Below are 115,343 nucleotides of genomic sequence, written 5' to 3' on the forward strand. Positions count from 1 at the left end.
GGGTGGGTGGTTTCAATGGGGGGAGGTGTTTCTGGGTGTGTGTTCAGGGTTTTGACAGGGTTTGGGGTTGGGTTGGCCTTGGCGGCCTTTGGGCCGACCAGGTTGGGGGTGTTTGGTGTGTATATCCGTTGCTTCGGGTGTGGCGGCTGGCGGTTCCGCCCTTACGGCGGGTCACTTTTGGCAGACGCCGGAATGCCGGCCCAGCCCAAAGTAACCAAAAGGTCTGGCCCCGGCGTACGGCCCCTCGCTGAGGCTCGGGGGTTCTTTCGCTCCGGGATTCATCCGGGGGCATCGGCTACGGTTTGCTTCGCTGCACCTCCTTGCGATGTGTTTGGCTGCGCCAAACGGCGCTGCGCGCCCACCCCCGGATGAACCCCTCCGCTCAGCCTTCCGAAGGGGCCGGCAGATCAAGATCAAAAGCGAGGCGAGCTGACACTCGGCCTTTTGAGAGGCGCGCGATGGCGGACTGACAGCCGACCTGTTTCTGACTGCCCGACACAATTCCCTGTGGGAGCTGCGGTGCGACGACTCGACTTGCCAGCGATGACGGCCTACCAGCCGACCAATCCCTCCCAGACCACCTCAATCTTCTGTGGGAGCCAGCCTGCTGGCGATGACGGCCTGGCAGCCGACCAATCCCTACCTGGCACACCCACTCCCAAAAGGCTTGCAGTGTTCCGCCGCCAACAAAAAAGGCGATGCCCACACCGGGCATCGCCTTTTCCTTATTGCCGCTGACGCTTATTCGGACAGTTTGTAGGCAATCACATAGTCACCCATCTTGGTGCCCAGCGAGCCGTGGCCGCCGACCACCAGCAGGACGTATTGCTTGCCGTCCTTGCCGGTGTAGGTCATCGGGGTGGCTTGGCCGCCGGCCGGCAGGCGGGATTTCCACAGTTCCTTGCCGGTGTTGACGTCATAGGCGCGCAGGTACTGGTCCAGGGTGCCGCTGAGGAAGCCGACGCCGCCGGCGGTGACGATCGAGCCGCCCATGCTCGGCACGCCCAGGGTCAGGCCGATCGGCAGCGGCGAGCTGTCGCGGCTGGTGCCGTTCTTGCGTTTCCACACGACTTTGCCGGTGGTCAGGTCGATGCCGGCCACGTAGCCCCAGGCCGGGGCCTGGCACGGTACGCCGAACGGCGACATGAACGGGTGCATGATCACGGCGTACGGTGCGCCGGTGTTCGGCTGCACGCCGGCGGTCTCGCTTTCGCGCTTGCTGCCGGCGGCGACTTGGGCGCGCGGCACCATCTTCGAGACGAAGGCCATGTAGTTCGGGCTGGTGAACAGCATCTGGCGGACCGGATCCACCGAGACGCCGCCCCAGTTGAACACGCCCACGTTGCCCGGATACACCAGGCTGCCTTGCTCGGACGGCGGGGTGTACTGGCCTTCGTAGCGCAGTTCCTTGAACTGGATGCGGCACAGCATCTGGTCGAACGGGCTGGCGCCCCACATGGCTTTTTCGGTGAGTTCCGGGGCCAGCAGGTTCAGGTCCGAACGGGCCTGGGTCGGCGCGGTGCGGTCACCCTTCACGGCGCCCTGCGGCACCGGGATTTCGCGGATCGGGATGATCGGCGTGCCGTCGCGGCGGTCGAGGACGTACAGGCTGCCTTGCTTGGTCGGGGCGATCAGCGCAGGTTTCACGCCGTCGGCGGTTTTCATGTCCAGCAGGGTCGGCTGGCTGCCGACGTCCATGTCCCACAGGTCGTGGTGGGTGAACTGGTAGTTCCAGCGCACCTTGCCGGTGGCCAGGTCCAGCGCGACGACGCCGGCGCTGAACTTCTCGGCGCCCGGGGTGCGGTCGGCGCCCCACTGGTCAGGGGTCTGGTTGCCCAGCGGCAGGTAGACCATGCCGAGCTTCTCGTCGACGCTGGCCAGCGACCACATGTTGGCCGAGTTGCGGCTGTAGGTCTGGCCCGGCGCCAGCGGTTCGGTGGCGTCCGGGTTGTTGCTGTCCCAGTTCCACACCAGGTGGCCGTCGCGCACGTCGTAGGCGCGGATCACGCCGGACGGCTCGTTGGTCGATTCGTTGTCGGTGACGTGACCGCCCATGATCACCAGATCGCGAGAGATCGCGGCCGGCGAGGTGGCGTAGTAGCCGCCCGGGGTGAACGGGCCGATGCCCTGGGTCAGGTCGACCACGCCGTTTTTGCCGAAGCCTTCGCAGACCTTGCCGGTGTCGGCGTTGAGGGCGATCAGGCGGGCGTCGGCGGTCGGCAGGTACAGGCGGCGCGGGCAGGCCTGGGCAACGGCCTTGCCGGCCTCGGAGATGACGGCGGACGCTGCGCCTTCAGCCTTGGCGTAGGCGGCTTCGTCGTAGTACGACACGCCGCGGCAAGTCATGTGGGCGAAGCCCTTGAAGCCCACCGGGCTCTTGATCTGCGGGTCGAAACGCCAGATTTCCTTGCCGGTGTCCGGATCCAGCGCCAGCACCTTGCTGTGGGCGGTGCAGGCATAGAGCATGCCGTTGGCCTTGAGCGGGGTGTTTTCGTTGGTCAGTTCCACCGGATCGTCGGCGGTCGGCAGGTCGCCGGTGCGGATGCGCCAGGCTTCCTGCAGCTTGCCGACATTGGCCGGGGTGATCTGCTTGAGCGGCGAATAGCGGTCGCCGAACTCGCTGCGGCCGTAGGCCTGCCAGTCGCCTTCAGGCATCTGCGGCGCGGTGCTGGTCATGTCGGCGGTGTCGCGGCCCAGTTCGCCCAGGGTTTCGCCCGGGTGGGTGAACTGGCTGGCCACGGCGCTGGCGCCGGCCAGGACGACGGCCACGCTCAGGGCGCCGGTGCCCAGCGGAGCAGGGCCATCCAGCAGCAGCGGACGGCGGAACCACGGCAGCAGCATGACCACGCCGAGGGCGAACCACAGCGCCAGGCGCGGCACCAGTTGCCACCAGTCCAGGCCGACTTCCCACAGGGCCCACGCGGTGCTGGCCAGCAGCACCACGGCGTACAGGCCCAGCGCCGCGCGGCGGGCGCGCAGCAGCAGGATGCCGGTGACCGCGATGCCGAGGCCCGCCAGCAGGTAGTACAGCGAACCGCCGAGCAGGCTCAGCTTGATCCCCCCGGCCAGCATGGCCAGGCCCATCAACAGAAGCAGAATGCCGAGCAGGCTCGGCAGCAGACGGCTTCGACTCGAGGCACCTTCAGTGCTCATAGTGTGATTCTCCGTGACGTTTCAAGAGACCCGCGCTGTAGTCACTGTAGATGACGATCCGGCGCGGGCATGGTTCAGATAAATCTGTCGGGGTGATGCCTGTTCCTGCAGGGACCGGCCTGCTGGCGATGGCGTCAGCGAGGACGGCTTCCACAGGTTCTTTGCGTGTTCCTCAGAATGACGACTGGATCTTGATCCCGCCGATCAGCGCGTCGTCGACCTTGTCCACGCCACCGGGGTGGCGGATGTACTGCAGGTTCGGGCGCACGGTCAGCCAGTTCGCCAGGTGCACGCCGTAATAGAGTTCGGCGCTGTATTCGGTGTCCTGGGGCGGCAGGAACGACGGGTCGTCGTAGTCGTAGACGGCGCGGGCCTGGTTGCTGGCCTCGGCGTTCTTGCGGTAGGCCGGGTTGACGTGCACGCGGGCCAGGGCGAAGCCGATGTCGTCCTTGGCGCGGGCGTCGAACAAGCCTTTGTAGACCAGGCCGGCCTGCACGTAGTTGTCGATGGCGTTGGTTTTCTTGTCGTGCATCGTGGCGTTGGCGAACAGGCTCAGGCCACGGCTGTTGTCGCTGGCGACGCTGGTGACCTGCTGCTGCGCGCCGAACCACACGCCGTGCTTGCTGGAGGCGCTGCGGTAGGCCTCGCCGCTCAGGGCCGCCGGCTGGCCGTTGCGGTCCTTGTAGGCGTCGGTGGCGTTGGCGCTGCTGTAGTAGTAGCCGGCGCGGTATTCGCCCGGCAGGCCCGCCAGCTTCGGCGTCCACACCAGTTCCACCGGCAGCACGGCGCCCTGGGTGCCGCTGCCGCTGAGCTTGAAGCCGTTGCCGCGGTCCAGGTTCGACGGGTTCTGCTCATAGGCACCCACCTGGGCGTACAGCTCCGGCGTCAGGTGATACTTGACCCGCAGCGCCCACTGGCTGACCGGCCAGTTGTACCAGATGCCGCCCACCCAGTTGCCGACCTGGGAGCCGCAGAACGCCAGGTTCTGGAAGTCGCAGGGGAAGCTGTTGAAGTCTTCGCCCTCGCCGAAGCGGCCGACCTTGATGTCGAGCTTGCGGTCGAAGAACTTCTGCTGATACCACATCTGCGTCAGGCGGGTGGTCTGGCCCCGGCCCCAGACTTCCTGGGCCGAGGTGAAGCCGCCCACGCGCGGGTCGTTGATGCGGTCGTTGCTGATGTTGTTGCCGCTGCGCTTGGTGATCGTCAGCTGAAATTCCGCGTCGTCCCAGCCGAGGATCTTTTGTAGGTCCAGGTGGGTGCCGAGGGCGAACTGGTCGCTGTAGCGCGCAGTGCGGTCGTGGTCGTAGCCGCCGTGCAGGTTGCTGCCCATCTCCCCGGTGTAGTCGAGCTTGAAGTCGTAGCCCTTCTGCGCGAGTTCGCTGCGGGTGCCGTTCCAGTCGCCGAGCATCCACGGCGAGTCACTGTCGAAGGCCGGAGCGGCCTGGGCGCAGGTGGCAAGGCCCAGGGCGGTGCAGCCGCCGAGCAGGCGGAGGGTTGAGACAGCGCTGTCTCTGAGGGGCGGAAAATCAGGCATGAAGAGGTCTTTCTTGATCGTTTTTGGGGATTGGAGGGGCCGCTACGATATGTCGCAGGCAGTGAAGCGATTCAGCGGCCGGGCGGCAGGATAATGTCCTGTTACAAAAACACAAAGCGCTTTTGCTGACATGGATCATTTCGGATTCGGTAACAGTCCGCTAAGGGCGCCCGGCCGGTGGCGCATCACCTACATTTAAGGAAGCCGCGCTTCCCCCAGCCCGAGCCCTCGGCTAAGGTGCGCGGCTTCTGCGTCTTCACTTCGCCCAAAGGCCCGGCATGAACGAACACAACCCCGATCCGCTGCACGGCGTGACCCTCGAACAGATCCTCACCGCGCTGGTGGCCCATTACGAATGGTCGGGGCTGGCCGAGCGCATCGACATCCGCTGCTTCAAGAGCGATCCGAGCATCAAGTCGAGCCTGACCTTCCTGCGCAAGACCCCGTGGGCCCGGGAAAAGGTCGAGCGCCTGTACGTGAAGCTGATGCGCACCAAGCGCCCGCTCTGACATGGACGCCGTGCTGCGGCGACGGTGGGTCACCCTGGCGGCCGTGCTCGGCTGGGGCGGCCTGGGCATTCAGCTGTACCTGATCCTGTTCGCGCGCTGGAGCGTCGGCGCCAGCCTGCTGGGCGGTATGGTGAGCTACTTCAGTTACTTCACGATCCTCACCAACACCCTGGCGGCGACGGTGCTGACCTGCGCGGTGACCCGCCGCGAGTCCGCCGCCCGGCGCTGGTTCCTGCAACCGTCCGTGTGCGGTGCGGTGGCGGTGAGCATCGCGGTGGTGGGGCTCGCCTACAGCCTTCTGCTGCGTCACCTGTGGCATCCGCAGGGTTGGCAGTTCATCGCCGATGAACTGTTGCATGACGTCATGCCTTTGGTGTTTCTGGCGTACTGGTGGTTTTGCGTGCCCAAGGGGACGCTGCGTCTGAAGCACCTGCCGCTGTGGCTGATCTACCCGCTGGGGTACTTCGCCTATGCGCTGTGGCGCGGGCATCTGCTGGGGGCGTATGCGTATCCGTTCATCGATGTGGCGACGCTGGGTTATCCACAGGTGTTCATCAATGCCGGGGAGATTCTGGCGGGGTTTGTGCTGATCGCGTTGGCGGTGATCGGGATCGACCGCTGGAAGGGGCGGGGCTTGCGGGGCCTGGACTGACGCCATCGCCAGCAGGCTGGCTCCCACATTTGTTCTGCGGTGACCGCAAATGCTGCGTCCAACCGAGCTCCCTGCGGGAGCCAGCCTGCTGGCGATGACGACGGCACATCCGGCATCGATGTGTCAGGCAGACCGCCATCGCCAGCCGTTGGGCGTCACTCCGCTTCGGAGCCTTCGGCGCGCCAGTACCCGACGGCCTTGACGAACTGCTCGTCCAGCCCGTGATCGTCGAGAAGCACCCGGCGGATCTGCCGTGAGACTTTGGTTTCCGTCGCGACCCAGGCGTACAGATTGTCCTTGGGCACCTGCAACTGACGCACGGTGGCCAGCAGGTTGTCCTTGCCGCCTTCGCGCAGCACCCAGATCACGTTGACCTGCGCCGGGCTTTCCAGCGTCTGCTGTTCCTTGCCGTTCTCCACCTCGACCACCACCAGGGCCTTGCGGTTGGCGGCCAGGCCTTCCAGGCGCCGGGCGATGGCGGGCAGGGCGGTTTCGTCGCCGATCAACAGGTAGCTGTCGAAGATGTCCGGCACGATCATCGAGCCGCGCGGGCCGCCGATGTGCAGGAACTGGCCGGGCTTGGCCTGCTCGGCCCAGGTCGAGGCGGGGCCGTCGCCGTGCAGGACGAAGTCGATGTCCAGTTCCAGCGAGTCGAGGTCGTAGCGGCGCGGGGTGTAGTCGCGCATTTCCGGCATCGGGCCGTCCTTGCCGGCGCCGAGCACCAGGGTCTCCAGCGCGGCCGCCTGTTCGGCGTTCTGCGGGAACAGCAGCTTGACATGGTCGTCGGTGCCGAGGCTGACGAACCCGGCCAGTTCCGGGCCACCGAGGGTGATGCGGCGCATGCGCGGGGTCAGGTCGACCACCCGCAGCACTTGCAGGTGGCGGCGTTTGATTTCGTGCATGACCCGGTGGATGGCGGGCGCGGTCACTTCAGTCATTCGGTTTTCTCCTGGACGGGTTGAACGGCCGGGCCGTCGACGATGGCCTTGGCGGTGTCGTTGAGCAGGGCGGCGACGCGGTGGATCTCTTCCGGGCTCCAGCGTCCGTGGTGCATTTGCAGGGCATGGCGCAGGTTGTGCACCGCTTCGTGGATCTGCGCCGGGCGGTCATGGCCGCGCAGCGAGCGTTTGCTGACATCGATGCGCACCCGCACGCCTTCAAGGGCGACGGCCTGATCGCTCAGGGACTGACGGCCGGCGTCGGTCACGCTGTAGCGTTTTTTCCCGCCTTCGGCGTCGCCCAGGATCAGTTCGCTTTCCTCCAGGAAGGTCAGGGTCGGATAGATCACGCCAGGGCTGGGGCTGTAAGCCCCGTCGAACATGCCTTCGATCTGTCGGATCAGGTCATAGCCGTGGCAGGGCTGGTCGGCGATCAGCGCCAGCAGCAGCAGTTTCAGGTCGCCGGGGGCGAACACCCGCGGGCCGCGGCCGCCGCGTTCGCGGCCGGGTCGCCTTTCGAAGCCGTCGTGGCCGTTGCCGTGTTCGCGGTGGGGGGAATGATGGTCTCTCATTGGGCTTTCTCTCGTCGTGTTTAGATACAACTTAAGATATATCTTTGAGGTTCTGCAAGCGCGACCGACCGAAGGCGTGGCTGTCGATCAAGGAGGGGTGGCGAAAATGTCGTTTGAAATGGCGCTTTCGTCTCTCTATAAAAAGCCGGATGCGGAGGCAAAAAAACCGAGATTAGTGTTAACTCTCTAAAACATCCGTTTTCGCCTTTATTTATTGAAAGTGTCGTATCCGTCTGACAGAAGTTCCTGAGGCGTTTGCGCAGGTTTTAATTTGTGAAGTGGCTTCGTGTAGTCTGGCTCTTACAGTTGCTCAGTGTTTTTCTGAATTTTCCAGTATTTTTCTTTCTGCTTCCGTGGCACACGGGCTACGCCACTGTGGGAACTTGCCTGCTTACTTCAAAGATGAATTGCTTGAACATTGTTCGGCGTTGGAAGTTCTGCGGAACATAAAACTGCTCGTGACGGTTTTTGTTCTTTTGCAACTTTCAATGAACCGAAAACCTTATAGAGACAGGTACTGAAATGATGTTCAAGAAATTCGCAATCGCCGCTCCACTGGCCGTTCTCGCGCTGGGTTCCTCCATGGCGTTCGCCGCGGGTGAGGCCCGTCATTCGATCAGTCTGGTCGCCCATGTTCCCACCAACGGTTTCTATGTGGTTCCGACCGACTTCGACTTGGTCAACAAGGATCAGGACATGAGCTATCAGCCGAGCACTGGCAAGATGCGCGAAGTCAATGGTTTCTTCGACGTACGCAATAACAACGGTTCGGTTCATGCGAGCCTTGAAAGTGTTCCGCAACTGATCTACGGAAACGAAGTCATCGACCTTAAAGTTGAGTTCAACAATAAAGAGCTCAACCAGACCCCGCAAATGGTGGTCGGTGAGTCCGAATCCGATGTCAACTACCGCGCGCCGCTGAAAATCAGTGCCAAAGGCAACAACTTCCAGCCGGGCGATTACACCGGTGTCGTCGCCATGACGTTTGACGCTGTCCCTCCTGTGATCACGCCTTGATCGGGCGATCTGCGCTGACGGCTCAGTAACGTTTTCGGCGGGACGAACCGACCGGTTTGTCCCGCCGGACTCCAACCCGTTCGAAATCAGAGTAAGCGTTCATGTTCCCGATGACACCCATCGCGGTTGCACTTGCGTTGTTGTTTTGCGGTAGCGCGGCGGCAGCCCCCGTTTCCTTGGGTACGACACCTCGCGGTCTGCTGGCGCAAGCCAAGGGTTTGCCGGCGGATTTCGAGCAGCATTTTTTTGATGTGCCGCTGGCGGTCAGGGTCGAACTCGATCAGCAACCCCTGGGCGAGGCGCTGGTGGTGCTGTCGCGCGACGACCGCATCACGCTCCTTGAATTCACCGACACCAGCGAGAACCGCTACGGCCCCGCCGAGCGGGAGAAGTGGGCGGCCTACCTCAAGGGCGGCGTGTCGCTGGGGGATTGCACCGGGTCTTGTCCGGATCAGGTGCTGGCGGTGCACTACAACCTGCAAAGCTCGCTGGTCTCGATCCTGACCCGCGACGCCGAGCGCGATCTCGAAGCCAAGCGCTACCACGATCAGCCCGAGGAAGGCAGCAGCGGCCTGATGTTGCGCAACCAGCTCAACCTCAACGGCGGCCAGGGCCAGGACACGGGCGGTCGTCTGGGCCTGGAGGCCAGCGGCAGCCTGGGCAACTGGAGCCAGACGTTCAACATGCAGATGGCCCGCATGGGCGGCCCGGACGACAAGCTGTACCACGCCGTGCATGAGCTTTACACCCAGCGCGAACTGCAAGGCAGTTTCTTTCGCCTGGGCTATTTCACCCCAAACTCCGAAGGCCTGACCCGCCAGCCCCGTACGTTCGGCACCAGCCCCGACACGGCGGTCGGTGTGATGTACGGCAGCTCCGACAGTCTGGCCATCAACAGTGCGATGCCCAGCGTCTACCCGATCTACGTCACGGCCAACCGTCAGGGATCGGTGGAGATCTACCGCGACGGCTTGCTGATCAACACCCAATCGGTGCCTGCCGGCCTGCAGACCCTCGACACCCGGCCTTTGCCCGGCGGTATCTATGAAGTGGAAGTGCGCCTGGTCGAAGACGGCCAGATCACCTCCAGCACCCAGGAACTGGTCTACAAGCCGAGCAACTGGCGCAACCTCGACGAGCGCTGGCGCTACAACCTGTTCGCCGGCGAGGAAAGCAAACTGCTGAGCAACTGGGATCGGCAGGCCAGCGGCGACGTCACGGCAGGCGCATCGGTCAACTACCTGGCGCACCCGCGCGTGATTCTCGGGCTGTCGGCACGCCAGATCCGCGAGAAGCTGCAGTACGGCACGTCCATCGACTGGACGCTGGCCGACCGCATCAGCCTGTACGCCAACGCCTACCGGACCCAGGACCACGGCACCGGCCTGGATCTGCAGAGCCTGTTCAACTACGGGGCCGGCAGTGTGATCTTCAGCCACACCCGCAGTTGGCTGGACACCACCGACCTGTACGAAATCTTGCCCGACGGCACGCGGGTGCGCCAACGCAACGTGTTCGTCGGCCAGACCAGCAACTCGTCGCTGGCGGTCAACCACCGGCTCGACCAGCGCAATTCGCTGAACGCACGGGTGTCGCACAGCGAAGGCAACGTCGAGGGCATGGGGCTGGATCTGGGCTGGAGCCGGCGTGCGGTGCTGTTCGGCAACGACGCCAACTGGCGCCTGTCGCTGTTCGACCGGCCGGGCAGCTACAGCAGCGGCCAGGATCGCAACCGGGGCGTGGACCTGAGCCTGAACCTTGCGATCGGCGCACCGGGCCAGCAGTTGACCGGCAGCCTCGGTTCGCGCACCGCCCGTGACGGCGGGCGGGACAACAACGCTTCGTTCGGCTGGCGCAAAGACTTCAAGGATCACGTCCTGCAGAACGTTTCGGTGACGGCGCTGAGCGACACCTATGGCCTGGGCCTGACGAGCCTGGCCAATTTTCGCACCGACACCGTCAACGGCGACGGTTTCATCCAGCGCTCCTCGTACAACGACAACTTCACCGGCGGCCTCAACCTCGACAGCACGCTGGTGGTGGGCGGACAGACACTGATGATGACCAGTGAATACGAAATGCGCGGGGCCGGGATGATCGTCGATGTGGAATCGGACATCGAAGGCATCGTCCTGCGCGCCGATGACCTCAGCGGAGGCGGCGCGGCGCTGAAGCCGGGGCGCAATTTCATCCCGTTGACCGCGTACCGCAACAGTTCCGTGAGCTTCGATTTCGAGGGCCACCACGTGCCGGCCGCCACCATCGCCCCGGCGCGCACCCGTTACCACTTGAACAAGGGGGGTGTGGATTACCGCCAGGTCCGGGTGATGAAGACCCTGACCGTGCTCGGTCGCTTGGTGGACGGGCAAGGCCGGCCGCTCAAGGGCCATCACGTGATCAACCACGCCAGCCGCGGCGTCACGGAAGTCGACGGGTTTTTCTCGATGGAGATGAACGCCGGGTCGCCGACCCTTGAGGTGCGGCGGGAGAACAATTTGCTGTGCCAGTTCCGGCTGAACGAGAAGGATCATCGCAGCGAGAACAACGTGCTGATGATCGGGGATCTGCGCTGCACGCCGGACACCCTGGCCGATCTTTCCTCCACCGAGCAGAAAGCGGGCTGACCCATGAGACGATTGAGGGAGAGGCTGTGCCTGATGGCGGTGCTGTGGACGTCGTCGGCGCAGGCGGCCAACCACGAAATCAGGGCAAGGTTTCAGCCCGACTCGTCGCAGCCGAACAAGAATGAGTTCGTCAACCAGACGCCGAACAGCGGGTACTGCGCCACCTACCCGGACATTTGCAAGCGTGACGGCATATTCAGTATTCAGATGCCGGTTCGTTTCGATTCCGCCCGGCCGCTTCCTGTCGGTGAAACCGTGGGGGTGAAGGTGCCCGCCGACTGGCGGCGTTTGACGGTCACCCATCGGGACACGGGGCAAACCGAAACCGTTGAGATACGCATCAGCGGTGTCGGATCGACGTATGTCCTGAGCGAGTCGGCCGAGAGTCTGGTGGGGGAAAGCGGCACGCCGATTCTGGGGCACTGGAAACTGTGGAGCGGCACCTGGGTCAATGCGCCGGCGCCGTGCGTTGTCACTGGCGTGGGCGCCTATACGCCCACCACCTATCGGTTTTTTTGGCGGACTCCGGTTCAGGAGGCGTGCATCAAGCAGCCGGCTTACCCGATCCCGCACATGTATTTCAGTATGCTCGATATCGCCTACGAACTGCGCACGCCGAACCCGCTTGGCATGTCGTCCGGCGAATACACCGGTTCGCTGGCCTACAGAATGGGGCCTTCAGCCGCAGGCGACGGTTTCGAAATGGGGGCGCTGGTTCCGGACGACGATACGTTGGCCCTGGACTTCGTGCTGGACGTGCAGCACACCCTCAAGGCCGAATTGCCGCCGGGCGGCAACAAGGTCGTGATGGAGCCGGTGGGAGGATGGCAGCGCTGGCTGGAGTCCGGGCAGCGTCCGACCGAGATCTACCGCGACCAAGCGTTTTTCCTGTCCGCCTCGTCGCGGTTCAAGGTCATGCTGGTCTGCGACATCCAGCCTGTTTTCCAGGGGCCGTGCCTGTTCTCGAACCGCGACGGCGCCTATTCCAGTTTTCAGGTCTCGCTCACGCTGCCGGCAGGCATTGGCGGCCCGGGCGGCGGCGACCGGTGGAGCGGTCCGCTGGTGCACAATCAATGGACAGGCCCCTTCGAGCCTGCCCGCTACATCGACCGGAAGCCTGCAGCCCTGCGTTTTTTCGTCGTTCCCCAGGCCATTCCGGCACTGATCGGTTACGGCGGCACGTTCCAGGGCGGCGTCACCATCATTCTGGATTCGGAAGTGTGAATCCGGGTTCTTCCCTCTCATTCTCAAAGGATCGAAGACGATGAAACGTCTGTGTTTGCTGTGGGTGTTCGGCGGATTCTGCGCAACGGCAAGCGCCGGCCCGCAGATCAATGTCGGCACGGTGTACGACTATCTGGACGGCGCCCAGAGCACCTACCTCAAGCGTGTGTTCAACAGTGGCGACAGCACCGCGTTCGTCAAGGTCAATGTGCTGGAGATCGTCTACGACAGCGACGGCACGCCCAGGGAAATCCCGGTCGAGGCCGCCTCCGGCGGCAGCCTGCGCAACGGGCTGATGGCCAGCCCGGCGCGGCTGATCATCCCGGCGGAGGGCATGCAGGGCACCCGTTTGCTGTACATGGGCGAGCGTGACCGTGAGCGCTATTTCCGGGTGCGCTTCGTGCCGGTGGTGCCGGAGAAGGAAGATGATTTCGTGGTCTCCAGCGAGGAGCGCGAAGACTACAAGAAGAGCCTGTCGGCGGGCGTCAACGTGATGACCGGGTTCGGTACGGTGTTTTTCGTGCGACCGGCCAGCACACGGTATGACACGGTGCTCAACGATACGGACACCCGCTATGAAGTGCGCAACAACGGCAACACGGTAGTGGTGGTCGATGAGTTCAAGAGCTGCTCGCTGAGCGACGAGGCCGATTGCGGCGCCACCGTCAAACACCATGTGATGGCCGGGCGTACTTTCAGCTTCGACAAGGAAAAGGGGCGCGAGTACCGCTTCAAACTGGTCGAGGGCGAGCGCCGGCAAGACATGAAGGTTGTCAGCCGATGACCTCGGCGCATGACGCAACAGGGAGCAACATGAACAAACCCTGCGCTTTCGCCCTCCTGGCGGCTATCGCCGGAGCGTTCGCCACCCACGCTTGGGCGGCTCGGGAAACGCTCGACATCGACGTGTCGGTGACCGTCCCTACCCGTGGGTTCTACATCCTGCCGGCGGAGCCCGACTGGATCCATCGCCAGCAGATCCTGCAATGGAACTACCCGGACTCGACGCTGGGTGGCTTGAGCAAGAACTTTGATGTCCGGCACGACACCAGCGCGATCGAGGCGCGCCTGGAAAGCGTGCCGTACCTGTCGACGGGCAGGGCGGGCGAGGAGATCGGCCTGCGCGTGCGCTTCAACAGCGTCGAGCTGAGCGCCGATCCGGGCTTTCGCCAGGTGCTGACCAAGGACGAAGCGGCGGCGGGCAAGCGGGTGCCGTTGGAGATCGACCCGATCATGCCGGCCGGCGGCTACAAGCCTGGCGAGTACAGCGGCAATGTGCTGCTGCTGTTCAACGCCAATGCACCGGCAGGCTGAGCAGGGCCGACCGGCCGTGGGTGCCGTCGGGGAGACGGCGTGCGTATCGATGCGAGGGAATTGACATGATCAAGCAAGTGACCGTTGCCGTGTCCGTAGGCGTTTCGGCATTGCTGGCCTGCGCGGCATTCGCGGCGCAGGAGAAACGCCTCTTCGAAGTGTCCATCGACATTCCGGCCCTGGAGTTCTACGTGATCCCCAGCGAGTCGGACTGGATCCACCTTGCGCAGCACCTGCCATGGCGTCCGGCCACATCGACGCTGGGCGGCTTGCGCAAACAGTTCGATGTCAAGACCGACAGCAGCGCCATCGAAGCGCGGCTGGAGAGTTTTCCCGTCTTGTCCGGCGGACAGGACGCCCGGGATGACATCAGCCTGCACGTCACCTTCAACGGTACGGAGTTGAGCAACAACCCGGTTCCCCGCCAAGTGGTGTCCCGCGAGGAAGCGGTGGCGGGCAAGCGCGTGCTGCTTGAAATCGTCCCCAGGATGAATGCCGACGGCTACAAGCCGGGCGACTACCACGGCAGCGTCAACATCATTTTCAACATAGCGGCGCCGGCGGGTTGACCACCGGGACGCACGAAACCATTTGCTCACCAGGAGCTGAACCATGACTTCACCCTTGAACAAGGCGAACCGGCAGGCCGGTCCATGCGACGGACCGCCACCGGAGGTGGCTTGCGGGTTGCCCCCTATGATCCATGCGCCGCAGACCCCGGCCGATATGACTGCTACCGAGCAGGAGGCAGGCTGACCCATGAAACGATCGAGTTGCTGGCTGGGACTGCTGGCGGTGTTGTTCCTGTCGCCGGCCCAGGCGCTCAATCTGGAGATCCGGGCGCTGTTTCGGCCTGATCCGTCACAGCCGGGTAAAAACCTGTTCGTCAACCAGACGCCGAACAGTGGCTACTGTGTGATTAACCCGGTCGAATGTGCGAACAACGGTATGTTCAGCATTGAGATACCCACCCGCTTCCATGTCGGGCGCGCGATCGTGCCGGGTGAGGGCGTCGGGATACAGGCACCGGCCAATTGGCGGCGGTTGACGGTGACCAACGCCATCACGGGCGACAGCGAAACTGTGGAGGTGCGCATCATCGGCATTGGCTCGACCTACAGGCTGTACCAGTCGGCCGCCAGCCTGGTGGGTGTGACCGATCCGCTTGAGGGGCACGAGAAACTCTGGTCCAGCAGTTGGGTCTACGCTCCCTCGCCGTGCACCTACAGCGGTGTCGCGTACTATTCGCCCGAGACCTACCGGTTCTTCTGGAAAGTCCCTGTCGAAAGCGCCTGCACGAAGGTGGCCGCCTACCGGATTCCGGCGATGGCGTTCGATAACCTCGATTTCGCTTATGAACTGCGTACGCCCAATCCTCTGGGCATGTCGTCGGGGCAGTACACCGGCTCCCTGACCTACACCCTGGGGCCTGCGGGCGATTTCCAGATGGGTTCGACGATGCATCCGGTCGACACCACGCTGACCCTCGACTTCGTGCTGGACGTGCAGCACACCCTCAAGGTCGAGCTGCCGCCGGGCGGCAACAAGATCGTGATGGAGCCGGCGGGAGGGTGGCAGCGCTGGCTGGAGTCGGGCAAAAAACCGGTGGAGGTTTTCCGCGAGCAGAAGTTTTTCCTGTCTGCCTCGTCACCCTTCAAGGTGATGCTGGTCTGCCACTGGTCCAGCGGTGGCCCCTGCAGCATGGGCAACGGCCAAGGGGGCGCTACCGAGTTTCAGGTGGGCTTGACGGTTCCGGGAGGCATCGTCGGCCCAGGCAACACCGACGGGTGGTCGGGCACATTGATGCATAACACTTGGTTGGGGCCCTTCGAACCTGCCCGCTACATCGACCGGCGACAAGGTGTCCTGCGTTTTTTCATCAAGGATGCCATGGCTATCGACCAATTGCTTTACACCGGCGGAACGCATCAGGGCAGCGTCACCATTATTCTGGATTCGGAGGTGTGAACCTCGGGGGTGACCGCCAATGGGCAGGGAACCGTTTACTCAGCAGGGAGCTGAATCATGACTTCACCATTGAACAAGGCGAGATGGCAGGCCGGCCTGTGCGGCTGGCTGCTGTCGACGGCGGCTTACGGGCTGACTCAGGAAATCCGTGCCGTGTACATTCCCGATCCGGCTGATCCGCAGACCAACAGGTTCGTCAACCAGACACCGCAGAGCGGTTACTGCGCCATCGTTGCCAATGATTGCAAGCCGATGTCAGGGGTGCGGATTCCTGTGCGTTTCAGTTCGGTGCAGGCGATGGAGCCGGGCCACACCTTGCGCGACGGCGCCATGTTTAATTTCCCGGCACAGTGGCGCAGCCTGGAAGTCAGGCATGTGTTCACTGGCGAGACGGCCACCGTGGGCATGCGCATCGGCGGACTCGGCTCTGAATATGTGCTGAGCGACACAGCCGCCAACTTGACCGGCGATCATGGGGGGATTCCCAACCGGGCCCACGATACCTTGTGGGGAGGTCGCAGTTGGGGCTCGGCGCCTCCACCGTGCCTGCCCGCAGCCGCGGCGGTCGCTGGCGACGACAATTACCGTTTCTTCTGGTTCACGCCTGTCATCGGCACTTGCGCCAAACAGACAGCCTTCACGATCCCGTGGATGACCTACAGCTACCTCGACGTGGCTTATGAGTTGCAAATGCCCGACCCGTTGAAAATGTCGGCGGGCCTCTACACAGGTGAACTGACCTACGGCGTGGGGCCCGGCATGGATTTCGACACCGGCGACAACCTGCTGCCCGACAGCTCGCAGGTCACCTTTCGCTTCGTGCTGGATGTGCAGCATGTTCTGAAGGTCGATATTCCACCGGGCGGCAACAAGGTCGCGCTGGTGCCGCAGGGCGGCTGGAGCGCTTGGTTGCACCAGGGTCGCAAGCCGGAGCGGCTGTTCCGCGACCAGGCCTTCACCATCACCTCCTCGTCGCGGTTCAAGATGTTTTTCGAATGCCAGCACGGCGGGCTGCAGTCGTGCGGACTGCGCAGCCAGAACGGCGGCGGTGCGCCCGCCCAAGTGTTCCTGAGCGTCAGCCTGCCCGACAGCATCACGGACAGCGACGGCCGGCCGGTGCGCCGCCAGCCGCTGTCGGCAAACCCCGATGCTCCGGTCTTCCAGCCGGGGCGGTTCCTGGATCGCACCATGGGCACCCTGCATTTCGAAGTGCCGCGCAGCTACGTCGAGGACATGCTGCAACCCGGTCAGGCCAACCGCTACGTCGGCAACGTCACGGTGATCTGGGACTCGGAGGTCTAGCGGTCTCCCGTCACGGCCACGGTCGGTGTTGCGGGCGGCTGACATTGGGTGTGGGTACCCGGTTGCAGGTATGGCGTGAGGATCGGCGCCATGCCCTTGAGTACCTGCACCGGGAGGGCCGAGGTGAAGGTGAAGCTCTCTGCCGAGCGCCCAGGCACGAACGCGGTCAGGGTGCCGAAATGGTTGCTGCCTATATAGAACACGAACGTGGCAGTGCGGTTGAGCGACTTGGAACTGAGGATGCGCCCGCCGGAGCCGATGGCCTCGATACGGTTGTCGCCGGTGCCGGTCTTGCCGCCCATGGTCAGCGGGCTGCCGTCGGCCAGTTTGAAACTGCCGGAGACCCGTTTGGCGGTGCCTGAATCCACCACTTGGGAAAGCGCTTCGCGCATGGCGGTGGCAACCTCGGACGGCATGACCCGTTTGCCCACGTGCGGGTCACTCACCAGCCGTGTTTCGTAAGGCGTGTCGGCGGCGAAGTGCAGGCTGTCGATGCGCAGGGTCGGCATGCGCACGCCGTCGTTGAGGATGGTGCCGATCAGTTCGGCCAGCGCCGCCGGACGGTCGCCGGAGCTGCCGATGGCGGTGGCTAGGGACGGCACCAGGTGGTCGAACGGGTAGCCGACCTTCTGCCAGCGCTGGTGGATCTCCAGGAACGCCTCGATCTCCAGCATGGTGCGGATGCGGCTGTCGCGGGCCCCCTTGTGCTTGCTCTTGAACAGCCAGCTGTAGACCTCCTGGCGCTCGAACTGGCTGGCCTTGACGATCTGCTTGAAGTCGGCGTCCGGGTGGTTGAGCAGGTAGCCCATCATCCACAGGTCCAGCGGGTGCACCTTGGCGATGAAGCCCTGGTCCGGCAGGTCGTAGGTGCCGGGGCCGTAGGCCAGGTAGAGCCGTTCCAGGCGTTCGTCGGTGAGTTTCTCGGTGAGCTTGGCGCCCTTGAGGTGCGAGCGCACGAAGGTGTTGAAGTCTTCCTGGCTGGCATTGGGCAGCAGGTAGCGGTGCACGGCGGCCATGCGGATCGGGGTCGGGCGCATGCTGTCGAGGAAGGTGTCGAGGCGCGCCTGGGTGTCCTTGTTGCGGTATTTCTTCCAGAACTTGAGCAGGAACGAGGTGCCTTCGCGGTCGGCGAAGGAGGCCAGGTATTCCTGGCGCCGGGGGTCGCGGTCGTCCTTGAGCAGCTCGGCGCTGTTGTTGGGGCCGGAATAGGTGGTGTAGCGCACCAGGTCGCGCATCAGGCGGATGAACGGCAGGTTGATGGATTCGCGCAGGGCATCGCGCAGGGTCGGCATGCGGCCGTTGTCTTCCTTGCGGAAGTTGTGGAACACGTGCAGGCCGCCGCCGGTGAAGAACGCCTCGCCGGGGCTGGCCGAGTACTTGCGGTCGAGGGCGGCACCGAGCATTTTCGAGAGGTCGCGGTCCTTGTTCTCGATCAGGTAATCGACCGCCCAGCGGCTCAGGCGGTCCTGGTCGGGCACGTCGACCTTCTTCAGCTCCGGCACGCTCAGGCCGGCGTACTTGTCGTGCAGCTCGGCGATGATCTGCAGGTAGGTGGTCAGCACGCGCATCTTGGCCGTGGAGCCCAGTTCCAGTTTGCTGCCTTCGTTGATGTCGAAAGGCTGGTCGGTGCTGTCGGTCTGCACCCGCACGCGCGAGCCGTCCGGGGTCAGCTCGAACAGGGTGAAGCTGTAGCGCACCTGGGTGGTGCTGGTGGGCGTGAGCAGGCGCTCGCCGATCAGGCCGATCTGTTTGGCGAACTCGGGGTCGGCGAGTTTCTTCAGGTACTCGGTGGCCTGGGTCTGCAGATCGCCCTGCAGGGTGCTGGTGGCCGACAGGTCGAGGCGGTCGAGATCGTACAGCGGCCGGTTGAGCATCGTGGCCAGACGGCTGCGGGCGACGCTGATGCCTTTGTTGGTCTCGATCGGCTGGATGGTCGGCTGGGTCTGCCAGTCGCGGTAGCTCACCTTGCTGGCCAGCGCGGCTTCGGCCAGCGGGGCGTCGATCACGCCGTTCTGGCGCAGCAGGCGCAGGTGGCTGTCGGTGAGGTCGGCGAGTTCTTCGCGGCCCTTGGTCAGGTAATGGGACGGACGGCGCTGGGCGATCATCAGCGAGAGCATCTCGCGCAGGGCCAGGCCTTTGGCGGCCATGGTCTTGGCGTCGGCGGCGGGGCTGTTGAGCTGTTCGTTGGCCTCGGCGAAGTCGCTGCCGTACCACACCCGCAACCCCTCGGCCATGCCGTGCACTTCGCCGTGGCCGGGCACCGCCGACAGGGGCACGCTGTTGAGGTAGTCGCGCACGATGTTCTGCCGCGCCGCCAGGGTTTCAGGCCCTGCCTGATAGGCCCGCACGCTGGCGGAGATCATCTGGCGGATCTTCTCGGCGCCCGACACCGTCAGGCCGTCCGGCGAATGGCGGTATTTCTCCAGTTGCGTGGCCAGTGTGCTGCCGCCGGCGGACTGGCCGGGCAGGTGGAGCATCTTGGCCACCTGCGACCACGCGGCCATGCCGAAGCGCGGCCAATCCACCGCCGGGTTGGCCAGCGGTTGTTTGGGGTCGAGCAGGAAGCGGTTCTCGATGAACAGCAGGCTGTTGACCACCACCGGTGGAATCGAGTCGAAGCTGGCGTACAACTGTTGTGGATAGTTGTACTGGTACAGCGGTGCGGCGCGGCAGTCGGTGATCGACAGCCCCGCCTGGATCTTTTCGGAATAGGGCACGAACAGGCCCTTGTCGGTGTAGCCGAGCAGGGCCGGTGAAAAACGGGTCTGCTCGGTGATCACGTAGGAACGCTTGAGCAGGCGCGGCAGAAATTCGTCGAGGGCGCTGTAGCCCAGGCGCAGGTCGAACGGCCCGTTGCCGGGATAGCGGATCGCCTCGCTGGGGCCCTGTTCCAGCGTATAGGTCAAGGATTGCGCGTACTGGCTGACCTCGCGGGACTGAAAGCGCGAGGTGCGGATTTCCTTGGTCGCCGCCAGGCCCACCACCACGGCAATGATCAGCACCAGCAGCCAGAACGCCTTCCAGCCATGCCGGGTACGGCTGCGGGGCGGTTTTTCAGGGACAGGCGCTTGATCCACACGGTCAGTCGGAATCACGTTTTCACTCGAATCGGTCTGCAGCAAAGCGCCCATAGTCGATTGATCCATTCACGCAGATTGATCGGACTTGTCTGAAGCTTAGACGGTGGTTGGAACAGGTGAAAATTTTGTGATGGAACGAGCGGTGGCCGCTGCCGCCCGGTCGGGGGTGACCGGAAGCAGCGGCGTCGGGGATCAGCGTGTGGGCGCGCTGTCGTTTCCGAGCAGGTTGTGCTTTTCGAGCAGCGCTTTCGTCTTGTTGCGACGTGATTGCTGTTTCTCGTACCTGATGTCCTTGGATTTTGCCTCGTACTCGTTCTCCGTCAGTTCTTTGCGTTCGTACTGATCATCAAGCTCTGCCAGTTTTCGGGTGTATTGGGCGACGTCTTGATCAAGAGTGTCACCGTATTGTGCCTTGAGAAAATTTTCCCAGAATTCGAGTTCGAGCATCCCGTTGACCAGGCCGTCGCCCGCCTCCAGCGAAAGGACGGTCCTGTAAGCCGCGTCGAGCATGTCGTGGCTGACCCCACCGATCTGCCGGTACAGCATGCGCTCGGATTGCCAGGGCAATCCCAGACGTGCGCTAAGACCGATCTGGTAGGCGAGATAGATTTCAACCTCTTCCGCTCGGCTTGGGCGTTTGCGGACTTCTTCCCGGGCGATGGTGTTCACGCTTTCCAGACGTGCGGCCCCCTTGGCCAAGGCCAGGAGACGGCGTTCCAGTTCCTCATGGGACGTCGAGTAGTCATAGGCCTGTGACGCGAGCACCAGTACCCCTATCTTGTTGAACTCCTCGGTGACGGCGTCGACGCAGGTTTCCGGGTTCTCTATCGTTGCGAATACGTCCTCACGCAACTGCGTATTCAGATCCATTGCCTCGATCACATTCCAGACCCGGCGGGCGAGCTGCTTGCGTAGCTCTTCATCTGCGGCGGTGTAGTCGGCGGATCGGGTCAGCCGGTTGATGACCTTGAAAAAGCCTTTGCTTTTCTCTTCGGCCTTCAGGCTTTGCCAAGCTTCCTTGCGCTGCTCACCCAGCCCCGGATCGGGTTTGAACAGTAGCGAGTCGGTCTCCAGCGGCCACTTTTCAATGTCGTTTTCGGTGGGCTGCTCAACGTTGACTTCTTTAGGTCTGCCTACTTTTTCGCGGTAGTCGAACAGCCGTTTACGTTCATCTTCCGGCAGTTTCCACTGGGAGATCCGTGTGCGGGCCACGATCCACGCTTCGGGTGAGTCACGCGTGACGTTCAGTACCTTCGGTACGGTCTGGATCGGACTGCCGGTCAAATCGACATTAAGGCCACGAGGGCGGGGTCTGTTCAACAACCCGACCGGCCAGTCCGTGAGGTTGGTCCTGCGCAGTGACAGCACCCTGAGATCGGGCATGTCGCAGACATCGGGCGGTAGGGTCAACGGGTTACTGTCCAGTTGCAGGGTCTGCAGTGCGGTCAGCTGTCTGAGGCCCTCCACGGAGGCGTCCGTCAGGACAATCCGGTTATCGTTCAGGCGCAGGGTTTCCAACCCCTTCATCGAGTAGACCGCTTCAGGCACCTCGGTCAGGTCACAGTTGCGGGCGCTGAGCCGGCGCAGTCGGGGGAAGTCCTTCAGCATCCCCGTGGCGCGCGCGGAGAGTCTCATGTTGTCCAGGTTCACCACAGTGATCTGATCCAGGTATGTCTTGATGTCCATCTCAAGCAATTTTTTCCACCAGGATTCCAGCTCAAAGCCAAGCAGTTCCTTCGACAGATCCAGGATGTATCCGTCGTCGAAGCGGATGTTGCGTACACCGAACACGTTGGACTCACGCCTGAAACAGGCTTTCATCCTTTGGATGATGTGGTGGGCGTTGCGGGGCGGGATCGACGGCTCGTCAGGCAGGGGGCTGGACATCCGTACGCCCCAGTTATCCAGCGCCGTATCAATCTCGCGCAACTGGATCTCCAGTTTTTCCACCACTTCGATGGGGTCGGTGCCGACGGGCAGGGACCTTATGAATGTATCGCGCTCTGTCTCTCTCAGCCGCGGATACAGGCGTTGCACGCGTTTCTCCAGCACCGTGAATGTTCGGCCGGGACGGTGGAAGAAGGAGACGATCCAGTTCCAGGTGGCACGCAGCATCCAGTGGGTTTCTTCGGCGGCCACCGGGCGCAAAGGCGCCGTCAGCATCGCCTTTCGGCGCACCTCGGGCGAGAGATTCTTGTCCGTCAGCCACTGGCGAAGGATCGGGCCGTCCCCCGGCTTCAGATTGAATCCCGATTTTTCGGGCAAGGCCTGCAGGATCGCTTCGTATACGGTCTGGGCGTCGAACAGCGGGTTGCGGCCACCATCGAGGACAGCGTAGTCGCCCCGCTGGCGGCGCAGCAGCACACGGCGGTGGGAGGCGTCTTGGGGGCCGACGCTGCTGCGCAAGGTGTTGTCGAGATTGTCGTCACGGATCTCGATACGCACATCCTTGAGCGCCTTGCGATCCATCACCGTCTCCAGGGCCAGGCGCTCGGTGTCGGCGGTCAGCGGACGACTCTTGTAGAACCCTTCATACGCTCGGGCGAGGCGGATCTCGAACGCGCATTCACGGGCCTTGACCTTGAAGTCGTGTGGCAGGCGGCGTCGACTGGCCAGCGCCTCCAGGGCAGCGGGCGGTGCTTCCCCGATCAGCCGCTCGGCAATGGCTGCAGACAGTTCAGGGTGCAGCCCCTGCAGGCGGCGAGCGTGCGGATCCTGGCTTTGCTCGCGACTGCCGTAGGTGTGGTCCGCAATCGACTCGGCGCGCGAATCCAGCATGTCCGCCAAACGATTGCGCAGCGCCGGCAAACGTTCGCTCACCGGCACGTCCGGTCCGAGCAGGCGTTTCATCTGCGAGTCATCGAGGAACCCGACCACGGCCACCGGCAGATCGCCGTTCAGCACCTGCGTCTGGCTGACGGACAAGGTGGAGTGCGGACTGGCCTTGGGATTGCCGTAGCGGTAGTGGCCACCGTTGAAGTCGGATCCGTGAAACACCTTCAAGGCGCATTCGGGCGGCCATCCCGGTAATTCGGTGACTATCTGGGGGAACCACGTATCTCTCGGGTCAAGCGCCGCGCCTGTGCGAATCCGCCGTTTCGCCAGACCGACATCCTCGAACGCCTTGAAACGCTTGAGGGTATCGTCCAGGAGGAGCGGGGGCGGAGCGTTATCGGCGTGCATGCGTTGCAGCGTCTCGACATCCGTGGCACTGATCCGGCGTACGTGTTCCAGCTGCTCGGCACTGAGCCCGTCGGTGCTGTGGCCGAGCCGGCGCATGAGCGTGGCGCTGTCCCACTCGTAGGGGTTTTCGCTTTCGTACCGCCAGGCGCCACGGCCGTTGTGCTCCAGCCTGGGCTCGTAGGCGTCGGCGCGATTGGGGTGGCGGATGCGGTACTGCCCGCTGGCCGGATCCTTGTGCACTTTCAGGTGACGGTTTACGAGGCGCAGTACATTGTCCCCCTCATGCCGGTACAGGCCTTGGGCGTCGGGCGTCAGGGTGTCGGGCAACGCCAGACTGTGTTCGTAGGGCGCGATGTCCGGGTACCACAGGCGTGTCTCCCCGTTGGGCAAGGTCACCGCATGCATGGATTCGATTGTCGGTGACAGTTTGAGCTTGAACTCCCGGGCGATCGGGATGCCGGCCCCCATCGCGCCCAGCTGAACGATGTCGCTGACCACACCGACAATGTGCTCCGTGCCCTCGCGCCAGACACCTTCGGCCAGGTCGACCACGCCCTCGAGGGTTTCATTGGCCAGTTGATAGGCGGTGTAGGCCAGCATCAACTCGCCCAGGCCCGGCACGAAGGGAGCGACGACCATCACGGCGACGTTGAGGATCTCCAGGGCGATTTTCTCGATTCTGTCCCACCATGCCTGACGTTGCAGACGGTCGACGTCGGCGGTCGGGACGGCGAGCGTGCGCGCATCGTTGAGAACCTTGTTGGCCAAGCGCCGGTAGAGATATCTCCAGAGGGGTTGGGTGACGGGAAACAGCTCGAAACGCAGCGCCCTCAGATCCGGCGGATTTTCGCGCCAGGCCGGACGCGGGTCGCCCGCAGCCCAACCGTGAAAGGTAACGGGCGCCAGGTGCTGCGCCAGCCTGGCAAAGAATTGGCCGCGCTGCCCATGGTCGACGAACTGACTGAAGAACTGAAGGTAGCTCTGGCCGCTGGAGGCAAGCGTCTGGTTCTCCCGCAATTGCCAGAACAGTTCGTCCCTGAAGACGTTTGCGTTGCGGTATTGCTTGAGCGGATGCCGAGGGTCGTGGGGAACGTAGGCAATGACCGTATCCGAGATCAGCGGCTCGCCGGGCGTGGGAGCGATGAGCAGGATGCCGGTGAGCCTTGCCTCCAGCAAGCCCAGTTCGAAGAGCTGCATCGCCTGGCCTTTGAGCGCCAGGTTTGTCTGCCCGGAATGCAGCGCATTGATCAGGGTGAAGGCTTCAGGCGTGATGTCTCCGCTCGCCAGGGCCATTCGTGCGGCGGCCTTCAACGCGGTCCTCATGTTGTTCTGGACGCTGGTTTCCAGATAGGTGCGGGCGACGCGGTTCGTGGTGAGCAGCAGCGCCTCCAGACGCTCCTTGTAGCGTGCGCCGATGTCCAGGTCCCGGCACAACCGCTTGAACTGGTCGATGCTGATCAATTGCTTGATGGGATAAATGTCGTAGAGCCCCTTGTTCGGATCGGTCGAGATCAGGAAATCGGACGCGGCGTCGAATGTTTCATTTTGCGGAAAGTTGTGCAGGGCAGCGTCAAGTAATGAAATGGTCGTGGGTTTGAATCCACCAAGTTCAACTTTTTTATAGAGTCTTATGTGGATGTTTCTCACGTCGACATCAAGCTTGTACTGCTGAAGAAGTTTGTCCTTCAGCAAGGGTTCGGCGAATGTCCTCACATCCCTGAGTGAGGAGAATAATGCGTCGACAGCGTTTTGCGTCTCCCACGCCTGGCGGTTGCTGTAGGCCAGGTTTCGCTTGAGGCTGGCGTCTTCCGGGTTCATCCAGGCGGCACGTTGCGGCCGGATGTTGCGTAGTGCTTCGCTGCGGTGCAATGCCATATTGGCGAAGACCGGAGGGATGCGCGACTTTATCAATTCGTGATGTTTCCCTGAATAACTATTTGTTTCGCTCATGGCGTGTGCCCGTAATTAGGATAGGGGCTTCAGGCTAACGCCAGTGTTCAAGAAAAATAATTCAAAAGTTGGTGGGGTCGACGCGTCGGATAAAGAGGAAACATTTAAATCTGATATTTAAAAAGTAGGTGGCTACTACCTTTGTGCGCATCAGGATGCCTGTGCGCGCGATGGGGCGTTGGCGATTGTTTCTCTGCCGTGCGCATGACCGCCCCGCGCCGGGCGTGCGATACTCCGCGGCGTCCCGTTCACGACATTTTTTGCAAAACAACAGGTGGTCTGTTCTGTCGAAAGACGGTTCTGCAGGTTGTGTGGCTGTTTTCTGTGGTTTTTAAAGCGAAACTCTCTGTGGCGGGCTTTTTATACTGCATGCCCCGCCGATCCCGCAGGCGATGCCTGGGGGACGCCTTTGCCCACGAGGCAGACGCGGCACCGGCAAGCCCCGGCCCATCGGCCAAGGCTTCGCCGCTCGGTGGCCCTATCCAATAACAAGACGAGGATGTCTCCCATGCCAGTCGGCAACCACTCACCCCACGGCGAGACCGCCCAAGGCGGCCCGCTCAAGCGCGAGCTCGGCGAACGGCACATTCGCCTGATGGCGCTCGGCGCCTGCATCGGCGTCGGCCTGTTTCTCGGTTCGGCCAAGGCCATCGAGATGGCCGGTCCCGCCATCATGCTGTCCTACATCATCGGCGGCCTGGCGATCCTGGTGATCATGCGCGCCCTCGGCGAAATGGCCGTGCACAACCCGGTGGCCGGCTCGTTCAGCCGCTACGCCCAGGATTACCTCGGCCCGCTGGCGGGCTTTCTCACCGGCTGGAACTACTGGTTCCTGTGGCTGGTGACTTGCGTCGCGGAAATCACCGCCGTGGCGGTGTACATGGGCATCTGGTTCCCCGACGTGCCGCGCTGGATCTGGGCCCTCGCGGCGCTGGTCAGCATGGGCGGGGTCAACCTGATCGCGGTGAAGGCCTTCGGTGAGTTCGAGTTCTGGTTCGCCCTGATCAAGATCGTCACCATCATCGCCATGGTGCTGGGCGGCATCGGCATCATCGCCTTCGGCTTCGGCAACGACGGCGTGGCCTTGGGCATCTCCAACCTGTGGAGCCACGGCGGGTTCATGCCCAACGGCGTGCAGGGCGTGCTGATGTCCCTGCAGATGGTGATGTTCGCCTACCTGGGCGTGGAGATGATCGGCCTGACCGCAGGCGAAGCGAAGAACCCGCAGAAGACCATTCCCGACGCCATCGGCTCGGTGTTCTGGCGGATCCTGCTGTTCTACGTCGGCGCGCTGTTCGTGATCCTGTCGATCTACCCGTGGAACGAGATCGGCACCCAGGGCAGTCCCTTCGTGATGACCTTCGAGCGTCTGGGCATCAGGACCGCCGCCGGCATCATCAACTTCGTGGTCATCACTGCGGCGCTGTCGTCGTGCAACGGCGGCATCTTCAGCACCGGGCGCATGCTCTACAGCCTGGCGCAGAACGGCCAGGCCCCGGCCGGCTTCGCCAAGACCTCCGGCAACGGCGTGCCGCGCCGCGCCTTGCTGCTGTCGATCTTCGCCTTGCTGCTGGGCGTGCTGCTCAACTACCTGGTGCCGGAGAAAGTCTTCGTCTGGGTGACCTCCATCGCCACCTTCGGCGCGATCTGGACCTGGGTGATGATCCTGCTGGCCCAGCTCAGGTTCCGCAAAGGCCTGAGCGCCGCCGAACGGGGCGCCCTCAAGTACAAGATGTGGCTGTACCCGGTCAGCTCCTGGTTCGCCCTGGCGTTCCTGGTGCTGGTGGTGGGCCTGATGGCGTACTTCCCGGACACCCGGGTGGCGCTGTACGTGGGCCCTGCGTTCCTGGTGCTGCTGACGGCGCTGTTCTATGTGTTCAAGCTGCAGCCGAACCCTGCGGAGCAGGGCGCGGTGCGTTCGGCCTCATAAGCCCTGACGCCTGAAACACCTGAGCCCCGGCCCGCAAGGCCGGGGCTTTTGCGTTTGGGCAAGGCGCTGGCGAGGGCAGCGGTGCGACCGTCGGTCTGAAAGGGGAGTGCGCAGCGACTTCCGGTGCCGGGCCATGCTCCAAACTCTATCGCTGTCGATTCCGCCAGCGATGGGAGGCGCAGGTTATGAGGATGACCGATCTTGTCGACCGCGAGCTGAGCCGCCATCAGGTCATGCGGTTCTTTGTGTTCGCGGCCTTTCTCTATGTCCTGCCGCTGATCCTCGCGGACTACCCCTACATCGACGACAACTGGCGGGCGCTGGCCGCCGGCAATGCCTGGGCCGGGCAAGGGCGGCTGTTCGTCGACTGGCTGTACAAGGCCCTGACGTTCAGCGACGCTGCGCCGAACATCTTCCCGCTGCCGTTGCTGCTGGCCACGCTGGCGATGGCGGCGGCCCTGACCCGGCTGACCTTCCACCTTTTCCCGCAACCTTGCCTGGCCGCTTGCCTGGTGCCGTTGCCGCTCTGGTACAACCCGTTCCTGCTGCAGAACCTGTCCTACCAGTACGACGGGCCGGCCACGGCGCTGAGCCTGGCGGCGGTGATCTGGGCGATCACCTACCGCAGCGGTTCCCGGATACGGCGCTGGCTGGCGCCGGCGGCATTGTTGGCGCTGGCGTTCGGGCTGTACCAGATCAGCGTCAACGTGTTTCTCGGCCTGTGCGCCGTGGAGCTGATCCGCGCCGTGCAGGCTCGCTTGCCCTGGCGAGACATCGGATGCTTGATCGGCGGCAAGCTCGCGCAGTTGCTGCTCGCGGTGCTGATCTACGGCGTCACGGTCTTGCCGTTCACGGATGCCTCACGCACTGAAATGCTGAACGGGGGCGCCAGCCCTCTGTCGCAGGTCGGCATCAACCTCGGACGGGTGGCGGAGAAGGTCGCGCTGCTGTTCAACGGCGGATACCTCGGGGTGTCCGTTGCGTTGGCGCTGTGTGCGCTGCTCGGCGCGGTCCGTGTGGGGCAGCGCCTGGCGCAGCGGCAGGAACCTGCCTGGAAGTACTCGCTGGTGGGTGCGGCTTGCCTGCTGACGTTGCCGCTGGCGGTGCTGATGGTGCCGGGCATGACCCTGGTGTTCCGCGACTTCAACGAGGGCGCGCGTACCCTGATGGGGTTCGGCGCGCTGCTGACATTGCTGGCCTATCTGGCGTACCTGGGGCTGGCGCCGCTGCACCGGCGGCTGCCGCTGCTGCTGGCGGTTGCGCTGTCGGCGTCGCTCTCGCTGTCGTTCGCCTACGGCCGGGTGCTGACGATGCAGAAGACCTTCGCCGACAGCGCCCTGCACAGCCTCAGCCAGGACATCGCCTCCCGCCCGGCGCTGCGCGAAGCCAAGCGGATCTACCTGTCGGTGACCTGGTCCGACCGCTGGCTGGCCGCCGCCGGCGGTTCGTTCCGCACGTTGCCGGTGCTGCGTTACCTGCTCAACGTCGACTTCTACATGCTCGCCGAGAACCTGCCCTCGGCGGGCATCACCAACGTGATCGCCGAACGCGAGCGGCGCAATGCCACCCATGTCGGCCAAATGGGCTATCCGCCGCTGGTGGACAGCCTGTACTACCGGATCTACCTGATCGGCGACTACGGTTTCATCGTCATGAAGGAGCCGCCCCACGGCCGTTCGCTGCAATGGTGAGCGGGCTCCGACCTGTAATTTCTGTCAGTAGACCGAGCGTTGCGCATGCCCTAGCGTTGGCCCGACATCGGGAGAGGCGGCATGAACATGTTCTGGAAGGGAATCCTCACTCAGGTGGCGATCGGCGCGGTGGCCACGCTGATTCATTGGCAGGTGTTCTTTGTGTTGCTCACGGCGATCCAGCTTTCCCAAGCCCAGGGCAACGTGGCGGCCTACGGCGTGGCCGCCTCGTTCTCGTTCTACATGAACGTGCTGTACACCTTCGAGCTCAATACGTCGCTGACGGCCTATCTGCTGTTCATCGCCGTGATGGGCGGGGTCAGTTACGGCGTCGGCCTGGTCGCCGATGAGCGGGATCTGCCGGGGCTGGTGACGGCGGTCGCGTTCACGCTGCTGAACCTGTTGCTGGGCTACGGCTTCTTCCGGTTCGTGCTGTTCCGCCCAAGCGATGGCTGATGCGCCGGCCCGTCGGGCGGACCGGCGCCGGGTTCAGGCGACGGCCGCGTCCTGCGGCTCGAAGCTGTCCGCCCGCGCCATCTGCCACATCCGCGAGTAGAACTCACCGTTCACCTCCCCGGTGAGCAGTTCCCCCGGTTTGAGGAACACATGCAACTGCGAGAACAGCTTGATCTCGGTGGCCGACATGCGCCGCACCAGGTGCTTGGCCGACAGTTGCGAAGGGTGCTCCAGCCCGGCGGCGGCGAGCATTTCGGCCAGGGCCTTGAGCGTGTTGCGGTGGAAGTTGTAGACCCGCTGGGCCTTGTCCGGCACCACCAGGGCGCGTTGGCGCAGGGCGTCCTGGGTGGCGACGCCGGTCGGGCATTTGTTGGTGTGGCAGCTCTGCGACTGGATGCAGCCGATGGCGAACATGAAGCCGCGCGCCGAGTTGGCCCAGTCGGCGCCGATGGCCAGCACGCTGGCGATGTCGAAGGCGCTGACGATCTTGCCGCTGGCGCCGAGCTTGATCTTGTCCCGCAGGTTCAGGCCCACCAGGGTGTTGTGGACGAACAGCAGGCCTTCGCGCATCGGCACGCCGATGTGGTCGGTGAATTCCACGGGGGCCGCGCCGGTGCCGCCTTCCTTGCCGTCCACCACGATGAAGTCCGGCAGGATGCCGGTCTCCAGCATGGCCTTGGCGATGCCCATGAACTCCCACGGATGGCCGAGGCAGAACTTGAAGCCCACTGGTTTGCCGCCGGACAGCTCACGCAACCGCTTGATGAACTGCATCATCTCCAGCGGCGTGGAGAAGGCGCTGTGGCGCGACGGCGAGATGCAGTCCTCGCCCATGGAGATGCCGCGGGTGTCGGCGATCTCCCGGGTCACCTTGTGCTTGGGCAGGATGCCGCCGTGGCCGGGCTTGGCGCCTTGGCTCATCTTGATTTCGATCATCCGCACCTGCGGGTTCTGCGCCTGGGCGGCGAAGCGCTCCGGGTCGAAGCGGCCGTCGGCGGTGCGGCAGCCGAAGTAGCCGCTGCCCAGCTCCCAGGTCAGGTCGCCGCCGTGTTCGCGGTGGTAGGGGCTGATGCTGCCTTCGCCGGTGTCGTGGGCGAAGTTGCCCAGCTTGGCGCCCTGGTTCAGGGCGCGGATGGCGTTGGCGCTGAGGGAGCCGAAGCTCATGGCCGAGATGTTGAACACTGACGCCGAGTACGGCTGGGTGCACTGCGGGCCGCCGACGGTGACGCGGAACGTGTTCGGGTCGCTCAGCGGCGCGGGGCGCATCGAATGGCCGATGAACTCGAAGCCGGATTGGTACACGTCGATCAGGGTGCCGAAGGGCTTGTCGGCGGTCTCGTTCTTGGCCCGGGAATACACCAGCGAGCGCTGGGCCCGGGAGAAGGGCAGGGCATCGCTGTCGGACTCCAGCAGGTATTGGCGGATCTCCGGGCGGATGCCTTCGACCAGGTAGCGGATGTTGCCCAGGATCGGGTAGTTGCGGCGCACCGCGTGGGGGCTCTGCATCAGGTCGAACAGGCCCAGCAGGCTCAGTACGCCGGTGACGGCGGTGAAGGGCCACAGCCAGTCATGGTCGAGGAACGGCAGGCTGGCGAGCGTGAAGATCACGCAGGCGGCAAAGAAGGCGTAGCGGCTCAGGAGGGACAGGCTCATACGGTTTCCTTGGGTTCGGACTCGGTATCGGTCTGCGGCAGGCAGGTTCTTGCGGTGACGGAGCGAGCTCCCTCGCCGCAAAGACATCTCCAGGTCACGGAGCGTTGCTGCATGCCGAGGGTTTTCAGGCGTTGTGCGCCTGAAGAACAGCTTTTTTATGGGCTTGCACGGTTTCGACGGCGATTGGCAGCTTACGGGCGATTTCGTTTGTGGAGCAACCGTCGGGCATCGGGCGGCCATTGAACGGGATTCGGTCGGCCATGGCATTGCGACGAAAGTCGCGCTGGCCATGCCCGTCCGGTCCGGAATGTGTTTTGTGGGAATGCCGGTCTGTCCTCAGGCAGCCGGCCGGTTCTGGCGCAGCGGCAGCTCCACGCGGAAGGTGGTGCCGGCGCCCAGTTCGCTGCGCACCGAGATCTCCCCGCCGTGTTTTTTCACGATGCCATAGGACAGGGACAGCCCCAGCCCGGTGCCCTGGCCCACCGGTTTGGTGGTGAAGAACGGGTCGAAGATCTTCTGCAGGGTGTCGGGCGCGATCCCGGAACCGGTGTCGGCGACCTCGACCCAGGCCGTGTCCGCCCGTTGCCCGGTGCGCAAGGTGATGGTGCCGCGTTCCGGGCCCATGGCCTGCGCCGCGTTGACGATCAGGTTCATGATCACCTGGTTGATCTGCGACGGCAGGCATTCGATGTCCGGCAACGGCTGGTACTCCTTGACCACGTCGGCCTTGTACTTGAGTTCGTTGGCGACGATGTTCAGGGTCGATTCGATGCCCTGCTGAAGGTTGGCCCACTGCCATTCCTGGTTGGTGTCGACCCGGGAAAAGTCCTTCAGGTCCTTGACGATCCGGCCGACCCGACCGATGCCTTCCTTGGATTCGCCGATCAGCTGGGGAATGTCCTCCAGCAGATAGTCCAGCTCCAGCCGTGCGCGCAGTTGCTCAAGCTGTGCCGCAGCGCCGGTGTCCAGCGTCCGGCTGGCGGCGGCGTAGGCGTCGAGCATCTCCAGCAACTGCTTGATGTAGCCGTCCAGAGTGCCGAGGTTGGAGGAAATGAACCCGATCGGGTTGTTGATCTCGTGGGCGACCCCTGCCGCCAGCTGCCCCAGCGAGGCCAGTTTTTCCGACTGCACCAACTGCCCCTCCAACTGCCGGCGCTCGTCGATCTCCCGCTGCAGGGCCTCGCTGGCCTGGCGGAACTGGGCGGTGCCTTCGTCCACCAGGTGTTCCAGGTGATGCATCTGGATCGATGCCCGTTCGGTCATCTCCCATTTGGTCAGCAGGGTGTTGGCCATCTGTTGCACTTCGATGTTGTCGAACGGCTTTTTCAGGATCAGCAGGCGGTCATGGGCCTGGAGGCGGTCCAGCAGTTCGTCCCACGAGTAGTCGGAGTAGGCGGTGCACACCACCACCTGCAGTTTCGGATCCTCCTGCCACAGGTGCTCGATGGTCTTCGCCCCGTCCCAGCCGTCGGGCATGCGCATGTCGACGAAGGCCACGGCGTAGGGACGATGTTCCTGCAGGGCCTGAATGAGCTTGCCCAGGCCTTCCTGGCCGCCGTAGGCCGAATCCAGCTCGAAGGCCGGCCGGGCAGCCTTGATCTCGCTGCCGAACAGCGCCGCTTCCATTTCGTCCAGCTGCGCCGAGCCGGCCCTTGCCGGGGTGAGGATCTTGCGAAAGTCGTCGTGGATCGACGGGGTGTCGTCGATCAGCAGGATGCGCCGGTTGGACTGTTCGCTCATGCGTCCTCCGTGACCCGCACCAACGGGATCTGCAGGGTGAACAGCGCGCCCTGGCCCGGTCCGTCGCTGTGGGCGGTGAGATGGCCGTTCATTTCGATCGCCGCCAGGGCGCAGCTGTGCAGGCCGAAGCCGTGGCCGTCCTTTCGGGTGGTGAAGCCGTGGGCGAAGATCCGGGTCATGTTCTCCGGTGCGATGCCTTCGCCGTCGTCCTTGACGCTGATCTGCACAACGCTGTCGTCGACGATCTCCACCCCCAAGGTGATCTGCCGCGGGCGGTTGCTCAGGTCGGCCATGGCGTACTTGGCGTTGCTGATCAGGTTGATCAGGATCAGCAGCAGGCGGTGCCTGTCGCCCATGATCTGCGGCACGTCGGCATAGGCCTTGACCACCGTGACGTGGTGCCGGTTCAGCGCGCCGGCGTTCATGCGCAGGGCGTCGTCGAGCAACCGGTCGATGTACAGCGGTTCGGTCAGGCTGTTGGCCCCGGCGTAGGATTGCTGGGTGGCGACGATGTCCTTGATGTGATCGACGCTCTTGCTCATCTGCGTCAGTTCGTCGGCCATCTCCTGCTGTTCCCGGGCGATGGCCTCCGCCAACTGGTTGAGGTAGCCGGGCAGCAGCTTGCCCTTTTCGTCCCGGGTCAGGAACTCGCCCAGATCCTCGGGGTGGGCGTTGATCAGTTGCATCGCCTTGCCCAGGCCTTGGGCCTTGCTGCTGCGCAGCCTGCGCGAGATCAGGTCGGAGGAGATGTTCACGCTGTTGAGGACGTTGCCGACGTTGTGCAGCACGTTGGTGGCGATCTCGGCCATGCCCGCATGGCGTGCGGCGTCGACCAGTTCGCTCTGGGCGCCCTTGAGCTCGCGGGTGCGTTCCTCGACCCGGCGCTCCAGTTCTTCGTTGGCGGTCTGCAGGGCCTTGTTGACCCGGTTGATCTCGCTGAAGCTGCGGATCAGGCGGATGGTCAGCCACACCAGGGTCAAGACCAGCAGGCCGGAAAACACCAGCAGGTAGAAGTGGTAGCGCTGATCGATCCGCTCGACCCGTTGCTGGTCGCTGTCGAGCAGGCCGGTGATGGTGTCCAGCCGTTCGGCCACCGGCACCGCTTCGATGTCTTGCAGCAGGCTGTTGACGATCGGCTGCTCGCGCAGGATCAGCGCCACATGGTTGCTCAGGATCCGGATCGGATCCTGGAACGCTTGCGGCAGCCGCTGCGCATTCACCGCCAGCTTGTTCAGCCCCAGCTGGATGTCGACGGCCTTGTCGTCGGAGGCGACCTGGGCGAACTCCAGGCTGCTGAGCAGCAGGTCGTAGGTGTCGCTGGCGATGTTGAGCAGGCGCGACGGGTCGGTTTGGGGCACGTTGGCCAGTTGCGCCTGGATGTCGTCGTCGGCGGTGGGCAGAAACGCCAGGGAATTGCGCAACAGGGCATTGTGCGACTTGAACCGCTCCACCAGCCGGGTCTTTTCCTGCATCGCCCCGAGGAAGCCCTCGTGGGCATCGTTCCACAGCCCGGAGTCGTTGCGGCCATGGCCCGACTCCATGCTGTCGAAGCGCTCCCAGAGGCGGTTCATCTCGTTCATCGGCGCCACCAGCGGGTCGTAGTTGTGGGCAATCGCCACCCGCGCCTTGAGCACCTCGGTTTCCCATTGGGCGTCCTGCTGCTTGATCTGACGGATCAGGTCCCGGGACTCGGTGTAGGCCGCCGTCTTCTCGGAGCTCGACTTCAGGTACAGAAAGATCAGGATCGACGCCAGCACCAGCGCCATGACGGCCAGCAGCAGCAGGCTGGTGCGGCGCGAAATGTCGGTCATGGCTGGCCCTCCCATTGTCCGCTCAGGGTCTTGAGGAAGCGGATGATCAGATCCTTGTCCTCGCCGCTGGGCTGGCGCCCCAGCTGATAGCGGAACATCACATCGACGGCCTGTTCGAGCGTGGCCGCCGAACCGTCGTGAAAGTACGGTGCGGTCAGCGCGACGTTGCGCAGGCTCGGCACCTTGAACACGGCGCGGTCGCTTTCGTCGCCGGTGACGTTGAAACGCCCCAGGTCCGCCTCGGTCGGGTTGCCGCGGTCGGCCACGTAATCGCCGAACACGCCGAACTTCTGGTACATGTTGCCGCCGATGTTCACCCCCTGATGGCAGGCGATGCAGCCGTAGTCCTTGAAGCGCTGGTAGCCGTACTTCTCTTCCAGGGTCAGGATGTCCGTGTCCCCCGAGAGGTAGCGGTCAAAGCGCGAGCGCGGGCTCAACAGTGTGCGCTCGTAGTCGGCCAGGGCGCCCTGGATGTTGGCCGGGGTCACCGCATCCGGGTAGGCGGCGGCAAAGGCCCGGCGGTAGTCGGGATCCGCGCCGATCTTGCGCACGACGGTGTCCCAGTCGCTGCCCATTTCGACAGGACTGGAGACCACGCCGTGGACCTGTTCCTCCAGCGTCTTGGCCCGGCCGTCCCAGAACTGGCGGAAGTTGAGGCTGGCGTTGAGCACGCTCGGCGTATTGACGCTGACCGGCTTGCCGTCGAACCCGATGGAGAGGGCCCGGACGTCGGCGCCGCCCTTGTCCAGGTGATGGCAACTGGCGCATGACAGCGTGTCGTTGGCCGACAGCCGCGGATCGTTGAACAGCCTGCGGCCCAGCTCCACCCGCGCCGGATCCAGCGGCGGCGCGTCCGGCAGGGGCTTGAGCGGTTCGTCCAGCGGCTCCGCGCCGGCGCCTGCACACAGCCCGCACAGCAGGGCGGCCAGCAGAAGGGGAAGCGTCCGCCGGCGGCTCATGGCTTTGCCCTGCCGCCCAAGGGACCGGCGGCCAGCAGCCGGGCGAAGTCGTCCGCCGGCACGGCTTTGCTGAAGTGATACCCCTGGCCTTCCTCGCAGCCGTGGGCCTTGAGGACGTCCAGTTGCCGCTGCGTCTCGACCCCTTCGGCGATCACGTTCAGGCGCAGGCTCTTGCCCAGGCTGATGATCGCGCCGACCAGGGCGTCATCGCCGCCTTCGCTGTCGAGGGTGCGGGTGAACGACTGATCGATCTTCAGCACGTCGACCGGGAAGCGGTGCAAGTAACTCAGACTGGAATAGCCGGTGCCGAAGTCGTCGATGGCCAGCCGCACGCCCAACGCCTTGATCCGGTCGAGGGCGGTCATGGTGGCCTCGACGCTCTGCATCATCACCCCTTCGGTGATTTCCAGCTCCAGCAGCGAGGCCGGCAGGGCGCTGGCCTGCAGCACCTGTTCGACGGTCTCGACGAAGTCGCCCTGGCGAAAGTCGATGGCCGACACGTTGACCGACATGCGCACGTCCGGCAGCCCCGCCTGCCGCCAGGCCTGGGCCTGAAGGCAAGCCTGGGTCAGCACCCAGCGGGTCAGCGGCACGATCAGGCCGCTGTCTTCGGCCACGGGAATGAAGTCGGAGGGAAAGACCCAGCCATGCCCCGGCCGGTACCAACGGATCAGCGCTTCGGCGCCGATGACCTTGCCGCTGTCCAGTTCGACCTTGGGCTGGTAGTGCAGCTCGAATTCCTGCCGCGCCAGGGCCTGGCGGATGCCCGACTCGATGCTTTGCCGTTCGCGGGCACTCTGGTTCATGGCCTCGATGAAGAAGCCGATGCTGTCCGGGCCGTTGTCCTTGACGTTGCGCATGGCCGTCTCGGCCTTCTTGATCAGTTCGATCGCTTCGCCGCCGTCGTCCGGGTAGATGCTGATGCCCAGGCAGGCGGTGACGGTCAGGTCGTGTCCGGCCAGGGTGTGCGGGCTGCGGATGGCGGCCAGCAGCTTTTCGGCGATGCCGCGGGTCTGCTGGGGATGGTTGATGTCGCTGAGGATGACCACGAATTCGTCGGAGCCGTAGCGGAACACCGAGTCGGATTCGCGCACGCTGGCCACCAGTTGGCGGCCCGTGCGCTTGAGCATTTCGTCGCCGACCGGATGGCCCAGGGCATTGTTGATCCGCTTGAACCGGTCGAGCCCCAGGAACAGCACGGCCAGTTGCCGGTCGTGGCGGCGCGCGCGGGCCAGGGCCTGGCTCAGGCGATCCCCCAGCAGCGTGCTGTTGGGCAACTGGGTGAGCACATCGTACTGCAGCAGGTGCGAAACCTTGAGCAGTTCATGAACCCGGGCCTCGACGGTCTTCTCCAGGCTCTGCAGCTTCATCGCCGCGTCCTGGGCCAGTTGCCATTTCCAGGTCAGGGCGTTGGCCATCTGGCGGATCTCCAGGGCGTCGAAGGGCTTCTTCAGCACCAGCAGGCGATCGCCGAACTCCAGCCGTTCGGTCATGGCTTCCCAGCTGTAGTCCGAATAGGCGGTGCACAGGGCGATCTGCAGGTTGGGGTCGGCCTGCCAGAGCCGTTCGACGGTCTCCAGGCCGTCCCAGCCCGGCGGCATGCGCATGTCGATGAAGGCAAGCGCATAGGGGCGGCCGTCGACCAGCGCCTGCTGCACCAGTTTCAGCGCTTCCTGGCCCTGGTAGGCGGAATCGAGCTCGAAGGTGACGTGGGGGGGCTGCCGGGTGCCGAACAGCGTGTGCTCCAGTTGGTCCAGGCTGGGCTCGAAGGTGTCGTCCGGGGCGAGGATCTTGCGAAAGTCCTGATGGATGGCCGGTGTGTCATCGACGATGAGAATGCGCCGGTTGGTCTGGGCGACAAGCGTCTTCATCACTCATCCTCCGTGGCGGGCCCCGGCGGCAGCAGGTCGGCCTCTCTGAGCAGGCGCGAGATCTGTTCCAGGCTCGACGGCACCGCCGGCACGCCGGACGAGACCTCCACGGGCAGCGCGGCGAGCCGCTGCGGCCCGGGCTCGCCGAGGCCTTCGGCGATGATGCCGATGCCCAGGTCGCGGGCGAAATTGACGATCGCCCGCAACGCCATGGCGCCGGCCGGATCCCGGGCGGCGTTGTCGATGAATGCCTGGGCGAGCTTGAGGTGGTTGACCTGATAGGTCTTGAGGTACTCGAACGACGAGTATTCGGTGCCGAAATCGTCGATGGCGATCCGCACCCCCAATTCCCGCAGGCGCGGCAGCACGTCGTTGTGGGTCCATTTGGTCTGGGCCAGCGTCGCTTCGGTCACGTCGAAGCGCAGGTCCCACGGGCACAGCTCCCAGCGGGCGGTGGTGCGCAGCACCTCGTAGATCAGGTCCGGGCCGCTCTTGAGCTGGGCCAGGGACAGCTTGATCGCCATCACCGGCGGTGCGGTGCCTTCGTCGCGCCAGCGGTGCATCTGCCAGCAGGCGTGGTCCAGCATCCAGCGCCCGAGGGCGATGATCGCGCCGGTCTTTTCCGCCGCCGGCAGAAAGGCCGACGCCGGCAGCAGGCCGCGCTGGGGATGGTGCCAGCGGACCTGGGCCTGCATGCCGAGGACCTTGCCGGTGGAAAGGTCCGTTTCCGGCGTGTAGTGCAGCTCCAGTTCGCCTTTGTGGATGGCGGTCTGCAGCTCGTTGGCGATGGCCAGCCGCTCGGCCACTTCCTGGTTGATCTCCTCGGAATGGAAGTGGAACTGGTTGCGGCCGGTTTCCTTGGCGCGGTACAGCGCCATGTCGGCCTGCCCCAGCAGGTTGTCGGCGTGGGTGCTGGCGGCGCTGTAGAGGCACACGCCGATGCTGACCGAAATGCGCAGGACATTGCCGGCCAGGTCATAGGGCAACAGCAGGACGTCGCGGATCTTGGCGGCGAGGGCGGCGGCCTGGGTGGGGTCGCTGACCTCCAGCTGCAGGATCGCGAACTCGTCCCCGCCCAGGCGGGCGATGACGTCGTTCTCCCGCACCGAAGCCTTGATGCGTTGCGCGACTTCCTGCAGCAGCAGGTCGCCGACCGGATGGCCCAGGGTGTCATTGATCCGCTTGAAGTGATCCAGGTCCAGGTAGAACACGGCGAACGGCATCGCGCCGCGGCGGGCGGCGGCGAAGGCCTGGTGCAGGCGCTCGATCAGCGTGGCCCGGTTGGCCAGGCCGGTGAGCCCGTCCGTGCGGGCCAGCAGGGCCATCTTTTCCTCGGCCTGGCGGCGTTCGGTGATGTCGAGGATGATCCCTTCGACTTCCAGCAGGCGCCCGGCCGCGTCGCGCACCGGGATGTAGCGGTTTTCCACCCAGCGCCAGTCGCCTTGCCCGGTGCGCAGGCGGAACTCGATGGACGCGCCCGAGGCGTCCCGGTCCAGCACCCGCGCCATGGCGGCATCGACCTTGGCCCGGTCGTCAGGGTGGATCAGTTTCTCGATCCACTCGCCGCCCTCCACCAGGTCGGCCGCGGCGTGGCCGTAGCGGGTGATGTTGTGGGAGATGTACATCAACGGGAACGACGGCTCGCCGCGCAGCCGGTAGAGTACGGTCGGGCTGTTCTGCACGATGATGTTGGCGTCGGACAGCTCCCGGGTGCGTGCCTGCACCGCTTGCTCCAGTTGGTTGAGCTTCAGCGCGGCGTCTTCGGTCATTTGCCATTTGACCGTCAGGGCGCTGGCCATCTGGCGGATCTCGATCGCGTCGAAGGGTTTTTTCAGGATCAGCAGACGGTCGCCCAGATCCAGGCGCCGGTCCAGGTCTTCCCAGGAGTAGTCGGAGTAGGCGGTGCACAGCGCCACTTGCAGCCTGGGATCGGCCTGCCAGAGCCGTTCGATGGTTTCCAGGCCGTCCCAGCCCGGCGGCATGCGCATGTCGATGAAGGCCACGGCATAAGGCACGGCGCCGGCCTGCGCGGCCTCGACCCTGTCCAGGGCTTCGCGACCCTGGAAGGCGAAATCCAGCTCGAAACGGGGGGCAGAGCTGGGGGCAGGCGTGCCGAACAGCAGGTTCTCGGCCTGCTCCAGACCTTCGTCATCGGCTGGGGGAACGCCGAGGATCTTCGCGAAATCGTCGTGGATCGACGGCGTATCGTCGACGATGAGCACGCGGCGGTTGACCTGCGCAGGCGGCCGGTTCATGCCGCAAGGCCCGATGAATGCACGGCCGTTGTCGGGATCATCCTTATTCCCTCGTCTCAGAGCGGCGCAGGGGCCGGTCGCGGATCAATGAACCAAGCATAGTTGCCCCGCGCGAATTCGCCCGGACGCCGTCGGGCGATCATTTGCGCCGCCTTGGAGAAAATCATCTAGCCTTTGGGGCAGGCATGGACAAGCGACGCGGTCTGGGCATGCCCCCCACGACAGCCGTTGCGTTCGAGGCCCAGCCATGGAAGAGCAAACCGTCCCCACGCCCGCGAACCGTCCCCAGGTGCTGCTGGTGGATGACGAGGAACCGATCCTCAACAGCCTGCGCCGCCTGCTGCGCGGCCAGCCCTACGATGTGCTGCTGGCCGACAGCGGCGCCCGGGCGCTGGAGATCCTGGCGCAGCAGCCGGTGGACCTGGTGATGAGCGATGCGCGCATGCCCAACATGGACGGCGCCACGCTGCTGGCCCGCATCCACGAGGCCCATCCGTCGACGGTGCGGATCATGCTGACCGGCTACGCCGACCCTTCGGCGATCATCAAGGCCATCAACGAAGGCCGGATCCACCGCTACATCAGCAAGCCCTGGAACGACGAAGAGATGCTCCTGACCCTGCGCCAGGCCCTCGAGCATCAGCACCTGGAGCGCGAGCGCCAGCGCCTGGAGCAGTTGATCCGGCTGCAGAACGAGAAGCTCAAGACGCTCAACGGCAACCTTGAGAAGCGTGTCGCCGCCCGCACCGCCGAACTGCAGCAGACCGCCGACATGCTCGACCTGGCCTACGAGGAACTCAAGCGCAGCTATGTGACCGGCACGGAAGTGTTTTCGCTGCTGGCCAACCTGCGCCTGCCGCCCGCCAAGCAGACCAACCGGCAGATCATCGAGCTGATGCGCGCCTGCTGCCGGCACTTCGGCCTGGACGAGGCCGCAAGCCGCGACCTGACCATGGCCGCGGCGCTCTACAACGTCGGCAAGCTGAGCTGGACGGACAGCATGATGGTGACCCCCTCGGACCTGCTGCACCATGTCGAGCGCGAACGTTACCGGGCCTACCCCAAGCAGAGCGAATCGGTGCTGATGGCCCTCGACCCGATGAAGGATGCCGCCCGCCTGATCCTGCATCACCAGGAACACTGGGACGGCGGCGGCTTTCCCGACCGGCTCCGGGGCGAGGCGATCCCGTTCGGCTCGCGCCTGCTGAAGCTGGCGGTGGACTTCGTCGAGCTGCAACGGGGCCTGATCCTCGAACGGCAGATGAACAGCGACGAGGCGCTGCTGTACCTGCGTCAGTACGCGGGGCGGCTGTACGACCCGGGGCTGATCGAGGACTTCATCCTGGTCTGCGCGCAGGTGATGAACGACGTCGTGCTGGCGGATCCGGCGGTCAAGGTGCTGAGCACCCGCGAACTGGCGGCGGGCATGGTGCTGGCGCGCAACCTCAATGCCGACAACGGCATGCTGCTGCTCAACGCCGGCAAGGTGCTGAGCGGGCCGCTGGTGGACAAGCTGATCGCTTTCGAGGCCATGGAGGGCGGGCAGTACAAGGTGTTCGTCAAGGTGCCGGAGGAAACCGGGGCCGCGCTGGAGGCCCAGGGTGGATGACGACGTTCCGCCGGCATGGGATCCTTGCGGTTTTCGCCAAGGCCCCGGCTGACCCATGACTTCTGCTTCTGCTGTCCCGTCCCGCATCATCCGCATCGCCGCCGCCCTGCTGATCGGCCCCGACGGCCGTACCTTGCTGGTGCGCAAGCGCGGCACCATCGCGTTCATGCAGCCCGGCGGCAAGATCGAGCCCCATGAGTTGCCGGTGCAGGCCCTGGCCCGCGAGCTGGAAGAAGAGCTGGGCCTGGTCATCGATCCGGCGCAGGCCGGCTTTCTGGGCCGGTTCGACGCCCCTGCCGCCAATGAGCCGGGGTTCACCGTGCAGGCGGACATCTTCCGGCTGGACATCGCCGCCCAGGTGTCCCCGGCGGCGGAGATCGAAGAGGTGAGCTGGATCGATCCGCAGACTGACGGCGGGCTGGCGCTGGCGCCATTGACACGGGACCTGATCCTGCCGTTCTATCGGGCCTCGCTGACCGTCTGACCGCCCACGCAAGGAGCCCGCCATGATCCCGTTGCACGATCTGCTGATTTTCGCCGCCGCCGCGCTGCTGATGGTGCTGACGCCGGGGCCGAACATGATCTACCTGATTTCCCGTTCGATCTGTCAGGGGCGCCGGGCCGGGGTGACGTCGTTGCTGGGCGTGGTGGCGGGGTTCTTCGTGCACCTGTTCGCGGCGGCGGCCGGCCTCACGGCGGTGTTCCTCGCGGTGCCGATGGCCTATGAGGCGCTGAAGTGGGCCGGTGCGCTGTACCTGCTGTGGCTGGCCTGGCAGGCGGTCAAGCCCGGCGCCCGTTCGCCGTTCGAAGTGCAGGCGCTGCCGGCCGACTCCCCGCGCAGGCTGATCACGATGGGTTTTCTCACCAGCGCCCTGAACCCGAAGATCGCGGTGTTCTACCTCTCGGTGTTTCCGCAGTTCATCACCCCGGAGCACGGCTCGGTGTTCAGCCAGAGCATCGTGCTGGGCCTGACCCAGATCAGCGTCAGTTTCAGCGTCAACCTGATGATCGCGCTGTCGGCGGCGGGCATCGCCTCGTGGTTCGCCCACAACCCGACCTGGCTGGCGGCCCAGCGTTACTTCATGGGGTTCGTGCTCGGCGGGCTGGCGCTGCGCCTGATGCTTGAGCAGCGCAGGACGGCGTGAGCATGTGGATCGAGCGGCTCGATGCCAGTCACGCCCTGGCCTACCGGGAACTGATGCTTGAAGCCTACGACTGCCACCCGCAGGCCTTCACCTCCAGCGTGCGCGAACGGGCGGCGATGCCTCTGAGCTGGTGGGAGTCGCGGCTCAGCGGCAAGTTCGATGTGGTGCTCGGCGCGTTCGAGGCCGGCAGGCTGGCCGGCATCGTCGGGCTGGCGTTCGAGTCCCGGGAAAAGGCCCGGCACAAGGTCACGCTGTTCGGCCTGTACGTGTCGGCGCCGTATTGCCGCCGGGGCACGGGCCACGGGTTGCTGCAGGCCGCCCTGGCCGAAGCGCAGAGCCGCCCGGAACTGAAACTCATCCAACTGACGGTCACCGCCGGCAACGACGCGGCGCTGAACCTCTACCGGCGCTGCGGCTTCATCCAGTTCGGCCAGGAACCCATGGCTGTGCGGGTGGGCGAGGACTACTTCGACAAGCTCCACCTGTGGCGCGAACTCTGAAGCCCCTTGGGCTCAACCCAGCCTCTGCGAACGACCCGGAACCTGTGGGAGCCAGCCTGCTGGCGATGGCGTCAGTGAGGGCGCCGCAGGGCAGGGCCAAGTCCGCCCGCAGAGCCTTCAGCGCACGGCGCTGACGCCGTCCAGGGTCGAGAACGAGGTGTCCTTGGCCGTCAGCAGGAAGTCGCGCATGTACGGCGCATCCAGCATGTCGGCGCGGATCGCCGCGTAGAGGGTGGCGAACAGGCCTTTCTCCCCCAGCCGCTTGGCCTTCACGTAACCCCGCGAGCTGTACTCGTGCAGCGCCCAGTGCGGCATGCCGCACACCCCCCGGCCGCTGGCCACCAGTTGCATCATCATCACCGTCAGTTCAGAGGTGCGCACCTGCGCCGGCTCGATGTCGGCCGGTTCCAGGAAGCGGGTGAAGATGTCCAGCCGGTCACGCTCCACCGGATAGGTGATCAGGGTTTCGCTGCGCAGGTCTTCGGGGACGATGTACGGTTTGCCGGCCAGCGGATGCTGGTTGGCCACCGCGAGCATGGCTTCGTAGGTGAACAGCGGCACGTAGGTGAGCCCGGCGATTTCCAGCGGGTCGGAGGTGACCACCAGATCCAGGTCGCCGCGGGCCAGGGCCGGCAGCGGCGCGAAGGAGAACCCCGAGGCCAGGTCGAGCTCCACTTCCGGCCAGGCGTCGCGGAACTGGTCGATGGTCGGCATCAGCCATTGAAAGCAACTGTGGCATTCGATGGCCATGTGCAGGCGCCCGGCGGTGCCGCCGGCCAGGCGGCCGATGTCGCGCTCGGCGGCGCGCAGCAGCGGCAGGGTGGCGTCGGCCAGTTGCAGCAGGCGCAGGCCGGCGCTGGTGAAGCGCACCGGTTTGGTCTTGCGCACGAACAGCGGCATGCCCATGCGTTCCTCCAGCTCCTTGAACTGGTGGGACAGCGCCGATTGGGTCAGGTGCAGGCGGTCGGCGGCATCGACCAGGCTGTCGGCTTCGCGCAGGGCGTGCAGGGTTTTCAGGTGACGGATTTCAAGCACCGCAGGCTCCATGAGTAAAATTTGTAATCAACACGAAAAGGTTGAGTTTGTCTCATGTTGCCCGGGCTGTCGACAATGGCGCCATCTTTTACCGATGGAGCAACTTCGACATGGCCGTGGCCCACATCCTTGGTTTCCCGCGCATCGGCGCCGACCGCGAACTGAAAAAGGCCCTGGAGGCCTACTGGAAAGGCGATCTCGACCGGGCGAGCCTGGAACGGGTCGGGCGCAGCCTGCGCGCCGCCCACTGGCAATTGCAGAAGGACGCCGGCATCGACCTGCTGCCGGTGGGCGACTTCGCCTGGTACGACCAGGTGCTGACCCACTCGCTGACCTTCGGCGCGATCCCCGAGCGTTTCGCCGGTGCGCTGGACGCCCGCGGCCTGCCGACCCTCGACACCCTGTTCGCCATGGCCCGCGGCGCTTCCGCCAGCTGCTGCGGCGGCGGGCACGGCCAGACGCAGTATGCCCAGGAGCTGACCAAGTGGTTCGACACCAACTACCACTATCTCGTCCCGGAATTCACCGCTGACCAGGCGTTCAGGCTCAGCTGGGAACAGCTGTTCGAAGAAGTCGACGAGGCCCGGGCGCTGGGCCACAACGTCAAGCCGGTGATCATCGGCCCGTTGACCTACCTGTGGCTGGGCAAGGCCAAGGGCGAGGGCTTCGACAAGCTGGATCTGCTGGAGCGCCTGTTGCCGGTGTACGGCGAGATCCTCGGCCGCCTCGCCGCCCAAGGCGTGGAGTGGGTGCAGATCGACGAGCCGATCCTGACCCTCGACCTGCCGCAAGCGTGGAAGAACGCCTTCGAACGCGCCTACAACATTCTTCAGTACTCGCCGCTGAAAAAGCTGCTGGCCACCTACTTCAGCGGGCTTGAGGACAACCTCGGCCTGGCCGTGAGCCTGCCGGTGCAGGGGCTGCACATCGATGCGGTGCGGGCGCCGGAGCAGTTGGGCCAGGTGCTGGACCGTCTGCCCACCTACAAGATCCTGTCCGTGGGCCTGGTCAACGGCCGCAACGTGTGGCGCTGCGAGCTGGAACAGGCGCTGGCGCAGTTGCAGACGGCCCAGGAGCGTTTCGGCGACAACTTGTGGGTCAGCAGTTCCTGCTCGTTGTTGCACAGCCCGGTGGATGTCGGACGGGAAGACGAACTCGACCCTGAGCTCAAGCGCTGGCTGGCGTTCGCCGTGCAGAAGTGCAGCGAGATCGCCGTGCTGCGCGATGCGCTGAACGATCCGCAGGCGGCCGGCGTGCAGGCCGCCCTGGCCGACAGCCGCGCGGTGGCGCAAAGCCGTGCGCAGTCGCCGCGCATCCACAAGCCGCAGGTGCAGGCCCGGATCAAGGCGATCGGCGCCAAGGACAGCCAGCGCCGTTCGCCGTTTGCCCAACGCATCGCTGCGCAACAGGCGCACCTGCAATTGCCGGCGTTTCCCACCACCACCATCGGCTCGTTCCCGCAGACCGGTTCGATCCGCCTGGCCCGGCAGGCCTTCAGGCAAGGCAAGCTGTCGGCCAACGACTACACCGATGCCATGCACAGCGAAATCCGCCACGCGGTGCAGGTCCAGGAGCGCCTGGGGCTGGACGTGCTGGTGCACGGCGAGGCCGAACGCAACGACATGGTCGAGTACTTCGCCGAGCAACTGGACGGCTACCTGTTCACCCGTTTCGGCTGGGTGCAGAGCTACGGTTCGCGCTGCGTGAAGCCGGCGGTGATCTACGGCGACCTGAGCCGCCCCGACGCCATGACCGTGGACTGGATCACCTACGCCCAGAGCCTCACCGACAAGGTCATGAAAGGCATGCTGACCGGTCCGGTGACCATGCTGATGTGGTCGTTCCCCCGCGAAGACGTGCCGCGCAAGGTGCAGGCGCAGCAATTGGCCCTGGCCCTGCGTGACGAAGTGGCGGATCTGGAGAAGGCCGGCATCCGCATCGTGCAGATCGACGAGGCCGCATTCCGTGAAGGCCTGCCGCTGCGCCGGGCCCAGTGGCAGGACTACCTGGACTGGGCGGTGGAGGCGTTCCGCCTGTGCGCCGGCGGCGTGCGCGACGAGACGCAGATCCACACCCACATGTGCTACAGCGAGTTCAACGACGTGATCCAGGCGATCGCCGCCATGGACGCCGACGTGATCACCATCGAGACCTCGCGCTCGGACATGGAACTGCTGGAGGCCTTCGAAGCGTTCGACTACCCCAACGACATCGGCCCGGGCGTCTACGACATCCACTCGCCGCGGGTGCCGGAAACCGCCGAGATGGTCAAGCTGATGCACAAGGCGGTGAAGCGTATTCCGGCCGAACGGCTTTGGGTCAACCCCGACTGCGGCCTCAAGACCCGCGCCTGGCCGGAGACGGAAGCGGCGCTGGTCAACATGGTGGCGGCGGCGCGGCAGTTGCGCCGTCAACTGGCCTGATGCCGGGACTGCACAGCGCGACGGTCACAACGCGGCAAAGTGCTTGAGCACCGTCGCTCGACCGAGATCGCCGCGCCAGATCGGTTCGACCTTGCCGCCGCCTTTGGCCTGGGCCTGCTGCCATTGCAGGCCCAGGTTGCGTTGCTCCGGCAGTTTCAGGTGGGCCTTGCTGAAACCGGTCAACGTCGCTTTCGCCGAAGGAAAGTGGATGTGCACATACCACAGGGTCTGCGCAGGCTGGCGGATCAGGTCGCGCACGGCGTACTCCTGCAGGAAGTCCCGGGTGCCGTCCGGGCGTTTCCCCAGGTCGCGCAGACCGCCTTCCTTGACGAGGTCCGCCACGTTTTGCTCCAGCAGGTAATCCAGGTAACCCTCGGTCGGGGTCTTGCTGCCCATCGATTGCCGGATGCGCAGCGAGCGGGCGTCCAGGGTGAGTTGCCGGGCCTGGTCGGTGAGGCGCCGGACCATCGGCTCGTGGGGTGAGCGCCGCTCGATGATCTGCGCGCGGATCGTCAGCTCCTGCGCCTCGCGCAGCAGCATGTCCTCAAGATCCGCCGGCAGCATGTCCTGGCGGGCGTAGTCGTGAACCCTGTCTTGATGGGCAGGCAACGCATCGAGCCGCCTTCGGGCTTCGTTCAGCAACGGTTGCAGCGGCGGTTCGTGCGTCGGCTGCGTCGGGGCAAGCGTTTCGTGCAGCCGGTACTTGCCGTTGGCCTGCGGGATCCAGGTTTCGTTGTGCCCATTGATCCCTTCGATGGTGAAGCGGGTGCTGCGGGTATCGGGATCCGTCAGTTCGCTGCCGATGAGCAGCCGGTCGTCCTCGGCCCTGAACAGTCTCTTGCCCGGCGCCCGTTCCGCCGGCACGACGGGCGTCACGTTGCGCAGCGCGTTGCGGGTGCTGTGCTCGATCTGCGTCAGTTGTTCGAGAAACGCCGAGAGGTGCTCCAGATCCAGGTGCTGCGGGTAGCCCAAGCGCCAGGCGTTGAGGCGGCGGCGGAACTCGGTGTACGCCGTCAGGGCCGCTTCAAGGATTTGCCGGCGCTGCGCCTGGCTGGCCTGCACCTGCGGCAGGTTGTGCTGGACGTACAGGGTGCGGCCGACTTCGGTGCGGGCCCGCTTCAACTGCACGTGAAAGTACATCCAGGCGGGGTCGTCGACGGCATCGGCGCGGGTGATCAGCTCCAGCAGGTGGGCGGTCTTGAGGTAGTCATGGTTGGCCCGGCTGAACTTCTTGTTGACGGTGGCCACGTCGGCGGCCGTCCTGGCCCGGTGCTCGCGGCTGGTGATGCGGGCCTGCCAGCGGTTGAGCTCCTCCGTGAGGGCATGGGCCTGTTCGTACTCCTTGAGAAAGGCCATGCGCACGGCCTTACGCCGATCCATCAGCGCCAGGTGCCGGGGAGTGTCGGAGGCGGGCGTGGTTTCGGACTGCCTGAACAACGTGTCGATGCTGTCCAGGTGCTCCACCAGCCTGTCCTGGGCGAACCGGATCCGGTGCACGGTGCGTTCGACCACCACCCAGGCGTTGCGGCTTCGGGTGTCCTCGATGTGCGCGCGTTTTCGCCCATGGCTCAGGGGGTGCAGTTCGGTCAGGGTCTGGTGGCTGTCGCGGGCGGTTTCGATGTCGCGGATGAAGGCGTTCTCCAGCGCCGGCCGCAGGGTCTTGCGCTGCTCGGGCGTGCTGTCATAGAAGCGCTGCAGCTGGACGTTGGTGCTGCGGGTCTGGCTGTTGAGCTGCCGGGTGAGCGCGTCGGCGGTGTGGGTCAGGGTCAGTTGGCGGCGCAGGTGCCGGTCGGTCCACCAGCGCGGCAGCCATTGCCGGATCGCTTGCGGCCACAGCGGATCGAGGCCGTCGGCCAGGTGCCCGAGAACCGCGCCGCCGCCCAGGCCGCCGCCGTCCATCAGGGTGCCGTGGACCGCGTAGTGGGTGTCCCAGTGGCCGTTTTCGTTCAGCGCGACGGGCATTCTGTAGCTCCGCGCCTGGGTGCCGGACAGTCGCCAGTGGCGGGCGTCATCGCTCAAAAAGACGCGGTACGGGCGGCCTGCGCGGAGGATGAAGTCCCCGTCGGCGTGCCGGTACACGTTCCGGTAGACGCCGTGGTTGAGCGGCTGCAGGCCTGCCAGGGAGATGTCGTGTTCGTACTCATAGCCCTTGAACGGGTCAGGCAGGCCTCGGCCCCTGGCGCGGTGGGCTGTGCGCGGTGCGCGGGCCTGATGACGCAGGCGCGTGGCCGACCGGGCGGCGGAGGGGGCGGCCGCAGCGGCCGGCAGGATATCCATGGCCGCATCGATCAATGACAGCAGCACGGATTCGACCCCATCAAGGCCCTCCGGGACATTGCCTTGCAGAAAGGCCGCCGTTGCCCGGTTGGCGTTGCCCCACGCCTCGTGAAGCGCAATGGCCGTCCCCACGAACGGCACCACGCCGAGGGCCATCTTCAGGTAATTGAACACGGAGCCGTCGGCCAGCGCATGGCGCTCCGCGGCGAGGGCATCGTTGGAGCGGGCGCTGCAGCGATGGGCTTCGAGCAGGCGGCCCATGTGCACGTGGATCAGGTGGCCGGCCATTGAGGTGGTGGCCGGCCACTTCGGCCCGACACCGATCAGACCGTCGAAGTTGCGCCGCACCGCCTCTTTGATCCGGCCGGCATGGCGTGCAGGCTCGCCCGCCAAGGCACGCCCGGCCAGGTAGTCGACCATCGTGCCGGGCACGCAGCGGTTGAACAGGTCCAGGCGGGCATCCTCCAGCGAGCCGAACTGGCGCAGGCAGTCGCCGTCAGGGGCGTCAGGCAAGTATTGCAGCGTCAGCCCGCTGACGCGCTCGACGATAAAGGTCACGCCGGTCAGCGTGCTCGGCCCCTGGGCCGGCGTATCCTTGCCGCCCACGGTCAAGTGCGCCGGCAGCAGTTCGATGCGCTTGCCGTCTACGGCGTAGGCCGCAGGATCCGACGCGTCGGTGGCGATCTCCAGCACCTTTCGGCCGATGTGGTCGATCCGGCCTTGCAGCAGGGCACGTTCGCCTTGCAGGCGCAGCATCAGCCTCCAGGGTTCGCCCAGGCATTCGCGGCGCCAGGCGCTGCTGAACGCAGGTTCTTCTGAGGGGCCGAGGAAGGTGGCGACCAACTGGCGTTCATAGTGTCCGGGCAGGTCGAGATCCGGCACCAGCGTGCGCAGGTAGGCAGACGTGATGCCGCGCTCCAGGGTGCGGCGGTCCTGGTCGTCATCGGCGTCGATGATGACGTTCAGGAACGCCAGCCGCTGCTGCATGGCCTGGTCGATGTTGAGGCGGGCGAGTTCGACGAGCGTCAGGCGCGTGCGCTCCCGGCCGGCCACCAGGACCAGTTCATGCGGGGTGCCGGGCCCGGGGGCCGCCACCGTACTTTTTTGGTAGGCCGTGGCGACCGGCAGATCCAGCGTGACCGCAAAGCGCTGCCGGAGCGCAAAGTCCTTGCGCAGGCGGGCGTCGATCCGGGTCTGGAAGAACACGTCCCTGGGCGGCAGTTCGCGGTCGATAAGCGCCTGGCAACGGTGCGCGGCATCGAGCCACTGGTGGATCAGTTCCCTGAACCGTACGCGTTGCGCCTGGGTCAAGTGACCGAGCCAGGGCGGCAGCTTCTCGGCCAGCGCCGCGCTGCGCTCCTGTTCCAGCCGCTGCGAGAGGGCCAGCTCGCGGGCGGCCGGCATCGCCACCGTCAGTTTCGCCAGGCTCTCTTCGCGCAGCTTGGCCAACGCCTGGGCCCGTTCGGCGGCACGGCCGGGCAGTGGACAGTCGCGCAGGATCTTCAAGGCTTGCTGCTCGCAGGCATAGAGCTGCTCCTGCAAGGCCCAGGTGAACGGATCGCGGCTCAGCGGCGTCAGGTGCAGCGTCGCCTCGGGATCGTCGGCCGATTGCCTGAACAGGTTCCGCTCCATCGCCTGGCGCGAGCCGAAGCGCTGCAGGCCGCCGTCGCGGCCGGGCCAGTGAAGCAGCAGGGGTTCTTGCGATCCGGTCTCAAGGGCCGAGGGCGCCGCGATGACCAGCACGCCCTCAAGGTCCGCCGCGTGTCGGACGCCGTCTTGCGGCGCGGCGAGGGTGATGCGCGCGACGGTCACCTGCGCAGGCCAGTCCTCGGGAGCGGTTTCGAGCACGGACGAGAGGCGGTGGACATCGTCGTCATCGAGGTGGCCGAGCAGCCGTTGCAGTTGCGCTTCTGTCCGCAGCCCCTCGAGCCGGGCCAGGTGCAGGGCCCGGTAATGCGTGTTCGAGGGTTGGTTCCATTGTGGAATGTCCAGTCGCTGCGGTGCGCCGAGCAACGCCGAAGCGGCCTGATGGCTGGCTTGCCCTGCGCTCGCCAGGGCATCGGACAGGCGCTTGAGTGCTGTGAGGCGCTCACCGTACTGCGCGCCCTCCGGATCGCTGCCCAGCAGCGCATCGAGGGCGGCCTGTTCCCGGGCCAGCGCCTGACGACACATGTCCCAGGGAATGTCCGGCGTCATCAGGCCGAAAGGGGAGGCTTGCGTGTCGTCCGGGGTCGCCTGCGCCACCGGATCCGGCGTTTCGGCGAACAGTGCCTCAAGCGTGGCCCGATCCGGGTGGTCGGCAGCGGGCGATGCGCCGGTCAGCAGCGGCAGGAGGCTGAGCCGCAGAGGATCGCGTCCGAGCCCGATGAGCTCGACCCCGGTGGTTTGCGCAGGCACCGGATGTTGCCCGACCAGCCAACGCTCCAGCGCCTGCCCGTTTGCGAAGCGTCTCAGCGCCGGCGAGCGGGCGGGCGAGTACAGCAGCGCCGGCGCATCCGCCGCCTGGAGCGCAATCGTCATCACGCCGAACAGGCGCCGGCTTTCGCCTTCTCGGACGGTGAGCAGCGGTTGCGTGATTGATGCCGCGTGATCATCGGTGGCCGTCGGATCCGACCGTTTCAGCAGTTGCTGCCATTGCGCGGTGTCGATCAGTCCCTCGGCACGGGCCAGGTCGCAGGCGCCCTCGAAATGCTGGCGATACAGGCTCAAGGCGTGATCCCGGCGCGACAGCGGCGTACCGAGGGCGCGGGCGGTCCACCAGCCGGGTTCAGGAGCCGCAGGACACTGCGCCATCAGCGCGAGCCACTGCCGGCGGCAATCGTTGCAGCGTGCCGTGGCCTGGAGGCAACGGCGCTGATCGGTGTTCGGCGGCAGCGGATGAAACGGATCGAAACCGGTCAGGTCGGGAACGGGCAGGTCGAGCATGATGAGGGGGCTCCGTAAAGGGTGGGCGGCAGGCAAGCCGTCTTCACGTCATTAGAAAGCCCTGCGGCGAGGCCTTGGCGGTATCGGGTTATCGCGGGCGCTTTGTGGAGGGGCTCGTCTGGATAACGCCCGGAAGACCGTTCGGCGCCCTTCATCAAACTGTCACGCAACTGTGGCAGCGCGCTTGAACAAACTTCATCAGACTCGCGCTCTACTGGGGTTCTGCGTTTCGGTGTTTTTCATGCGTGTATTTTTATTGCTGGCCGCGCTGGTGTTCGGCCTGCCTTCATGGGCCGCCTCGCGTTGCGATGTGAACGTTGCGACCGAGCGGGTCGACCTGGCGCAGGTGAGCCTGGCCTACCAGAGCATCGGCCGGGCGTCGGATCCGGCGCTGCTGCTGGTGATGGGCCTGGGCGGGCAGTTGATCCATTGGCCCGACGAGGTGGTGGTCGCCCTGTGTCAGCAGGGCTTTCGGGTGATCCGCTACGACAACCGCGACGTGGGGCTGTCCGCTTGGCGGCAGGCGCCGGCCGAGGCCAACCTGACGTTCGAGGTGCTGCGCTACAAGCTCGGTCTGCCGGTGTCGGCGCCCTACAGCCTGACCGACATGGCCGACGACGCGCTGGGCCTGATGGATGCGCTGCACGTCGAGCGGTTCCATGTGCTGGGGGCGAGCATGGGCGGGATGATCGCCCAGCACCTGGCGGACATGGCGCCGCAGCGGGTCGAGAGCCTGACCCTGATCATGACCAGCTCCGGCGCCGAAGGCTTGCCGGCGCCGAGCGCGGCGCTGGTGCAGTTGCTGTCGCGGCGCGGGGCGCCGAGCCGCGAGGTGGCGCTGGAGCAGCAGGCCGACCTGCTGGCGGCCCTCGGCAGCCCGACGGTGAAAGACGACCGGCAGGTGTTGCTGCAACAGGCGGCGGTGGCCTATGACCGGGCGTTCAACCCCGAAGGCGTCAAGCGCCAGATCATGGCGATCCTCGCGGAGCCGAGCCGGGTGGCGCTGCTCAACCGGTTGCGCGTGCCGACCCTGGTGGTGCACGGCACCGCCGACCCGCTGCTGCCGGTGATGCACGGCGTGCACCTGGCGGCGCATATCCAGGGCAGCCAATTGCGGCTGATTCCGGGCCTGGCCCACCGTTTCCAGGAGGCGTTCAAGGCGCCGTTGCTGGCGGCGGTGCTGCCGTACCTGCAGGCGCACCGCGAGGACGCCTCGCACTGGGCGCAGATCGAACCGGCGGCGGGCAGCAACCTGCTTTGACCGGGCGGCAGGGCGTGAATCGGGCGGGCGCGCCAATTTTCGGTCGTCAAAAAAGTATCAATGTGCCACTATTGCCGTCTGTCCGCTGCCGCAAGGGCCGCGATGATTTCACGCATAGGGACTTGATTCATGACGTACCGCACTTTCCGCACCTGGGCTGCGTTGACGCTGCTCGCCTGCCTGACGCTCACCGGCTGCGCCCACGTGCAACCGCCCGTGGCGCTGGACAACCAGTTCTGGGACGCCAAGGAGCCAACCATCGGCGTGGCGATCAACGCCGTGCCCGTACCGGTGCTGGCCTTGACCGGCAATCAGGGCCTGCTGGACCTGGCCATCAACAAGGGCGTCAACAGCAAGCTCAGCGACAACGTCGAGACCTGGCAGGTGCGCGACTTCAACACCCTGCCGGAGGCGATCGTCGCCAAGCTGCAGGCCAAGGGCTACAAGGCCAAGCGCATCGAAGAGCCGCTGAACATCGCGTCCTACAAGGAAATGTCGTTCCGCGAGGGCTACATGACCCGCGACCTGACGTCGCTCAAGGCCGCCTACGGTGTCGACCGTCTGGTGCTGGTGAACGTGTACGCCACCGGCGCCGTCCGCAGCTACTACAGCATCGTGCCGACCAGCGCGCCGATGGCCCATGTGAGCGGGGAGGGCATGGTGGTGGACCTTTCGGACAACCGGCTGCTGTGGTTCAAGCCGTTCACCGTGACCCAGGCCGCCCAGGGCGAGTGGGACGAGCCGAACTACGCCAACCTCTCCAACGCCTTCTACCAGGCCATGGACGACAGCCGTCAGCAAATGATCAGCCCGTTCGCGCAATGAGGCACCGCATGGCGGCGGGCCTTGCGCTGGCCCTGCTGACGCTGGCCGGATGCGCGCAGAAGCCGCTGCCGCCGGCAGGCTTCAATGACCCGACCGCGTTGCCCTACGTGCAGGCCCACGGGCTGAAGGTCGAGGTGCAGGTGCCGCCGGAGTTCGTCGGCGCCAGCACGGTGATCGATGCCAAGGCCGCGCTGAAGGCCCAGTCCTCCAGCCACAACCTGGTCGCCAGCTCCGGCAATAGCGCGGGGTTGGCCGGCATCATGGTCGCCAGCCTGATCAATACCCAGATGGGCAGCGGCACCTTGCAGCGCGATGCGCAGAAGGCGGCGTTCAACGAGTCCCGGCCGATGGCCGACCTGCTGGCCGGCATCCCGGTGCAGGAGCGCCTGCAACGCCGCTTCACGCAGGCTTCGCAGGCGGCGGGGCTCAAGCAGGGCGAGGGCCAGGTCACGGCGCGCCTGTTGATCGAACCCCGGCTGATGCTGACCGCCGACCGCGGCAGCTTTCTGTTGGTCAACCAGGTGCAGATCCAGGACATCGCCGGCTCGGCGCTGTACCGCATGAGCATCGAAGTGGCCAGCCAGCCGTTCCGCCGCTGCGGGCAGCAGTGCATCGACGACGGCAGCCTTGAGCTGGCCCGGGTCACCGCCGCCCTCGACGCCTGCATCGACGAGGCCATGCGCGTGCTGGCCACCGACCTTGCGCTGACGCCGGCGCCGGCCGCCGCCCAGGAAACCCTGCGCTACGTGCTCGACGGGCAGCGGGTGGTGGAGCGCGGTTACCAGTTGCAGCGCAGCGGCGACTACTGGCGCTACCGCAACCTCTACGGTGCGGTGAAGTCGGTGCCGGTGCCGTTCGAGGATGCGCTGACGCCGGCGCAGCTCGATCAGGCCTACGGCCGCTGAGACCGCGCCGGCCGGCTCCTGGGCCGGGGTCAGCTGTGCAGGCGCACCCAGACGCTGACCAGCACTGTCGCGGCCATCAGCCACGCCACCGCCGCCACGGCCAGGGAGGCCTCCAGGCGCATCCGGTCGACCATCACGTACAGCGTCGCCAGGTAGACGAAGTACGGAATGATCGACCACATGCCGAACACGATGGTGGTCTTCAGGTCGTCGATCGAGCGGCCCTTGCCGACGATGTAGTGGGCGATCAGGGCGAAGGTGGGAAACAGCGGCACCAGCCCGGCGATGTAATAGTTCTTGGTCTTGGACAGCGCGGCGAGGATCACCACCACCGCCGCGCCGATTGCCGCTTTCAGAATCAGGTCCACTGTGATCTCGCTTAATGGCTCAGGCCGTACTTTTTCACTTTGTCGAACAGCGTGGTCTTGGCCATGCCCAGTTCCTGGCTTGCCTGGGTCAGGTTGCCGCCGCTGCGCTGCAGCGCATCGCCCAGCAGGTTGCGCTCGAAGGCTTCCACCGCTTCGGCGAACGCCAGGCCCTGGCCGGCGCTGCCGGCGCCGGACTTCTTGAAGGCCGGCAGGCCCAGGGCGAAGCGTTCGGCGACGTTGCGCAGTTCGCGCACGTTGCCCGGCCAGTCGTGGCTCATCAGGCTCGATAGCGTCTGGTTGTCCAGCTCCGGCGCCGTGCGGTCGAAGCGCAGCGACGACTGCTGCAGGAAGTGCTCGAACAGCTGCAGGATGTCTTCGCGGCGCTCGCGCAAAGGCGGCAGTTCCAGGGTCACCACGTTGAGCCGGTAGTACAGGTCGCTGCGGAATTCCCCGGCCTTGCTCGATTCGTCGAGGTCCGATTTGGTGGCGGCGATCACCCGGCAATCCACCGCCACGCTCTGGTTCGAGCCCAGCCGCTCCAGGGTGCGTTCCTGCAGCACCCGCAGCAGTTTGATCTGCAGCGGCAGCGGCATGCTCTCCACTTCGTCGAGGAACAGCGTGCCGCCGTCGGCGTGCTCGATCTTGCCGATGCGGCGCTTGCCGGCGCCGGTGAAGGCGTTGGCCTCGTGGCCGAAGATTTCGCTTTCGAACAGGTTTTCCGGCAGGCCACCGCAGTTGAGGGCGACGAAGGCCTTGCCGTGGCGCCGGCTGAAGTCGTGCAGGCAGCGGGCGACCAGTTCCTTGCCGGTGCCGGTCTCGCCTTCGATCAGCACGTTGGCCGAGGTGTCGGCCACGTTGGCGATCAGTTCGCGCAGGTTCTGCATGGCCGGCGAGCGGCCGATGATCCGGCCCTCAAGGGAATCGCGCTCGGCCAGTTGCCGGCGCAGCGACGAGACCTCCCGCGCCAGGCTGCGCTGCTCCAGGGCGCGGCGGGCGACGTCCACCAGGCGTTCCGGGGAGAACGGTTTCTCCATGAAGTCGTAGGCGCCTTTCTGCATCGCGCCCACCGCCATGGAGATGTCGCCGTGGCCGGTGATCAGCACCACCGGCAGGCTGCGGTCGCGGGCCTTGAGCCGGGTCAGCAGCTCCAGGCCGTCGATGCCCGGCAGGCGGATGTCGCTGATGACGATCCCGGCGAAGTCGTCGCCGACCCGCGCCAGCGCCTCTTCGGCGCTGCCCACGCCGATGCAGGGAATGTCCTCCAGGGCCAGGGCCTGCTGGCAGCCGAGCAGCACATGGGGGTCGTCTTCGACGATCAGCACACTAAGGTCGTTGTTCATATCGGCTCGTCAGGTGGAGTGCCTGCCAACGGCAAGCTGAGGACGAAGGCGGTGCCGCCGTCGGCCGGGTGTTCGACGCCCAGGTGCCCGCCGGTGGCGGCGGCCAGGCTGGCGGACAGGGTCAGGCCCAGGCCCAGGCCCTGTTCGCCGGGTTTGGTGGTAAAGAACGGCTCGAACAGGTGCTTGCGCGCCTCGGCGTCGATGCCGTGGCCGTTGTCGCGCACCCGCAGGCGGTACTTGCCGTCGAACGTTTCGCCTTCCAGCCACAGCGCCGGCAGCGGCTGCGCCTGCATGGCGTCCAGCGCGTTGCCGATCAGGTTGACCAGGATCTGCTCCAGGCGGGTCTGGTCGATCTGCACCTGCACGTCGTCGAACCGGCGGTGCAGTTGCAGGGCGGTGTTCTCCAGGCGGGCGCCGAGCACCTGCAGCGCCGCGTCCACGGCCTTGCCCAGGCTGGCGCGGCCCTTGTCGTCGCCGCGGCGGGCGAACGAGCGCAGGCTGGCGGTGATCCGGCCCATGCGGTCGATCAGGTCGTTGATGGTCTTGAGGTTGGTGCTGGCCACGTCGAGCTGGCCGCGCTCAAGGAAACGCACGGTGTTGCCCGACAGCGTGCGCATCGCCGCCAGCGGCTGGTTCAGTTCGTGGGCGATGCTGGTGGACATCTGGCCGATGGCCGCCAGTTTGCCGGCCTGCACCAGTTCGTCCTGGGCCCGGCGCAGGGTTTCCTCGGCCTGGCGCCGTTCGCGGATCTGGCCCTTGAGCCGGTCGTTGCTGGCGCGCAGGTCGGCGGTGCGTTCGGCGATCCGTCGCTCCAGCTGATTGTTGGCTTCCTGCAAGGCTTCGCGGGCGGCGAGGCGGGTGGCGATCACCTTGCGCCGTTCGTTCCAGGCGATCAGCAGGAACGCCACCAGCGCAAACGCGACGGCCACCAGGATGCCTTGGTTGATGGCTTCGCGGCGCAGGTCCTGCAACGGCGTGAGCAGGGTGAAGTTCCACGGGGTGTCGCTCAGCGGCCGGGTCTGCGCCAGGTAGCTGATGCTCTCTTCGTCGCTGCCCAGTTCGCTGTTGGCCGGGAAGGTGAGCTTCTCCACGCCTTCGGCCAGGGTCTCGCGGGCCAGCGGTTGCAGTTCGTTGAGCGGGAACCAGTAGTACTGCAGGCTGCGGGCGAGCTTTTCCTTGGTCTCGTCGCTCAGCGGCACCACGGACTTGAGGCGCCGGGCCGGGTCGCTGGAGAGAATGATGATGCCGTTCTCGTCGCTGACGAACGCCTCCAGCCGCGCCCGTTGCCAGCGTTCCTCCATGGCTTCCAGGCGCACTTTGACCACGGCCACGCCGATGATCTTGCCGTGCTCCTCCAGGCCGTGGGCCAGGTAGTAGCCGGGTTCGCCGTTGGTGCTGCCGATGCCGTAGAAACGGCCGGGCTGGCCGCGCACGGCGTTCTGGAAATAGGCGCGGAAGGACAGGTCTTCGCCCAGGTAACTGTCGACGTCGCGCCAGTTGCTGGTGGCCATGACCCGGCCGGTGGTGTCCATCACGTAGATGGCCCGGCTGCGGCTGCGCCGGTTCAGGCCTTCAAGGTAATCGTTGACCGTCTGCCGGTGTTCCGGGGTCGGGTCGTCGAGCAGCTGCGAGACGCTGGTCTCAAGCTCCAGCAGGCTCGGCAGGTAGGTGTATTTGCTGATCTCGCTTTCGACCGCCCGGGCGTGCAGTTCCAGCTGGCGCTGGCCGTTCTCGCCGAGGCTGCGGATGCCGAAGTGCTCGCTGGTCCAAAAGCCCAGGCAGCCCAGGCCGACCATCAGGGCGATGACCAGCGGCGGCAGGAACAGATGGCGGATCAGACGGGGTTTCACGGCAAGTGACGGCGGCGCTGCGCGATAGAGATTGGGGTCGCATTTCATCACAGATGCCTTGGGTCAACCACAACACAAATCAGCCCCTAGAAGAGCGGACTTGCCGCGAAGGCGGTGGATCGGTCAACGGTGAGGTTGAATGTTCCGGCCTCTTCGCGGGCAAGCCCGCTCCCACAGGGTCAGCGGTGCTCCTTAGTGCTGCAGGATTTTCTCGAGGAAGTGCTGCGCGCGCTCCGAGCGCTGGCTCACGTCGCCGAAGAATTCCTCTTTCGGGCAGTCTTCGATGATCTTGCCGGCGTCCATGAAGATCACGCGGTCGGCCACCTTGCGGGCGAAGCCCATTTCGTGGGTCACGCACATCATGGTCATGCCTTCCTGGGCCAGCTGCACCATCACGTCCAGCACTTCGTTGACCATTTCAGGATCCAGGGCCGAGGTCGGTTCGTCGAACAGCATGACGATCGGGTCCATCGCCAGCGCACGGGCGATCGCCACGCGCTGCTGCTGGCCGCCGGACAGTTGGCCCGGATGCTTGTGGGCGTGGGCCGAGAGGCCGACGCGGTCGAGCAGCGCCAGGCCTTTCTTGGTGGCTTCTTCCTTGCTGCGGCCCAGCACCTTGATCTGCGCGATGGTCAGGTTCTCGGTGATGGTCAGGTGCGGGAACAGCTCGAAGTGCTGGAACACCATGCCCACGCGCGAACGCAGTTTCGGCAGATTGGTCTTCGGGTCGGCGATGGAGGTGCCGTCGACCACGATGTCGCCCTTCTGGAAGGGCTCCAGCGCGTTGACGCACTTGATCAGGGTCGACTTGCCCGAGCCCGAAGGGCCGCAGACCACGATCACCTCACCTTTCTTGACCTCGGTGCTGCAGTCGGTCAGCACCTGGAAGTCCCCATACCACTTGTTGACGTTCTTGATAGAGATCATACGGCGAACCTTTTTTGCAGACGCTTGACCAACCGCGAGGCGGCGAAGCTGATGATGAAGTAGACGAGACCCGCGAAGATCAGGAACTCATTGGAGCGGCCGATGATGTCGCCGCCGGCGCGCGAGGCGTTGAGGAAGTCCACCAGGCCCACGGTGTAGACCAGCGAGGTGTCCTGGAACAGGATGATGCTCTGCTGCAGCAGCAGCGGGGTCATCTTGCGGAACGCCTGGGGCAGGATGATCAGGCGCATCATCTGGCCGTAGGTCATGCCCAGCGCCTGGGCGGCGCCCATCTGCCCCTTGGGGATCGACTGCACGCCGGCCCGCACGATTTCGCAGAAGTACGCCGCCTCGAACATCATGAACGCCACGATGCAGGAGGTGAACGCGCCGATCGGGGTGTCTTCGCCGGTGATCCAGCGCAGCACGAACGGCACCGCCAGGTAGAACCAGGTGATCACCAGCAGCAGCGGGATCGAGCGGAAGTAGTTGACGTAGGCGCCGGCGACGTTCGACAGCACCTTGTTGTGGGACAGGCGCATCAACGCCAGCACGGTGCCCAGCGCGATGCCGCCGACGACGCCCAGGGCCATCAGCTTGAGGGTCATCAGCATGCCGTTCCACAGGCCGGGAATGGCCGGGACGATGCCACTGAAATCGAATTCCATCATTTACCCCCTACGGAGATCAGGCCCGGCACGGCGACTTTCTTCTCGACCAGTCGCATCAGCAGCATCAGGCTCATGTTGAGGGTGAAGTAGATCAGGGTGGCCAGGGTGAAGGCCTCGAACAGGTTGGCCGAGAACTCGGCGGTCTGCTTGGTCTGGGCCAGCAGCTCCATCAGGCCGATCAGGGACGCCACGGAGGAGTTCTTGAACACGTTCAGGAATTCCGAGGTGAGCGGCGGAATGATGATCCGGTAGGCCTGGGGCAGCAGCACGTTCCAGTAGATCTGCGGCAGTTTGAAGCCCATGGCGCGGGCGGCGGACTCCTGGCCGCGCGGCAGCGCCTGGATGCCGGTGCGTACCTGCTCGCACACCCGGGCGGCGGTGAACAGGCCCAGGCACACGACGACGCTCAGGTAGGCCGAGGTGGTCGGGTTCAGGTCCTGCTTGTACCACTCCTGCAGGTCCGGCGGCAGCAGGTCGGGCACCAGGAAGTACCAGATGAACAGCTGAACCAGCAGCGGCACGTTGCGGAACAGTTCGACGTAGCAGGTGGCGATGCCCGAAACGATGCGGTTCGGCACGGTGCGCATGATGCCCAGCAGCGAGCCGAGCAGCAGGGCGATGATCCACGCGACGATGGCGATGGCGATGGTCCAGCCCAGGCCGGAGATGAACCAGTCGAGATAAGTCTCGCTGCCCACGCCGGTGGACTTGAAGAACACGCCCCAGTCCCAGTTGTAATTCATTAGGGTCTCCCCTCGGATTCGATCATGTACAAGTGCCCGCCTGGGGAAACTCCGTTCCCGCCCCGACCGAACGTCGGGCACACACGATCGGCTCGACAGCCACCGGTTCGAGTGTTCCAAAAATGTGCCAGCAGGGAGTGACCATCCCCTGAAAGGGCCGTGGCCCTTTCAGGGGATAAGGTTAGTCAGAAATCAGGACTTCTTGTCGTCAGCCGCTTTGTCGGTCGGGTTGGCGATCAGGGCCTTGAGTTCATCGCTCATCGGGAAGTTCAGGTTCAGGCCTTTTGGCGGGATCGGCGACTGGAACCATTTGTCGTAGATCTTGTTGATCTCGCCGGACTTGTACAGGGCGACGATGGCGTCATCCACGGCCTTCTTGAACGGCGCGTCGTCCTTGCGGACCATGCAGCCGTAGATCTCGTAGGACTGCGGCGTGCCGGTCACGGCCCAGTCGGAAGCCTTCTTGGCCTTGGCGGCTTCGCCGGCCAGCAGGGCGTCGTCCATCATGAACGCGACGGCGCGGCCCGACTCCAGCATCTGGAAGGATTCGCCGTGGTCCTTGGCAGAGATGACGTTCATCTTCATCTGCTTGTCGGCGTTCATCGCCTTGAGGATGCGCTCGGACGTGGTGCCGGCGGTGGTCACGACGTTCTTGCCGGCCAGGTCCGGAAAGTCCTTGTACTGGGAGCCGGCCTTGGACAGCAGACGGGTGCCGATCTCGAAGATGCCGACGGAGAAGTCGACCTGCTGCTGGCGCTCGACGTTGTTGGTGGTGGAGCCGCACTCGACGTCCACGGTGCCGTTCTGCACCAGCGGGATGCGGGTCTGCGAGGTCACCAGGTTGTACTTGACCTGCAGGTTCGGCGCGTCCAGGTCCTTCTTCAGGGCTTCGACGATGGCCAGTTGGATGTCATGGGAGTAGCCGACCGGTTTGCCGGAGGCGTCGGCGATGTAGGAAAACGGAATGGAGGCGTCGCGGTGACCCAGGGTGACGGTGTTCGACTCTTTGATCTTCTTCAGGGTGCCGGTGAGCTCGGCGGCGAAAACTGGTGTGCTGATCAGAGCGGCAGCAATGGCTGCGCCCAGGATATGGGGAACGATGCGCATCAAATTTTCCTCGACATTGTTTTTTTTATGGAGCCGGTTGAGCGGGCCCTTTTGTGCTTCGAATGCCTGACGGCTCCTGTCGTGTCGGCACGGCAGGCATTCGTCGGAAGAGTGTAGAGCATGAGTCGTGCCAGACCAGTTGCGCTGGTTCAACTCATTGATTTGATTGGGGATTAACTTTTTGTGATGGCGTTTTTTTGCCTTTCTGATCCGGTTAACCGAACCGACCGTCGGGTCGCGTTCGGAAAACCGAATGGCAAAGGATCAGCGCCACACCGGCAACAGATCCAGGGTGTACAGCAGGTGCGACACCGCGCAGGCCACCCCGAACAGCAGCACCAGCGCGATCATCGGCGTGCCGCCCCACACCCGGTAGCGCGGGCTTTGGAAGCGGATGCGCGAAGCACGTGCCAGCAGCGCCGGGGTGATGACCGCCCAGACGGTGGCGGCGAGGCCGGCGAAACCGATGGCGTGGAGGAAGCCCTCCGGCCACAGGAACCCGCACAGCATCGGTGGCAGGAAGGTGACGGCGGCGGTCTTCAGGCGGCCGGCGGGGCGGTCGTCGAACTTCAGCACGTCGGCCAGGTAGTCGAACAGGCCCAAGGTCACGCCGAGGAACGAACAGGCCACGGCGAAGTTGGAGAAGAACGTCAGCAGCAGGTCGACGTTCGCGCTGTCGAGCCGCGAGCCCAGGGCACTGATCAGCACGTCGATGTTGCCGCCTTGCCGGGCGATGTCCTTGAACGCTTCGCGGGGGATGTTGCCCATGCTGCACAGCATCCACACCAGGTACAGGCCCAGCGCGATCAGGGTGCCGCCCACCAGGCAGGCGCGGATGCGCCGCGGGTCCTTGCCGTAGTGCTTCATCAGGCTGGGCACGTTGCCGTGGAAACCGAACGAGGTCAGGCAGAAGGGCAGCGTCACCAAGAGATACGGCCAGTAGCGGTGGTCGCCGGCGTCCGAGTCGAGCAGCGTGACGGGCTGCACATGGCCGAGCAGGCCGCCGAAGGTCAGGAAGAACGCGAGGATCTTGGCGCCGAACACCAGGGTGGTCATGCGGCTCACCGCCGAGGTGCTGAGCCAGACGGTGAAGGCCACCAGCACGGTGAACCCCAGGCCGGCGACCCGTGCGGACAGCTCGACGCCCATCGATTGCGCGGTGTGGTGGATCACCGAACCGCTGGCCGAAATGTAGGCGTAGGTCAGGGTGTAGAGCACGAACACGATGCTCAGGCCGTTGAGTCGGTTCCAGGTGCGGCCGAGCAGATCCCGGGTGATGGTCGAGAAGCTGGCGCCTTCGTGGTAGTTGAGGTTGGCCTCCAGGATCATCAGGCCCGAGTGCAGGGTGCAGAACCAGGCGAACAGCAGCACCGCGACCGAGCCGTGGAACCACAGCCCGGACATGACCACCGGCAAGGAGAACATGCCGGCGCCGACGATGGTGCCGCCGATGATCATGGCGCCGCCGAGCACCGAGGGCGAACGTTCGAGTGCGGCGGGTGAAGCGGATGAAGCAAGTGATGTGGCACGCATGGCGGGGCCTGCATAGGTATTGTTATGGAGGGTGCGGTGCATCAGTGACATCCCTGATGGCCGATGCACCGCTTTCGCGGGCAAGCCCGCTCCCACAGGGGCTGGGTTCAGCTGGTGCCCAGCCAGGGCGACAGCCGGCGTACGTGCGCCAGCAGCACCTCGTCCTGCCCCGGCAACGCATCGAACGACAGGCCCACCGGCAGCGCCCCTTCGGCCGCCACCGGCACGCTGATGCTCGGCGCCGCCAGGTTGCTGGCCGGGTCGGTGTTGCGCACGAACCGCTCGAAATGGCTTTCGTCCGCGCAATCGCCCAACAGCGGCGCACTGCACGCCACCGTCGGGTAGGCGATCAGATCCAGCCGATTCCCGGCGAACAGCGCACGGTATTCCTGCTCCAGCCGCACTTTGCCCATCAATGCCTGCACGTAGTCGGTGTAGGAGATCGCCGGGCTTTCCAGCTGGGCGGTGAGGGTCCTGCGGATGGCCGGGTCGGCGATCTGCGCGAGGATGTCGAGGAACGCCCCGCCGCGCCCTTCCTTCATCAGGAAACGCGGGAAGTCGATGAAGAACTCATAGATCGGCAACGGAAACTGGATGCACTCGTTGATCTCGCCGAGGGCCGCGTCGTTGACCGGCACGATCTCCGCGCCCCGGTCGGCCAGCGCGTCGATCGCGCGCCGGCAGTCGCGGCGCACGTTGTCATCCAGGTCCGACCAGAAGAAACGTTCCGGAATGCCGATGCGCAGCGGCCGGTTTTCCGGCTGTGGGGCAGGGCCGCGGCCGGTCAGGTAATGGTGGACGAACTGGCAGTCTTCCACGGTGCGGGTCAGCAGGCCCGGGGTGTCCTTGGTCTGGGAGACCGGCACGATGCCGTCCACCGGGTAGGCGCCGGTGGTGGGCCGCAGGCCGACGATCCCGCAGAAGGCCGCCGGGATGCGCACCGAACCGCCGGTGTCGGTGCCCACCGCGCACGGCACCAGCCCGGCGGCCACGGCAGCGGCGCAACCGCCGCTGCTGCCGCCGGCGCTGCGGCGCTCGTCGGCCGGGTTGGCCACCGCGCCATGGGCGTGGTTGGCCGAGGTCACGCCGAACGACAGTTCGTGCATGTTGTTCTTGCCCACGACCTGCGCACCCAACCGGCGCAGATCCGCCACGATGCCCGCGTCCGCCTGCGGCACGTAACCATTCAGGCCCGGCGTGCCGGCGGTGGTCGGCAGGCCACGGACATTGATGTTGTCCTTGAAGGACACCGGCAGCCCGTAGAGCGGTGCGCTGCGGTCCGCCGCAGGCGATGCCGGGTCGAAGGTGATGAAGCTGTTCAGGTGCTGCGCGTCCTGGTGCCGTTCGCGCAGGTCCTGCCGCCAGGCGTCGGGGCAGAGGTCGCCGGCGCGGAAACCGGCGACGAGGTGTTCAATGGATAAGCGACTGTTCATGGAAAGTCTCGGCGAAAGGGAGAGGGGCCCGGTCAGCAATAGCGGTACTGGGGCATCAGGCCGTCCAGGGGATTGCCGTCGATCAGGTCGCCGCCCAGGCTGCTGATCACCGCGCAGGCCGTGTTCAGGGCGGTCTGGATCGAGCCTTCGGCCCAACCGCCGGTGAACGAGGCGCCGCAGCCGGCCAGGTACAGGCCGGTGTCTTGGCTGGCGTCGAGGGCGGTGCGGAACTGGTAGAACAGGCGCTCGGAATAGATGTCGTCGCCGGGGAAGTTCAGCTTGAACGCGCCCAGGGCGTGCTTGTCGGTCAGCCAATCGTATTCGAGCACGTAGCGCCCGTAGTCGCCGTTGAGCGGCACCAGGTGGCGGGCGAACTCCGGCGCGCTCATCGCCAGCTCGTCCACCAGGCGCAGGCAGCGCTGCACCTTGTCGGTCATCGAGACCATCTTGTGCGAGTCGTCCTCCCACGTGTAGCTGATCAGCACCACGCCCCAGGAATCCGGATCCTGCGGGGCGTAGTCCAGGCAGTACACGCCCTTGACCAGGGTGTCGGTCTGGATGTTGTGCGCCAGGCCATGCTTGAGCCAGAACTTGTCCTTGGTGAGGATGAACAGTTTCGACGAGCCGACCATGTGGGTTTCGTTGATCGCCCGGGCCACGTCGCGGTTCACGAACGTCTGGTCCTGGGTGAGCTTGAGGTTGACCTGCAGGGCGCGGGTCGTGGCGGTGGTGATCACTCGGTCGCAGGCGTAGGTCTCGCCGTTGCTGCCGGCCAGCAGGATCTGGCCGTCCGCATCCTTGTCGATCGATTCGATGCGGGTGCGGCAGATCATGTCGCGCAGCTGCATGCCGTTGAACGAGGTGTCGGCGATCAGTTCCGCCAGCGTCGAGATGCCGTTGGGCACCAGCCGTTGGTTGACCTCCAGCCCGTTGACCACCAGGCGCAGGATCTCGGTGAAGGACGCCCGGTACACCGACTGGAAGCCGCCGGAACCGATCCCCAGGGAACCGAACAGGTGGAAGTCCTCCGGCTTGCGCCAGGCCTTGCCGCCCGGCGGGTTCTTGCCGGTGAAGATGCGCACCATCGCCGAGTAGAACGAGCTGTCGCCGAAGCAGTCCAGGTAGCGTTGCCATTCCGGCTGCACTTCGCAGTAGTTGTGCTGCTTGAGCAGTTCGGTCAGCAGCAGGGGCGGGGCCAGGCGGGTGCCGTCGTCCAGGGTCGCGCCCTCGCTCAGGAACGCGCTCCAGCCCTGGTGCACGGTGCGGAACAGCGCCGGCGGCGGCTGCATCGCCGGCCAGTGGTGGGTTTCGCCGCGGTAGTGCAGTTCGGTGTCGACCACGCCCGGGTCGGGAAAGGTGTTGGTGGTGTGGATGCCGAAGCGGTTGAGGTAATGGAACAGCCCCACCTCGCTCGGCGGGAAGCGCATGGCGCCCATCTCGGCGATGAACTGCGGTTGCTCTTCGTCGAAGCACTGGGTCAGCAGGCGGCCGCCGATGTGGCTCGGTTCGGCTTCGAACAGGGTCACGCGGCGGGCGCCGGCGCGCAGCAGTTCATAGGCGGCCACCAGCCCGGTCAGGCCGGCGCCGATGATGCCGATGTGCTTGTCGGCGCTTTCAGGCGGCAGATGCCCGATGGCCTTGTCGGCGTTGCGCAGGAACTGGCCGTAGTCGTACAGCAGGTCGACGTAGGGGAAAGACAGGCACGCGGCGCCCTGGCTGGAGTCGTTGTTCATGGGAGTCACAGGGGGAATTCTCGGTCGGTCAGATGATGAGTTGCAGGCTTTCGAGGGCGCGGGCGGGGTTGAGCAGCAGGATCTTTTTGCCCTGGATCTTCCACTGGCCGTCGAGGTGGATCAGCCGGTGCTCGACGGTGACGGGGTAGTGCCATTCCTGATCGCCGCGGGCCTCGCAGTACATCAGGTTGCAGCTGGCGGTCGCGCTGTAGGACGGCTCCTCGACGGTGATCCGTGGCCGCTGGGCGATGTGCAGGCAGCGGCTTTTCGGCTGCTGGGAAAAGTTGCGGGCATTGGCCAGGCGGTTGATGCGCAGGGTGGTCAGGAAGCGGTCTTCGTACACCAGCGAGGACTCGTGCAGCGGGCTCTGCTGCTCACGGGTCATGGGGATCCAGTAGGTGTAGTCGTCGCTCAGCAGCTTTTGCCAGGCGTCGAAGTCCTGTTGGTCGAGCAGGTGCATTTCGGTCTCGAGCAAGCGCTCGACGGCCCGTTCAGTGGGTTCGTGCATGGTCGTCCCGCATCAGGTTTTGCCAGTGGTCGTAGAAGTTGCGCATCGCCCGTTCGCTGGTGCCGGACACCACGCGGGTCTCGTCGTGGGCCTCGCCCGGCGCGAACAGGCGGGCGACGTTGACCCATTCGTTGGCGTCGCTGCGCAGGCCCTCGGTGGCGCGCTCGTACATCTCCACGTCGTCGTGGGCGACCATCGAGCACGGTGAGTTGATCAGGTTGTTGTACTGCACGGTCCGTTCGAGCAACTGCACCGGGGCGCCTTGCAGTTCGAAGATCCACGACTCGACGATGGTCTCCGTCGCGCTGACCGGGCGGATCACCCGCAGGGTTTGGATCGGGCCCTTGACCATCAGGTTGGGGAAATAGACGGTGTTGTGCCGGGTGTCGTCGAGGATCGCCTGGGCCTGTTCTTCGCCGTAGCTCTCGACCATCAGGTCCCAGTAGCCGGGAATGCTGGTGTAGGCCTTGTGGATCGAGTTGCTGACCCCGGTGTGCCCGTGGCCGTTGGGCCAGACGCGGATGCCCATGCCGGCGAAGAATTCATAGGAGCCCATGAACGGCGAGAACAGCTCCACCGCCATCGGCACCGGAAGGTTCTGGTCGCCGGTTTCCTTCCACAGGCGGATGGCTTCGCCGGCCGAGGATTCGTGGGCGATCATCGGGTGGCAGGTGTCGGTCTGGTTGTCGACCACCATCTTCCAGTTGCAGCGGTGGCGGTGCAGCAGCGGCTGGCCGACCACGCGCAGTTCGCCCTTGGGCGAGCGCATGACCATGTTGTCTAGGGTCGACAGCGACTCGCCGAAGAATTCCTCGAAGCCGATGCCGGTCTCGTTCAGGCGCACAAACACGAAACCACGGTAGTTGCGTACCGCCGCCACCTGGCGCATGCCTTTGCCGGCCGAACAACTGCTCAGGTCGCAGTCGTCGTATTCCTTCTTCACCGGGATGCTCATCAGCTCGCCGTCGGTCTTGAACGTCCAGGCGTGGTACGGGCAGCGCATGAAGCGGCCGACGTTGCCGCGGGCTTCGGCCAGCACCTTCACGCCCTTGTGCGGGCAGCGGTTGTGCAGCACCACGATGTCGCCGTTCTTCTGGCGCACCATGGCCAACGGCTGGGCGGCGAGGGTGGCGGTGAAGTAGTCGCCGGCCTCGGGGATCAGGCTGTCGTGGCCCAGGTAGCACCAGCTGGCGGCAAACACCCGCTGCTGTTCCTGTTCGAAAAGTCGCTGATCAAGGAACAGAGACTTGTGCACTTCTCTGCCATTGAAATAGTTGTCCAACGGGGGTGTCCTCTTCAGATCGCCAGCTTCAGGCGGGAGCTCTTCGCCCGGGAGACGCAGGGATACATCCGTGCGCTGCAGGCCGCTTCTTGTTCGCTCATGATGAAATCGCGGTGATCGACGTCGCCTTCGAGCACGTCCAGCGCGCAGACGCCGCACTCGCCCCGGCGGCAGTCGTAGATCGGATCGAGGCCGGCGGCCTCCAGGGCTTCGAGCAGGGTCTGGCCGGGGCCGACCTCAAGGCTCACGCCGGACTCGGCGGCCTCGACCGTGAAGCCTTGCGCACCGTCGTCCTTGGCGAGGTTGAACACTTCCAGGTGGATGCGCTCGCGGGGCAGGCCGGCGCTTTGGGCGTGGCTCAGGATTTCGCTGAGCATCGCGGCCGGGCCGCAGACGTACAGGCGGTCCTCGGGGGTGAGGTCGGCGAGCACTTGGCCGAGCGCCGGACGCTGGCCGGACAGGTGCAGGTTCATCCGATCCTGCAGCAGCGTGCGCAGGTCGTCGGCGTAGGCCGCGTCCTCGGCGCTGCGGGCGAAGTAGTGCAGGTGCGCAGTGCGCTCCAGCGCCGTCAGGTGGCGCAGGATGCCGGTCAGCGGCGTGATGCCGATGCCGCCGGCGATGGCGATGTCCCGGCCGGCCTCGACGCTGAGCGGGTAGTCGAAGGTGTTGAACGGGCCGTCGAGCTCGACGGTGTCGTCGACCTTCAGCGAGCGGATGTAGCGGCTGCTGGGCGAGTCGTCCGAGAGGCGGACGGCAAAGGTGAAACGCCCTTCGGCGGCCTCGTCCAGCTCCACCGTCGAGTAGTGGCGCCAGTCGCCGGATTCAGGCATCCGCCATTTGAAATGGGCACCGGCATGGGCCGAGGCGGCGGGGGCCGCCGGGCCGCTGACGGTGATTTCCTTGATGGACGCCGACAGCATCCGGCAGTGGGTGACGGTGAACTTCATGCCGGGGTTTCCTGGGGCAAAGGCGTTTCGTGCAGGTACAGCCATTGGGTGCTGTGGTGGTGCACGCGCAGGATCGCCACGGAAATGCGCGAGGTCTCGCGCTGGTTCTGGTGATGCGTTTCCTTGTAGCGCAGGGCCACGGTCGCGCCTTCGCGCCAGACGGTGTGCAGGTCGCTGATGACGATCTCCAGGCCCGGACGGGCGCCGACCGCGCCCTTGAACAGTTGTTCGACCTGGGCCCGGCCGACCACGGCGGCGGAGGTGGTGACCATGCTGAAGTCTTCGGTGAAGACATCCATCAGCGGGGCGATGGCGGCTTCGCCGGTGCCGTCGGCATCGGTGAAGACACGGTGGATCAGCTCATGCACGTGATGGACGCTGTGGCGCGCTTGTTCAACCGGGTTGTTGTTCATGGCATTCCTTTGGAGGGTTCAGTTGGCTCATGTGGAACAGTGGGAACAGCCCGGCCAGCGCGGCGATCGCGAAGGTCGCGTGATAGGCCGGGGTGGAGTCGAGCTGTTTGAGCAGCAGGTTGTAGATCATCAGGAACAGGGCCGCGCCGACGCTGAAGGACATCTGCCGGTTGATGTTCCAGATCACGCTGGCCTTGTGCGTGTCGCCGCCCTTGAAGTCCATCAGCGACGTGGTCTGCGCGGTGTTGGCGCCGATGCCGCCGCCGGTGCCCATCAGGCAGTAGGCGATCACGATCACCCAGGTGTCCGTCGGCGCGTCCACCAGCATCAGGGTGGCGATGCCGGCGCTGTGCAGGAGCATGCCGAGGGTGAACAGGCGCTTGGCGCCGACCCGGTTGTAGACCCGGCCGCAGACCGTCATCGCGATGAACGCGCCGGCGGCGTAGAGGATCATGAACATCCCGGTCAGGCGGGCGCTGAAATGCAGGGTGTTCTGCAGGAAGAAGATGCTCATCAGGTTGACCCCGGTGAACACGCCGGGAATCGCGTAATAGATGAAGATCGAGGTGCTGAGCCTTTTGCTGCGCAGCAGGCTCAGGTCGATGATCGCGTCGCGGGTGCGGCGGTAGTGCAGCAGGTACAGCGCGACGAACATCAGGCCCGCCGCCAGGCAAGCGAGGGCGGTGGCGGCCGGGTAGTCGCCGCCGTACAGCGACATGCCCATCAGCAGGCTGCCGAGGGCGGCGCTGACCAGCAGCAGGCCGACGATGTCGGGGCGGGCCAGGCTGGTCGGTTTGGTCTCCCGGATCCAGAACCACGACAGGCCGGCGGCGATCAGCGAGAACGGGATGTTGCTGTAGAACACCCAGCGCCATGAACTGGTGTCGACGATGATGCCGCCGACGGTGGGCGAAATCGCCGGGGCGATCAGGGCCACGGCCATCACCATCGTCGAGATCTTGGCCCGCTGTTCGCCCTGGAACAGGTTGAAGGTCAACGCCTGGCCCACCGGAATCAGCAGGCCGCCGCCGATGCCCTGGACGAAGCGCCAGATCACCAGTTCATGGAAGCTGTCGGCCAGGCCGCACATCCACACGGAACCGGTGAACACCAGCATCGAGAGGGTGAGGATCTCGCGGCTGCCGAAGCGGCCGGCCAGCCAGGTGCTGACGGGAATGATCAGGGTCAGGCCCAGAATGTAGGCGTTCGCCACCCAGGCCACGGAAGAACTGCTGACCTGCAAAGTTGCCGATATGCTCGGCAAGGCCACGGCCGACATGAATATGTTTATGCAGTCAATAAAAAAGCCGATCAGAAAGATCAGCGCGATTTTGTAGCGATAGTTCATGTTGTTTCCTCTTTCCCGTCAAGCATAGGGGCGATGGACTTGGGGTGTCGATACGACTATGCTTAAAACAATGTTTGAAAGGATTGAACAGTGAACTCTACCGCCATGCATTCTCATCTTAATCGGGTTCAGACATTTCTCGCGGTGGTCGATTTCGGCTCCTACACCAAGGCCGCGAATTACCTGAGTATCAGCAAAGCCATGGCCAGCCTGCATGTCAAGGCGCTGGAGGAAGTTCTTTCGGCGACCCTGCTGATCCGCAACACCCGCAGCATATCGCTGACTGAAATAGGCCAAGACTTCTATGAAGAGTTCAAAGGCATTGTCGCGGATATCGACAATGCCTTTGACAATGTATTGAAGGGCAATAACCGGGTGTCCGGAAAGTTACGAATCAGTTCGACCAGCGAATATGGCGAGCGCTATATATTGCCGTTGATTCCCTTGTTTATAGAACGTTATCCGGAAGTGCGCCTGAGCTATAACTTCAACTCTTCGTTGAATGATCTGGTGGCCGAAAAACTTGATCTGGTGATACGCCTCGGCAACCTGGCCGACTCGGCGTTCAAGAGCCGCAAGCTGGCAGACTACGACATCGTGCTGGTCGCCACGCCCGCGTTCCTGGAGCGTCATCCTGTGGCGCAGCCCCAGGACCTGAACGGCGTGCCGTGGATCGCAAACAGCAATCTGCAGGCGCCGACCCAATGGCTTTTGCGCGATGCCCAAGGCATCGGCAGCGAGATTCACGGCACCAGCCATTTCGAATCCAACTCCTCCACGGCGATCCGCTCGATGACCCTGTCGTCGCTCGGCGTGTCGGTGCTGCCGGGCTGGGTGGTCGAGGACGACATCGCCAGCGGTCGCCTGGTCCGTTTGTTGCCGGATCATGCGCTGCCGTCGCAGTCGATCAACGTGGTGTTCCCCAACACCGCGCACCTGCCGCACAAGTCCCGGGCGTTCATCGATTTCCTGCTGCTGCACCTGGCTGACTGACGAGGCACAAAAAAGCCCCTGAATCCTGCGATTCAGGGGCTTTCGTTTGAGCGCTGCCCGGATCAGGCCGCTTCGGTCTTGCTGCGGTTCTGCTCGACCTTGTTCAGGTAGGCCGCCAGCTTCTGCTGCTCGTCGGCGGTGGTGAACAGGCCCAGCTTGCTGCGGCGCCACAGGATGTCCTGTGCGCTGGTGGCCCACTCTTCGCTGCACAGGTAATCGACTTCGCGGGTGTAGAGCCCGCCGCCCAGGTGCTCGCCCATGTCGGTCAGGGTCTCCACGCCTTCGAGCATGCGCCAGGTGCGGCTGCCGTAGGTGGTGGCCCAGCGACGGGCGATCTCGGTCGGCACCCAGTCGTACTTGTCGCGGATCAGCGCGCACAGCGCCTGCGGGGTGGTCATGTCTTCGCCGCCCGGCAGGGTGGCGCCGGCGGTCCAGCTCGGGCGCATCTGGGTGAAGTACGGCATCAGTTGCGCCATCGCCGACTCGGCCAGCTTGCGGTAGGTGGTCAGCTTGCCGCCGAACACCGACAGCAGCGGCGCCTCTTCGCTGCCGCCGGACAGCGCCAGGGTGTAGTCGCGGGTCACGGCCGACGGGTTGTCGGACTCGTCGTTGCACAGCGGACGTACGCCCGAATACGTGTGCAGGATGTCTTCGCGGCCGATCTGCTTCTTGAAGTGGGCGTTGACCACTTTGAGCAGGTAATCGGTTTCGCCGTCGGTGATCGCCACCTGCGCCGGGTCGCCGGTGTATTCGCGGTCGGTGGTGCCGATCAGGGTCAGGCCGTTGAGGTACGGAATGGTGAAGACGATGCGCTGGTCCTCGTTCTGCAGGATGTGCGCGTGATCGCCTTCGTACAGCTTCGGCACGATGATGTGGCTGCCCTGGATCAGACGGATGCCGTAAGGCGATTCCATCTTCAGGTCGTCGCGGATGAACTTGGCGACCCATGGGCCGGCGGCGTTCACCAGGGCCTTGGCGGTGATCGAGAACAGGCTGCCGTCGGCGCGTTCCAGGTGCAGGTGCCACAGGCCCTTGGTGCGGCGGGCGCTGACGCAGCGGGTCTGGGTGTGGATGTGCGCGCCTTTCTCGCGGGCGGCCATGGCGTTGAGCACGACGAGGCGGGCGTCATCGACCCAGCAGTCGGAGTATTCGAAACCCTTGCTGATTTCGCTCTTCAGCGCGCTGTCGGCGCCGAACTTCAGGCTCTTGGAGCCGGCGAGCTTTTCCCGCTTGCCGAGGTGGTCGTACAGGAACAGGCCGGCGCGGATCATCCAGGCCGGACGCAGGTGCGGGCGGTGCGGCAGCACGAAGCGCATCGGCTTGACGATGTGCGGCGCCTTGGCCAGCAGCACTTCGCGTTCGGCCAGGGCTTCGCGCACCAGGCGGAATTCGTAATGTTCGAGGTAGCGCAGGCCGCCGTGGATCAGCTTGCTGCTGGCCGAAGAGGTGTGGCTGGCCAGGTCGTCCTTTTCGCAAAGGAACACCGAGAGGCCGCGACCGGCGGCATCCGCTGCGATCCCCACGCCATTGATCCCGCCGCCGATCACGGCGATGTCGTAGACCTCGGATAGAGGGGGCGTAGGCAAGGTAGAAGTGGGCATCGGCGGGCCTCGGGATCTTTTAGTTTTCTGTTTGGAAATCGAACATAAATGTTCATTTGCGAAAATGGTAGCCCATAAAGACGCGCGCAGCCAGTCGCCTTCGATTGAAAAAACTCATCGAAGGAAGGCTAAAGGAAAATTTTCGAACACGAAATGCGCGTTAGAGCGCGGATGGGGCGCCCGCGATGGCGTCAGTGAAGACGCCGAGCAACGAAGGGGTCAGACGACTTCCAGGCGAACCTTGTGCTGGTTCAGCAGTTGCATCAGCGCCGGCACCGGCTGCTGGTCGGTGACCAGGCAATCGATCAGGCTGATCGGGCCGAGGCGGATCATGGCGTTGCGCCCGAACTTGCTGGAGTCGGCCGCCAGGATCACCTGCCGGGCATTGGCGATGATCGCCTGGGACACCCGCACTTCCTGGTAGTCGAAGTCGAGCAGGCTGCCGTCCTCGTCGATGCCGCTGATGCCGACCAGGGCGAAGTCCACCTTGAACTGGTTGATGAAGTCGACGCTGGCCTGGCCGACCACGCCGCCGTCGCGGCGCACATTGCCGCCGGTCAGCAGCACGTCGAAGTCATCCTTGGCGCTGAGCATCGAGGCGACGTGCAGGTTGTTGGTGATGATCTTCAGGTGGCTGTGGTTGAGCAGGGCACGGGCGATGGATTCGGTGGTGGTGCCGATGTTGATGAACAGCGAGGCGTGATCGGGGATCTGCGCGGCGATGGCTTCGCCGATGCGTTGCTTTTCGTCGCGCATCTGGTCGGCGCGCATCGCATAGGCGGTGTTTTCGACGCTGGAGTCGTAGGCGGCGCCGCCGTGGTAGCGGCGCAGCAGGTTGGCTTCGGCGAGCTGGTTGATGTCGCGGCGGATGGTCTGCGGGGTGACTACGAACAGCGTGGCCATTTCCTCGATGCTGACATAGCCGCGTTCGCGGACCAGTTCGAGGATTTGCTGCTGACGGGGAGGCAGATTCATGGGGCTTCCTTTGGGCTGCCGTGCAAAATTTGCCCATGATGCCGCAGGAATCACCTCCCGGCCAAGTTCGGACCCTATCGGGATCTCAAGCTTGGCTTATTCAGCGTCTTCGCGCTCCCAGTCGCGGGTGCGGCTGACGGCCTTTTTCCAGCCCTTGTAGAGCTTTTCCTTGGCGGCTTCGTCCAGGGTCGGCGCGAACTCGCGTTCGATCACCGCCTTGTCGCGCAGCTCGTCCAGGCTGCCCCAGAAACCGCACGCCAGGCCGGCCAGGTAGGCGGCGCCGAGGGCGGTGGTCTCGCGCATTTTCGGGCGCTCCACCTGGGTGCCGAGGATGTCGGCCTGGAATTGCATCAGGAAGTTGTTGGCCACGGCGCCGCCGTCCACGCGCAGGGCCTTGAGGCGTTCGCCGGAGTCCTGCTGCATGGCGTCGAGCACGTCGCGGGTCTGGTAGGCGATCGACTCCAGCGCGGCGCGGATGATGTGGTCCACGCGCACGCCGCGGGTCAGGCCGAACAGGGCGCCGCGGGCATACGGATCCCAGTACGGCGCGCCCAGGCCGGTGAAGGCCGGCACCAGGTACACGCCGTTGCTGTCCTTGACCTTGTTGGCGAAGTATTCGGTGTCGTGGGCGTCGTTGACGATCTTCAGCTCATCGCGCAGCCACTGCACGGTGGAGCCGCCGTTGAACACCGCGCCTTCCAGGGCGTAGGCCACTTCGCCGCGTGGGCCGCAGGCGATGGTGGTGAGCATGCCGTGCTGCGACTTCACCGCTTTGTCGCCGGTGTTCATCAAAAGGAAGCAGCCGGTGCCGTAGGTGTTCTTCGCCTGGCCTGGCTCCACGCACATCTGGCCGAACAGGGCGGCCTGCTGGTCGCCGGCGATGCCGCCGATGGCGATGCCGCTCTTGGTGCGGCCGTAGATTTCCGACGAGGCCTTGACCGGCGGCAGCATCTCGCGCGGGATGTCCAGCAGTTCCAGCATCTTGGAGTCCCACTCCAGGGTGTGGATGTTGAAGAGCATGGTGCGCGAGGCGTTGGTGTAGTCGGTGACGTGGACCTTGCCGCCGGTGAATTTCCAGATCAGCCAGCTGTCGACGGTGCCGAACAGCAGCTCGCCGTTGCGCGCGCGTTCGCGGCTGCCTTCGACATTGTCCAGGATCCACTTCAGCTTGGTGCCGGAGAAGTACGGGTCGGTGACCAGGCCCGTGGTGTCGCGGATGTACTGCTCGTGGCCGTCGCGCTTGAGCTGCTGGCAGATCTCGGTGCTGCGGCGGCACTGCCAGACGATGGCGTTGTACACCGGGCGGCCGGTGTTCTTGTCCCAGACCACGGTGGTCTCGCGCTGGTTGGTGATGCCGATGGCGGCCACCTGGTCGTGGTGCAGGCCGGCCTGCGCCAGGGCTTCGACCATCACCGCGCTCTGGGTGGCGAAGATCTCCATCGGGTCGTGTTCGACCCAGCCGGCTTGCGGGTAATGCTGGGCGAATTCGCGCTGGGCGGTGCAGACCACGTTCGCGTCGCGGTCGAAGATGATCGCGCGGGAGCTGGTCGTACCCTGATCGAGGGCAATGATGTAGTTCTTGTTCTGTGTGTCGGTCATGTCGATTGCCTTGGACGATAAAAAGGGAGAGTGGGCCGGGGCGCAGGTTCGCAAGGGGCAGGAACCTGCGCCGACGGGATCAAGAGGTTCTCGGTTTGCCGTCAATGGCCGGTTCTGCATCCTTTGTAGCAGGTGTGGCGCCGGTCAGGTGACGGGCGATGAGCCCGCGGTACCCGGCGGCGCCGAGGCAGGCACCGACGATCGGTGCGAAAACAGGAATCAGGAAATACGGAATGTCGCGTCCGCCGGTGAAGGAAATTTCACCCCAGCCGGCAAAGAAAGTCATCAGCTTGGGGCCGAAGTCGCGGGCCGGATTCATCGCGAAGCCGGTCAGCGGGCCCATCGCGCTGCCGATCACGGCGATCAGCAGGCCGATCAGCAGCGGCGCCAGCGGGCCTTTCGGCAGGCCGTTGTTGTCGTCGGTCAGGGACATGATCACGCCCATCAGGATCGCGGTGATGATCACCTCGACCAGGAACGCCTGGGCGGTCGACAGCACCGGGTTCGGGAAGGTCGAGAACACGCCCGCCAGTTCCAGGCTGGCCGGGGTGCCGCGCACCATGTGGTGGGTCTGTTCGAAATCGAAGAACAGGTTGCTGTACAGCGTGTACACCAACAGCGCGCCGCAGAACGCGCCGGCGACCTGGGCAAGGATGTAGAAGGGCAGCTTGCGCTTGTCGAAGTCGGCGAACAGGGTCAGCGCGATGCTCACGGCCGGGTTCAGGTGCGCGCCGGACACGCCGGCGGTGAGGTAGATCGCCATGCTCACGCCGACGCCCCAGATGATGCTGATTTCCCACAGGCCGAAACTGGCGCCCGCGACCTTGAGCGCCGCGACGCAGCCGGTGCCGAAGAAGATCAGGAGTGCAGTACCCAGAAACTCGGCCAGGCACTGGCCCGAGAGTGATGGTTGCCGTAACGCAGTTGTCATTGAAAACCTCGGTTCTTTTTGTTGTCTGGCGCGGTTGCCGACGGGGCAAGGCGCGATTTTCACCGGGGCAGGATCCCCATCCTGTTCCCGGTCTGCTGCTGGGTGCTGCGGTGAAGACATTTGCCGCATTATTCAGATTCGAAAAAATATAGACAAGAAACACTGCTGTCAAAGGTCGAAAGTGAACCATCGGTCACAAATAAACTATCAGTCGCATGAATGATCGGGCGGGCGGTTTTCCGCCTGCGCATGAAACGTGTCTGCAGGCCACAGGAATCGTGGCTTGTGGTAGAGCCTTTTGCGCTTCGATGGCCTAGAATCCGGCGCATCGCTTTTCCCTGACCGCCGAGCCTGGAGCTGCCATGACCCCTGCGTTGGACTTGTTGAAAAAAGTTCGTGCCGAACATCGCGTGCACAGTTACGAACATGATCCCAAGGCGGCCTCCTACGGGCTGGAGGCCGCGGAAAAGCTGGGGCTGGATCCGGCTCAGGTGTTCAAGACGCTGCTGGCGGCCAGCGAAAAGGGTGAGCTGCTGGTGGCGGTGGTGCCGGTCGTCGGCAGCCTCGACCTCAAGGGGCTGGCCCACGCGGCGGGGGTGAAGAAAGTCGAAATGGCCGATCCTGCGGCGGCGCAACGCTCCACGGGATATTTGCTCGGCGGCATCAGCCCGCTGGGGCAGAAAAAGCGCCTGCGCACGTTCATCGACAGCTCGGCCCAACCTTTTGCGACCATTTATGTCAGCGCGGGCCGCCGTGGGCTGGAGGTCGAACTGGCGCCGACGGTGCTGGCCGAACACACCCAGGCCCGGTTCGCCGACATCGGCCGCGCGTAAGACGCATCGACTCTGTATGACGGAAATCGGCGGACTCTGTCTCTGGCGCGGAACCGGTCGCCACGGCATGCTCGGCCGACAGACAAAGGGAGAAGGTTATGCAGCTAGCGTTTCATCAGGTCGATGCGTTCAGCGATCGGCCGTTCAGCGGCAATCCGGCGATGGTTTACCGGCTCGATGCCTGGCTTGCGGACGATCTGATGCAGAAGATCGCCGCCGAGCACAACCTGGCGGAAACCGCGTTTCTGGTGCGCGAAGGGCAGGCCTGGCACATCCGTTGGTTCACGCCGACCACCGAGGTTCCGCTGTGCGGCCATGCGACCCTGGCCAGCGCCCATGTGCTGTTCGACATCTATAAGGAAACCGTCGAACGTCTGGACTTCACCTGCAAGTCCGGGCCGTTGAGCGTGAGCCGCGAAGGCGACACGCTGTGGCTGGACTTCCCGGCCATCGAAGCAGTGGAGCGGGGCGTCACCGTGGAGATCGAGCGGGCGCTGAACGTTCAGGCGGTGGATGTCCTGAGTTCCAACGAGTTGATGGTGGTGCTGGAGTCGGAGCAGGCCGTGCTCGACTGCAAACCGGACATGGCCGCCCTGGCCAAACTGCCGTGGCTGGGCGCCATCGTCACCGCGCGGGGCAGCCAGCATGACTTCGTCTCGCGCTACTTTGCCCCGGCCATCGGCATCAACGAAGACCCGGTCACCGGTTCCACCCATTGCAGCCTGATTCCCTACTGGTCCAAGCGGCTGGGCAAAACCCGCCTCACCGCCTGCCAGCGTTCGGCGCGGGGCGGGGAACTGTTCTGCCGGCTGGAAGGCGAGCGGGTGAAGATCGGCGGGCATGCGACGCTGGTGGCCAGCGGCACTTTGACGCTGAAGTAGCCTGCAAGCGATGGCGTCGGCACTGCCGATATCTGGGTGACTGACTCACCGCCATCGCCAGCAGGCTGGCTCCCACAGGGATCACGGTATTCGCAGAATCCCTGTACACCACAATAACCTGTGGGAGCTGCGGTGCGACGACTCGAATTGCCAGCGATAGGGCCGGCACTGCGGAAAAGGGATTGGCTTGATTCAGTGGGCGGTGCTGTACCGCCGCACGCCGCTCTCCAACGCCGGGATCTGCGCCGCCATGCTGCCCGAGGCCTGGAACAGCACCAGGTGTTCGGCGGCTACGCGGATGCCCACATCGGCCCCGACCTGATGATCCTCGTGGCTGGGGAAGATCGATTCCAGCTGCGCGCCGGTCGGCAGTTGCAGGCGGTACAGCGTCGAAGCGCCGAGGAACGTCTTGCCGACGATCCGCGCCTTGAGCGCGCTGTCCGGGGCATGGACGATGTCGTCCGGCCGCAGCAGCACGTCCACCGCGCCGCCCACCGGCCAGGTGTAGGCCCGGTTGCCGCGCAGTTCGCCCAGCTCCGTCTGCACCGACTCCGGACTGCTGAGCTGGCCGCGGATGAAGTAGCCCTGGCCGATGAAGCAGGCGACGAACGGGGTCGCCGGTTCGTGGTACAGGTTGTAGGGCGTGTCCCACTGCTCCAGCCGGCCTTCCTTGAACACCCCGACGTGGTCGCTGACCGCGAAGGCCTCTTCCTGGTCGTGGGTCACCAGGATCGCACTGGTGCCTCGGGCCTTGAGGATGTCCCGCACTTCGCGGCTGAGCTTGCGCCGCAGCTCGCCGTCGAGGTTGGAGAACGGCTCGTCGAGCAGCAGCAACTGCGGCTCCGGCGCCAGAGCGCGGGCGAGGGCGACACGTTGTTGCTGGCCGCCGGACAACTCATGGGGAAAACGCTTGCCCAGGTTCTTCAGGTTGACCAGTTCCAGCAGCTCTTCGGTGACGCGCTCCTTGTGCGGATGCTTGCGGATGCCGAAGGCGATGTTGTCCGCCACGCTCAGGTGCGGGAACAGCGCGTAGTCCTGGAACACCATGCCGATCCGGCGCTTCTCCGGCGCGAGGGTGAAGCCTGCGCTGGAGAGGGTTTCGCCGCCGAGCTGGATTTCCCCTTCGTGCACCGGTTCGAAGCCGGCGATGGCGCGCAGGGTGGTGGTCTTGCCGCAGCCGGAGGAGCCGAGCAGGCAGCCGATGTCACCGGCGTTGAGGTGCAGATTGAGGTTCTGCACCACGCGTTGGTCTTGATAGCCGCAAGCGAGGTTGCGCAGGTTCAGCAGTAATTCATGGCTCATGCGTGGTGATATGCCGGTTCGACGAGGAACTCGAGCAGGGCCTTCTGTGCGTGGAGACGGTTTTCTGCCTGATCCCACGCGACGGAGCGCGGGTCGTCAAGCAGGTCGAGGCTGATTTCTTCGCCGCGGTGTGCGGGCAGGCAGTGCATGAACAGCACGTCCTCGGCGGCCAGGTCCAGCAGGGCCCGGGTGACCTGGAACGGCGCGAACAGCTTGAGGCGCTTGGCGGTCTCCTCTTCCTGGCCCATGGAGGTCCAGACGTCGGTGCTCACCAGGTGCGCGCCGCGCACGGCGTCCTGCGGGTCGCGGACGATGGTCACGCGGTCGCCGGCGCGGGCGACGAATTCAGGGTTGGGTTCGTAGCCTTCCGGGCAGGCCACGCGCAACTGGAAGTCGAACTGGATCGCCGCTTCTATATAGCTGTTGCACATGTTGTTGCCGTCGCCGATCCAGGCCACGGTCTTGCCCTGGATCGAACCGCGGTGCTCGAGGAACGTCTGCATGTCGGCCAGCAGCTGGCACGGGTGCAGGTCGTCCGACAGGCCGTTGATCACCGGCACCCGGGAGTTGGCGGCGAATTCGGTCAGGGTGCTGTGGGCAAAGGTGCGGATCATCACCGCATCGAGCATGCTCGACATGACGATGGCGCAGTCGCTGATGGGCTCGCCGCGACCCAGTTGGGTGTCGCGCGGCGACAGGAAGATCGCCTGGCCGCCGAGCTGGATCATGCCGGCCTCGAAGGAGATCCGGGTGCGGGTCGAGGACTTCTCGAAGATCATCCCCAGGACGCGGTTTTTCAAGGGCTCGAACAGTACGCCGCGGTTACGCAGGTCCTTGAGCTCAACGCCTCGACGGATCACGCTGACCAGCTCTTCGGGCGTGCAATCCATCAGGGAGAGAAAGTGCCTTGCGCTCATCATTGACTACCTTTTTGCTACGGACCGCAGATGCTCAAAGCCTTGTTTTTCTTAACAACGGGCGAGACCTGCGGCGTAAGCCGCACGGGGGCGACGAAATAGGGGAAGGCGCGATATTGACACTAAATGTCGCGTTTTTCCAATAGGCGAAGGTTTTCGCGGAATTCGACGGCGCGATAAGGCCGTCTGGAGTGCGTCGCTTGAACCGGTTCCGGTCGGCAGCGACCCCTTTGTACACTGGCGCCGACGGCCTTGGCAATCAAGCGTGGCGGGGATGGCACGGCCCTGGTCGGTTTGCGGCCGGTGCGTCACCGATCCGTTTGGTCGAATGGATGGGGTGAAACATTTGCTAAAGCAAAGTGCTGGGTTATAAATAAATCACGAGCGACGCAGGAAGCCTCCGCATGGAATCGAAAGAGCAACTGTTAATGGAACTGCTGGGCCACACGGCACGCTCGCTGACCCATCTCACGGCGTCGGTCACCTCGATGTCGTTCGAACTGCTGCGCAGCGACGACGAAGTGATCAGGGCCGCCGGCCGCCACATGATCGATCGCATGGCCACCATCAGCACCGGGCTCGACGAGCACTGGCGGCTGATCGGCGAACTGACCGGCGTGCATGTCGCCCACGAGCAGATCGAAACCATCCAGGAAATCCAGCTGCAGGCCCCGCCGCAGTTGCCGTCCAGTTGACCGTGCGTCGCCATCGGCCCGCCTGATGGGCGTCGATTCACAGGACGAACGTCGCTGGCGGCGGCCCGGATCCCGCGCCATAGTTTTGTTCCCGCGGCCGACAGCGTCCGCCCAGAACAAGACAGAGACTGGCCATGACCAAGACTCTCCACCACCGTGCCTGCCACCTGTGCGAAGCCATCTGCGGCTTGACCATCGAAACCACCGAAACCGACGGCACCGTCGCGATCACCTCGATCAAGGGCGATGCCCAGGACAGCTTCAGCCGTGGCCATATCTGCCCCAAGGCTGTGGCCCTGCAGGACATCCAGAACGATCCCGACCGCCTGCGCCAACCGATGCGCAGGGTCGGCGACGAATGGTTGCCCATCGAGTGGGATGAGGCCTTTGCGCTGGTGGCGCAGCGGCTGGCGGCCATTCAGGAGCGTCATGGCCAGAACGCGGTCGCCGTGTACCAGGGCAACCCCAGCGTGCACAACTACGGGCTGATGACCCACAGCAACTACTTCCTCGGCCTGCTGAAGACCCGCAACCGCTATTCCGCGACGTCGGTCGATCAATTGCCCCATCACCTGTCCAGCCATCTGATGTACGGCCACGGCCTGCTGCTGCCGATCCCGGACATCGACCACACTGCGTTCATGCTGATCCTGGGCGGCAATCCGCTGGCGTCCAACGGCAGCATCATGACCGTGCCCGACGTGGAGAAGCGCCTGAAGGCGATCCAGGCCCGGGGCGGCAAAGTGGTGGTGGTCGATCCCCGGCGCAGCGAGACGGCGGCCATGGCCGACCAGCACCTGTTCGTGCGGCCCGGCGGCGACGCGGCGCTGCTGTTCGGCCTGCTCAACACATTGTTCGATGAAGGCCTGACCCGCGACAGTCATCTGCCGGTCAGCGGCCTGGATGACGTGCGTGCGGCGGTGGCGCCGTTCACCGCCGAAGCCATGAGCCCGCTGTGCGCGGTGCCGGCCCAGCAGATCCGCCGGTTGGCCCGGGATTTCGCGGCTGCGCCCAGCGCCGTCTGCTACGGCCGCATGGGTGTTTCGACCCAGGCGTTCGGCACCGTGTGCCATTGGCTGGTGCAATTGATCAACCTGGTGACCGGCAACCTCGACCGCGTCGGCGGCGCCCTGTGCACGGAACCGGCGGTGGATCTGGTGGCGTCCACGTCCGGCGGGCACTTCAACAAATGGCAAAGCCGCGTGTCGGGGCGCCCCGAGTACGGCGGCGAGCTGCCGGTGTCGGCGCTGGCCGAGGAAATGCTCACCGAAGGCGAAGGCCAGATCCGCGCGCTGATCACCGTGGCCGGCAACCCGGTGCTGTCCACGCCGAACGGCCGTCAGCTGGAGCAGGCGCTGGACGGGCTGGAGTTCATGGTCAGCCTCGACCTGTACATCAACGAGACCACGCGATACGCCGACCTGATCCTGCCTTCGACCTCGGCGCTGGAGAATGATCACTACGACACCACGTTCAACCTGTTCGCGGTGCGCAACGTCACCCGCTTCAACCGGGCGATCCTGCCCAAGCCGCCAGGCGCGCTGCACGACTGGGAGATCTTCGTCGGCCTGGCCAAGGCCTTTGCGCAACGAACCGGCAAGGAACTCAAGCCGACCATGGCGCCGGCGCAGATGATCGACATGGGCCTGCGCATGGGCCGCTACGGCGACGGGGCCGCGCAGAAGCTGTCGCTGGCGACGCTGGCCGACCATCCCCACGGCGTCGACCTGGGGCCGTTGCAGCCTAACCTGGCGGCGCGGCTGAAGACCGCCGACGGTACGATCCAGGCCGCACCGGCGCCGATCCTCGCCGACCTTGCCCGGTTCGCCGCCCAGCGGGCTCCGGCCCCGGATGAGTTGCTGATGATCGGGCGCCGTCATGTGCGCAGCAACAACTCCTGGATGCACAACTTCCATCGGTTGGTGAAGGGCAAGCCGCGTCATCAGTTGCTGATGCACCCGGATGATCTCGCCGCGCGTGGCTTGAGCGACGGGCAACGGGTTCGGGTGAGTTCGCGGGTCGGGCAGATCGAGGTCGAGGTGCTGGGCAGCCTGGACATGATGAAAGGCGTGGTCAGCCTGCCGCACGGCTGGGGGCATGCGCGCCCGGGCGTGCAGATGGCCATCGCCAGCGGCCAGCCGGGCTCCAGCGCCAACGACCTGACCGATGAGTGCCAGCTCGACGAGCTGTCGGGCAATGCGGCGCTCAACGGCGTGCCGGTGACGGTGGCGGCGGCATGAACAAGTCGGCGGGGAGACCGAGCAGGGCGCTCGGGATTCCGTTACAATGCGCCACCGTGCCGACCCATGAGTCGGAAAGTTCAGCCGAGGTGCTCCATGGATATCATCGAAACGATTAAAGAGCAGATTGCCAACAACACCATTCTGCTTTACATGAAAGGCTCGCCGAATGCCCCGCAGTGTGGCTTCTCCGCGAAAGCCGCGCAGGCCGTGATGGGCTGTGGCGAGAAGTTCGCCTACGTCGACATCCTGCAGAACCCGGAAATCCGCGCCAACCTGCCCAAGTACGCCAACTGGCCGACGTTCCCGCAGCTGTGGGTCGCCGGTGAACTGGTCGGCGGCAGCGACATCATGGCTGAGATGTTCGCCAACGGTGAGTTGCAGACCCTGATCAAGGACGCGTCCGCCAAGGCTGCTGCGGCCAAGACCGACGCTTGATCCTTGCCTGCGGGTTTCGGCCAACGCCGAATCCCGCGAGCCAACAAAAAGCCCCGCCCTCTTTCGAGAGGCGGGGCTTTTTGTTGGCTCGCGTTCAGCAGGCGCTCATTTACTCGTCGTCGCCCATCTGCGATTGGAGGTAGTTCTCCAGGCCGATCTTGTCGATCAGGCCCAGTTGGGTTTCCAGCCAGTCGATGTGCTCTTCCTCGGATTCAAGGATGTCTTCCAGCAGTTCGCGGCTGCCGAAGTCGCCGACGGATTCGCAGTGGGCGATCGCCACTTTCAAGTCGGCGTGGCCGGTGCGCTCGATCTTCAGGTCGCATTCCAGCATTTCCGGGGTGTTCTCGCCGATGAACAGCTTGCCCAGATCCTGCACGTTCGGAATGCCTTCCAGGAACAGGATGCGCTTGATCAGCTTGTCCGCGTGCTTCATCTCGTCGATGGATTCTTTGTACTCGTGCTTGCCGAGTTTGTTCAGGCCCCAATCTTCATACATGCGCGCATGCAGGAAGTACTGATTGATCGCGACCAGTTCATTGCCAAGGATTTTGTTGAGATGCTGGATGACTGTAACGTCGCCTTTCATGATGGGAGTCCTGCCCTGTAATAGCTGTATATGCGGCAGAGTTTGATCCCGACAACTACGGGTGTCAAACCTAAGTTATTGAATAATATATGAAATTTAATCGGAATAAGAATGTTTGTGTTCTGCGTCTACACGCTAAGCAATTGATTTTCAGGCATAAAAAAACCGGACATATGTCCGGTTCTTCGAATGGGGGGCGTTTATGCGGCGGTAAATTCTACCGGATAGGGGATCGCGGCCTGGGCGGTCTGCAGCTTGGTCAGGGTTTCGCGAACCACTTCCTTCGCCAGGCAAGCGCATTTGCCGCATTGGCTGGCCACGCCGGTGGCCTGGCGGACTTCCTTATAGCTGCAGCAACCTTCATAGATCGCTTCGCGGATCTGTCCGTCGGTGACGCCAGTGCAGAGGCAAACATACATAAGGGATAACCGTCGCTGGTGGTGACTCGATTGCGATGGATCTTAATGTTAACGAGAATGATTGTCAAAGTGCTTTCCCGGGCGTTTTTGACACGGCGACGGATGGCTGACGAACGGCGAAGTGTGGCCCGTTGCCTGCACTGCGCCGGGGCCCGTCCGCGAAAAACCTTTGAGGACAGGACAAACGTGCAGTGTATGATGGTCGGCCCTTGCGAAGAGGATCCGTGTCACAGGGCTGTCGCCTGAGGGTGGCAGGCTGGCCCGGACCCTGAACTTCAAGTCTATACACCAGGAGATATCCATGAGCGTACTCGTAGGCAAACAAGCCCCTGACTTCACCGTTCCGGCCGTACTCGGCAATGGCGAGATCGTCGACAGCTTCACCCTGTCCTCGGCCATCAAAGGCAAATACGGCCTGGTGTTCTTCTACCCGCTGGACTTCACCTTCGTCTGCCCGTCCGAGCTGATCGCCCTGGACAACCGCATGGCCGACTTCAAGGCGCGCAACGTGGAAGTGGTCGCCGTGTCGATCGACTCGCACTTCACCCACAACGCCTGGCGCAACACCCCGGTCAACAACGGCGGCATCGGCCAGGTGAAATACACCATGGCTGCCGACATGAAGCACGAAATCGCCAAGGCCTACGACGTTGAGTCCGAAGGCGGCGTGGCGTTCCGTGGCGCGTTCCTGATCGACGACAAGGGCGTCGTCCGCTCGCAGATCGTCAACGACCTGCCGCTGGGCCGCAACATGGAAGAGCTGATCCGTCTGGTCGACGCGCTGCAGTTCCACGAAGAGCACGGCGAAGTCTGCCCGGCCAACTGGAAGAAAGGCGACAAAGGCATGAACGCTTCGCCTGAAGGCGTTGCCGCTTACCTGACCGAGAATGCTGCCGCCCTGTAAGGCGCAACGTCGAGGCACAAAAAAACCGGCCCTTGTGGCCGGTTTTTTTGTGTGCGGGATTTGTCCGACGCCGATCAGTCGTCGAAGTCTTCCCAGCCGCCCATCTGCTTCCAGCGGTTGACGATGCCGCAGAACAGTTCGGCGGTCTTCTCGGTGTCGTAACGTGCCGAATGCGCTTCACGGCCGTCGAAGTCGATGCCCGCTGCCTGACAGGCCTTGGCCAGAACGGTCTGGCCGTAGGCCAGGCCGGCGAGGGTCGCGGTGTCGAAGCTGGAGAACGGGTGGAACGGATTGCGCTTCATGTCCAGGCGCGCGACCGCCGCGTTGAGGAAGCCCAGGTCGAAGCTGCTGTTATGCCCCACCAGGATCGCCCGCTTGCAGCCGTTGGCCTTCAGCGACTTGCGCACGCCGCGGAAAATGTCGGTCAGCGCCGTCTCTTCGCTGACCGCCATGCGCAGCGGGTGATCGAGCTTGATCCCGGTGAACTCCAGCGCGGCCGGTTCGACGTTGGCGCCTTCGAACGGCTCGACACGGAAGAAATAGGTGTGGTCCGGGTACACGAAACCCTTTTCGTCCATGGCGATGGTAGTCGCGGCGATCTCCAGCAACGCATCGGTGGCCGAGTTGAAGCCGCCGGTCTCTACGTCGACGACGACCGGCAGGTAGCCGCGGAAACGCGCTGCCATCGGATGGCGTGCGCCGCCGCCCTGACCGTCCAGTTCATCGTCGAAATGGTCTTCACTCACGCGTGTTCCTCCAGCAGGCGCCAGCGCAGTTTTTCACCGGCGCGCAGCGGGATGACGTTCAGCTCGCCGAACGGCAGGCTGGCAGGGGCGGTCCATTCTTCGCGGACCAGGGTGATGCGGTCGGTGTTGGCCGGCAGCCCGTAGAAGCGCGGGCCGTTGAGGCTGGCGAACGCTTCGAGCTTGTCCAGCGCGTTGCGCTGTTCGAACGCTTCGGCATACAGCTCGATGGCAGCGTAGGCGGTGTAGCAGCCGGCGCAGCCGCAGGCGGCTTCCTTGGCGTGCTGGGCGTGCGGTGCCGAATCGGTGCCGAGGAAGAACTTCGCGCTGCCGCCGGTGGCGGCGTCCAGCAGGGCTTCCTGGTGCGTGTTGCGCTTGAGGATCGGCAGGCAATAGAAGTGCGGCCGGATCCCGCCCACCAGCATGTGGTTGCGGTTGTAGAGCAGGTGATGGGCCGTGATGGTCGCGCCGACGTTGGCCGAGGCCTCGTTGACGAACTGCACGGCGTCGCCGGTGGTGATGTGCTCGAACACGACCTTGAGGGTAGGGAAACGCTCGACCACGCGGCGCATGTGCTCGTCGATGAAGATCTTTTCGCGGTCGAACACGTCGACGTCGCCACGGGTGACCTCACCGTGGATCAGCAGCGGCATGCCGACTTCGGCCATGGCCTCCAGCGCCGGGAAGATCTTGTCGATGCTGGTGACCCCGGAGTCGGAGTTGGTGGTGGCGCCGGCCGGGTACAGCTTGGCGGCGTGCACGAAGCCGGTGGCCTTGGCCTGACGGATCTCTTCAGGCTGGGTGCGGTCGGTCAGGTACAGCACCATCAACGGTTCGAAGCGGCTGCCGGCCGGGCGGGCAGCGAGGATCCGCTGACGGTAGCCGTCGGCCTCGGCGGCGTTGCGCACCGGAGGTACCAGGTTGGGCATGATGATGGCGCGGCCAAAGGTGCGCGCGACATCCGCAACGGTATTGGTCAACACGGCACCATCGCGAAGGTGGATGTGCCAGTCGTCGGGACGCAGCAGGGTCAGGCGGTCGGACATGAGGGGATTCCAGGCGGGTCAAACTGTAGGGAATGCTACCGGAAAAGACACTTGCAGGCACTCGCTATCAAGTTTTGCGAAAAGCGACCGATAGACATCAGGTATGCCGTAAACATGTGTGTGTCGGTCCTTTTGTAACAGGAACCCATGGAGCCTCCCGTGCGCCAGCGTTATCTAGCCTTGCTCAGTGTGTTCGCCAGCCTTCCGGCGATGGCGCTCACGTACCAGACCCGTCTGGAGAACATTGAGTGGACGGTCGAAGGCGACAAGTTCGAATGCCGCCTGACGCAGCCGGTCACCGACTTCGGCTCGGGGCAGTTCGTGCGCAAGGCCGGCGAGCAGGCGACGTTCCGCCTCAACGCTTACAACGCCATGCTCGGCGGCGGTTCGGCGACGTTGTTGGCGGCCGCCGCGCCGTGGCAGCCGGGCCGCGACGACATCAACCTGGGCACCGTCAGGCTGGGCAGCGGCAACGTGCTGTTCAACAGCTCCCAGGCCCAGGCCGGGCGCCTGATCAGCGGCTTGATGGACGGCCGCAGCCCTGTGGTGCGGCACGCCTCGGGCGATGGCCGGGTCTCGGAAGTGCGCTTGCTGCCGGTGAAGTTCAGCAAGGCGTTCAACGATTACCAGAGCTGCGTGGCCAAACTGCTCCCGCAGAATTTCGATCAGGTCAAGCAATCGCAGATCGGCTTCCCCGGCGAAGGCACCGAGCTGGACGCCGCCGCCAAGGCCAAGCTGCAAGTGATGCTCGAGTACATGAAGGCCGATCCGACGGTCAACCACATCGAGCTCGACGGCCATTCCGACAACAGCGGCAACCGCCTGACCAACCGTGAACTGTCGCGCCGGCGGGCGCTGGCGGTGGTGGATTTCTTCAAGGCCAACGGCATCCAGGAATCGCAGATCACCGTGCGGTTCCACGGCGAACGCTACCCCCTGGTGCCCAACACCAACGCCGCCAACCGGGCGAAGAACCGCCGGGTCAACGTGCACCTGGCGCGGGTCGCGCCGACGACGACCCCGGCCCCTCAGGCCAGCGCACCCGCCAACGCCGCAGCGACGTCCTGACCTGCGGCCCATCGTCGCGCCCTCGACAGATTCTGTCGCTTTGTCGTCTTAAGCTGTCGCGCCTCTGTAAATTATCGCGTTTGAGCGGTAGACTCCTCGGCTTTCCGTACAACCCCGTGGAGTGATGGCATGGCGGACGTAAACAAGGTCGTTCTGGCGTATTCCGGCGGCCTGGACACTTCGGTGATCCTCAAGTGGCTGCAGGATACTTATAACTGTGAAGTGGTGACCTTCACCGCCGACCTCGGTCAAGGCGAAGAGGTCGAGCCGGCCCGCGCCAAGGCCCAGGCCATGGGCGTCAAAGAGATCTACATCGACGACCTGCGCGAAGAGTTCGTGCGCGACTTCGTGTTCCCGATGTTCCGCGCCAACACCGTCTATGAAGGCGAGTACCTGCTGGGCACCTCCATCGCCCGTCCGCTGATCGCCAAGCGCCTGATCGAGATCGCCAACGAAACCGGCGCCGACGCCATTTCCCACGGCGCCACCGGCAAGGGCAACGACCAGGTGCGTTTCGAACTGGGCGCCTATGCGCTCAAGCCAGGCGTGAAAGTGATCGCTCCATGGCGCGAGTGGGATCTGCTGTCCCGCGAGAAGCTGATGGACTACGCCGAGAAGCACGGCATCCCGATCGAGCGTCACGGCAAGAAGAAGTCCCCGTACTCGATGGACGCCAACCTGCTGCACATCTCCTATGAAGGCGGCGTGCTGGAAGACACCTGGACCGAGCACGAAGAAGACATGTGGCGCTGGACCGTCTCCCCGGAGAAGGCTCCCGACACCCCGCAGTACCTGGAACTGACCTACCGTAACGGCGACATCGTCGCGCTGGACGGCGTCGAGATGACCCCGGCCACCGTACTGGCGACCCTGAACAAGATCGGCGGCCAGCACGGCATCGGCCGTCTGGACATCGTCGAGAACCGGTACGTGGGCATGAAGTCCCGCGGCTGCTACGAGACTCCTGGCGGCACCATCATGCTGCGCGCCCACCGCGCCATCGAGTCGATCACCCTGGACCGCGAAGTGGCCCACCTGAAAGACGAACTGATGGCCAAGTACGCCAGCCTGATCTACACCGGCTACTGGTGGAGCCCTGAGCGTCTGATGCTGCAGCAGATGATCGACGCTTCCCAGGTCAACGTGAACGGCGTCGTGCGCCTGAAACTGTACAAGGGCAACGTGATCGTCACCGGCCGCAAGTCCGACGACTCGCTGTTCGACGCCAACATCGCGACCTTTGAAGAAGACGGCGGCGCCTACAACCAGGCCGACGCGGCGGGCTTCATCAAGCTCAACGCGCTGCGCATGCGCATTGCCGCCAACAAGGGCCGCAAGCTGTTCTGAGCCGGCATGAACCGGTAGCCGTGCCTCTGGGGCACGGCTACCGCTCAGCAAGCCGACTGCATGGCTGACCGGTTCCGGTCAGCCTCCTTCTCCGCTGTTCATTCCATCGCTGCAATGGCGATGCCGCCCGTTCGTTTTCACATCCGCCGGACTATGTCCATTTCTTGCGAGCAAACGTTGTAGACGATGCAGACGGTTCGGTCTGACATTTTCTTCGTCTGTTTCAACGGCTTCGGCGCAGGGCTGCTCAGCGAAACGATTGGGTCGGTGCTGACCAGGAACAGGACGATGCGCCCCGATGTTTTGTCGGCATACGGAATGTTCTCCAGAAGTTTCGCCATGTGTTCGGATGCGTCCAGTTCCCGTGCATCGACGATGTGGAGTGTCTTCATCAGTTTGGGTAATTGCACATAGGGCAGTAAGGTCGGATCAGGCGGCAAGCGTGTTCCCGGGGGATCGTGCGTGGTCTGTGCCTTCGACGTCCCGTCCGTTTCATCCGCCGCAGGTTCCGTCGGGTCGAAGGCCTTCAGGAAACTCTTGTCGTTGCCGAAGTCCGAGGGCGCATAAAGGGAACGGTAGTTGAAGTTGAGCGTGATGAAGAACAGGAACAGCAAGTAAAAGGGAAAACTGATGAGGAACCAGACATAGACTTCGCGTTCGTCGTTGTCGAGAAACGGCAGGGAAACAGCGGCCGAAGTTTCCGATATGAAAGCGAAGATGGCAATGACGCTGATGGGATTGGTGATTTTGTTGCGAAACTTGGTCATATGTTTGTCCTTCAGGGTTTTTGGCGATGGAAGTGTTTTGATCGGGGCGGTTAAGTTGCCTCGAGTCAGAAGTTGATGTGTTTGACGTTTATATTAATTTCAGGGGTGTGGAAATAACCGGCTTGTTTCCTTTTTTATCGGAGACAATCGCCAGGACTCGGAAAAGATCGAGCGAAGGTTAAGGATTCTTACGTTGCGGCGGGAGGACAGGAAGAGCGCGTGGGTCGAGTGAGGCGGCATAAGGGTTTCTCCGGAGAAGTTGATTTTTCCTGAGGTGCATCTTTTTGTAGGAAAAGTCTTTGTTAGGCGTAAGGGATGTCTCTCGCTGCTGATGCGCAGGAACTCTTGCCTGCCATGGGTGAATTGACTGCGCTATTGTGCGGGCTCTAAAAATTCGAACAGCGAACTGGACTTGCCCATGAATAAAGTGCTGATCGTGGATGATCATCCTGTCATTCGTCTTGCGGTGCGAATGCTGATGGAGCGGCATGGCTACGAGATCATTGCCGAAACGGACAATGGAGTGGATGCACTGCAACTTGCCCGCGAACAAATGCCCGATATCGTCATTCTCGATATCGGCATTCCGAAACTGGACGGACTTGAAGTCATTGCCCGGCTGACGTCATCGGCCATGCCGTTGAAAGTGCTGGTGCTGACATCCCAGGCGCCGGGTCACTTCTCGATGCGCTGCATGCAGTCCGGCGCCGCCGGTTATGTCTGCAAACAGCAGGACCTGACCGAACTGCTCAGCGCCATAAAGGCTGTGCTGTCGGGCTACAGCTACTTTCCGAACCAGGCCTTGCACACGGTGCGCACGAGCCTGGGCAACGCCAGCGAAGCGGATATGGTGGATCGTCTCTCGGGGCGGGAAATGATGGTGCTGCAGCAGTTGGCCCGCGGCAAGACCAACAAGGAAATCGCTGACGGCATGTTTCTCAGCAACAAGACGGTGAGCACCTACAAGACCCGTCTGCTGCTGAAGCTCAATGCCCGTTCGCTGGTGGATCTGATCGAGCTGGCGCAGCGCAACGGGCTCGTGTGAGCGTCACGCTGGCTGACAGGGCATGGGCCGATCGGTTTCAGCGTGCGCCGTAAAGTAAAAAGCCTCCGTTGCGGGAGGCTTTCAGGGATCAGTCATCAACGTCGTAATCGAACTCGGCCAGTTGCTTTTGCAGGCGGCGTTCCTCAAGCAGATTGTCGATGGTGCGGCGCTTGCTCAGGTTGGTCTTGGCGACTTCGACCTTCGATTCCGCATCGTCGTCTTCGGTGGCGATGAAGTCGTCTTCTACATCCAGTTGTTCTTTGCCGGTACTCATAAGGTCAACTCCAGGCTAAGACTGCCTTTGGCGCTCCTTATATCGATAAACCGGCGGATGGTAAAAAAGATTTTTTCAATCGAAATATCAACAAAACCAATAGCCGATCAATCGTCGGATGTCTTGTGCTTGTACTCGCACAAATCTTCGATCCGACAGCTTCCGCAGCGCGGCTTGCGGGCCAGGCACACATAGCGCCCGTGCAGGATCAGCCAATGGTGCGAGTCGAGCAGGTACTCTTTCGGCACGAATTTCATCAGTTTGTTTTCCACCTCGACCACGTTCTTGCCGGGGGCGATCCCGGTGCGGTTGCTCACCCGGAAAATGTGGGTGTCCACCGCCATGGCCAGTTGGCGGAACGCGGTGTTGAGCACCACGTTGGCGGTCTTGCGCCCGACGCCCGGCAAGGCTTCCAGCTCTTCGCGGGTCTGCGGGACTTCGCCGCCGTGGCGTTCGACCAGCAGGCGGCAGGTCTCGATCACGTTTTTCGCTTTGCTGTTGTAGAGCCCGATGGTCTTGATGTACTCGGACAGGCCTTCGACGCCCAGGGCATGAATGGCCGCCGGCGTGTTGGCCACCGGGTACAGCTTCGCCGTGGCCTTGTTCACCCCGACGTCGGTGGACTGCGCCGAAAGGATCACGGCGATCAGCAGTTCGAACGGCGAGCTGTAGGCCAGTTCGGTTTTCGGCTCGGGATTGTCTTCGTGCAGTCGGCGAAAGATTTCCAGGCGTTTTGCGGCATTCATGGACGGTGCGATTCCTTGGCGGGGGCGGTGGGGCGAATCAGGGTCTGACCCAAGGCCAGCAGCAATCCCAGCAGGATGAAGGCGCCAGCCGTCAGGGTGAACAGGTGCAGGCCTTCGCCGAACAGCACCAGACCTTGCCAGTGTTCCGAAAGTCGGGCGCCGATGCTGCCCCGGCCGATCAGTTCGCGCAACAGGGCCATCACGGCCATCAGGCCGGCGAACAGGCCGAACGGTTTCAGGCGCGCGGCGGCGGGCCGCAGAAAGAATCCGTGGTGTTCCAGCACGATGCACTGCAGGCCGATCAGGCCGGCGTAGAGGCCGATCATCTGATGCCATTGCACGGACGCGTACTGCACGAGGGTGTCGGCGCAACCGGCCAACGTGGCGGCCACCAGCAGGCCGGCCGGCAAGACGCTCGCCTGGGGCAGGCGCGGGCGCAACGCTTGCATGGCCAAGCCATAGAGGCCGACGACGACAACGCACATCAGTACCGTCGCCAACGCGCCGGGCAGCGATCCGGTGGCGCCGAGCAGCAACGTCAGCGCCAATGAGTTGGAGAGTGTCGCGGTTCTGTTCATTCAGCGTTCCCCAGCAGAGCCGCCCGGTGCCCGTCGAAGTAGCGCAACGCATCATGGACGGCGTTCACCGCTGCGCGCGAAGTGACGGTGGCGCCGGCGATCTGATCGAATTGCCCCCGATCCTTTTTCAACGCCCAGCCGGCGTCGTCCGGTGCATCGAGAGACTTGCCCGTGAAGGTCTGCAGCCAGGCGTTCGGCCAGTCGCCGATCAGTCCGCCCAACGCCGGCGTTTCGGTTTGCCTCAAGGTTTTCACGCCGATCAGCCTGCCCGAAGGGGCGATCGCGATCAGCCATTCGATCTGGCCGGCATAACCCGTGGCCTGGTTGCGCAGCAGGACGGCGACGGTCTGTTCGCCGCGGGTCGCCCGGTAGGCGCCGGTCAGCGTGCTGTGGCTCAGCACCGGGTCGACCAGGGGCAGCGGCTGCTCCAGGGGTCGGTTGTCGTAGCTGTCCGCGGCCAGCACGTCCAGCAGCGTGCGGCTTTCGATCAGCTTCCGTTCGGCGGCGATGCGCGGCGCGCTGAGATCCTGCACCAGCCAGCTCACGCCGGCGCCCGCGCAGGCCAGCAGCGCCAGGGCGATCAGGCTGCCCGTGCGGTTCATGGCGCCACCTGCCGCTGGCGGGCGGTGGCGAAGCGTTCCAGCGCGGGCACGCACAGGTTCATCAGCAGCACGGCAAAGGCCACGCCGTCCGGGTAGCCGCCCCACGTGCGGATCAGGTACGTCAACAGCCCAGCACCGAGGCCGAACAGCAGGCGGGCAAGCGCGCTCCGTGCGCCGGACACCGGTTCGGTGACGATGAAGAACGCGCCCAGCATCGTTGCGCCGCTGAGCAGGTGAAACAGCGGCGAGCCGTGGGAGTCGGATCCCGAGCCGTTCCAGCACAGCAGGCTGACGGTGAACAGAGCGAAGAGCATGCCGACCGGCGCCTGCCAGCCGATCACCCGCCGTTGCAGCAGAAACAGCCCGCCGGCCAGGAACGCCAGGTTCACCCACTCGCTCGCGCGTCCGCCGAACCGGCCGAAAGCGGGATCGGCGGCGAACAGTTCGTCCGTGGTCAGGCTCTTGTTGATGCGCAGGCTGTCCAGCACGGTGGCCTGGGCCCAGGCGTCCGGCGCCCTTGCCGGGCTGAACACCTGGGTCAGGGCGCTCGACAGATCCATGCCGTGGCCCGGCCAGTGCGTCATCGACAGGGGAAACATCACCATGGCCAGCGCAAAACCGAGCATGGCCGGGTTGAACGGGTTGCGGCCGACGCCGCCGTACAGGTGCTTGCCGAACAGCAGGCCGGTGGCCATCGCCGTGACCGTCAGCCACCACGGGCAGTACGGGGGCAGGGCGGCGGTCAACAGGGTGGCGCTGACCGCAGCGCTGCCGTCGGCGAGCGTCGGCAGCACCGGTTGCCGACGCAGGCGCAGCACCGCGGATTCGACGGCCCAGGCAGTGGCGACGCACAGGAGCAAGTTGATCGCCACCCCCCAGCCATAGAACCAGAACAGCGCCAGCAGCCCCGGCAACGTGGCCAGCAGCACAAGCTTCATCGCCTCCTGCAGGCGAGTGTCCGGGGTTTCAAGGCGCGGCATGGGCGTTTACCTGACGTTCGGCTTCCTCCAGGCGGGCGCGGGCCTTGTCGAGGAGGTCGGGGGCGGTGTCGGCGCGTCTTTGCAGTTTGTTGAGGTCGGCCCGGGCGTAGGCCAGTTCGGTCTTCAATTGACGGAGCTGGCTGTCGATCGGCCGTTTTACGGTGCGCACGAGGTCGGGCAGCGGTTGTCCGCTGGCGTCCTCGGCCGCATGCAGGGCCTGTTCGGCGTCGCGCAGGGCCTGTTCCAGGACGGCGATCTCTTGCGGCGGCGCATCCGCCGCCTGGGCCTTCTTCAGTTCGGCGCGGCGCATCGCCAACTGAATTTTCGCCCGTTTCAGCTCTGCGTCTTTCGCCGGAGCCGGGGCAGGAGCCGCAGGGACGGCGGCGCTGGTTTCCAGGGCCGCCAACGCCTGCTCGGCCGCCTCGAACTGCCGTTGCAGCACGATCAGTTGCGACTGTTGTTCGAACGTCGGCGGGTGACCGAAGGCTTTCAGCGATTTGTTCAGTTGGGCGCGGCTCATGGCCAGGTCGATCTTGGCCTTTTTCAGCGCCGCATCGGCATTGGCGGCCTTCTGTGCGCGCACCCGCTCAAGCGCGGTCTGCACCGGATCCGCTGCGGCGGCCTGCGCTTGCGCCGCACGCTGGGCCCGGGCTTCGCGCTCGGCCTGGCGTTGCTGCTCTTCGTGCAGCAGCCGGGCATTGCGGCGCTGGTAGCGTTGCCGGGCGTGGTCGCGTTTGGCGGTGCGCGCCTGGCGCTCTTCGGGGCTGGCGGCCAGTCCGCCGACCACCGCCAGGGTTCCCGCCGGCAGCGGATGCATGTCGATGCAGTCCACCGGGCAGGGCGCCACGCACAGGTCGCAGCCGGTGCACTCGTCGACGAGCACCGTGTGCATGAATTTCGCGGCGCCGACGATGGCGTCCACCGGGCAGGCCTGGATGCACTTGGTGCAGCCGATGCATTCGGCCTCGCGGATGAAGGCCACTTGCGGCGGCGCGGTGCCGCGGCTGACGTCCAGTTCCAGCACCGGGATGTTCAGGAGTTCAGCCAGGGCCGCGACGGTTTCGTCGCCGCCCGGCGGGCAGCGGTTGATCGGCTCGCCGCCGGCGATGCCTTCGGCGTAGGGCTTGCATCCGGGATGGCCGCACTTGCCGCATTGGGTCTGGGGCAGCAGGGCGTCGATGCGTTGAATCAGACTCATGTTTTGATCAGTCCGCTGAATCCGAGAAAAGCCACCGCCATCAGTCCGGCGCCGATCAACTGGATCGGCAGGCCGCGAAAGGGCAGGGGAACATCATTGCCGGCGGTTCGTTCGCGCAGGTCGCTGAACAGGCTCAGCACCAGCCAGAAGCCCAGGCCGGCGCCCAGGCTCAGCGCCATCGCATGAAACAGGCCTTTGTCCGCCTGGGCGTTGCTCAGCGTCAGGCCCAGCGCGCCGGCATTGCCCAGCATCAATGGCCACAAGCCGTCGAAAGGCAGTGTCGGCAACCCGCGGGCCAGCAGCTTCAGCAACGGAGCGATCGACAGCACGCACAGGGGCAGAAACGCGAAAAGACGCAGGCCCTCCAGGTGCAGCGGCACCAGCAGCCATTGCCAGAGCGCCTGGGCGACAGTCCCGGCCACCAGCATCAGCACCAGCGTCGCCAGGCCCAGCGCATGCACCTGGCGTCGCTCGCCCGCCAGCGCCGGATCGACGCCCAGCGGCCAGTTCAACACGAAGTTGTTGAGCAGCGCAGCACTGAAAATCACAAGCACGAGGTCGGTCATGGCGTTGCCGGCAGGTCAGGCGGATGTCCTTTAAGGTTAGGCATTATCCGGCGCCGGTGGAGGGCGGGCCAGACATGAAAAATCCCACAGGCGCACGGGGCACGCCTGTGGGATCGGCCGGTGCGCAACCTTACTTGATGCGCTGGCCCGGCTTGGCGCCGCTGTCCGGGCTCAGCAGGTAGATCTCTTCGCCGCCGGGGCCGGCGGCCATCACCATGCCTTCGGAGATGCCGAACTTCATTTTCCGCGGCTTGAGGTTGGCGATCATCATGGTCAGGCGGCCGTCCAGCTTGGATGGATCCGGGTAGGCGCTCTTGATCCCGGAGAACACGTTGCGTTGCTCGTCGCCGATGTCCAGGGTCAGGCGCAGCAGCTTGTCGGCGCCCTCCACGTGTTCGGCCTTGACGATCAGGGCCACGCGCAGGTCGACGGCGGCGAAGGCGTCGAACTCGATTTCCGGCGACAGCGGATCCTTGGCCAGTTCGCCGTTGCCGGCAGGTGCGGCGGCGCCGGTGTCGGTCTGGCTGGCGGTCAGGTCTTCCTTGGAGGCGTCGGTCATGGCTTGCACTTTTACCGGGTCGATGCGGGTCATCAACGGTTTGAATTCATTGAGCTGATGGTTGGCCAGCAGCGTGGCGTGGTCGTTCCAGGTCAGCGGCGCGACGTTGAGGAACGCCTCGGCGTCGGCGGCCAGCAGCGGCAGCACCGGCTTGAGGAAGACCACCAGTTGGCGGAACAGGTTGATGCCGGTGGCGCAGATCGCCTGGACCTCGTCCTGCTTGCCTTCCTGCTTGTTCAGCGACCAAGGCGCCTTGTCGGCGATCCAGGCGTTGGCGCGGTCGGCCAGGGCCATGGTCTCGCGCATGGCGCGGGCGAAGTCGCGGGCCTCGTAGGCGTCGGCGATGCTCGGCGCGGCGGCCAGGAACGCGTCGGTCAGCTCCGGCGCGGCGTTGGCGCCGACCATCACCCCGGCGTTGCCCTTATGGATGAAGCCTGCGCAGCGGCTGGCGATGTTGACCACCTTGCCCACCAGGTCGGAGTTGACCTTCTGCACGAAGTCTTCGAGGTTCAGGTCCAGGTCGTCGACGCCGCGGCCCAGCTTGGAGGCGTAGTAGTAGCGCAGGTATTCCGGCGACAGGTGATCCAGGTAGGTGCGCGCCTTGATGAAGGTGCCGCGGGACTTGGACATCTTCTGGCCGTTGACGGTCAGGTAGCCGTGCACGTTGATCCCGGTCGGCTTGCGGTAGCCGGCGCCTTCGAGCATGGCGGGCCAGAACAGGGCGTGGAAGTTGACGATGTCCTTGCCGATGAAGTGGTACAGCTCGGCGGTGGAGTCCTTGCCCCAGAAGGCGTCGAAGTCCAGCGCAGGCGTGCGGTCGCACAGGTTCTTGAAGCTGGCCATGTAGCCGATCGGCGCATCCAGCCACACGTAGAAATACTTGCCCGGCTCGTCCGGGATCTCGAAGCCGAAGTACGGCGCATCGCGGGAGATGTCCCACTGCTGCAGGCCGGCGTCCAGCCATTCGGCGATCTTGTTGGCCACCGCGTCCTGCAGGGTGCCGCTGCGGGTCCAGGCCTGCAGCATCTGCTGGAAGTCAGGCAGCTTGAAGAAGAAGTGCTGGGAGTCCTTGAGCACCGGGGTGGCGCCGGAGATCGCCGACTTCGGATCCTTCAGGTCGGTGGGGGCGTAGGTCGCGCCGCATTTTTCGCAGTTGTCGCCGTACTGGTCTTCGGTGCCGCACTTGGGGCAGGTGCCCTTGATGAAGCGGTCGGCCAGGAACATTTTCTTGTCCGGGTCGAAGTACTGGGTGATCGAACGCGTGGCGATGTGCCCGGCGTCACGCAGCTTCAGGTAGATCTGGCCCGACAGCTCGCGGTTCTCTTCGGCGTGGGTGGAGTGGAAATTGTCGAAGTCCACCAGGAAGTCGGCGAAGTCGGCGCTGTGTTCGGCCTGGACGTTGGCGATCAGCTGTTCCGGGGTGATGCCTTCCTTTTCCGCGCGCAGCATGATCGCCGAACCGTGGGCGTCGTCGGCGCAGACATAGATGCACTGATTGCCGCGCTGCTTCTGGAAGCGCACCCACATGTCGGTCTGGATGTATTCCAGCATGTGGCCAAGGTGGATCGAACCGTTGGCGTAGGGCAGGGCGCTGGTGACGAGGATCTTGCGTGGCTCGGACATGGGGGCATCGCTACTTGATGAAACGGAGGTCGGCCACTATAAATCGCCGGCGAAGATATTTCACCCCTGCAAATGTTTGCCGGACATGCCGTCCGCACGGCAGAAGGGGTAGGATAGCCGCCATCTTTTCCCAGTCTTGCTACCGGAGTTGCCCATGAGCGCCGTCACCCGCGAAGCGGTGGAAGCCGTCCTTCGCCAATACACCGACCCTTACCTGAACCAGGATCCGGTCAGCGCCGGTTGCGTGCGCGACATCGAGATCCAGGGCGACCGCGTCAGCGTCCGGCTGGAGCTGGGCTACGCCGCCGGCCTGTTCAAGAGCGGCTGGGCGCAGGTGCTGCAGATGGCCATCGAAGGGCTGGACGGCGTGGCGGGTGCCCGTGTCGAGATCGCCAGCGTGATCGCCGCGCACAAGGCCCAGGCGCAGATCCCGGGCCTGGCCAACGTCAAGAACGTGATCGCCGTGGCGTCCGGCAAGGGCGGCGTGGGCAAATCCACCACCGCCGCCAACCTGGCGCTGGCGCTGGCCCGCGAAGGCGCCAAGGTGGGCATTCTCGACGCCGACATCTATGGCCCGAGCCAGGGCATCATGTTCGGCATCCCCGAGCGCACCCGCCCTGAGGTCAAGGACCAGAAGTGGTTCGTGCCGCTCAAGGCCCATGGCGTGGAAGTCATGTCGATGGCGTTCCTGACCGACGACAACACACCGATGGTCTGGCGCGGCCCGATGGTGTCCGGCGCGCTGCTGCAACTGGTCACGCAGACCGCCTGGGGCGACCTGGACTACCTGGTGATCGACATGCCGCCGGGCACCGGCGACATCCAGCTGACCCTGGCGCAGAAAGTCCCGGTGGCCGGCGCCGTGATCGTCACCACGCCCCAGGACCTGGCGCTGCTGGATGCCCGCAAGGGCGTGGAGATGTTCCGCAAGGTCAACATCCCGGTGCTGGGCGTGGTGGAGAACATGGCCGTGCACATCTGCTCGAATTGCGGGCATGCCGAGCATCTGTTCGGCGAAGGCGGCGGCGAGAAGCTTGCGACCCAGTACGGCGTCGAACTGCTGGCCTCGTTGCCGCTGTCGATGGTCATCCGCGAGCAGGCCGACGGCGGCAAGCCGACGGTGATCGCCGAGCCGGAGAGCCAGATCGCCATGGTCTACCAGGACCTGGCCCGCCATGTCGGCGCGCGGATCGTGCTGCAGGAAGCGGCGACCCCGGCGATGCCGAACATCACCGTCAGCGACGACTGACCGAACCGCCACGCCGCAGGGCTGTCCTGCGGCGCTTGGGCTGACGCCATCGCCAGCAGGGCTGGCTCCCACCTTGATTGCGGTCGTTCGCAAACCTGCGTGCACCGCGCAACCTGTGGGAGCCAGCCTGCTGGCGATGGCATCAACCCAGATGCACCGACCGGCCGCCTAGTGCGGTGACGTCAGATCCGCAACCCGCCATCCATCTCCAGGATCCGCCCGGTGTAGTAGTCGTTCTCGAAGATGTAGGCCGCCGAGTGGGCGATCTCTTCCGGCTTGCCCATGCGCTTGAGCGGAATGCCCGAGGTCATCTTCTCCAACGCTTCGGGTTTCATGCCCAGGGTCATTTCGGTCTCGATGAAGCCCGGCGCGATGCCGGCGACGCGGATGCCGTAGCGCGCCAGCTCCTTGGCCCAGGTCACGGTGGCGGCGGCGACACCGGCCTTGGCGGCGGAATAGTTGGTCTGGCCGACGTTGCCGGCGCGGGAGATCGACGAGATGTTGATGATGGCGCCGCCGTTCTTCAGCTCGACCATCTTCGCCGCCACTTCACGGGTGCACAGGAACACGCCGGTCAGGTTGACGTCGATCACCGCCTGCCACTGGGCCAGGGTCATCTTGGTCATTTCGCCGTCCTTGACCTTGAGCAGCAGCCCGTCGCGCAGGATCCCGGCGTTGTTGATCAGGCCGTGGATCGCGCCGAAGTCATCGGCGACCTGGGCGACCATGTGCGTCACTTGCTCTTCGTCCGCGACGTTGCACAGGTAGCTGCGCGCCTCGACGCCCTTGGCCTTGCAGGCGGCGACGGCGGCGTCGAGCTTTTCCTGGTTCAGGTCCACCAGCGCCAGCTTCGCGCCCTTGCCGGCGAAGTACTCGGCCATGGAACGGCCCAGACCCTGGCAACCGCCGGTGATAATGATTACTTTGTCAGTGAGTTGCATGCGCGTGCCCCCGATGGCAGGTCAAAGTGGTGTCCTTTTGGGGCCTCTGGATCTGCACCGGCCGCAGCGAGGTTGCACATCAGAATTGCCCGTCGGCGTGGCCGGGACTTGACCCGGGCGCCCGTCCGTTTTTATGACGGAAATTATTAAAGGAGTCATAAATTGAGCGTTGAAGCGGCTAAGCATGCCCGAGAATTGCTTCTCAAGGAATACCGTGGAGTGCTCTCGACCCACTCCAAGTCGATGCCCGGTTTCCCGTTCGGCTCCGTGGTCCCCTACTGCCTCGACGACCAGGGCCGGCCGCTGATCCTGATCAGCCGCATCGCCCAGCACACTAACAACTTGCTGAAGGATCCCAAGTGCTCGCTGCTGGTGGGCGAGCGCGAGGCCGAAGACGTGCAGGCCGTCGGTCGCCTGACTTACCTGGCGGAAGCGGAAAAGCTTGCGGACGAAGCCGCCATCGAAGCCGCCGCCGAGCGCTACTACCGCTATTTCCCTGACTCGCAGAACTACCACAAGGCCCACGACTTCGACTTCTGGGTGCTCAAGCCGGTGCGCCACCGCTACATCGGCGGCTTCGGCGCGATCCACTGGGTCGAGCACCTGACGCTGGCCAACCCGTTCGCCGGCCAGGCCGAAATCAGCATGGTCGAGCACATGAACAGCGACCACGCCAAGGCCATCGCCCATTACGTCGACCTCGCCGGCCTGCCCAAAGGCGCACCGGCGCAGATGGCCGGGATCGACACCGAGGGCATGCACCTGCGCATCGGCCAGGCGTTGTACTGGCTGCCGTTCCAAGCACCTTGCAACACGCCGACACAAGTCCGCGAAGCCTTGGTTTTCCTGGCCCGCGCCGAACATTGGCCGAAAAATGCGCCCGCCGGCGCTTGAATTCACGAAAGGGCGACGTCATCTAAGGCTTACTTGCAAGGCATTCTTGCGTTGAGGAACCCTTAGATGCGCCCTTATTTGTTGCTCTTTCTGCTCTTCCCGGTGTTGGAGCTGTTCGTATTCGTGAAGGTGGCGGGAGCCATCGGTTTTTTCCCGGCCCTGCTGCTGATCATCCTCGGCTCGATGTTCGGCGTGTTCGTGCTGCGCGTCGCCGGGCTGGCCACCGCGCTGCGTGCCCGTGAAAGCCTGAGCCGCGGCGAGCTGCCCGCGCAGACCATGCTCGAAGGCCTGATGCTGGCGCTGGCCGGCGGCCTGCTGATCCTGCCGGGCTTCATCAGCGACGTGGTCGGCCTGCTGATGCTGCTGCCGTTGAGCCGTCGCCTGATCGCCGGCAAGATGCGCCAGCGCGCCGAAGAGCAGGCCATGCGCCAGCGCGCTTTCGCCGACGACCTGCAACCCCGTGGCGGCCCCGCGCCGCGCGAGCCCCTGGGCCGCGAACCGACGGTGATCGAAGGCGAGTTCGAGCACCGCGACACCAAGTGACACCTGTCTCGGCACGGCACCTTCGGGTGCCGTGTCCGTTTCCGGGGCCTGCCTGAGAAAATTTTTCTGCCCCGCCCTTGTAATAAGCTTATGCGCCCTTATGTATCGGTCACCGCAAGGTTTCCGGCGCATCCGCCGGACAGACTTCCGCGTCTCGCACGTCGAGCCGCAACCGGCGCAGGCCGGATTCGTTAAACCCGCCGGGACTACACCGGCCGATGAAAACCACAATTAGGAGAGATCGACAATGAAGCTTCGTCCTCTGCATGACCGCGTCGTTATCCGTCGCAGCGAAGAAGAAAAGAAAACCGCTGGCGGTATCGTCCTGCCAGGTTCGGCTGCTGAGAAGGCCAACCACGGTGAAGTCCTCGCTGTAGGCCCGGGCAAAGCTCTGGAAAGCGGTGAAGTGCGTGCACTGTCCGTGAAGGTCGGCGACAAGGTCGTGTTCGGTCCTTACTCCGGCAGCAACACTGTGAAAGTCGACGGCGAAGACCTGCTGGTGATGAGCGAGAACGAAATCCTCGCCGTCATCGAAGGCTGATAGACCCCGTTCATTTTCCCGCTACCTTAAAGCATTCAAGGAATATCGATCATGGCTGCTAAAGAAGTTAAATTCGGCGATTCCGCCCGCAAGAAAATGCTCGTCGGCGTCAACGTCCTGGCTGACGCGGTAAAAGCGACCCTGGGCCCGAAAGGCCGTAACGTGATCCTCGAGAAGAGCTTCGGCGCTCCGACCATCACCAAGGACGGCGTTTCCGTCGCCAAAGAGATCGAGCTGGAAGACCGCTTCGAGAACATGGGCGCGCAGCTGGTCAAAGACGTTGCCTCCCGTGCCAACGACGACGCCGGCGACGGCACCACCACCGCCACCGTCCTGGCTCAGTCGATCGTCAACGAAGGCCTGAAGGCCGTCGCTGCCGGCATGAACCCGATGGACCTCAAGCGCGGCATCGACAAGGCGACCATCGCCATCGTCGCTGAGCTGAAGAAGCTGTCCAAGCCTTGCGCCGACACCAAGGCCATCGCTCAGGTGGGCACCATCTCCGCCAACTCCGACAACTCCATCGGCGACATCATCGCCGAAGCCATGGAAAAGGTCGGCAAAGAAGGCGTGATCACCGTTGAGGAAGGCTCGGGCCTGGAAAACGAACTGTCGGTCGTCGAAGGCATGCAGTTCGACCGCGGCTACCTGTCCCCGTACTTCGTCAACAAGCCGGACACCATGGTGGCCGAGCTCGACGGCCCGCTGATCCTGCTGGTCGACAAGAAGATCTCCAACATCCGCGAAATGCTGCCAGTGCTGGAAGCCGTCGCCAAAGCCGGCCGTCCGCTGCTGATCGTGGCTGAAGACGTCGAGGGCGAAGCCCTGGCGACCCTGGTCGTGAACAACATGCGCGGCATCGTCAAGGTCGCAGCCGTCAAGGCGCCTGGTTTCGGCGACCGCCGCAAGGCCATGCTGCAGGACATCGCCGTCCTGACCGGCGGCACCGTGATCTCCGAAGAGATCGGCCTGAGCCTGGAAAGCACCACCCTGGAGCACCTGGGCAACGCCAAGCGCGTGACCCTGTCCAAGGAAAACACCATCATCGTCGACGGTGCTGGCGTTCAGGGCGACATTGAAGCCCGCATCGCCCAGATCCGCGCCCAAGTGGCCGAGACTTCCTCGGACTATGACCGTGAAAAACTGCAAGAGCGTCTGGCCAAGCTGTCCGGCGGCGTTGCGGTGATCAAGGTCGGCGCCGGTTCCGAAGTCGAAATGAAAGAGAAGAAAGCCCGCGTTGAAGACGCCCTGCACGCCACCCGCGCAGCCGTCGAAGAAGGCGTGGTGCCTGGCGGCGGCGTTGCGCTGATCCGCGCTCTGGAAGCCATCGGCACCCTCAAAGGCGACAACGCCGACCAGGACGTGGGCATCGCTGTCCTGCGCCGCGCCGTTGAAGCGCCGCTGCGTCAGATCTCCGCCAACAGCGGCGACGAGCCAAGCGTTGTGGTCAACGAAGTCAAGAACGGCAAAGGTAACTTCGGTTACAACGCCGCGACCGGCGAGTACGGCGATATGATCGAAATGGGCATCCTGGATCCGACCAAGGTGACCCGTTCCGCACTGCAAGCGGCATCGTCCATCGGCGGTCTGATCCTGACCACCGAAGCTGCAGTGGCCGACGCGCCGAAGAAAGACGCTCCAGCTGGCGGCGGCATGCCAGACATGGGCGGCATGGGCGGCATGGGCGGCATGATGTAAGCCAGCCTCACCCCTGTACGAAAAACCCCGCCTGCGATGAGCAGGCGGGGTTTTTTATTGCCCGGATTTCAGGTTCACCGGTGTCCGTTGTAGGAGCGAGCCTGCTCGCGAATGGGCCGTGCCAGTCAATGCAGCGCTAACTGGCATGACGCCAATCGCCAGCAGGCGGGCTCCCACAGTGTCTGGCGGTGTCCGCCGATGCGGTTCTCTGTGGGAGCCCGCCTGCCGGCGATGGCGTCGACGGGCGTTGCCTGTCAGGCGTTGGCCGGTTGCGCCGCAGGTGCGGTCTCGGCCCGGACGGCCGGGCGGTACAGCACCCAGTAGTACGACCCCAGGCAAATCAGCCAGCAGAAGATCGCCGTCCACACGTTGTGCGAGAAGAAGTGCGCGCCCTGCATCATCCGGCTGACGGAAAACACCGAACCCAACGCAAACGCGAAGATGAACGCCTGGCGCGCCAGGCGCGGACGCCGGTCGCGCAGTACGAAAAACAGCGCGAACAGGGTGAACCCGGTGGCGGCGTGTCCGCCCGGCCAGCAGCGGCCGGGCTTGTCGGTGTCCGGACGGTGGCTGAGCAGTTTGCTGTAGGTTTCGTGTCCACCGAACTGCTCCAGGCTCCAGGGGCACTGCACGGCGGTGACGGCCTTCATCGGGGTCACGAACGAAGTGGCCAGGCCCAGCGACAGCACCAGGCAACCCAGCTCACGCTTGAACGGCTTGAGGCGCGTCATGAAGAACGCGCCGACGAAACCGAGGACGGCAAACACCGAGAAGGCGATGACCACCTGCTTGGCGCGGTCGTGGAGGATGTTTTCCAGGAAGTAGCTGTGGCGGCCGATGAAGTCGCCGGCGGCCGGATCATAGAACAGCTGCGCCAGATCCATATCCAGATCGGTCAGTTCCAGCAGCACCAGAATGACGGCGGCGGCGACGGGAATGCCGAGGCACAGCCAGAAGTTGAGCGGACGGGGGGTGGGGCGTACAGCGCTTGATGGCATGATGGATCCTGAAACAAAAAAACGCCCCAGCGCATCGGCCCCGGGGCGCTTCGGTTAACGTTCGCTGACTTGCGGCGCACCCTCCTTGGGCGCTTTCCAGCCAAGCAGCTGTTGCGTGAAGCCATGACTGGCGGTTTGGTAATAGGTGATGGCGCGGCCGATCAGCAGGTCGTCGCTGCCCGCGCGGGACTCGCGGCTTTCGCTCAGGGCGTCGTCATGCCGGCGCAGGCCCTGGCGCGGGCTGAGGATCGCCAGATCCTTGCCGTCGAACAGCCCCAGGTGCTGGTAGTTGCCCACCACGACGCGCGGCGGCAACGGGTTGTCCTGCAACAGGTTGCGGCCGAAGAACGTCGATTGGTAATCCAGGTTGAGCAGCCCCAGCAGCGTCGGCGCCAGGTCGATCTGGCTGGCCAGCTGAGCGTCTTCGCGCGCTTGGATCAGCTTGGGCGCGTAGATGAACAGCGGGATCTGATAGTTGTTGATCGGCAAGTCTTCCTTGCCCGCGCTGCCGGCGGTGTGGTCGGCGACGAAGATGAAGATCGTGTCGTCGAACCAGGGCTTCTGCCGCGCCTGTTCCAGGAACTGGCCGATGGCGTAGTCGGTGTACTTCACCGCACCGTCGCGGCCGTTGCCGGACTTGATGTCGATCCGGTTGTCCGGATACGTGTACGGGCGGTGGTTGGAGGTGGTCATCAACTGCAGCAGGAACGGCTGGCCTTTGGCGAAGTCGGCGTCGGCCAGTTTCAGCGTCTGCTTGTACAGATCCTCGTCGGCCATGCCCCAGGCGTTCTTGAAGTGGATCTCGGCCTCGTCGACGCTGCTCTGGTCGACGACGCGGTAGCCGTTCCCGCTGAAGAACGCGTTCATGTTGTCGAAATAGCCGCGCCCGCCGTAGACGAACACGCTGTCGTAACCGACGGCGCTCAGCTGCTGGCCGAGGCTGGCGAAGCCGCTCTCGCGGCCGATGCGCTTGACGATGGAGCGGCCCGGCGTCGGCGGGATGGCCAGGGTGATGGCCTCCAGGCCGCGGTCGGTGCGGGTGCCGGTGGCGTAGAAGTTGTTGAAGTACAGGCTCTGTTTGCGCAAGGCATCCAGGTTCGGCGTCAGGTTGCGCTCATCGCCGTTGCTGCCCAGGTACTTGGCGCTCAGGCTTTCGATGGTCACCAGCACGATGTTCGTTTTGCGCGGCGTGCCGGGGTTGTCGATCATCCGGCGGATGTCCTGGGGATCCTGGCCGATGAAGCGCGCATTGGGCTCGTTCAGTTCGGCGCGGATCTGCCGGCCGACGGCCTCGGGGGCCAGGCTGCTGTAGAACTGGCCGTAGTCCAGTTCATTGTTTCGGAACGCGGCGAAGAACTGATAAGGGCCGTTGCTCGCCAGTTCGTTCCGGTAGGCGTTGCCGCCCTGGGCGCGGGGGAAACCTTGGCCGAGCAGTTGCAGGCTCAGGCCGGCGACGATCAGCAGGGCCAACGCATTGAACAGGCGTGCGCGCAGCGGCGGCAACGGCGCGTCCAGCGCGGCGTTCAACGGCTTGCGCAGCGCCAGGCTCAGGCCAGCGGCCAGCAGCGCGAGCACGCTGAGCAGGGTGCCGATCGGGTAGGACTCCAGCACGTTGTTCAGCACTTCATCGGAGTACACCAGATAGTCGACCGCGATGAAGTTGAAGCGCACGCCGAACTCGTCCCAGAACAGCCACTCGGCCACGGCGGTGAACAGCATCGCGAACAGGCTGACTGTCAACAGCCCTTGCAGGAACCAGCGATGGCCCCGGCGGCGCCACAGGGCCGGCGGGCACAGCAGCAGGTACAGTCCCATCGGCAGCGCCGCATAGGCCAGAAAGCCCAGGTCATAGAGCAGGCCGATGCCGAAGAGGGAAAAGTCGACGCCGCCGGCCTCGTCCAGGTGGGTCAGCAGCAACACTGTCCGGGTCAGGAAGAACACCGCCAGCCAGGCGCCGGTGATCAACAGCAGAAAGCGCATGGGCGCTGTCCTGAAAAAGTCCATTGGCTACCATCCCTACATAAAACGCGGGAGTTTCGCGCTGTCGCTGTCGTCGGCGTGTGAACCGATAGTGAAAATCTCGTTAAAGTCTCGAGTTGCCGCCAAGGCTCTGCCCGGGCGGCGTGCGGCCCTAGCCCTGAGCGGCGCTTGGCCGTAAGCTGCGCGGGCCATGACGGCCGTTTCGGTGTACGGAGGAGGTGCCCATGCGAATTCTTTTGGTTGAGGACAACCGCGATATCCTGGCCAACCTGGCCGATTACCTGGGGCTCAAGGGCTATACCGTCGATTGCGCCCAGGACGGCCTGTCGGGCCTGCACCTGGCGGCCACCGAACACTACGACCTGATCGTGCTCGACATCATGCTGCCGGGCATCGACGGTTACACCCTGTGCAAACGGCTGCGCGAAGACGCGCGCCGTGACACCCCGGTGATCATGCTCACCGCCCGCGACCAGCTCGACGACCGCCTGCAAGGCTTCAAGTCCGGCGCCGACGATTACCTGATCAAACCGTTCGCGTTGTCCGAGCTGGCGGCCCGGGTCGAGGCGGTGATGCGCCGCACCCAGGGCGGCGGCCGCCGTGCCTTGCAGGTCGGCGACCTGAACTACGACCTCGACACACTGGAGGTCACCCGCGAAGGCAAGCTGCTCAAGCTCAACCCGGTCGGCCTCAAGCTGCTCGCGGTGCTGATGCAGAAAAGCCCTCACGTGCTGCGCCGGGAGATCCTCGAAGAGGCGCTGTGGGGCGACGACTGCCCGGACAGCGACAGCCTGCGCAGCCATGTCCACCAACTGCGCCAGGTGATCGACAAGCCGTTCGCCAAGCCGTTGCTGCACACCGTGCACGGCGTGGGATACCGCCTGGCCGAGGGGCGTGATGGAGTTTAAGCAGAGCCTTGCCCAGCGGATCATCATCGCCTTTGCGTTGATGAGCGCACTGGTGGCGGGGGCGTTCGCCATGGGGATCGTCGCGACGGTCCACCTGGTCGAGGAAAAACTGATTTCGGCGGGGCTGGGCGGCGACCTGCAGCGCTTGCTGCTGATGGACAACGTCTCGGACTGGAGCCACCGGCCCGAGCCGGACCAACTGTTCTACTTCAGCGGCGGACCGGGCGACTTCGAGCTGCCCAAGGACCTGCGCCACCTGGACTCGGGCTTTCACGAAGTCTTTCGCGAGCAGCTGTCGTATCACGCCATGGTCGAGATCGTCGACGGCCGGCGCTATGTGCTGCTGCAGGACCAAAGCGATTTCGAAGAGCGCGAGCGCGTGCTGTTCGCCGTGGTGCTGGTGGGCTTCGTGCTCAGCCTGGCGTTGGCGGTGTTCCTGGGCTGGGTGCTGGCGCGCAAGGTGATGGCGCCGGTGGTGCGGCTGGCGCGCCAGGTGCGTCACCGTGATCAGTTGCTCGGCCTGGCGCCGCCGCTGGCGCCGGACTACGCGGCCGACGAAGTGGGCGAACTGGCGGTGGCGTTCGACGCCACCCTCGGGCGGCTGCGCCAGGCGCTGACCCGTGAGCGCCTGTTCACCAGTGACGTGAGCCACGAACTGCGCACGCCGTTGATGGTGCTGGCCAGCTCCTGCGAGCTGCTGCTGGAGAACCCGGGCATCGATCAGCGCGGCCGGGCCCAGGTCGAGCGGATCGCCCGTGCCAGCGAAGAAATGCGCGAACTGGTGCAGACCTTCCTGATGCTGGCCCGGGCCAAGCGCGAAGACGCTGGCGTCTCGCCCCGGCAGAGCCTGGCGCAGGTGGCGGATAGCCTGCTGTGCCTGTGGCGCGAGCCGATCGAGAGCAAGGGGCTCACGTTGATCTTCGAACCGGGCACCCCGCCGGACACCCTCTACAACGCGACTCTGCTCAACGCGGTGATGGGCAACCTGCTGCGCAATGCGCTGCACTACACCGAACAGGGGTTCATTCGCTTGACCCTCAGCGGCAACGGTTTCGTGGTCGAGGATTCGGGGGTGGGTATCCCCGAAGAGAAACGCGAAGCCATGTTCCAGCCGTTCGTGCGCGGCACCGAAAAGCGCGGCGAAGGCTTGGGGCTTGGGCTCTCGCTGGTGCAGCGGATCTGCGAAAACCAGGGCTGGAGCGTCAATCTGAGCACGATGGAGCCCAATGGTTGCCGATTCGAGGTGGACTTGGGACGGACCTGAGCTACAGTGATGGCCCTGAGCTACTGCGGAATGGTTGTAAAACCCTGAAATGTTTTAGGGTTTTACATGACGTTTTTTTCACAAATGGATGACCTGACGCTGACACGGCCCTGCATAAGGTGGCCTCATCAGTAATTCAGGAGTCCTGGTGATGGCCGGCCCGATCAAGCTCGATTTTTCCGAAAAGTACGACGACAACCATGCGCAAAAGTATCTGCGCAAGCATCAGGACGGTCTCGGGCGTCGGTTGTCGCACTGGCGTGACCTGCAACTGGCCCGCAAGGCGCTGACCCTGGTCGGCGAACCGGGGCTGGTGCTGGACCTGCCTTGCGGGGCCGGACGTTTCTGGCCGCTGCTGGCGGAAAAGCCGAACCGGGTGATCATCGGCGCGGACAACTCCGAGTCGATGATCAAGACCGCCATGCAGGCCCAACCGGCCGATGTGGTGAAACGGGTACAACCCTTGCACACATCTGCGTTCGACATCGCCTTGCCTGACAACGCCGTCGACAGCATTTTCTGCATGCGTTTGCTCCATCACATCGGTGAAGCCGAGCATCGACGGGCCATTTTGCGCGAGTTCGAGCGCGTCACCCGTGACAGCGTGGTCGTTTCGTTGTGGGTGGACGGCAATTTCAAGGCCTGGAAACGCAAGCGCGCCGAGCGCAAGCGTGGGCAAGAGGGTTACCAGAACCGCTTTGTGTTACCGGCCGCTACGGTCGAGAAAGAATTTGAAGAGGCGGGTTTCCGCATCCAGGAACAACTGGATTTTATTCCGCTGTATGCCATGTGGCGGGTTTACGTATTACGCAAGAGGTAACGGGATGGCAGTGCATATTGCAGCAGAAACGGAAGTCGCTCCCCAGGATCGCTTCGACTACTACTGGAACCAGCGGGGCGAGTGGGTGGAAGAGCCCAACGTGCGCCGCGGCGGTGAGAGTGGGGTGCAACGGGTCATGGGCCGCGATGGCCAGCTGCTGTATGCCAAACGCCAGACCGGTCACATCTACCGCAGCTTGATGCATCCGTTCGGTCGCCCGACGGTGCTGCGCGAGCGCGATGCGCTGAACGGCGCCAGCGCGCTCGGCGTGCGCGTACCGCAGATCGTGTTCTGCGGCGCCCAGTCTGACCCTGTGCACAAATGGCGTGCGCTGCTGGTGACCAAGTCCCTGGACGGCTTTCTGGAGCTGGAGCAATGGGAAGCCGCCGGCGGCCGCGAGCGCCATGGCGAGGCGGTGTACGAGCGTGTGCTCAAGGACCTGGCCGACAACCTGGCGCGTCTGCACCGGGGCCGTTGGCAGCACAGCTGCATCTACATCAAGCATGTGTTTGTCCGCGTCACCGGTGAAGGCGACGGGGCCCAGGTTGAAGTGGCCCTGATCGATCTCGAGAAATGCCGCCGTCGGCTGACCGCCGGTCGCGCGGCAGCCCATGACATGAAGCAATTGCGTCGCCATTCGTCGTTCAGGGATTCGGACTGGAAAAAACTCGTCTACTTTTATGAGACGGCGTTTGGCAGCGCTATCAAAGGTTTATAGCGATGAAACTAGAAATTGCGCGAGGTTTGTTTTTGGTAGGAGCCTTGGCAGTTGCTTCATTGGCGGTGGCGGCCTGGGAACAGCCACGCATGCAGGTGATCGGCAAATCGGCGGGCGAAGTCCATCGCCCGGTGCCTCGGGTGGTGAAGACCGCCGTGTCGTCTGAACCGGATCATGATTTGTTGCTGTTCATGTTCGGTCTCTCGCAACGGATGAGACCCCAGAGCTGAATTCCCCCGCAGCCTATGAAAAGGCCTCGCCGACGCGAGGCCTTTTTTTGTGCCTTGTCGCTCCTGTGGTGAGGGAGCGAACTCCCGGTCACTGTGCCTTGTCGGGCTTGGCCAGGAAGGTGTAGACGCACGGCAGGACGAACAGGGTGAACAAGGTCCCGATGGACATGCCCGTCGCGATCACCGTGCCGATGTCGAAACGGCTGACCGCGCCGGCGCCGCTCGCCAGGATCAACGGCACCATGCCGAACACCATCGCCGCCGTGGTCATCAGCACCGGACGCAGGCGGATGGCCGCCGCTTCCTCCACGGCCTCCCGGGCGCTCAGGCCCTTCTCCTTGCGCAGCAGGTTGGCGAACTCGACGATCAGGATGCCGTGCTTGCTGATCAGGCCGATCAACGTCACCAGCCCGACCTGGGTGTAGATGTTCATGCTCGACCAGCCCAGGAACAGCGGGATCAGCGCGCCGCAGATCGACAGCGGCACCGTGACCAGAATCACCAGCGGGTCGCGGAAGCTCTCGAACTGCGCAGCCAGCACCAGGAAGATGATCGCCAGCGCCAGGGCGAAGGTCACCCACAGCGCGCTGCCTTCCTGCACGTACTGCCGGGAGGAGCCGCCGTAGTCGAAGGCGAATCCGGCGGGGGCCTCTTCCCGGGCGATCTGGCGCACGGTGTCGATGGCTTCGCCCATGCTCACCAGCGGAAACCCGGACAGCTTCGCCGCGTTGAGTTGCTGGAACTGGTTGAGCTGCCGCGGCCTTGCGCGGTCGGTCACCGTGATCAGGGTGGACAGCGGCAGCAGTTCGCCACGGGTGTTCTTCACGTAGTAGTTGTTCAGCCAGTCCGGGTTCTCGCGGTAGGGGCGTTCGACCTGGGCGATGACCTTGTAGCTGCGTCCCTCGATGGTGAAACGGTTGATCTCGGCCTCGCCCAGGAGGGTGGCGAGGGTGCCGCCCAGGTCCTGCATCGACACGCCCATCTGCGCGGCCTTGGCCCGGTCGATGTCGACCACCACTTCCGGCTTGTCGAACGCCAGGTCCAGGTCGACGAAGGCGAATTTGCCGGACTCCGCCGCGCGTTTCTTGATCCGGTCGGCGACCTCCAGCAGCACTTCGTAGTCGTTGGCCGTGTTGATCACGAACTCGAACGGCAGGCCTTCGCCGGTGCCGGGCAGGGAGGGCAGGTTGAAGCCGAAGATCTGCAGGCCGGGAATGCGTTCCAGCTTGCCCTGCACTTCGGGCAGGATCTGCATCTGCGTGCGGTGGCGCTCGTTCCAGGGCTTGAGCAGGAAGCCGCCGATGCCGGTCTGCACGCCGTTGTAGCCGTTGATCTGAAAGGACGAGTAGTACTCGGGGAACTCCTTGAAGATCTTGATGAATTCGTCGGTGTAGGTGTTCAGGTAGTCGAGGTTGGTCGGCTGCGGGGCGTTGGCCATCATGAAGATGATGCCCTGGTCCTCGTCCGGCGCCAGCTCCGACTTGGTGAACTTGAGCAGCACCGGGATCAGGCACAGCACGATCACCGCGAACACCAGCACCACCGGCCGGGTATTCAGCGTGCCGTGCAGCAGGCTCTGGTAGCGGCGCTTGAGGCCTTCGAAGATCAGGTCGAGGCGATGGGCCAGGCCGCTGGCGTTCTCGTCGTGGCGCAACAGCACGGCGCACATCATCGGCGACAGGGTCAGGGCGACGATCCCGGAGATCACCACCGCCCCGGCCAGGGTCAGGGCGAATTCCTTGAACAACGCCCCGGTCAGCCCGGTGAGAAAGCCGATGGGCGCGTACACCGCCGCCAGGGTGATGGTCATCGACACCACCGGCAAGGCGATTTCCCGGGCGCCTTCCAGGGCCGCCTCGAACGGCGTCTTGCCTTCCTCGATGTGGCGGTGGATGTTCTCCACCACGACGATGGCGTCGTCCACCACCAGGCCGATGGCCAGCACCATCGCCAGCAAGGTCAGCAGGTTGATCGAATAGCCCATCATCTGCATGAAGAACATCACGCCGATCATCGACAGCGGGATGGTCACCACCGGGATCACCACCGAACGCAGCGCCCCGAGGAACAGGAACACCACCACGATCACGATCAGCACCGCTTCGAACAGGGTCTTGAGCACTTCGTCGATGGAGGCCTGGATGAACAGCGTGGCGTCGTAGGCGATTTCGCTCTTGAGGTTGGGTGGGAGCTGGGCCTCCAGCTGCGGCATGATCTTGCGCACTTCCTTGATCACGTCCAGCGGGTTGGCCGCCGGGGTCGCCTTGATCCCGATGTACACCGACGGCGTGCCGCCGAAGGAACTGATGGAGTTGTAGTTCTCGGCGCCCATCTCGACCCGGGCCACGTCCCGCAGCAGCACCCGGCTGTCGCCGTCGACCTTGAGCGGGATCGCCGCGAAGGCCTCGGCGGACTTCAGCTCGGTGTTGGCGTTGATGCTGGTGACCACATATTCGCCCTTCACTTCGCCTGCGGCGGACAGGAAGTTGTATTGGCGCACGGCGTTGGTCACGTCGCTGGCGCTCAGGCCGAAGCCGGCGAGCTTCACCGGGTCGAGCCACAGGCGCATGGCGAACACCTGGTTGCCGAGGATCTCCGCCTCGGCCATGCCCGGCAGGGTCGCCAGCTTCGGCTGGATCACCCGCGACAGGTAGTCGGTGATCTGCGGATTGCTCAGGTCCTTGCTGAAGAAGCTGATGTACATCAGCGCCGAGGCGTCGGCGGACTCCTTGCTCAGCACCGGGTCCTCGGCGTCCTGCGGCAGCTTGTTCTTCACCTCGTTGGCCTTGGCCAGCAGCTCGGTGAACAGGCGGTCGCTGTTGGAGCCGATGCGCGCGTAGATCGAGATCACCGAGAAGTTCTGGCGGCTGACCGAGGTCATGTAGTCGATGCCCTCGGCGCTCGCCAGGCTCTGCTGCATCGGCTGGGTGATGTAGCCCTGGATGGTTTCGGCGTTGGCGCCGGGGTAGGCGGTGGTCACCGTGATCAGGGCGTTTTCCATCTGCGGGTACTGGCGCAGCGGCAGCTTGCTCCAGGCCTGGAAGCCCAGCAGCACGATCAGTAGGCTCACCACGGTGGCGAGCACCGGGCGACGGATGAACGGGTCGGTAAAGGCCATGGGGTTTCCTTGATCAGTCGGCGCGGCGCGGACTGTTCTGCTCGCCGAGGGTCTTGTCGTCGCTGATGGCGATGTGGGCACCGTTGTCCAGTTTGATCTGGCCGGCCGTCACCACCTGTTCGCCGCTCTGCACGCCCTTGTTGATCATCACCAGGCCGTCACGGCGTTCGCCGGTCTCGATGAACCGCCGTTCGGCGATCAGCACGGGCTGGCCTTTGTCGTCCTTCTCGACGCTGCCGTCCTCGGCCTTCTTCTGCCCGACCACGTACAGCGAGTTGCCGTAGAGGGTGTAGGTGACCGCGCTCTCCGGCACCACCACGTGCTTCTGCGGATCCGGCAACAGCACCTCGACGCTGGTGAACATGCCCGGCAGCAGCTTGCCGTCGGGGTTGGCCAGGGTGGCGCGCACGAGGATGTTGCGGGTGGTGCTTTCCACGATCGGATTGATCGCGCTGATGGTGCCGGGGAAGGTCTGGCCGGGAAACGCCGCG

General features: G+C 64.5%; 94 protein-coding genes and 1 pseudogene (1 of these 95 running past the window's edge). 41 read left to right on the forward strand and 54 right to left on the reverse strand.

Translation table 11 applies throughout. The features are described from left to right. Positions 1-741: 741 nt before the first annotated feature. Both CAG31_RS09155 and CAG31_RS09160 read right to left on the reverse strand, forming a co-directional pair. A complete protein-coding gene (locus CAG31_RS09155; protein WP_085580114.1) occupies positions 742-3,153 on the reverse strand; it encodes a glucose/quinate/shikimate family membrane-bound PQQ-dependent dehydrogenase in 2,412 nt (803 codons plus the stop codon). Between the two features lie 172 nt (positions 3,154-3,325). After that, entirely contained in the window at positions 3,326-4,687 is a 1,362-nt protein-coding gene (locus CAG31_RS09160; RefSeq protein WP_085580116.1) for a carbohydrate porin, read from the reverse strand. A 278-nt stretch (positions 4,688-4,965) separates the two neighbouring features. Here CAG31_RS09160 and CAG31_RS09165 point away from each other — a divergent pair, with 278 nt between their 5' ends. Then, a complete protein-coding gene (locus CAG31_RS09165) occupies positions 4,966-5,196 on the forward strand; it encodes a VF530 family DNA-binding protein (RefSeq protein ID WP_085580118.1) in 231 nt (76 codons plus the stop codon). A 1-nt stretch (position 5,197) separates the two neighbouring features. Beyond that, a complete protein-coding gene (locus CAG31_RS09170; RefSeq protein WP_085580120.1) occupies positions 5,198-5,848 on the forward strand; it encodes a Pr6Pr family membrane protein in 651 nt (216 codons plus the stop codon). A gap of 155 nt (positions 5,849-6,003) precedes the next feature. Here the strand turns inward: CAG31_RS09170 and CAG31_RS09175 are convergent, their stop codons facing one another. After that, positions 6,004-6,786: a siderophore-interacting protein gene (locus tag CAG31_RS09175; RefSeq protein ID WP_085580122.1), complete on the reverse strand. Its 783-nt coding sequence runs from the start codon at positions 6,784-6,786 to the stop codon at positions 6,004-6,006. After that, positions 6,783-7,358: a PadR family transcriptional regulator gene (locus CAG31_RS09180; RefSeq protein ID WP_085580124.1), complete on the reverse strand. Its 576-nt coding sequence runs from the start codon at positions 7,356-7,358 to the stop codon at positions 6,783-6,785. Before CAG31_RS09180 ends, CAG31_RS09175 begins: the two co-directional genes overlap by 4 nt. A gap of 525 nt (positions 7,359-7,883) precedes the next feature. Here CAG31_RS09180 and CAG31_RS09185 point away from each other — a divergent pair. The 8 genes from CAG31_RS09185 to CAG31_RS09220 all read left to right on the forward strand — a co-directional run bounded on the left by CAG31_RS09185 (position 7,884) and on the right by CAG31_RS09220 (position 16,807). Continuing rightward, the gene (locus CAG31_RS09185; RefSeq protein WP_085580638.1) at positions 7,884-8,375 is read left to right on the forward strand and encodes a CS1 type fimbrial major subunit; all 492 of its coding nucleotides are present in this window, start codon (positions 7,884-7,886) and stop codon (positions 8,373-8,375) included. A gap of 101 nt (positions 8,376-8,476) precedes the next feature. Further along, the gene (locus CAG31_RS09190; RefSeq protein ID WP_085580126.1) at positions 8,477-10,999 is read left to right on the forward strand and encodes a TcfC E-set like domain-containing protein; all 2,523 of its coding nucleotides are present in this window, start codon (positions 8,477-8,479) and stop codon (positions 10,997-10,999) included. 33 nt (positions 11,000-11,032) lie between these two features. Further along, a complete protein-coding gene (locus tag CAG31_RS09195) occupies positions 11,033-12,223 on the forward strand; it encodes a hypothetical protein (RefSeq protein ID WP_256575517.1) in 1,191 nt (396 codons plus the stop codon). A 40-nt stretch (positions 12,224-12,263) separates the two neighbouring features. Continuing rightward, positions 12,264-13,007: a pilus assembly protein gene (locus tag CAG31_RS09200; RefSeq protein WP_085580130.1), complete on the forward strand. Its 744-nt coding sequence runs from the start codon at positions 12,264-12,266 to the stop codon at positions 13,005-13,007. 29 nt (positions 13,008-13,036) lie between these two features. Further along, a complete protein-coding gene (locus CAG31_RS09205) occupies positions 13,037-13,537 on the forward strand; it encodes a CS1 type fimbrial major subunit (RefSeq protein WP_085580132.1) in 501 nt (166 codons plus the stop codon). 65 nt (positions 13,538-13,602) lie between these two features. Next, positions 13,603-14,106: a CS1 type fimbrial major subunit gene (locus CAG31_RS09210; protein WP_085580135.1), complete on the forward strand. Its 504-nt coding sequence runs from the start codon at positions 13,603-13,605 to the stop codon at positions 14,104-14,106. Between the two features lie 190 nt (positions 14,107-14,296). Next, entirely contained in the window at positions 14,297-15,505 is a 1,209-nt protein-coding gene (locus CAG31_RS09215; protein WP_085580137.1) for a hypothetical protein, read from the forward strand. Positions 15,506-15,562: 57 nt separating this feature from the next. Then, the gene (locus CAG31_RS09220; protein WP_085580139.1) at positions 15,563-16,807 is read left to right on the forward strand and encodes a hypothetical protein; all 1,245 of its coding nucleotides are present in this window, start codon (positions 15,563-15,565) and stop codon (positions 16,805-16,807) included. Here the strand turns inward: CAG31_RS09220 and CAG31_RS09225 are convergent. Further along, positions 16,804-19,938, reverse strand: coding sequence for a transglycosylase domain-containing protein (locus tag CAG31_RS09225; protein WP_085580141.1), 3,135 nt, complete (start codon positions 19,936-19,938; stop codon positions 16,804-16,806). The two genes, CAG31_RS09220 and CAG31_RS09225, sit on opposite strands and share 4 nt — an antisense overlap. 141 nt (positions 19,939-20,079) lie before the next feature. Continuing rightward, positions 20,080-25,020, reverse strand: coding sequence for an NEL-type E3 ubiquitin ligase domain-containing protein (locus tag CAG31_RS09230; protein ID WP_085580143.1), 4,941 nt, complete (start codon positions 25,018-25,020; stop codon positions 20,080-20,082). A 508-nt stretch (positions 25,021-25,528) separates the two neighbouring features. Between CAG31_RS09230 and CAG31_RS09235 the strand changes: the two genes are divergently transcribed. The 3 genes from CAG31_RS09235 (at position 25,529) to CAG31_RS09245 (ending at position 29,097) form a co-directional block, all read left to right on the forward strand. Continuing rightward, entirely contained in the window at positions 25,529-26,950 is a 1,422-nt protein-coding gene (locus tag CAG31_RS09235; protein WP_085580145.1) for an amino acid permease, read from the forward strand. A 185-nt stretch (positions 26,951-27,135) separates the two neighbouring features. After that, positions 27,136-28,641 (forward strand): glucosyltransferase domain-containing protein, encoded by a 1,506-nt coding sequence (locus CAG31_RS09240; RefSeq protein WP_085580147.1) that lies wholly within the window; start codon positions 27,136-27,138, stop codon positions 28,639-28,641. 81 nt (positions 28,642-28,722) lie between these two features. Next, on the forward strand, positions 28,723-29,097 hold the full coding sequence (locus CAG31_RS09245) for a GtrA family protein (protein WP_085580149.1): 375 nt from the start codon (positions 28,723-28,725) through the stop codon (positions 29,095-29,097). A gap of 33 nt (positions 29,098-29,130) precedes the next feature. On the opposite strand, the gene CAG31_RS09250 is transcribed toward CAG31_RS09245, so the two are convergent. From CAG31_RS09250 to CAG31_RS09275, 7 genes and pseudogenes are all read right to left on the reverse strand, one after another. Then, entirely contained in the window at positions 29,131-30,750 is a 1,620-nt protein-coding gene (locus CAG31_RS09250) for an FMN-binding glutamate synthase family protein (protein WP_085580152.1), read from the reverse strand. Between the two features lie 151 nt (positions 30,751-30,901). After that, positions 30,902-30,988, reverse strand: a pseudogene (locus CAG31_RS28670) (helix-turn-helix transcriptional regulator); the annotation flags it as partial. A gap of 98 nt (positions 30,989-31,086) precedes the next feature. After that, the gene (locus tag CAG31_RS09255) at positions 31,087-32,490 is read right to left on the reverse strand and encodes an ATP-binding protein (RefSeq protein WP_085580153.1); all 1,404 of its coding nucleotides are present in this window, start codon (positions 32,488-32,490) and stop codon (positions 31,087-31,089) included. After that, complete coding sequence (locus CAG31_RS09260; protein ID WP_085580155.1) at positions 32,487-34,301, reverse strand: DAHL domain-containing protein; 1,815 nt, start codon at positions 34,299-34,301, stop codon at positions 32,487-32,489. The genes CAG31_RS09255 and CAG31_RS09260 overlap by 4 nt, the downstream gene beginning before the upstream one ends. Then, entirely contained in the window at positions 34,298-35,260 is a 963-nt protein-coding gene (locus tag CAG31_RS09265; protein ID WP_085580157.1) for a cytochrome-c peroxidase, read from the reverse strand. Before CAG31_RS09265 ends, CAG31_RS09260 begins: the two co-directional genes overlap by 4 nt. Then, positions 35,257-37,131, reverse strand: coding sequence for a bifunctional diguanylate cyclase/phosphodiesterase (locus CAG31_RS09270; protein ID WP_085580159.1), 1,875 nt, complete (start codon positions 37,129-37,131; stop codon positions 35,257-35,259). Before CAG31_RS09270 ends, CAG31_RS09265 begins: the two co-directional genes overlap by 4 nt. After that, the gene (locus tag CAG31_RS09275; protein ID WP_085580161.1) at positions 37,131-39,386 is read right to left on the reverse strand and encodes an EAL domain-containing protein; all 2,256 of its coding nucleotides are present in this window, start codon (positions 39,384-39,386) and stop codon (positions 37,131-37,133) included. Before CAG31_RS09275 ends, CAG31_RS09270 begins: the two co-directional genes overlap by 1 nt. 247 nt (positions 39,387-39,633) lie before the next feature. Here CAG31_RS09275 and CAG31_RS09280 point away from each other — a divergent pair, with 247 nt between their 5' ends. The 4 genes from CAG31_RS09280 to CAG31_RS09295 are packed head-to-tail and all read left to right on the forward strand — an operon-like array spanning position 39,634 to position 42,640. After that, complete coding sequence (locus CAG31_RS09280) at positions 39,634-40,995, forward strand: HD domain-containing phosphohydrolase (RefSeq protein WP_085580163.1); 1,362 nt, start codon at positions 39,634-39,636, stop codon at positions 40,993-40,995. Between the two features lie 55 nt (positions 40,996-41,050). Then, on the forward strand, positions 41,051-41,479 hold the full coding sequence (locus CAG31_RS09285; protein ID WP_085580165.1) for an NUDIX domain-containing protein: 429 nt from the start codon (positions 41,051-41,053) through the stop codon (positions 41,477-41,479). A gap of 22 nt (positions 41,480-41,501) precedes the next feature. After that, on the forward strand, positions 41,502-42,140 hold the full coding sequence (locus CAG31_RS09290; protein ID WP_085580167.1) for a LysE family translocator: 639 nt from the start codon (positions 41,502-41,504) through the stop codon (positions 42,138-42,140). 2 nt (positions 42,141-42,142) lie between these two features. Next, positions 42,143-42,640: a GNAT family N-acetyltransferase gene (locus tag CAG31_RS09295; protein WP_085580169.1), complete on the forward strand. Its 498-nt coding sequence runs from the start codon at positions 42,143-42,145 to the stop codon at positions 42,638-42,640. Positions 42,641-42,757: 117 nt separating this feature from the next. On the opposite strand, the gene metR is transcribed toward CAG31_RS09295, so the two are convergent. Then, the gene (gene metR, locus CAG31_RS09300) at positions 42,758-43,675 is read right to left on the reverse strand and encodes a transcriptional regulator MetR (protein ID WP_085580171.1); all 918 of its coding nucleotides are present in this window, start codon (positions 43,673-43,675) and stop codon (positions 42,758-42,760) included. Positions 43,676-43,785: 110 nt separating this feature from the next. Between metR and metE the strand changes: the two genes are divergently transcribed. Next, on the forward strand, positions 43,786-46,098 hold the full coding sequence (gene metE, locus CAG31_RS09305) for a 5-methyltetrahydropteroyltriglutamate--homocysteine S-methyltransferase (protein WP_085580173.1): 2,313 nt from the start codon (positions 43,786-43,788) through the stop codon (positions 46,096-46,098). 24 nt (positions 46,099-46,122) lie between these two features. On the opposite strand, the gene CAG31_RS09310 is transcribed toward metE, so the two are convergent. Next, on the reverse strand, positions 46,123-51,300 hold the full coding sequence (locus CAG31_RS09310; RefSeq protein WP_085580175.1) for a dermonecrotic toxin domain-containing protein: 5,178 nt from the start codon (positions 51,298-51,300) through the stop codon (positions 46,123-46,125). 241 nt (positions 51,301-51,541) lie between these two features. On the opposite strand from CAG31_RS09310, the gene CAG31_RS09315 reads away from it, so the two are divergent. From CAG31_RS09315 to CAG31_RS09325, 3 genes are all read left to right on the forward strand, one after another. Next, positions 51,542-52,561: an alpha/beta fold hydrolase gene (locus CAG31_RS09315; RefSeq protein ID WP_085580177.1), complete on the forward strand. Its 1,020-nt coding sequence runs from the start codon at positions 51,542-51,544 to the stop codon at positions 52,559-52,561. A gap of 129 nt (positions 52,562-52,690) precedes the next feature. After that, complete coding sequence (locus CAG31_RS09320; protein WP_085580179.1) at positions 52,691-53,386, forward strand: hypothetical protein; 696 nt, start codon at positions 52,691-52,693, stop codon at positions 53,384-53,386. A gap of 8 nt (positions 53,387-53,394) precedes the next feature. Continuing rightward, positions 53,395-54,291: a hypothetical protein gene (locus tag CAG31_RS09325; protein ID WP_256575518.1), complete on the forward strand. Its 897-nt coding sequence runs from the start codon at positions 53,395-53,397 to the stop codon at positions 54,289-54,291. A 29-nt stretch (positions 54,292-54,320) separates the two neighbouring features. Here CAG31_RS09325 and CAG31_RS09330 read toward each other — a convergent pair whose 3' ends face one another. The 15 genes from CAG31_RS09330 to CAG31_RS09400 form a co-directional block, all read right to left on the reverse strand. Next, on the reverse strand, positions 54,321-54,650 hold the full coding sequence (locus CAG31_RS09330; protein ID WP_170929942.1) for a GlpM family protein: 330 nt from the start codon (positions 54,648-54,650) through the stop codon (positions 54,321-54,323). A 20-nt stretch (positions 54,651-54,670) separates the two neighbouring features. Continuing rightward, positions 54,671-55,999, reverse strand: coding sequence for a sigma-54 dependent transcriptional regulator (locus CAG31_RS09335; RefSeq protein ID WP_085580185.1), 1,329 nt, complete (start codon positions 55,997-55,999; stop codon positions 54,671-54,673). Then, positions 55,996-57,897: a sensor histidine kinase gene (locus tag CAG31_RS09340; protein WP_085580187.1), complete on the reverse strand. Its 1,902-nt coding sequence runs from the start codon at positions 57,895-57,897 to the stop codon at positions 55,996-55,998. Before CAG31_RS09340 ends, CAG31_RS09335 begins: the two co-directional genes overlap by 4 nt. 144 nt (positions 57,898-58,041) lie before the next feature. Further along, positions 58,042-58,776, reverse strand: coding sequence for an amino acid ABC transporter ATP-binding protein (locus tag CAG31_RS09345; protein ID WP_085580189.1), 735 nt, complete (start codon positions 58,774-58,776; stop codon positions 58,042-58,044). After that, positions 58,773-59,444, reverse strand: a complete 672-nt coding sequence (locus CAG31_RS09350) for an amino acid ABC transporter permease (protein WP_085580191.1) — start codon at positions 59,442-59,444, stop codon at positions 58,773-58,775. The genes CAG31_RS09345 and CAG31_RS09350 overlap by 4 nt, the downstream gene beginning before the upstream one ends. Then, the gene (locus tag CAG31_RS09355; protein ID WP_016773392.1) at positions 59,444-60,190 is read right to left on the reverse strand and encodes an amino acid ABC transporter permease; all 747 of its coding nucleotides are present in this window, start codon (positions 60,188-60,190) and stop codon (positions 59,444-59,446) included. Before CAG31_RS09355 ends, CAG31_RS09350 begins: the two co-directional genes overlap by 1 nt. 192 nt (positions 60,191-60,382) lie before the next feature. Then, positions 60,383-61,297: a glutamate/aspartate ABC transporter substrate-binding protein gene (locus CAG31_RS09360; protein ID WP_085580192.1), complete on the reverse strand. Its 915-nt coding sequence runs from the start codon at positions 61,295-61,297 to the stop codon at positions 60,383-60,385. 264 nt (positions 61,298-61,561) lie between these two features. Beyond that, positions 61,562-62,830: a tryptophan permease gene (gene mtr, locus CAG31_RS09365; protein ID WP_085580640.1), complete on the reverse strand. Its 1,269-nt coding sequence runs from the start codon at positions 62,828-62,830 to the stop codon at positions 61,562-61,564. Positions 62,831-62,937: 107 nt separating this feature from the next. Next, on the reverse strand, positions 62,938-64,263 hold the full coding sequence (locus CAG31_RS09370) for an amidase family protein (protein WP_085580194.1): 1,326 nt from the start codon (positions 64,261-64,263) through the stop codon (positions 62,938-62,940). Positions 64,264-64,295: 32 nt separating this feature from the next. Beyond that, positions 64,296-65,996: an NAD(P)/FAD-dependent oxidoreductase gene (locus CAG31_RS09375; protein WP_085580196.1), complete on the reverse strand. Its 1,701-nt coding sequence runs from the start codon at positions 65,994-65,996 to the stop codon at positions 64,296-64,298. Positions 65,997-66,024: 28 nt separating this feature from the next. After that, positions 66,025-66,504 (reverse strand): aromatic-ring-hydroxylating dioxygenase subunit beta, encoded by a 480-nt coding sequence (locus CAG31_RS09380; protein ID WP_085580198.1) that lies wholly within the window; start codon positions 66,502-66,504, stop codon positions 66,025-66,027. Continuing rightward, positions 66,488-67,759 carry an aromatic ring-hydroxylating dioxygenase subunit alpha gene (locus CAG31_RS09385; protein ID WP_256575519.1) on the reverse strand — a complete coding sequence of 424 codons (1,272 nt, stop codon included), beginning with the start codon at positions 67,757-67,759 and terminating at the stop codon, positions 66,488-66,490. The genes CAG31_RS09380 and CAG31_RS09385 overlap by 17 nt, the downstream gene beginning before the upstream one ends. Before the next feature lie 41 nt (positions 67,760-67,800). Next, a complete protein-coding gene (locus CAG31_RS09390) occupies positions 67,801-68,733 on the reverse strand; it encodes a PDR/VanB family oxidoreductase (protein WP_085580202.1) in 933 nt (310 codons plus the stop codon). Beyond that, the gene (locus CAG31_RS09395; RefSeq protein WP_085580204.1) at positions 68,730-69,146 is read right to left on the reverse strand and encodes a DUF4440 domain-containing protein; all 417 of its coding nucleotides are present in this window, start codon (positions 69,144-69,146) and stop codon (positions 68,730-68,732) included. Before CAG31_RS09395 ends, CAG31_RS09390 begins: the two co-directional genes overlap by 4 nt. Continuing rightward, the gene (locus tag CAG31_RS09400; protein ID WP_085580206.1) at positions 69,127-70,494 is read right to left on the reverse strand and encodes an MFS transporter; all 1,368 of its coding nucleotides are present in this window, start codon (positions 70,492-70,494) and stop codon (positions 69,127-69,129) included. Before CAG31_RS09400 ends, CAG31_RS09395 begins: the two co-directional genes overlap by 20 nt. Positions 70,495-70,599: 105 nt before the next feature. Between CAG31_RS09400 and CAG31_RS09405 the strand changes: the two genes are divergently transcribed. Beyond that, positions 70,600-71,487: a LysR family transcriptional regulator gene (locus tag CAG31_RS09405; RefSeq protein ID WP_085580208.1), complete on the forward strand. Its 888-nt coding sequence runs from the start codon at positions 70,600-70,602 to the stop codon at positions 71,485-71,487. 62 nt (positions 71,488-71,549) lie between these two features. Here CAG31_RS09405 and glpD read toward each other — a convergent pair whose 3' ends face one another. From glpD to CAG31_RS09425, 4 genes are all read right to left on the reverse strand, one after another. Further along, positions 71,550-73,088 carry a glycerol-3-phosphate dehydrogenase gene (gene glpD, locus CAG31_RS09410; protein ID WP_085580210.1) on the reverse strand — a complete coding sequence of 513 codons (1,539 nt, stop codon included), beginning with the start codon at positions 73,086-73,088 and terminating at the stop codon, positions 71,550-71,552. Between the two features lie 219 nt (positions 73,089-73,307). Further along, positions 73,308-74,063: a DeoR/GlpR family transcriptional regulator gene (locus CAG31_RS09415; RefSeq protein WP_085580212.1), complete on the reverse strand. Its 756-nt coding sequence runs from the start codon at positions 74,061-74,063 to the stop codon at positions 73,308-73,310. A gap of 96 nt (positions 74,064-74,159) precedes the next feature. Then, positions 74,160-75,662: a glycerol kinase GlpK gene (gene glpK, locus CAG31_RS09420; RefSeq protein ID WP_085580214.1), complete on the reverse strand. Its 1,503-nt coding sequence runs from the start codon at positions 75,660-75,662 to the stop codon at positions 74,160-74,162. A 79-nt stretch (positions 75,663-75,741) separates the two neighbouring features. Beyond that, entirely contained in the window at positions 75,742-76,593 is an 852-nt protein-coding gene (locus CAG31_RS09425) for an MIP/aquaporin family protein (protein ID WP_085580216.1), read from the reverse strand. Between the two features lie 362 nt (positions 76,594-76,955). Between CAG31_RS09425 and ybaK the strand changes: the two genes are divergently transcribed. Continuing rightward, the gene (gene ybaK, locus CAG31_RS09430; protein ID WP_085580218.1) at positions 76,956-77,426 is read left to right on the forward strand and encodes a Cys-tRNA(Pro) deacylase; all 471 of its coding nucleotides are present in this window, start codon (positions 76,956-76,958) and stop codon (positions 77,424-77,426) included. A gap of 98 nt (positions 77,427-77,524) precedes the next feature. After that, complete coding sequence (locus tag CAG31_RS09435; protein ID WP_085580220.1) at positions 77,525-78,307, forward strand: PhzF family phenazine biosynthesis protein; 783 nt, start codon at positions 77,525-77,527, stop codon at positions 78,305-78,307. Positions 78,308-78,499: 192 nt separating this feature from the next. On the opposite strand, the gene CAG31_RS09440 is transcribed toward CAG31_RS09435, so the two are convergent. Both CAG31_RS09440 and argF read right to left on the reverse strand, forming a co-directional pair. Next, on the reverse strand, positions 78,500-79,609 hold the full coding sequence (locus CAG31_RS09440; RefSeq protein WP_085580222.1) for an ABC transporter ATP-binding protein: 1,110 nt from the start codon (positions 79,607-79,609) through the stop codon (positions 78,500-78,502). Further along, positions 79,606-80,526 carry an ornithine carbamoyltransferase gene (gene argF / locus CAG31_RS09445; RefSeq protein WP_085580224.1) on the reverse strand — a complete coding sequence of 307 codons (921 nt, stop codon included), beginning with the start codon at positions 80,524-80,526 and terminating at the stop codon, positions 79,606-79,608. The genes CAG31_RS09440 and argF overlap by 4 nt, the downstream gene beginning before the upstream one ends. A 404-nt stretch (positions 80,527-80,930) precedes the next feature. Here argF and CAG31_RS09450 point away from each other — a divergent pair, with 404 nt between their 5' ends. The 3 genes from CAG31_RS09450 to grxD all read left to right on the forward strand — a co-directional run bounded on the left by CAG31_RS09450 (position 80,931) and on the right by grxD (position 83,899). Next, positions 80,931-81,221: a hypothetical protein gene (locus tag CAG31_RS09450; RefSeq protein WP_085580226.1), complete on the forward strand. Its 291-nt coding sequence runs from the start codon at positions 80,931-80,933 to the stop codon at positions 81,219-81,221. Between the two features lie 134 nt (positions 81,222-81,355). Further along, a complete protein-coding gene (locus CAG31_RS09455) occupies positions 81,356-83,461 on the forward strand; it encodes a molybdopterin oxidoreductase family protein (protein ID WP_085580228.1) in 2,106 nt (701 codons plus the stop codon). A gap of 96 nt (positions 83,462-83,557) precedes the next feature. Then, positions 83,558-83,899, forward strand: coding sequence for a Grx4 family monothiol glutaredoxin (gene grxD / locus CAG31_RS09460; RefSeq protein WP_085580230.1), 342 nt, complete (start codon positions 83,558-83,560; stop codon positions 83,897-83,899). A gap of 109 nt (positions 83,900-84,008) precedes the next feature. Here grxD and bfr read toward each other — a convergent pair whose 3' ends face one another. Further along, complete coding sequence (bfr, locus tag CAG31_RS09465; protein WP_085580232.1) at positions 84,009-84,485, reverse strand: bacterioferritin; 477 nt, start codon at positions 84,483-84,485, stop codon at positions 84,009-84,011. A 200-nt stretch (positions 84,486-84,685) separates the two neighbouring features. After that, on the reverse strand, positions 84,686-84,904 hold the full coding sequence (locus CAG31_RS09470) for a bacterioferritin-associated ferredoxin (protein ID WP_003227725.1): 219 nt from the start codon (positions 84,902-84,904) through the stop codon (positions 84,686-84,688). Between the two features lie 301 nt (positions 84,905-85,205). On the opposite strand from CAG31_RS09470, the gene CAG31_RS09475 reads away from it, so the two are divergent. Beyond that, positions 85,206-85,808: a peroxiredoxin gene (locus CAG31_RS09475; protein WP_085580234.1), complete on the forward strand. Its 603-nt coding sequence runs from the start codon at positions 85,206-85,208 to the stop codon at positions 85,806-85,808. A gap of 74 nt (positions 85,809-85,882) precedes the next feature. On the opposite strand, the gene rnt is transcribed toward CAG31_RS09475, so the two are convergent. Then, the gene (gene rnt / locus CAG31_RS09480; protein ID WP_085580236.1) at positions 85,883-86,554 is read right to left on the reverse strand and encodes a ribonuclease T; all 672 of its coding nucleotides are present in this window, start codon (positions 86,552-86,554) and stop codon (positions 85,883-85,885) included. After that, positions 86,551-87,597, reverse strand: coding sequence for a dihydroorotase (gene pyrC, locus CAG31_RS09485; protein WP_085580238.1), 1,047 nt, complete (start codon positions 87,595-87,597; stop codon positions 86,551-86,553). Before pyrC ends, rnt begins: the two co-directional genes overlap by 4 nt. A gap of 159 nt (positions 87,598-87,756) precedes the next feature. On the opposite strand from pyrC, the gene CAG31_RS09490 reads away from it, so the two are divergent. Both CAG31_RS09490 and CAG31_RS09495 read left to right on the forward strand, forming a co-directional pair. After that, positions 87,757-88,665: an OmpA family protein gene (locus tag CAG31_RS09490; RefSeq protein ID WP_085580240.1), complete on the forward strand. Its 909-nt coding sequence runs from the start codon at positions 87,757-87,759 to the stop codon at positions 88,663-88,665. A 129-nt stretch (positions 88,666-88,794) separates the two neighbouring features. Further along, positions 88,795-90,012: an argininosuccinate synthase gene (locus tag CAG31_RS09495; protein ID WP_085580242.1), complete on the forward strand. Its 1,218-nt coding sequence runs from the start codon at positions 88,795-88,797 to the stop codon at positions 90,010-90,012. 137 nt (positions 90,013-90,149) lie between these two features. Here the strand turns inward: CAG31_RS09495 and CAG31_RS09500 are convergent, their stop codons facing one another. Further along, positions 90,150-90,779 (reverse strand): hypothetical protein, encoded by a 630-nt coding sequence (locus CAG31_RS09500; protein WP_085580244.1) that lies wholly within the window; start codon positions 90,777-90,779, stop codon positions 90,150-90,152. Between the two features lie 418 nt (positions 90,780-91,197). Between CAG31_RS09500 and CAG31_RS09505 the strand changes: the two genes are divergently transcribed. After that, on the forward strand, positions 91,198-91,824 hold the full coding sequence (locus CAG31_RS09505; RefSeq protein ID WP_085580246.1) for a response regulator transcription factor: 627 nt from the start codon (positions 91,198-91,200) through the stop codon (positions 91,822-91,824). An 88-nt stretch (positions 91,825-91,912) separates the two neighbouring features. Here the strand turns inward: CAG31_RS09505 and CAG31_RS09510 are convergent, their stop codons facing one another. From CAG31_RS09510 to metG, 8 genes are all read right to left on the reverse strand, one after another. Beyond that, positions 91,913-92,098: a PA3496 family putative envelope integrity protein gene (locus CAG31_RS09510; RefSeq protein ID WP_085580249.1), complete on the reverse strand. Its 186-nt coding sequence runs from the start codon at positions 92,096-92,098 to the stop codon at positions 91,913-91,915. A gap of 107 nt (positions 92,099-92,205) precedes the next feature. Next, entirely contained in the window at positions 92,206-92,844 is a 639-nt protein-coding gene (nth, locus tag CAG31_RS09515) for an endonuclease III (protein WP_085580251.1), read from the reverse strand. After that, positions 92,841-93,422, reverse strand: coding sequence for an Rnf-Nqr domain containing protein (locus tag CAG31_RS09520; protein ID WP_085580253.1), 582 nt, complete (start codon positions 93,420-93,422; stop codon positions 92,841-92,843). The genes nth and CAG31_RS09520 overlap by 4 nt, the downstream gene beginning before the upstream one ends. Next, a complete protein-coding gene (locus CAG31_RS09525; protein WP_085580255.1) occupies positions 93,419-94,024 on the reverse strand; it encodes an RnfABCDGE type electron transport complex subunit G in 606 nt (201 codons plus the stop codon). Before CAG31_RS09525 ends, CAG31_RS09520 begins: the two co-directional genes overlap by 4 nt. Then, positions 94,021-95,004, reverse strand: coding sequence for an RnfABCDGE type electron transport complex subunit D (locus CAG31_RS09530; protein WP_085580257.1), 984 nt, complete (start codon positions 95,002-95,004; stop codon positions 94,021-94,023). Before CAG31_RS09530 ends, CAG31_RS09525 begins: the two co-directional genes overlap by 4 nt. Further along, positions 94,991-96,202: an electron transport complex subunit RsxB gene (gene rsxB, locus CAG31_RS09535; protein WP_085580259.1), complete on the reverse strand. Its 1,212-nt coding sequence runs from the start codon at positions 96,200-96,202 to the stop codon at positions 94,991-94,993. Before rsxB ends, CAG31_RS09530 begins: the two co-directional genes overlap by 14 nt. Next, positions 96,199-96,768: an electron transport complex protein RnfA gene (locus CAG31_RS09540; protein ID WP_085580261.1), complete on the reverse strand. Its 570-nt coding sequence runs from the start codon at positions 96,766-96,768 to the stop codon at positions 96,199-96,201. Before CAG31_RS09540 ends, rsxB begins: the two co-directional genes overlap by 4 nt. A gap of 130 nt (positions 96,769-96,898) precedes the next feature. Beyond that, positions 96,899-98,950: a methionine--tRNA ligase gene (gene metG / locus CAG31_RS09545; protein WP_085580263.1), complete on the reverse strand. Its 2,052-nt coding sequence runs from the start codon at positions 98,948-98,950 to the stop codon at positions 96,899-96,901. A 154-nt stretch (positions 98,951-99,104) separates the two neighbouring features. Between metG and apbC the strand changes: the two genes are divergently transcribed. Continuing rightward, positions 99,105-100,199, forward strand: a complete 1,095-nt coding sequence (apbC, locus tag CAG31_RS09550) for an iron-sulfur cluster carrier protein ApbC (RefSeq protein ID WP_085580265.1) — start codon at positions 99,105-99,107, stop codon at positions 100,197-100,199. A 182-nt stretch (positions 100,200-100,381) separates the two neighbouring features. On the opposite strand, the gene CAG31_RS09555 is transcribed toward apbC, so the two are convergent. Further along, the gene (locus CAG31_RS09555) at positions 100,382-101,140 is read right to left on the reverse strand and encodes an SDR family oxidoreductase (protein ID WP_085580267.1); all 759 of its coding nucleotides are present in this window, start codon (positions 101,138-101,140) and stop codon (positions 100,382-100,384) included. A gap of 162 nt (positions 101,141-101,302) precedes the next feature. Between CAG31_RS09555 and CAG31_RS09560 the strand changes: the two genes are divergently transcribed. From CAG31_RS09560 to groL, 4 genes are all read left to right on the forward strand, one after another. Then, a complete protein-coding gene (locus CAG31_RS09560; protein WP_085580270.1) occupies positions 101,303-102,034 on the forward strand; it encodes a HugZ family protein in 732 nt (243 codons plus the stop codon). A gap of 66 nt (positions 102,035-102,100) precedes the next feature. Next, the gene (locus tag CAG31_RS09565; protein ID WP_085580272.1) at positions 102,101-102,577 is read left to right on the forward strand and encodes an FxsA family protein; all 477 of its coding nucleotides are present in this window, start codon (positions 102,101-102,103) and stop codon (positions 102,575-102,577) included. A 247-nt stretch (positions 102,578-102,824) separates the two neighbouring features. Further along, entirely contained in the window at positions 102,825-103,118 is a 294-nt protein-coding gene (locus CAG31_RS09570; protein WP_085580273.1) for a co-chaperone GroES, read from the forward strand. A 51-nt stretch (positions 103,119-103,169) separates the two neighbouring features. Next, complete coding sequence (gene groL, locus CAG31_RS09575; protein WP_085580275.1) at positions 103,170-104,816, forward strand: chaperonin GroEL; 1,647 nt, start codon at positions 103,170-103,172, stop codon at positions 104,814-104,816. A 254-nt stretch (positions 104,817-105,070) separates the two neighbouring features. Here groL and CAG31_RS09580 read toward each other — a convergent pair whose 3' ends face one another. Then, a complete protein-coding gene (locus CAG31_RS09580) occupies positions 105,071-105,814 on the reverse strand; it encodes a phosphatase PAP2 family protein (protein ID WP_085580278.1) in 744 nt (247 codons plus the stop codon). Positions 105,815-105,868: 54 nt separating this feature from the next. Continuing rightward, on the reverse strand, positions 105,869-107,818 hold the full coding sequence (locus CAG31_RS09585) for an LTA synthase family protein (protein WP_085580280.1): 1,950 nt from the start codon (positions 107,816-107,818) through the stop codon (positions 105,869-105,871). 200 nt (positions 107,819-108,018) lie between these two features. On the opposite strand from CAG31_RS09585, the gene colR reads away from it, so the two are divergent. The 5 genes from colR (at position 108,019) to CAG31_RS09610 (ending at position 111,734) form a co-directional block, all read left to right on the forward strand. Continuing rightward, entirely contained in the window at positions 108,019-108,702 is a 684-nt protein-coding gene (colR, locus tag CAG31_RS09590) for a two-component system response regulator ColR (protein ID WP_085580282.1), read from the forward strand. Next, entirely contained in the window at positions 108,692-109,966 is a 1,275-nt protein-coding gene (locus CAG31_RS09595) for a HAMP domain-containing sensor histidine kinase (protein ID WP_085580284.1), read from the forward strand. The genes colR and CAG31_RS09595 overlap by 11 nt, the downstream gene beginning before the upstream one ends. A gap of 151 nt (positions 109,967-110,117) precedes the next feature. Further along, positions 110,118-110,786, forward strand: coding sequence for a class I SAM-dependent methyltransferase (locus CAG31_RS09600; RefSeq protein WP_085580286.1), 669 nt, complete (start codon positions 110,118-110,120; stop codon positions 110,784-110,786). A gap of 4 nt (positions 110,787-110,790) precedes the next feature. Next, complete coding sequence (locus CAG31_RS09605; RefSeq protein ID WP_085580288.1) at positions 110,791-111,504, forward strand: lipopolysaccharide kinase InaA family protein; 714 nt, start codon at positions 110,791-110,793, stop codon at positions 111,502-111,504. Positions 111,505-111,506: 2 nt separating this feature from the next. Further along, a complete protein-coding gene (locus CAG31_RS09610; RefSeq protein WP_085580290.1) occupies positions 111,507-111,734 on the forward strand; it encodes a hypothetical protein in 228 nt (75 codons plus the stop codon). Between the two features lie 88 nt (positions 111,735-111,822). Here the strand turns inward: CAG31_RS09610 and CAG31_RS09615 are convergent, their stop codons facing one another. Next, a complete protein-coding gene (locus CAG31_RS09615) occupies positions 111,823-114,852 on the reverse strand; it encodes a multidrug efflux RND transporter permease subunit (RefSeq protein ID WP_085580292.1) in 3,030 nt (1,009 codons plus the stop codon). 13 nt (positions 114,853-114,865) lie between these two features. Next, positions 114,866-115,343: the end of an efflux RND transporter periplasmic adaptor subunit gene (locus CAG31_RS09620; RefSeq protein ID WP_085580294.1), read on the reverse strand. 671 nt of this gene lie beyond the right edge of the window; the window shows 478 of its 1,149 coding nt (coding positions 672-1,149); its start codon lies off the right edge, out of view; it ends in the stop codon at positions 114,866-114,868.

It is taken from the genome of Pseudomonas sp. R25(2017) (assembly GCF_002112565.1).
Lineage (GTDB): Bacteria > Pseudomonadota > Gammaproteobacteria > Pseudomonadales > Pseudomonadaceae > Aquipseudomonas > Aquipseudomonas ekonensis.

Coding starts and splice junctions, on each gene's coding strand:
- CAG31_RS09155 (WP_085580114.1), bottom strand. CDS start 3,153: ATGAGCACTGAAGGTGCCTCGAGTCGAAGCCGTCTGCTGCCGAGCCTG.
- CAG31_RS09160 (WP_085580116.1), bottom strand. CDS start 4,687: ATGCCTGATTTTCCGCCCCTCAGAGACAGCGCTGTCTCAACCCTCCGC.
- CAG31_RS09165 (WP_085580118.1), top strand. CDS start 4,966: ATGAACGAACACAACCCCGATCCGCTGCACGGCGTGACCCTCGAACAG.
- CAG31_RS09170 (WP_085580120.1), top strand. CDS start 5,198: ATGGACGCCGTGCTGCGGCGACGGTGGGTCACCCTGGCGGCCGTGCTC.
- CAG31_RS09175 (WP_085580122.1), bottom strand. CDS start 6,786: ATGACTGAAGTGACCGCGCCCGCCATCCACCGGGTCATGCACGAAATC.
- CAG31_RS09180 (WP_085580124.1), bottom strand. CDS start 7,358: ATGAGAGACCATCATTCCCCCCACCGCGAACACGGCAACGGCCACGAC.
- CAG31_RS09185 (WP_085580638.1), top strand. CDS start 7,884: ATGTTCAAGAAATTCGCAATCGCCGCTCCACTGGCCGTTCTCGCGCTG.
- CAG31_RS09190 (WP_085580126.1), top strand. CDS start 8,477: ATGTTCCCGATGACACCCATCGCGGTTGCACTTGCGTTGTTGTTTTGC.
- CAG31_RS09195 (WP_256575517.1), top strand. CDS start 11,033: ATGGCGGTGCTGTGGACGTCGTCGGCGCAGGCGGCCAACCACGAAATC.
- CAG31_RS09200 (WP_085580130.1), top strand. CDS start 12,264: ATGAAACGTCTGTGTTTGCTGTGGGTGTTCGGCGGATTCTGCGCAACG.
- CAG31_RS09205 (WP_085580132.1), top strand. CDS start 13,037: ATGAACAAACCCTGCGCTTTCGCCCTCCTGGCGGCTATCGCCGGAGCG.
- CAG31_RS09210 (WP_085580135.1), top strand. CDS start 13,603: ATGATCAAGCAAGTGACCGTTGCCGTGTCCGTAGGCGTTTCGGCATTG.
- CAG31_RS09215 (WP_085580137.1), top strand. CDS start 14,297: ATGAAACGATCGAGTTGCTGGCTGGGACTGCTGGCGGTGTTGTTCCTG.
- CAG31_RS09220 (WP_085580139.1), top strand. CDS start 15,563: ATGACTTCACCATTGAACAAGGCGAGATGGCAGGCCGGCCTGTGCGGC.
- CAG31_RS09225 (WP_085580141.1), bottom strand. CDS start 19,938: ATGGGCGCTTTGCTGCAGACCGATTCGAGTGAAAACGTGATTCCGACT.
- CAG31_RS09230 (WP_085580143.1), bottom strand. CDS start 25,020: ATGAGCGAAACAAATAGTTATTCAGGGAAACATCACGAATTGATAAAG.
- CAG31_RS09235 (WP_085580145.1), top strand. CDS start 25,529: ATGCCAGTCGGCAACCACTCACCCCACGGCGAGACCGCCCAAGGCGGC.
- CAG31_RS09240 (WP_085580147.1), top strand. CDS start 27,136: ATGAGGATGACCGATCTTGTCGACCGCGAGCTGAGCCGCCATCAGGTC.
- CAG31_RS09245 (WP_085580149.1), top strand. CDS start 28,723: ATGAACATGTTCTGGAAGGGAATCCTCACTCAGGTGGCGATCGGCGCG.
- CAG31_RS09250 (WP_085580152.1), bottom strand. CDS start 30,750: ATGAGCCTGTCCCTCCTGAGCCGCTACGCCTTCTTTGCCGCCTGCGTG.
- CAG31_RS09255 (WP_085580153.1), bottom strand. CDS start 32,490: ATGAGCGAACAGTCCAACCGGCGCATCCTGCTGATCGACGACACCCCG.
- CAG31_RS09260 (WP_085580155.1), bottom strand. CDS start 34,301: ATGACCGACATTTCGCGCCGCACCAGCCTGCTGCTGCTGGCCGTCATG.
- CAG31_RS09265 (WP_085580157.1), bottom strand. CDS start 35,260: ATGAGCCGCCGGCGGACGCTTCCCCTTCTGCTGGCCGCCCTGCTGTGC.
- CAG31_RS09270 (WP_085580159.1), bottom strand. CDS start 37,131: ATGAAGACGCTTGTCGCCCAGACCAACCGGCGCATTCTCATCGTCGAT.
- CAG31_RS09275 (WP_085580161.1), bottom strand. CDS start 39,386: ATGAACCGGCCGCCTGCGCAGGTCAACCGCCGCGTGCTCATCGTCGAC.
- CAG31_RS09280 (WP_085580163.1), top strand. CDS start 39,634: ATGGAAGAGCAAACCGTCCCCACGCCCGCGAACCGTCCCCAGGTGCTG.
- CAG31_RS09285 (WP_085580165.1), top strand. CDS start 41,051: ATGACTTCTGCTTCTGCTGTCCCGTCCCGCATCATCCGCATCGCCGCC.
- CAG31_RS09290 (WP_085580167.1), top strand. CDS start 41,502: ATGATCCCGTTGCACGATCTGCTGATTTTCGCCGCCGCCGCGCTGCTG.
- CAG31_RS09295 (WP_085580169.1), top strand. CDS start 42,143: ATGTGGATCGAGCGGCTCGATGCCAGTCACGCCCTGGCCTACCGGGAA.
- metE (WP_085580173.1), top strand. CDS start 43,786: ATGGCCGTGGCCCACATCCTTGGTTTCCCGCGCATCGGCGCCGACCGC.
- CAG31_RS09310 (WP_085580175.1), bottom strand. CDS start 51,300: ATGCTCGACCTGCCCGTTCCCGACCTGACCGGTTTCGATCCGTTTCAT.
- CAG31_RS09315 (WP_085580177.1), top strand. CDS start 51,542: ATGCGTGTATTTTTATTGCTGGCCGCGCTGGTGTTCGGCCTGCCTTCA.
- CAG31_RS09320 (WP_085580179.1), top strand. CDS start 52,691: ATGACGTACCGCACTTTCCGCACCTGGGCTGCGTTGACGCTGCTCGCC.
- CAG31_RS09325 (WP_256575518.1), top strand. CDS start 53,395: ATGGCGGCGGGCCTTGCGCTGGCCCTGCTGACGCTGGCCGGATGCGCG.
- CAG31_RS09335 (WP_085580185.1), bottom strand. CDS start 55,999: ATGAACAACGACCTTAGTGTGCTGATCGTCGAAGACGACCCCCATGTG.
- CAG31_RS09340 (WP_085580187.1), bottom strand. CDS start 57,897: ATGAAATGCGACCCCAATCTCTATCGCGCAGCGCCGCCGTCACTTGCC.
- CAG31_RS09345 (WP_085580189.1), bottom strand. CDS start 58,776: ATGATCTCTATCAAGAACGTCAACAAGTGGTATGGGGACTTCCAGGTG.
- CAG31_RS09350 (WP_085580191.1), bottom strand. CDS start 59,444: ATGGAATTCGATTTCAGTGGCATCGTCCCGGCCATTCCCGGCCTGTGG.
- CAG31_RS09355 (WP_016773392.1), bottom strand. CDS start 60,190: ATGAATTACAACTGGGACTGGGGCGTGTTCTTCAAGTCCACCGGCGTG.
- CAG31_RS09360 (WP_085580192.1), bottom strand. CDS start 61,297: ATGCGCATCGTTCCCCATATCCTGGGCGCAGCCATTGCTGCCGCTCTG.
- mtr (WP_085580640.1), bottom strand. CDS start 62,830: ATGCGTGCCACATCACTTGCTTCATCCGCTTCACCCGCCGCACTCGAA.
- CAG31_RS09370 (WP_085580194.1), bottom strand. CDS start 64,263: ATGAACAGTCGCTTATCCATTGAACACCTCGTCGCCGGTTTCCGCGCC.
- CAG31_RS09375 (WP_085580196.1), bottom strand. CDS start 65,996: ATGAACAACGACTCCAGCCAGGGCGCCGCGTGCCTGTCTTTCCCCTAC.
- CAG31_RS09380 (WP_085580198.1), bottom strand. CDS start 66,504: ATGCACGAACCCACTGAACGGGCCGTCGAGCGCTTGCTCGAGACCGAA.
- CAG31_RS09390 (WP_085580202.1), bottom strand. CDS start 68,733: ATGAAGTTCACCGTCACCCACTGCCGGATGCTGTCGGCGTCCATCAAG.
- CAG31_RS09395 (WP_085580204.1), bottom strand. CDS start 69,146: ATGAACAACAACCCGGTTGAACAAGCGCGCCACAGCGTCCATCACGTG.
- CAG31_RS09400 (WP_085580206.1), bottom strand. CDS start 70,494: ATGAACTATCGCTACAAAATCGCGCTGATCTTTCTGATCGGCTTTTTT.
- CAG31_RS09405 (WP_085580208.1), top strand. CDS start 70,600: ATGCATTCTCATCTTAATCGGGTTCAGACATTTCTCGCGGTGGTCGAT.
- glpD (WP_085580210.1), bottom strand. CDS start 73,088: ATGCCCACTTCTACCTTGCCTACGCCCCCTCTATCCGAGGTCTACGAC.
- CAG31_RS09415 (WP_085580212.1), bottom strand. CDS start 74,063: ATGAATCTGCCTCCCCGTCAGCAGCAAATCCTCGAACTGGTCCGCGAA.
- glpK (WP_085580214.1), bottom strand. CDS start 75,662: ATGACCGACACACAGAACAAGAACTACATCATTGCCCTCGATCAGGGT.
- CAG31_RS09425 (WP_085580216.1), bottom strand. CDS start 76,593: ATGACAACTGCGTTACGGCAACCATCACTCTCGGGCCAGTGCCTGGCC.
- ybaK (WP_085580218.1), top strand. CDS start 76,956: ATGACCCCTGCGTTGGACTTGTTGAAAAAAGTTCGTGCCGAACATCGC.
- CAG31_RS09435 (WP_085580220.1), top strand. CDS start 77,525: ATGCAGCTAGCGTTTCATCAGGTCGATGCGTTCAGCGATCGGCCGTTC.
- CAG31_RS09440 (WP_085580222.1), bottom strand. CDS start 79,609: ATGAGCCATGAATTACTGCTGAACCTGCGCAACCTCGCTTGCGGCTAT.
- argF (WP_085580224.1), bottom strand. CDS start 80,526: ATGAGCGCAAGGCACTTTCTCTCCCTGATGGATTGCACGCCCGAAGAG.
- CAG31_RS09450 (WP_085580226.1), top strand. CDS start 80,931: ATGGAATCGAAAGAGCAACTGTTAATGGAACTGCTGGGCCACACGGCA.
- CAG31_RS09455 (WP_085580228.1), top strand. CDS start 81,356: ATGACCAAGACTCTCCACCACCGTGCCTGCCACCTGTGCGAAGCCATC.
- grxD (WP_085580230.1), top strand. CDS start 83,558: ATGGATATCATCGAAACGATTAAAGAGCAGATTGCCAACAACACCATT.
- bfr (WP_085580232.1), bottom strand. CDS start 84,485: ATGAAAGGCGACGTTACAGTCATCCAGCATCTCAACAAAATCCTTGGC.
- CAG31_RS09470 (WP_003227725.1), bottom strand. CDS start 84,904: ATGTATGTTTGCCTCTGCACTGGCGTCACCGACGGACAGATCCGCGAA.
- CAG31_RS09475 (WP_085580234.1), top strand. CDS start 85,206: ATGAGCGTACTCGTAGGCAAACAAGCCCCTGACTTCACCGTTCCGGCC.
- pyrC (WP_085580238.1), bottom strand. CDS start 87,597: ATGTCCGACCGCCTGACCCTGCTGCGTCCCGACGACTGGCACATCCAC.
- CAG31_RS09495 (WP_085580242.1), top strand. CDS start 88,795: ATGGCGGACGTAAACAAGGTCGTTCTGGCGTATTCCGGCGGCCTGGAC.
- CAG31_RS09500 (WP_085580244.1), bottom strand. CDS start 90,779: ATGACCAAGTTTCGCAACAAAATCACCAATCCCATCAGCGTCATTGCC.
- CAG31_RS09505 (WP_085580246.1), top strand. CDS start 91,198: ATGAATAAAGTGCTGATCGTGGATGATCATCCTGTCATTCGTCTTGCG.
- CAG31_RS09510 (WP_085580249.1), bottom strand. CDS start 92,098: ATGAGTACCGGCAAAGAACAACTGGATGTAGAAGACGACTTCATCGCC.
- nth (WP_085580251.1), bottom strand. CDS start 92,844: ATGAATGCCGCAAAACGCCTGGAAATCTTTCGCCGACTGCACGAAGAC.
- CAG31_RS09520 (WP_085580253.1), bottom strand. CDS start 93,422: ATGAACAGAACCGCGACACTCTCCAACTCATTGGCGCTGACGTTGCTG.
- CAG31_RS09525 (WP_085580255.1), bottom strand. CDS start 94,024: ATGAACCGCACGGGCAGCCTGATCGCCCTGGCGCTGCTGGCCTGCGCG.
- CAG31_RS09530 (WP_085580257.1), bottom strand. CDS start 95,004: ATGCCGCGCCTTGAAACCCCGGACACTCGCCTGCAGGAGGCGATGAAG.
- rsxB (WP_085580259.1), bottom strand. CDS start 96,202: ATGAGTCTGATTCAACGCATCGACGCCCTGCTGCCCCAGACCCAATGC.
- CAG31_RS09540 (WP_085580261.1), bottom strand. CDS start 96,768: ATGACCGACCTCGTGCTTGTGATTTTCAGTGCTGCGCTGCTCAACAAC.
- metG (WP_085580263.1), bottom strand. CDS start 98,950: ATGTCCGAGCCACGCAAGATCCTCGTCACCAGCGCCCTGCCCTACGCC.
- apbC (WP_085580265.1), top strand. CDS start 99,105: ATGAGCGCCGTCACCCGCGAAGCGGTGGAAGCCGTCCTTCGCCAATAC.
- CAG31_RS09555 (WP_085580267.1), bottom strand. CDS start 101,140: ATGCAACTCACTGACAAAGTAATCATTATCACCGGCGGTTGCCAGGGT.
- CAG31_RS09565 (WP_085580272.1), top strand. CDS start 102,101: ATGCGCCCTTATTTGTTGCTCTTTCTGCTCTTCCCGGTGTTGGAGCTG.
- CAG31_RS09570 (WP_085580273.1), top strand. CDS start 102,825: ATGAAGCTTCGTCCTCTGCATGACCGCGTCGTTATCCGTCGCAGCGAA.
- groL (WP_085580275.1), top strand. CDS start 103,170: ATGGCTGCTAAAGAAGTTAAATTCGGCGATTCCGCCCGCAAGAAAATG.
- CAG31_RS09580 (WP_085580278.1), bottom strand. CDS start 105,814: ATGCCATCAAGCGCTGTACGCCCCACCCCCCGTCCGCTCAACTTCTGG.
- CAG31_RS09585 (WP_085580280.1), bottom strand. CDS start 107,818: ATGGACTTTTTCAGGACAGCGCCCATGCGCTTTCTGCTGTTGATCACC.
- colR (WP_085580282.1), top strand. CDS start 108,019: ATGCGAATTCTTTTGGTTGAGGACAACCGCGATATCCTGGCCAACCTG.
- CAG31_RS09595 (WP_085580284.1), top strand. CDS start 108,692: ATGGAGTTTAAGCAGAGCCTTGCCCAGCGGATCATCATCGCCTTTGCG.
- CAG31_RS09600 (WP_085580286.1), top strand. CDS start 110,118: ATGGCCGGCCCGATCAAGCTCGATTTTTCCGAAAAGTACGACGACAAC.
- CAG31_RS09605 (WP_085580288.1), top strand. CDS start 110,791: ATGGCAGTGCATATTGCAGCAGAAACGGAAGTCGCTCCCCAGGATCGC.
- CAG31_RS09610 (WP_085580290.1), top strand. CDS start 111,507: ATGAAACTAGAAATTGCGCGAGGTTTGTTTTTGGTAGGAGCCTTGGCA.
- CAG31_RS09615 (WP_085580292.1), bottom strand. CDS start 114,852: ATGGCCTTTACCGACCCGTTCATCCGTCGCCCGGTGCTCGCCACCGTG.